We start from the raw sequence: 115,343 nt of genomic DNA, 5'->3' as shown, positions 1-115,343 counted from the left end.
GGACAATACTCCGGTCGACAAAACAGCACCTAACCATTCCCCATTTTTTCAGGTCAATGAAAAGGCGCTGGAAAATGGTGTACGGGCTTTAACTGGCCTGGCTTTAGATTATTTGGCTAACCCGGCAAAAACAGATAAGAAAAGCTAAAGAGTAAAACCATCACCACAGCGGCAAAACCAAAGACTTTGCCGCTGCACTGCTTTAGATCCTGCCAGTTGGTGAAAAGCCCTGTTACTAACATCGCAAAAATCAGGCAACTTTGTGAGAGCACTAAAGCGCACTGACTGAACCAGACAGGCACAGCAAAGCCGATATTGATCAGCAACACCGCGATAAAACCAAGCACAAACCAGGGGAAGACAAAACCCTCTTTGTTTTTGCTGTTAAAACTTAGCAAAAGTAAAAAAGGCACTAATAAACAAACCCGGAATAATTTGGCAATCACAGCTTGTGGCGCTGCATCGCCTAATTGACTGCCGGCGGCTACCGCCTGTGACACTTCAGGTGCCGTACTGCCAATCAGCCAGGCCAGTTGTGCTTCAGGTAAAACACCTGCGTGCATCAACACTGAATAACTCAGTAAAGCCAGCAAGCCCATCAACAGCACCATAGCCAGGCTTTGAGTTAAGGTCGCTTCGTCACTTTTGCGCACAGACCAGGTGGCGAAAATGGCTGAAGTACCGCAAAAACTTAAACCACAACTGACTAAAAGCACCAGCTCTTTGGGCAATTTAAATACTTTAAACCCAAGCCACAGCGCCGTTGTCAGCACCAGTAACACCAAAGCTGCCAGCTGCAATAAAGCCAGCGGGCTGGTTTGTAGCACCAGTTCAGAATCGACACTAAAAGCAAATAAAACTATGCCAAAACGCAGTGCTTTTTGTTGCAGCAGCGCCAATTTATCCAGTTGGGTAGAGAGCAGCTCACGAGGCTGAATCGAACATAAAGGCAGTATAAAAGCGGCAGATAATCCCAAAAGCAAAGCAACAAACACAGGACTGACCCATTGATGAAGCACAGGCGCAGCCAGATAAAAGAGTTGTAGCAGCAAACTAAGCAGAAGTAATACCAACATAATGATGTCATCTTTGTTGTATAAACAGCGCTATTGTAATGCGTGATAAAAATAAGAATAATGGATTTATCTTATTACTCAGATTAGATAAACAAATGAATTATCCCAGTCCACGCCACTGGTTATTATTGGATGCCATTTGCCGCCAACACAGCCTGACCAAAGCCGCTGATCTTTTGGCATTAAGTCAGTCAGCCGCTAGTCAGGCCTTAAAAGAGCTGGAACAACGCTTAGGTCAGCCGTTATTCTTACGTCAGGGCCGGCAACTGGTCCCTACCCAACATACCCTGGATCTGTTACCCAAACTGCAGGTCTTTCTTGAGCTGCAGCAGGAGCTGGTGAATTCAGAGCCTGACAAAGGCGAACTGAGGCTGGTGGCCAGTGAAACAGTAGGCTGTTATTTGTTGCCCGGATTACTGGCTCAATTTACAGCTCTTTATCCACAGATTGATTTTAAATTAAGGCTTTGCAACAGCAGCGAAGTGCTGCATCTGATGCACCAGCAACAAGCTCAGCTGGGTTTTGTCGAAGGTCCGGTACTGAGCGCTGAATTCACTATTGAGCATTGGCGACAGGATCTGACGGTATTGTTCGGTCACCCCAGGTTACATCAGAATTTATCGACAGAACAATTATTGGCACAACGTTGGATAGTGCGGGAACAAGGTTCAGGCACAAGAGCTGTGCTGGAACATGAATTGGCTCGCTTACACTGGGCGCCCAACAATTTGCTGGAACTGGAACGACCTGAAGCCATTAAACAAGCAGTGAAACAAGGTTTGGGTATTGGCTGTTTACCTTTGCTGGCTGTGCAGGACGAAATTAATGCAGGTCAGTTGCTATTGCTGCAAAGCCCTTTGCAGCTGCAGCGGCATTTCAGATTGGTGCAACATAAAAACTATCATCCACCGCTGCTGCAAAAATTTTTGCAATTTCTGCAGCAAGGGGGGGCCGGTTAGCGGACTTTGATAGCTTTGCGTTTTGGTGATATTTCGGCAGGTAAGCTAAAAGAAAAACTACTGCCTTTTTTCGGTTCACTGAAAATCATTAACTTGCTGTTGTGACGCTGCAGCACGTGTTTCACTATAGCTAAACCAAGACCTGTGCCCCCTGTAGCCCGGGCTCTGGCCTGATCAACACGGTAAAAACGCTCAGTCAGTCGTTTCACATGCTGCGGCGCTATACCTTCACCATTGTCGCTGACACTAAATACAGCTTTCTGATGCTGGCGTACCCAGCTGACCTGAATTTCGCCACCATTAGGCGTGTATTTAATGGCATTAGTAATCAAGTTAGAAAAAGCACTGCGTAACTCTTCACGAATACCTGACACCACAAGCCCAGGCTCCACTGAAAAGCTGATCTGATGATGCTTATCCCGATTTAAAGTCTGAGATTCCTGCTCCAGCATCGCCAGCATAGCAGGCACATCAATATGATCTTCAAACTGCACTTTAGCTGCAGCTTCAATGCGCGACAGCGTTAACAATTGCTGTACCAGCGCATCCATACGTTTGGTTTGCTCCAGCATCACAGTGTGAGCTTTTAGCCAGATACCGGCGTTGGGCAGGTTATCTGCATCCATTACTTCCAGATAGCCCTGCAATACAGTTAAAGGAGTACGCAGTTCATGCGAAACGTTAGCGACAAAGTCTTTGCGTACCTGCTCCAGCAGTTTCAACTGAGTGACATCCCGCACGATCAACAAATGCTGATCATCACCGTATTGCAGCATGCGGTATTCCAGCACTAAATCTTCATTGACCGGAGAGGACAACTCCAGTGGCTGGTCAAATTGCTTCTGCTGAATATAAGTCTGAAATTCCGGATTACGAATAAGGTTATCAATACGCTGACGCTCATCCTGTGGCCAACGTAAGCCAACCAACTGTTGTGCCAGTTTATTGCACCAGATAATGGTCCAGTCACTGTTCAACACTACTATGGCATCAGGCAAAGCTTCGGCACCATCACGAAAACGCCGGATCAGGGCTCGCAACTCTTTATTTTTTTTGCGGGCTTTGCGCAGGCGGTAGTAAATACCGTCAAATACTTGCTGCCAGCTACCATCACCGGCCGGAGGCGTCAGCTTTTTATCGCGCCACAACCATTTATCCAATATAAAAATATGCCGGTAATTCCAGCCAAGCAGCACTAAAGAGGTGGCAAATAAAGCGGGAAACAGCAGGTCAAACAACCAGCCAATTAATGCAACGATAAAAAACAAAAGGAAGATTTTGCTGAAAATCTTCCTCTTAGACAGTAACAAACGCATAGTACTCACTTTTATCGGTCATTTAGCTGAGAAACGATAACCTGAACCACGTACAGTTTGCACTAAACGGTCATGCCCGGCCAGAGAAATGGCTTTACGTAAACGACGGATATGCACATCCACTGTTCTGTCTTCGACATACACATTAGTGCCCCAGACATGATCCAGCAATTGTTCACGGCTATAAACCCGCTCCGGGTGCGTCATAAAAAAGTGTAATAAGCGAAATTCTGTTGGTCCCATATCCACGGCTTGCTCAGAAGCAGTTACACGGTGGGACACAGGATCAAGTTTTAAGCCCTGCACTTCAATCACATCATCTAAGCTAGTTGGCGCCACACGGCGGATAACAGCTTTAATACGAGCCATCAGCTCTTTGGGTGAAAAAGGCTTAGTGACATAATCGTCGGCACCCACTTCCAGGCCCCGAACTTTGTCTTCTTCTTCACCACGTGCCGTGATCATAATGATTGGGATAGTCCGGGTCAGCTCATGCCCTTTCATTTTTTTGGCAAACTGAATACCACTGCCACCAGGCAACATCCAGTCCAGCAACACTAAATCAGGGTAAGGTTCTACCAGCATATTGACGGCAGAATCAAAATCTTCCGCAGTGCTGGCCTGATAACCATTTTGTTCAAGCACAAAACACAACATGTCACGGATCGGTGCTTCGTCTTCTACTACCAGGATTTTTCTAGACATAACCCTCTACCAATTCAAGCTAATTTATTGATTCTGACCAGTATGGCGTTAGTTTATGACAGTTTTATGAAAGCAAAACAAGCATTCTGACCTCTAATGACCAGACGCAATGCCACAGCAATAACTTTTGTCGCAAAACTGCTGCCGTCGTTCAGGCTTTTGCCAATTCCGAATTAAAGCGTTTCAATCTGCTTACATTTTTCTAATAAATGAAAAAGTCCTTTAGATGACACTTTAGTGAACCTTTTTTGACAACATTGCCGCTACGCCACGTCAGACGGGGCCTGCATTTTAAGTTCAATTTTCCTCACTCTCACTGTAATAAAACAGTCATTAAGCCTGAGTATGGTTGGCCGAGCTTTTTTATAACAACAGCATTCATGTGATTATTGGAGATTAAGTGATGGCTTTACGTAACTTCTTAAAATTGAGCGCAATTGCCTCAGCTTTAGTAATAGCTGGTTGTGGCGGTGGTGATATCAACATCGATACTGGTAATGGCGGCAATGACGGTGGCAATGGCGGCGTAACACCTCCACCAGCAAGCGTTTGCCCAGCCTTCGCAACTGCAGCTTCTGCTTTAGCCGGCGTAACCACTCCGGTATGTGAAATTAAAGGCACTATTACCAGCGATGCAACATTAACAGCAGATATAGCCTGGGCTTTATCTGGCAAAGTGACAGTTGGTAACGATAATGCCAACAGCGCAACCTTAACTATCCAACCTGGCACTAAAGTCTTTGGTAAAAGTGGTGCTGACTATTTAGTTATTGCTCGTGGTTCCAAAATTCAGGCTATAGGTACTGCAACTAACCCTATCGTTATGACATCAGTCAATGACATGTTGGGTTTATCTGATGAAGAATCAGCTGCTGAATGGGGTGGCTTAGTTTTATTAGGTAAGGCGCCAAGCAACAAATGTGACCAGGCTAACTTAGCCAACTGCCAGGTAGAAGCTGAAGGTGAAGCTGGTCCTTACGGTGGTGCAGATCCGGAAGATAACAGCGGTGCATTAAAATACGTTCAGGTACGTTACGCTGGTTTTGAAGTTATTCCAGACAACGAATTAAACGGTATTACTTTTGCCGGTGTAGGCCGTGGCACTACAGTTGAATACATTCAGGTACACAATAACCTGGACGACGGTGTTGAATTCTTCGGTGGTACTGTAGATGCTAAATATGTAGTGTTAACAGGTAACCGTGACGACTCTTTAGACTGGGCTGATGGCTGGACCGGCCGTATGCAACACGTATTAATCCGTCACAATCCAAATGACACCAAAGCAAACCGTGCTATCGAAGGTGACAACCAGTCAGGTAACTTCACAGCTGAACCTATCAGTAAGCCTCAGATTTCTAACATGACCATTATCGGTAACAACTTTGATGGTGAAGATGACTCTGAAGGTATCTTGTTACGCGCTGGTACAGCTGGTGAATTGTACAACGTAGTCATCACTGGCCCTGCTGATATGGGTGAATGTTTTGACATCAACTCACAAGAATCAGTAAACAACGCCAGTGCCGGTGAAATTGTGTTCCGCAACTCGATCCTTGATTGTGCCGAACCTGTCAAAAATGCCGAAGATGAAGCTGGTACAGAAATATTTGATACTACAGCCTGGTTCTCAGCTCAACCAAACAACCTGGTTGGTGATGCTTTATTAGGTGGTTATATCCCTGCGCCTAACTCTCCTGCATTAACCAATGGTTATAACGTAGCCAATGAAGTCAACGGCTGGTTTGATGATGTGGACTACATAGGCGCTTTTGACGGTACAACTGACTGGACCAAAGGCTGGACTGTCAGCCTGCACCCTGAAACTGGTACTGGCTTAGACACATGCCCTACTGGTACTACAGAAGTAGCAAGCTTAACAGGTAAATTAAACTGCCAGTTAACTGGTGATATCACCACTAACGTGACTTTAGCTGCCGGTGCTGATTATGTATTAAGCGGTCGTGTTCGCGTGGGTGTGGATAACACCACCAGCGCTACTTTAACTGTAGCTCCAGGCGTGACTATCTACGGTAAGTCAGGTGCTGATTTCCTGGTAGTTACACGTGGTTCAAAAATTGTGGCCGACGGTACTGCTGCTAACCCTATCACTATGACGTCAGTTCAGGACGTGATTGGTTCTCCAACAGCAGCTGGTCAGTGGGGTGGTTTAGTATTACTAGGTAATGCGCCTACTAACAAATGTGCTGATGTGAATAACTGTGGTATCGAAGCCGAAGGTGAAGCTGGTTTATATGGTGGTCCAGATGCAGCTGACAGCAGCGGTACTCTGAATTATGTCATCGTAAAACACGCAGGTTACGAAGTAATTCCGGATAACGAATTAAACGGTATTACCTTTGCTGGTGTAGGTTCTGGTACTGAATGTTCCAATATTCAGGTGCACCAGAACGTTGATGACGGCGTTGAGTTCTTCGGCGGTAGCGTCAACTGTAAAAACGTAGTTCTGACATCAAACGGTGACGACTCAGTCGACTGGGCTGATGGCTGGAACGGTAAAATGCAGTTTGTTCTAGTTAAACATGCTGCTGATAACGCTAAAGCCAACCGCGGTATTGAAGCTGATAACCAGTCAGGTAACTTCACTGCAACTCCAATCTCAAACCCAACTATCGCCAATATGACCATCATTGGTAATACCTTTGACGGTGATGATGATTCTGAAGGTGTATTACTGCGTGCTGGTACAAACGCACAACTAGCCAACTTCGTTATCACAGGTCCTGTCGGCATGGGTGAATGTCTGGAAATTGAATCTGCTGAATCTCAGGCCTTAGCTGCAGCTGGCACTTTAACTATGACTAACTCAGTGATTGGCTGCCCGACTGAAGCAGTCAAAGGTAATGTCGCAACTGGTGTAACCACAGAAGCCTGGTTCCTTGGACAGACCGGCAACAAACTGGCCGCAGACAGCAGCACTGTGCTGAACGGTATATTCACTATCGATACCAACCCGGCAAAAGATATGAAAACTGTTGATGCCTTCTTTGACACTGTGACCTTCACTGGTGCTGTATCACAAAGCAACAACTGGACTGCTGGTTGGGCTGTAGGTCTGGACGACTAAAGCAACCATAAACTGCCGGCTTACCGGCAGTTTTGCATTCACTTAGTGCCGGGCCTCCTTTGGATAAGCCCGGCACATTGATATACGAATTAGCTGATAGGACCAAGTTCAAATGAGCAGCAAGCAACGTTTTAAAATCAGTCAGGTTGGCCGCGGCGTATTGCTGGCTTTAGCCGCAACAGCAAGTATGATGCCTGCATTAGCCCAGGAAGCACCCGCAGAGCCTGCAGAAAAAGAGCAGGAAGTAGAGCGTATTGAAGTCTCTGGCCGTCTGATGAGTTCTGCCGCTTCAGCCGCTGCGGAAAGACGCGAACAACCTTATGTCGCAGAATTATTAGGCATGGAGCAAATTTCCAGAGCAGGCGACAGCAACGCAGCAACGGCTTTGCGCCGTGTGACTGGTTTAACTTTAGTTAAAGACAAATTTATTTATGTGCGTGGTTTAGGGGAACGATATTCTAGTACCTTATTAAACGGCGCTATGGTTCCAAGTCCGGATCCAACCCGGAACGTGATCCCGCTGGATATGTTCCCAGCCGGTATTATTGAAAGTTTAGTGGTACAAAAAGCCTATTCACCTGAGCTGCCAGCCGCTTTTGGTGGTGGTAGCGTTAATATCCGTACTTCGTCTATTCCATTACAACGCAGTTTCAATTTATCAGTTGGTACTGGTTATAGCAGTCTGAACAGCGACGACGCCTACACTTATAATGGTGGTGGTGATGACTGGAAAGGCAGTGACGACGGTACCCGTACTATGTCGCCAGAATTACGTGCTGCTTTGGATCAATATGGCACTATTAACCAGATCAATATCGCGGAAGCTCTGGGTGGAGTGAACCAGGCTAATCTGGCTCAGGCCGCCACTATAGTGCGTGAATTAGGTTTAAACTTTAACCGTGATGTCGACGTACAACGTGAAAACATCAAACCAGACTTTGATGGCAGCGTGTCTTTTGGTGACAAGTTTGATATCGGTTCCTCTGTTTTTGGTGTAATGGCCGGTGTCAGCTACGACAGATCCACTCAGAATATCGAAGAGCAAGAGCGCTATTTCTCAGTCTCAGGCGACGATTTAGTGCCTCTGAATATTTACGATGATATTAAAGGTACAGAGCATCAGGTCAAGCTGTCTGGCATGCTGAACTTTGGTTTAGAGCTGGATGAAAACCATCGTTTTGAAACAGCATCTATTTACCTGCGTGATACCAAAGATGAAATCAAAGTAAAAAACGGTGACAGTATAGAAACGGTTAACGAAGCAGACCGCTTTAATACAGATACCTCCATCCGCTACGAAGAACGCTCCATGTTCAGTAACCAAATTCGTGGCCGCCATAATTTGCCATGGTTATATGACATCAGTGTCGACTGGCAATACACAGATGCAAAAGCAGAACGTGATGCGCCAGGTGAAATCGAATACCGTTACTTAAATGAAATACAGGCTGATGGCTCAATCAACTCTTTCCTACGTCGTAACCAGAACGCTGTGACCTACAGCTTCGGTAAAATGGAAGACGATACCGAAAACGGTAGCTGGAATGCCAAACTGCCTTTTACTTTAGGCAAAGCTGAAATGGTGTTAAACGGTGGTTACTCGTATTTTGAGCGGACCCGTGAGTCTGAAACTAACCTGTTTAACTTCAGTACTGTCGGCTACAGCCTGGAGCAATTGAGTCAAAACTTCTCAGAAATTTTCTCTGATGAAAGCATTCTCGATACGGCTAATGGTTTCCAGATTTCAAACGTCACCACTCAGGCCGACGACTATATAGCAGCACAAATTATTGATGCAGCTTATGTCGGCATGGAAATGAACTACGACTATCTGTACCGCTTAAACTTTGGTGTACGTTATGAGGATTTCCGTCAGATTTCTATACCGTTAAACGCCGATGGTGAAATCAGCGGTAACATCGAAGAGTTCCCATTGCAGGAAGATGGTTTTTATCCGTCTATGTCTTTCACCTGGTTTGTCAGCGAAGAGTTGCAAGCACGTTTTGGCTACAGCAGCACTGTGGTTCGCCCGGACTTACGTGAAGTAACGCCAGTACTCTTTATCGACCCACTGACGGACTTTAAAGTCACAGGTTTCTCTGGTCTGCAAAGCACAGATGTCACCAGTTATGACGCCCGTTTAGAATGGTATTACGACGAAAGTAACTACAGTGTTGGTGTCTTCTATAAAGATCTGGAAAATCCAATCGAATCCATTGAACTATCGGGTTCAGACGGTAACTTACTGATGTCATTCCGTAACGGTGACACAGGTGAAGTGTACGGTGTGGAAGCTGAGTTCCTGCAACAACTGAATATGTTTGAAGGCGAAAGCTACAAATGGATGGATAACTTCTTTGTAGCCGGTAACTTCACGTACAGCGAGTCTGAAATTACTATTCAGCAATTTGCTGGTACCAACCTGACGAACCTGAAACGTCCGTTAAGTGGTCACTCTAAACATGTAGTCAACTTCCAACTGGGTTTCGATTCGGACAACGACGAGCATAATGCAACTCTGACTTATAACGTCTTCGGTAAACGTATTGCCTTTGCTGGTGTAAACGATAAAGATGATGCTTATGAGCAGCCGTTTAACTCGTTAGATTTTGTCTACTCGTACACTCCGTTTGAATCAACTTCAGTCAAGCTGTCGATGAAAAACCTGCTGGACGAAGATGTTGAAATTATGCAACAAGGCGAGTTGTTACAACGCCGTGTTGAAGGCCAAAGCTACGGTTTAAGCTTCAGCTATAAATACTAAGTTAGTGTTTTTATGCAAGGGTCAGAACTGAAGTTCTGACCCTTTTTTTATGGACTTAAGTTAATGCATCAACTCTTCTATAGCTTCGGGTTTGTTATGAATAGCAAACTTATCCACTAAAGTGGCGCTGGCATGATTCAGTCCTATCACTTCGGCTTCGACTCCTGCCTTACGGAACTTTAAAATCACTTTATCCAGCGAGCTTACGGCTGTGATATCCCAAAAATGCGCATGAGTTAAATCAATCTGTACAGCACGAAGTGGCTCTTTAAAATCAAAAGCCGCAACAAAAGTCTCAGCAGAGGTAAAAAATACCTGGCCTGTCACCCGATAACAACGAACGCTGCCATCGGCGGAGAGTTCAGACTGTACCGCCAGCAACTGCCCTACTTTGTTGGCAAAAAATAACGCACTCATCAGCACTCCGACAAAAACGCCATAAGCCAGATTGTGGGTAAAGACCACTACCAGCACAGTCACCACCATCACCAGACTGGAACTTTTCGGGTTGGTTTTCAGATCCCAAACGGACTGCCAGTTGAAGGTGCCAATGGATACCATAATCATCACCGCGACCAAAGCAGCCATAGGGATCATGCCTACCCATTCACCTAAAAACACCGCAAAAATAAGCAGCAAGATGCCGGCTAATAAGGTCGATAAACGAGTGCGACCACCAGATTTGACGTTAATCACCGACTGACCAATCATGGCGCAACCTGCCATACCGCCTAACAAACCTGAACCTATATTCGCAACACCCTGCCCTATACATTCACGGTTTTTATTGCTGTTGGTATCTGTCATATCATCAACAATAGTAGCCGTCATTAACGACTCCAGAATGCCGACTAAAGCCAAACCTAAAGCATAAGGGAAAATAATTTGCAGAGTGTCCATAGTCAGAGGGACATCAGGCCATAAGAAGATCGGCAGGCTATCAGGTAACTCGCCCATATCCGACACAGTACGCACATCAATCTGGAAATACAGCGCGATGGAGGTTAAAACCACAATACAGACCAAAGGCGAAGGCACTGTTTTTGTGACATAAGGAAACAAATAAATAATAGCTAAACCCGCGGCTGTCATGGCATAGACATGCCAGGTCACGTTAGTTAGTTCAGGCAGCTGCGCCATAAATATAAGAATAGCCAGAGCGTTCACAAAACCCGTCACTACAGAACGGGAAACAAAACGCATCAGCTCACCCAATTTGCATAAACCAAACAGAATTTGCAGTACACCTGTTAACAACGTAGCCAGCAACAGATACTGTAAACCATGCTCCTTCACCAGGGTGATCATCAAAAGCGCCATAGCGCCGGTGGCAGCAGAAATCATAGCAGGACGGCCACCGGCAAAAGCAGTGATCACAGCAATAGCAAAAGATGCGTATAAACCGACTTTAGGGTCAACACCAGCAATAATAGAAAAGGCGATGGCTTCCGGGATCAGCGCCAGAGCCACCACTATGGCGGATAAAACATCGCCACGAACATTGGACAGCCAGTGCTGTCGTATCGATTGAAACATCAGGAATTCCTTTGTAGCAGAGTATTCATAAACGCATTTTTTCAGGCATAAAAGTTGTAACGCCCCAAATCGCGTTTCACTTTTATAGATGGAAAAACGGTTTAAACACTACATCGGCGACAAAGTTCCTTGTAACAATAAGGGGAATGATGGTCGAAAACGAGGTGGAGTATAACGCAAAAGTGGGGCTGGAAAAACCACAGACACCAGACCCGGTTTCTCTGGTACAGTAGTTCTTCACCTGATCGCTCATTTCCCACAGCACCGGAGGCTTTGATGTATCAACTTTATATCGCCAATAAAAACTACTCGTCCTGGTCGTTAAGGCCCTGGGTGTTAATGCAAACTTTGACCATTCCTTTTGAAGAAAAGCAGGTGCAGTTTCAGTCCAATGACAACAGTGCGCAATTTAAAGCTTTTGCGCCCAATGCCAAAGTACCTTGCCTGCATCATGACAACTGGGTGGTCTGGGACTCACTGGCTATTGTCGAATATTTAGCGGAGCGTCATGCCGGAGTATGGCCAGAGGACAATAAAGAGCGCAGCTGGGCCCGTTCTGCGACAGCGGAAATGCATTCGGGCTTTAGTGCACTTCGAAGCTATTGCCCTTTTCACGCCGGTGGTCGTTTTGATAAAACACCATTGCCCGATGCGGTCCTTACTGATTTAAAACGTCTTGAGCAGCTGTGGCAGGAAGGACTACAACGTTTTGGCGGGCCTTATCTGGCTGGAGCTCATTTTAGTGCCGTCGATGCATTTTATGCACCGGTCTTGTTTCGCATTCAAAGTTACCAATTGCCTGTAGCTGCCACTCTTTCACCTTATATCGGGCTGATGATGAATTTGCCTGCAATGCAATTGTGGTATCAGCAAGCGTTAGCCGAACCATTTTGGGACGACGAACATGAAATTGCTGCTCTGGGGTCTGGCACACTGATTGCCGATCACAGATCCGGTTCAGCTAACTCGTCTGATGTAGGATAAAAATGCGCACCAGCGCCTTTTTCTGCCAGCTTATCCTGTGGGTTACGTAAGGGGCAATGCGCCATAGATAAACAACCACAGCCTATACACATGCTCAATTGATCCCGCAAATCCGTCAGTTGAGCAATACGTAAATCCAACTCCACTTTCCATTGTTCAGACATCTGCTGCCAATGCTGCTGGTCGGCATTTTGCCCTGGCGGCAATACCGACAAGGCTTTGCCTATTTGTTCCAGCGGAATACCGGTGCGCTGCGCTACTTTAATAATGGCCACCCGTCTTAACACATCCCGGGAATAACGGCGTTGATTACCAGCATTACGCTGGCTGTGGATCAGACCTTTTTGCTCATAAAAGTGCAAAGTAGCCACTGACACCCCACTACGTTTCGCCACTTCCCCCACGGACAACACTGCTTTTTTTGCATCGTATTTTAAAGACATAAAAAACACTTGACCTTAACCTTACTTGAGGTTTTAGCATAACTGCAATTTCATCCACAGGGGAAGTTTTTATGTTGGAACATGCGGTATATGCGATAGACCTGGGTTGTAAGTCTGATCAGGACTGTGCACAGCAGTTATTAAATCGTTTGCAGCGCGCTATTAATCAACGCAATTGGTCATTATTCAGTGAATGTTTTACCCGGGATGTGCTGATGGTCAATATACTGGGTCAACGCCTGACAGGAGCAGCTGAACTTAGGTCTTATCTGCAACAGCTGATGGAATTGCATCAGGACAGAGTCTGGGTTTATCAACTGCTGCATTTACAACAACTGGATTTGGATACTTTTTTAATCAATGCAGAACAGCGTTGGCAACACAAAGAACGGCAGCATAAAGTGGGCCTGTGCAGCACTCCGCTTTATGTGGTGAAACGACAAGGCAGTCAGTGGCAGATCTGTGCGGGCAATATGCTTTAGATAGAAGTATGAGCCCAGCGCTTCAGCACTTTGTCCACTATTCCTTGCTGCTGCATCAGACCCAGCTGTTTTTGGATCTGTTCGACCAGCAGTGAGTTGTGTGGATTTAGTGCACAATAAACTTCAGCTGGTTCAGCCCAGAGTGGATCAACAGCCAGCTTAGAACTGTCAAAATGTTGCTGGTAATGACCGTAACTTAAATCAACCGTCATGACTAAGTCGACCCGCCCTTGCTCAAGGCGCTGAATGTTTTTTTCCAATGATTCAGCGTCATCACGCACTGCAGCATGAGTTTCAAAAAGCGGCTGTAACTCTGGATAGGAAAAACCTCTGGTAGTACCTATACGTTTACGGAACAAATCCTGATTAGAACGCACCGGACTATCTTCAGAGCGGCGCACTATGTATTGACGGGTATGAAATAAGACGGGAGTCCAGCTTAGTTTATAGCTAGCAGGCACCCACTGCGGGTTTAAAAAACAACTGATATCTGCTTTATCTGTCATCAGCCATTCAACCACCCGGCCCCGGGGTAAATCCAGATACTCTACTGATCTGTTTAGTCTGGCCGAGAGAGCATCCAGTAGTTCTTTGGCTATGCCGCCTGATAAGCGCTGTTGTTGATCAAAGATGGCGTAAGGTGCTGTGTTAGTCTGACTGACCACAGCACGTAATGGCTCAGCCGACAGGATCAGAGTAGGAAACAGCAACAGCAAGGACCACCACTTCCACATCAGACTTTACTCTAGGTTGTGCTACGGCTTTGTATTCATCATAACCAAGCCTTTACAATTTAAACAGCAGCTCAACGCTTAAAGCATGGCTTTTATCTCAGCTGGTATTTCAGCTAAGAAAAAGGCAGCCAGAGGGCTGCCTTGTTTACACAACTTGAGGATCAGAACTTATGTTCTATACCCACAGCAACATAGTCACTGTCGACTTTGCTATCAAAATCGAAGCTGCTGTACCAGCCAAATAATTTAGTGTTTTTGCCTAACTTGTAATCTGCACCAGCAGAAACACCATTATCATCTTCTAAGGTCTGGTACTGAGCTTTTAATTCCCACTTATTCAGAGGGTAAGCAATATTTGCCATATAACCATCAGACTTTTCGCCTGTTTCCACTTCTTCCTGCTGCTGAACCATAGCGCCTAATTTAAAATCAGCGACTTTAAACTGCACAGTTGCACGGCTGGCGTCATAGCCATTCATCTCACTGTCCATAGCCACAGAGGCGTACCAGTCAGATTCTTTTAAGCTCTCATCACCGTAAACTACAGCATAAGACTGAGCGCTTTTTGCGTCCGCTTCGTCTTCCATCACATGAGTCAGAAGCAACTTAAAGCCCTGAAAAGAAGGTGAGCTATAAGCTACAGAATCACTCATACGGTTTTCACCTTTCCATAAGGTTTTAATATCGGCTTCGTAATCACCAAATAAATCTAACTTACCTTGTGACATCTTAAGCGCTGTGTCGTGACGACCTGCGGTCACAGTACCAAATACACCTTGCAAACCAATAAACTGGTTACGTGATTTGATATTTTTTTCATTCGCCTCATCAGATGGATCAACTTCCCACTCCAGTTGATAAATCAGAGTCAAACCTTCTTCCAGAGCGTAATCACCCTGTATACCAAAACGGGAGGCATTACTTTTTAATTCGCCGAACGATCCTTCGCCCTCATCAGACTGTTGTGCTGAAACGTTAATTTTTCCGTAGATTTCCCAGTCTTTGGCCTGGGCCGTTGCAACACAACTTAAAGCCAATGCAATACTTATTAAAGTTTTTGCAAACATGATTTTTTCCTTTCGTAATAGGAGATTTGGGCTAACAAATACTGTTTAGCTAATGAACAACTTCATGCGGGAAGCTCAGCATCCAGCATCAATTTAATGATCATCAGTTGCTGAGTTATTGAAATATGACAATAAAGCTTCCGAAACATGACGATTCGGAGGCTATTTTATGACTGAATAATGACAGTATTATGACAATGAAAAAGTAAAGATTAAGGCGCCTTCAATTCCTGGCACTCCCCCACTCTTTGGGCTTTATCAAAATCCAGCCCCTGTTGCAGGATACGAGGAGACGAACGCCAGTCCGGATTCACCCAACTTTTACTAAGCTTCTGATCCGGATATTGAATATCAGCAAGGTCAAGCAAGCTGTGAAACACGCTACTGGTCATCAATGGTTGTCCACGACGTTGTTCCGCCAGCGCTTTTTTCTGAGGATACTGTAAATTGTATGTATCGGAGGTCCACAAAATAGACGCTACTCTGTAGTCACGTTCTGTATTATGTCCATGGCCACTTTTGCCACATTGGCCATCAAAAATATTTTCGCCATGATCAGACACATAAAATAAACTGCTGATACTTTGAGTCTGCTCCAGTTGTTTAATCAGATTAAACAAAAAGAAGTCGGTGTATGCCACACTGTTATCGTACGCATTGTTCAGCAAGGTTTTCGATTTTTGATCATGCATGCTGACCAGCTCTCCCTTGCCAGAAGGAGTAAACAAGTCAAACGCCTCCGGATAGCGGTCGGCATAACTAAAATGGCTACCCAGTGTATGCAACACAATCAATTGTTTAGCTTCATTTTTTTGCAGCACACGTTCAAAAGCCGGTAGCAAAATATCGTCGTAAAAGCCTTCTTTTTTATAACCCACAGGATTTAAATACTGCACCTGATCGGCTTCACTTGCATGTAAGGCGATAGAAGAATCATGCACGCCGAGTGGGCTTTGTGTGGAAAGCCAACTGGTGCTGAAACCTGCTTCTTTAAAGGCCGCAACCAAAGAAGTTTCAGTGGGAAAATAGCGTTGATCAGTCGCATTTTTACGCGACAGGATCACAGGTACAGACATCCGGGTCCAGGCCCAGGGACTGACCATATCGGTAAAACTAATTACATTTTTGGTACCAGCCAAACGGGGAGTGGTTGCTCTGTTGTAGCCGTTTAACTGCAAACGATCTGGTCTTAAAGTTTCTCCTATCACTAAGACAAAAACTTGCCGTTGTGCTGGCACCTCAGTCTGGCGGGCTGAAAATTTAAACAATGCTGTACTTTCTGCCACTTCAGCTACAGCTTGTTTCTGCTTGGCAAATTCATTGATAGCTAACAGCATATTCAGCGGATAGGTCGCATGAAACTTCTCATAGCTGTAAGGCAAAGGCCGTTGCACAAATACGTTTTCTTCCGGATTGCTGCGCTGTTTGGCCTTATTAATCTGCTGATACTGCCATTCGTTCCAGCTCAGGCTTGCCAATACTCCAATACAAATCAGCCAAATAACAGGCCGTACCCCAGTTTCCCACTGCCAGTTACGCTGCCAGGCGCTACGCACCAGATACCACCAGAGCACAACAATAGCCACCACCGCCAAAGCTAAAAACACGCCTATACCAGTCAGATAGCCTAAAGCTTCAGTCAGATCGGTTTCTGCCACTATAGCTATGGCATGAGCATCGGTATTTTTTTGGTAGGTCAAAAGATAAAACACTTCTTGCGGTACCAGCAAAGCAGCCGGCAATAACAACACCAAACCTGGCCATAAGGAACGGAACAACGACAACAGCAGCATATAACACCAGACCGCAGCGATAAGTTTCCATTGCAGGTAAGGCACCAGATCCTGTTCTGGCCATTGCACCAGCACAGGAGATAACAATAACAAGCCAAAAACAACTAATCCGAAGACACGACACAACGAATGCACTAACGACTGATTCACCAAAAAGCCTCCGGGCTCAAAAATCAAAATACGCTTGGTCTGAAAAATTGGGATTCTGAGCGCATTTTGTAGTTTTTACCAGAACTGTTGTAAAGGAAAAAGCTGTGAACACAGCTAAAACAAAAGAGAAACGAAAACCGTCGCGACAGCCACGCAGAAGATAGCTTCACGTTCAAAGAAGTTTGCCACAAACATCTGTATTTTATACTAGTTTTGTACGAAAAACCCATTTACAAAAGGTCTATATTTGTACTATATCTAAGCCACCTGTTTTAACGGGTACTACTAATACTTATAAAGAATGCAACAACAAAAATCCAGCTAGGAAGCAAGAAAACATGAATAATAACAAAATAATACAATTAAGCCGCTGCGCTATAGCCGTCAGTGCGGTGCTGTTGAGCGGACAAAGTTTTGCTCAACAAGCTGATGATGGTAAAGAAGTTGAACGAATTGCAATCACCGGTTCCCATATTAAAAGAACAGATCTTGAAGGCCCTTCACCTGTCACTATTATTAGCCGCGACGACATCGACAAATCAGGTTTTGATAACCTGCAACAGTTACTGGAGCGTTTGCCAGCTGCTGGTTCAGGTACATTCTCAACACGCGGTAATAGCCAGGATTCTACTGCCAATGGTGCAGCAGCGGTCAGCTTAAGAGGTTTTGGCGCTGATGCAACACTGGTACTGATTAATGGTCGCCGTGTCGCCAGCAGCCCGTTTGCCGAAGGTATAGTAAACAGCTTTGTCGATATCAACAGCATTCCAATGGCTGCTATTGAGCGTATTGATATCTTAAAAGACGGCGCTTCAGCCATTTATGGTTCTGATGCAGTCGCAGGTGTTGTGAACATCATTCTGCGTAAAGATTTCACCGGCACAGACGTCACTGCAGGTTTTGGTGGCGCGACGGGTCCGAATTATGACGAAAAAACTTTCTCAACAGTCTGGGGCACGGGTGACGATAAAAGTAATGCCACTTTAATCCTGGATTATTTTAACAACTCTCAAATCGACAACTATGAATTAGGTCGTTTTGGTACTTCGGATCAAACCCCTTATGGCGGCCAGGATTTCCGGTCATCACGTGGCTATCCAGGTCGTTTTGTTGTGGATGGTGTGGTCACTATTGACCCGGGTTGTCCTGCGGATCAGACAGCCGGAGCCACCTGTTTGTACGACTACGGTCCGTCCTCTATTGCTGTTCCTGAAGCTGAGCGTATAGGTGCAATCCTTAGCATGAACCGCGATGTAAATGACTCTGTAGAGCTGTTTGCCGAAATTGCAGCGCAACACAACACCTCTAATGCTGGTGGTGCTGCGACACCTTTAGATGAAGGTGCTGGTTTAACTGTGCCAGGCTCTCATCCAAACAACCCATTTGGTCAGGATGTTGAAATCAGCCGTTACCGCACAGTAGATGCAGGCAACAGACGTTGGGATATCACCTCTGATACTTTACGTGTGTTGGCAGGATTACGCGGTAACATTAATAACTGGGACTGGGAAACTGCAGTACAAAAAGGTCGTAGTGCTTCGTCTCAAACCGGCGATAAATCACAAGGTTGGGTACGCACTGATTTCCTGCAACAAGAAATCAATGCAGGCCGATACAACCCATTTGGTGGCGTGCAAAACCCACAGTCTGTGATTGATGCTATTACCACCAGTTTAGTACGTCGTGGTAAATCACATATGACCTCAGCAGACGCCCGTATCAGTGGTGAACTGTTTGACGTCAGTCATGGTGCAGTGTCGTTAGCTGCCGGTATTGAATACCGTAAGGAAGACGCTACAGATACTCCGGATGATCAGTTCCAACGTGGTCTTATTTTTGGTACTGAGTCTGTATCAGCTGCAGCCAGTCGTTCACAAAAAGCCGCCTATATTGAAATTTCAGTACCTCTGTTAGAGAATCTGGAAATGCAATTGGCAGAACGTTATGACCATTACAGTGATTTTGGTGGTACAGCCAACCCTAAAGTTGCCTTCCACTTTACACCAACTGATGAGTGGTCACTACGGGCTTCCTGGAGTCAGGGCTTCCGTGCTCCTTCATTGGCACAGGTTGGCTTAGGCCCTTCACAGGAATCTCAATTTTTTATCGACACATTCCGTTGCCCTACTCCTGATGCAACAAATCCGGCTTGTGCCTCTACCGACTACACCATCGTCTTTGCAGGTAACCCGAACTTAGAAGCGGAAGAGTCTGAAAGCTGGAACGTCGGAGCAATCTGGCAAGTGACGGACGATTTGGATTTCAGCGTCGATGTCTGGAGCATTACTCAGGACAATAAAATTGACGAAGTGCCATTTGGGGATGTGTACGCTGCAGAATGTGGTAACCAAAACAGTACCATCTGTGTGCGCCGTGCACCTCTGCCAGGTCAAACTTTGGGTGAACTGGACAGGATCAACAACACCTTCTTTAACGTCAGCTCTCAGGAAGCTGATGGTATCGACTTATCCAGCCATTACAAAATGGATTTGGAAGGTATGGGTAAACTGAAATTTAACCTGGAATACACCTATCTGAACAACTTCGAAAAAGATGGTCAGGATTACACAGGTGAATACCGCTACCCGCAAAACCGCTGGACAGGTACTGCAGACTGGACCTTAAACGACTGGGGTGCAGCAACAGTACTGACCTACGTAGGAGAGTTTGAAGATACACCAGACATCGACTTTGATGGTGCTTTAGACTTTGAAGAAAACGAATCCCGTAAGGTTAAAGCTCAGGTACTGGTGGATGTTCAGGGTTATTACAACCTGAACGAGAAAACTAAAATCACTATTGGTATCAACAACCTGTTTGATGAAGATCCACCATTTGCCATAGGCGATGGCGATGGTGATTTATATGGTTATGTCACCAGCATGTACAACCCTCGTGGTCAGTATGTCTACGGTAAAGTGAACTACAAGTTCTAACCGCCGATTGTAACAAAGGGCCTTCGGGCCCTTTTTTTATTCACTGAGCAAAGCGAACAACTCAGCCCTGTTGCGGCCATTACGTTTTGCCATATAAAGCGCCGAGTCTGCTTGTAAATACAACTCTTCGAAGTTACTTTCGCCATGAGTTAAAGCAATGCCGATAGAGGTAGTCACGCATAACTCGGCAATACCCGCCTTAATTGGATAATCAGCCAGAATAACTCGTATCCGTTCAGCAACATGTAACGCTGTAGCCGGATCGGTTTCGGATAAAAACACTGCAAATTCCTCACCGCCAATACGGCCAAAAATATCGTATTCACGCAGTGCTTTTTTGATTCTGTTGGCAGTGGCTTTGAGCACTTCATCACCCGCCTGATGACCGTAGGTGTCATTCACTGATTTAAAGAAGTCTAAATCCAGCAGCAATAAAGCAGCAGGTTTATCCGTACGTTGACAGCGGGCCAGTTCAGCTTCGACAGAATCCACAAAACAACGGCGATTAGCGACTTTGGTCAACTCGTCTGTCAGCGCTAACTCACTTAAGCTTTCAACTTTGCTGTGCAGCTGATGCTCCAGCACCTTCTGCTTGGTAATTTCTTTGGCCTGGATCAGCATTTCACCGGATGGAAGAATTTGTTCGGACATTAAAAACCAGCGGCCGTCCGTTAAATCCACTTCAAATAACCGGAACGGATTCTGACGCCTTTTTTGCTGAGCTTGCGCCAGCCAGTCTTCAATATTGTCCGCTTCAAAACGCACGCCTTTGCCCTCACGATAAGACAAACGCATTAAATCGTCGAAGGAGATATCCTGAATAGTTCGCTGGTCTTGATAAAAAATATCGCAAAAGGCCTGATTGCAACCAAGCATCTTGTCATCTGCACTTAAAATGGCATAACCATCGTTACAGACTTCAATAAATTCAAGTAGTTTTTGCTGAAACATCAGCTGAGAGAATGGCATAACAACCTCTGCCGCAACCGCTATGGTTAAACACTAGCAGAGGGAATTAAGAGTGCCAGAGAAGATTGTAAACTTAAGCTTGATCAGAGGTTTAAATAAAAAAAGGGACAATCATTTGTCCCTTTTAAGCAAAAATTATCACTCAAAGCTCAGGCCGCTTTCCGGGCCATGCACTCAGCACGGTTTCAGCAACTTGCTTTAACTCTGCGCAATTTGCACCACTGGTGGCCTGTATCGCCATACCCTGTAACACAGCACCTATATAGCGGGCTAAAGCGGCAGGATCAGAATCTGCTGGTAAGTCGCCTTCGTCTTTGGCTCGTTGCAGACGCTCGCATAACGCCGTTTCTCCGGCTCTGCGTTTAATAATCAATGCTTCTTTCACAAAAGCCGCCGATTCGCTGCAGGCGAGAGCACCCTGTACTATGACACAACCAGGCGGGTTATCCGGATCAGCAGTGGTCGTGGCTGCACCACAGAGCATATGTTTGACCACTTCATACGAAGTAGCCAGCTCTAATGCAGGATAGAAAAACGCACAAGGACGGTTTTCATACAGCTCAATAGCTTTTAAAAACAACTGTTCTTTATTACCAAAAGCGGCATACAAACTAGGTTTGTTGATGCCCATAGCCTCACATAAATCAGGCAAGGATGCCCCTTCGTAACCTTTACGCCAGAAGACTTCCAATGCTTTTTGTAAGGCTTTTTCCATGTCAAAAGCGCGCGGGCGTCCCACTGTTGGCGCTGGTGTAACCGCTGATGCTGACATTTCAGACTCCGGATTAAAAACGATGCACTAGCTTAAACTGCTTGGCAGCACATGTCCAGAAAGGAATATTTACCAACTGGTACATTATTGTATATAATAGCAACTTATCTTGACAGACCAGTTGCTAGCCCTGCTTTTGACTCTGTAACCCAGAAATAGTTTTAGGCAATGCAAAGCGGTTTTTAGATATTCAGTAAAAACACAGCGCATTTTATGCTGTATCCCGTTAACAGACCTTCCTGCAGTAGCTGCTGCTAACCCAGAAACTTCGGCTTTATAACCAAAGTTTTCTCGCTAGTTCAAAAGACTCTATAGTTATTTACCAGTCGGTACAAAATAATGATTGACTCTTGGTTGAACTTCTATATATTTACCGAGCGGTACAAAACTAACAGATGAAAACAGTTTGTACAACAAAAGTTGAATTTAAATTTACTGAAAGAGGAAAATGTCATGAGCAGCAACAGCACTATTCGTACCTTTGTATTGGGAAGCATCGCCGCCTTAGTGTTATCCGCTTGTGGCACTCCGGAAGCTGCAGCTCCGGGCGCTATGGCAGCACCGGAAATCAATGTGGCTACAGTAGTACATGAAAAAATCACTGAATGGGATGAGTTTACCGGTCGCTTACAAGCACCAGAAACTGTCACTTTGGTACCACGTGTATCAGGTTATATCGAGCAGGTGTTTTTCACTGAAGGCGCTTTAGTCAAACAAGGCGACTTATTGTTCCAGATTGACGCCCGCCCTTTTGCCGCTGAAGTCGCGCGCTTAAGAGCTGAGTTAACCAATGCTGAAACCGCACAAAAACTGGCGGATAACGATTACCGTCGTGCCGCAGCGCTGAAAAAACAACGTGCTATCTCTGAAGAGGTATTAGACACCCGTCAAACCCGTAAGCTGCAATCAGCCGCTACTGTGGCTTCTGTGAAAGCAGCATTACAACGTGCTGAACTGGACTTGTCTTTTACTCAGGTCAAAGCGCCTATTTCAGGCCGTGTTTCTTACGCTCAAATCACTGCAGGTAACTTTGTTCAGGCTGGCAGCAGCCAACTGACCACCTTAGTCAGCACCAGCAAAATGTATGCATACTTTGACGCTGATGAGCAAACTTATCTGAAGTATGTGCAGCTGGCGACAGCAGGCAACAGAGCTGAACAGCGTACAGCCCATAATACGGTCTATATGGCTTTGGCTGGTGACAGCGAATTTGGGTATGTTGGCAGCATCGATTTTATCGACAACAGCATCAATGCCCAGACCGGTACTATCCGTGCCCGCGCTACCTTTGAAAACGTTGATAACAAATTGATCCCTGGTTTATTCGCCCGCTTAAAACTGGTTGGCAGCAATGCGTATCAAGGCATTCTGATCGACGACAAAGCCATAGGTACTGACTTAAACAACAAGTTTGTACTGGTGGTGAATAACGAAAACCAATTGGAATACCGCCCTGTCACTTTAGGTGAGAAGGTTAACGGCCTGCGCATCATCAGCAAAGGTTTAAATGCTTCGGATCGTATTGTGGTGAACGGCCTGCAACGTGTTCGTCCATCCATGACAATCCAGCCTAAACTGGTAGAGATGGCAACCAGCCAGCAATTAACAAGTTTAAAAGCAGAACAACAGCAGTTAGAGGCAGACAGCAAGCAAGAACTTACCGCTGCTGCAGAACAGGCTGCTTCTGTGCAAGCAACGGCTAATCAGGGTTAAGGAACGGATATGTTATCGCAATTTTTTATCAAAAGACCTATTTTTGCCGCCGTGCTGTCGCTGCTGATTTTTATCGGCGGCGCCATAGCTGTCTGGCAACTCCCTATCACAGAATACCCTGAAGTGGTGCCACCTACAGTCGTAGTGACAGCTAACTATCCGGGAGCTAACCCTAAAGTCATAGCTGACACTGTCGCTTCACCTTTAGAGCAAGAAATTAACGGCGTTGAGGACATGTTGTATATGTCTTCACAGGCTACGTCTGATGGCCGTATGACCTTAACCATCACTTTTGCCATTGGTACTGATGTTGACCGTGCTCAAACTCAGGTGCAAAGCCGGGTCGACAGAGCCAAACCACGTCTGCCACAGGAAGTACAACGTTTAGGTGTGGTAACTGAGAAATCATCACCGGACTTAACCATGGTGGTGCATTTAACTTCACCGGACGACAGATACGATATGTTGTATTTGTCTAACTATGCGGCGCTGAACGTCAAAGACGAATTGGCCCGTATTGAAGGTGTAGGTGCTGTGCGTTTATTTGGTGCCAGCGAATACAGCTTACGTATATGGCTGGATCCGAATAAAGTCTCTGCTGTAGGTTTATCGCCTGCCCAAATTTTGGCATCTATCCGCGAACAAAACCAACAGGCAGCAGCCGGTTCTTTAGGTGCTCAACCTGCGGGTGACAGCGACTTCCAAATTCTGATCAACGTCAAAGGCCGTTTAACTACAGAGCAGGAATTTGCTGACATTATTGTTAAAGTCGGTGAAGACGGCGAAGTCACCCGTATCCGTGATATTGGCCGGGTGGAATTAGGTGCTCAGTCTTATGCTTTGCGTTCATTACTGAACAATAAAGACGCCGTCGCTATTCCAATTTTCCAGGCTTCAGGTTCAAACGCTATTCAGATTTCTGACGACGTGCGCGCCACTATGGCAGAACTGTCGAAAGGTTTCCCTGAAGGTTTAACCTACGACATCGTCTACGACCCTACTGTATTCGTACGGGGTTCTATTGAAGCTGTAGTCAAAACCTTACTGGAAGCTATATTGCTGGTTGTGCTGGTCGTGGTGTTATTCCTGCAAACCTGGCGTGCTTCTATTATTCCTTTAGTGGCTGTGCCAGTCTCTTTGGTTGGTACCTTTGCCTTTATGCACCTGCTGGGCTTTTCATTAAACGCTTTATCCTTATTTGGTCTGGTATTGGCCATAGGTATAGTGGTCGATGACGCCATAGTGGTGGTCGAAAACGTGGAGCGTAATATTGCTGATGGCTTATCTCCAATGGCCGCCACGCAAAAAGCCATGAAAGAAGTGACAGGCCCTATTGTTGCAACCACCTTAGTACTGGCCGCTGTATTTATTCCTACCGCCTTTATGTCAGGTTTAACAGGCCAGTTTTATAAACAGTTCGCTTTAACTATCACTATTTCTACCTTTATCTCAGCGCTGAACTCATTAACTTTAAGCCCTGCTTTATCGGCTTTGTTGTTAAAACCTCATGGGGCTAAACCAGACGGCTTAACCCGAGTGTTGAATAAAGCCTTTGGCAGCTGGTTATTTGATCCATTTAACCGTCTGTTTAACAAAGCGTCCAAAGGTTATGGCCTGATGGTACGTAAAGTGATTCGGTTTGGCGGCATTATCGGTATTCTGTACATTGGTTTAGTCGGCTTAACTGCAGTGCAGTTCCAGCAAACCCCTACAGGTTATGTGCCTGGCCAGGATAAACAATACTTAGTGGCTTTTGCTCAGTTACCGGACGCATCTTCTTTAGACAGAACCGAAGCTGTGATTAAAGAAATGTCCCGTATTGCTGCAGAACATCCGGGTGTAGCGAACTCTATCTCCTTCCCTGGCTTGTCGATCAACGGTTTTACCAACAGCCCAAGCGCAGGCATTGTGTTTGTTGGTCTGGATGATTTTAGTGAACGGGGTTCACCAGAGTTATCAGGTAATGCCATAGCTGCTGCTTTAAACCAGAAGTTTGCCGGTATTCAGGACGCTTTTATCGCCATATTCCCGCCGCCGCCAGTACAAGGTTTAGGCACCATAGGTGGTTTCCGTCTGCAAATTCAAGACAGAGCCAATCTGGGTTATGAAGAACTGGCCGCTGTGTCTATGCAAGTGATGCAAAAAGCCTGGGCGACGCCTGAACTGGCTGGTGTGTTCTCAAGTTATCAGGTGAACGTACCGCAGCTTGACCTGGATGTCGACCGTACCAAAGCCAAACAACAAGGTGTGAACCTGGATGAAATCTTCCAGACGTTACAGGTCTATATGGGCTCTGCTTATGTCAACGACTTCAACCAGTTTGGCCGGACTTATCAGGTGAATGTGCAGGCTGACGAACAATTCCGTCAGGACCCTGAGCAAATCCGTCAGCTGAAAGTTCGCAACAATGCAGGTGAAATGATCCCATTGGGTTCCTTCATCAACGTGAAACATTCAGCTGGTCCTGACCGCGTCATGCACTACAACGGTTATACCACAGCAGAAATTAACGGTGGCCCGGCCCCTGGTTACAGTACAGGTGAAGCTCAGGCTGCTATTGAAAAAATTCTGGCTGAAACTTTACCTGTGGGTATGACCTATGAGTGGACAGAGCTGACTTATCAGCAAATCCTGGCTGGTAACGCAGAGTTGTTCATATTCCCGCTGGTGATACTGCTGGTGTTTATGGTGTTGGCTGCTCAGTACGAAAGCTTAACTTTACCGCTGGCTATCATCCTGATTGTGCCTATGACCTTATTGTCGGCCATGACAGGCGTCTGGATCTATGGTGGTGATAACAACATCTTCACTCAGATAGGTTTAATCGTACTGGTGGGGCTTGCAACGAAAAACGCCATCTTAATAGTCGAATTTGCCAAAGAATTGCAGGACCACGGCATGAAAACTATGGATGCCATTCTGGAAGCAGCCCGCTTACGTCTGCGTCCAATTTTAATGACCTCCATCGCCTTTATTATGGGTGTGGTGCCAATGGTGTTCTCGACCGGTGCAGGTGCAGAAATGCGTCAGGCCATGGGTGTAGCTGTATTCGCAGGCATGATTGGCGTCACTATCTTCGGTCTGATTTTAACACCACTGTTTTATTACGCTCTGGCCAAACGCCGTGATCGCCAACTGGCACAGGCCCCTGTAACTGAAACTGAGGAAACTCATCATGCGTAAAACTCTTCGTTTAACTGCTATCAGTATGGCATTAGCATCACTGTTGTTTGGTTGTGCTTCGGTAGGACCAAGCTATGCAGCGCCGGTAGCTGCCAATCAGGTGCAGCTGCCCGTTGAATACAGAGCAGCGGATAAAGCTCAAAACTGGTGGCAACAGTTTAATGACCCGGTATTAAACCAACTGATAGAAAAGGCTTTGCTGAATAACCAGACCTTAGCTGCGGCAGAAGCCAACGTAAAGCGTGCTTATGCCGCCTTTGAAGACAGCGACAATGATGGCCTGCCGAGAATGGACGTCACCGCCAGTCAGCAAAACAACCAGGTGCCAGACAGCGCTGCACAAAACGCAGGACAAATTCAACGTCAGGCGAGTCTGGGTGGTGCTTTGAGCTGGGATTTGGATTTGTTTGGCAAGCTGCGCCGCGCCGCAGAAGCCGCTGATGCCAGAGCACAAGGTGCTGAACTGGCATGGCAAGAAGCTAAAGTGCAATTGTTAGCCCAGGTAGCCGCCAGTTATGGCGACTACCGCGGTGCTGAACTACGTCTCACTGTGGCTGAGCAAAACCTTGGCAATTTACGTCGCACCAAACAGATTATTCTGGCGCGCCGTGATGCAGGTTTCGCATCGGATCTGGAGATCAGCCGTATCGACGCACAGATTTATCAGCTGCAAAGTACTCTGCCGCAGTTTGCTTTTGCCAAAGCTCAGGCCAACGCCACTATAGCGGCTTTAGTCGCGCAACCAGCAGAGCAATTTGTGGTAGCAACGAAAAGCGAAGCTTTGCCTGAACTGAACAAACCTTTGTCTTTTGCTAATCAGCACAACTACTTAAAGTTCAGAACTGATGTAGCTGTAGCTGAGCGTGAACTGGCAGCCAGCACTGCAGATATAGGTGTGGCCACAGCTGAGTTATACCCAGAAGTGTCTGTAAGCGGGTTTTTAGGTTTTATTTCAAGCCCTGGTCTGAGCCTGGGTTCGCAAAACGAAGCCTGGAGTATAGCGCCTAGTTTACGTTGGCAAGCCACAGAGCTGAGCTCTATTCAGGCCCGTATTCGCGGCGCTGAAGCTGAGCAACAAATGGCCTTTGCCCGCTTCCAGCAAACGGTGTTTGATGCCTTGGCGCAAATGCAAACCTCACTGCAAGGTTACAGAACCAGCCGTGAGCAGCAGTTAAGCGCTCAGCAACAAGTCGCAGCCACTGAACAGGCAGTGCAACTGACACGAGCTCAATACGAAGCTGGCACCACTGAGTTTCTGGACTTGCTGGACGCTGAACGTGAGTGGTTAGCAGCCCGGGATCAACAGGCTGTGCTTTCTGCTCAAAGCTTCCAGCGCTTAGTCTCTATCTACCGTGCATTTTCGGGTGGTATAGAACTGGATCAAGGCACTCAACAATTGGCATTAGTGAAAGAGTAAGACAAGGAGTCAGAGTATTGGCTCTGACTCAACGATTCACCTTTGGGCGTCCGCTTAGTCCCATTCCCAACGGACGCCCTTTTTTCACTTCCGACCACTTCAGTTAGAACTCACCCTGGGTTTCCGTCTCGACAAAAAGCAATGTAACTCAGGCAACCTTTGGTATAAGCTCAGTGGAATCACACGCATGCAGATTGTCGGGCCTGCGTCACTATGGAGCTCTAGATGAAACAACATTCGGCGGCACTAGTACTTCTTGCTGCATTGTCTGCGTGTTCTACGCAAAACCTCACGGCCCCTGTCGCTACAGCAACTGTGCCGCAACCCACAGATCCAATCCGCTGCGCAGACAATCCCGGCTGGGATGATCCTGCCACTCCACGACAGATTTTTGGTAATAGTTGGTATGTTGGTACCTGTGGCATCAGCGCTGTTTTAATCACCTCGCCACAAGGCCATATACTGATTGACAGTGGCACTGAAAAAGCTGCGCCACTGGTTGCGGCCAACATCGAAGCACTGGGCTTTAAATTACAGGATGTGCGTTTGTTATTAATGTCGCATGAGCATCATGATCACAGTGGTGGAATGGCTTATCTGCAACAAGTGACAGGGGCGCCTCTTTATGCCCGAGCCCCTGCAGATACAGTGATGCGCAGCGGTAAAGCCAGCCGGAGCGACCCACAATATTTAGAATCGCCGGCCATGGTAGTTGTCAGCAAAGTGACCACCATTCAGGACAACCAAAAAGTGACGGCTGGCTCACTGGAGATACAGTCTATTGCTACACCAGGCCATACTCCGGGCAGCACCAGTTGGAGCTGGGTTTCCTGTAATGAAACAAAATGCCTTAACATGGCCTATATTGACAGCCTGACCGCTATTTCAGACGACCAATACCGCTATAGTGACGACAGCAGCCATCCGGGTTATCTGGCCTCATTTCGCACTGCACTGCAGCAAATCAGCCAGTTACCTTGTGATATTTTGTTGACGCCTCATCCTGGCGCAAGCGCGATGTGGCAGCGACTAGACGCAAATCCAAGCCAGCCTTTAGTCAACCCAAATGGCTGTCGAGACTACGCGACCAATGCCAGTCTGAAGCTGGATAAACGTCTGGCAGAGGAAACTTCACCTCACTAATATCCGCTTTAGTGCCCGCTTTGACAGGGGCACTCTAACCATTCTTCTATTGATAACTATTCTTATCCGCATTATTATTAGGCCAATTTTAATAGCTTGCTGAATAAGGCTGAGTATCCGGTGTTTAAACTAAAACAACGCTTCTGGTTTTTATTACATGGCTGGGTAGGTTTACCTGTCTGGTTAATTTTTTGCGCTGTGTGTTTAACGGGCACCATTGCTGTTTTTAGTCATGAACTGACCTGGCTGACCAACCCCAATGCCAGAGCGGAAAACCCACAAAGTCTGCCGGTTAAACCCGCCACTGAATTGATTGCAGCGGTTAAAGCTGAAGTGCCTGATGCTGAAATTGGCACAGTACTGGTGATGGAACCTTATCTGGTCAACGCCATTGTATTTTCCACAGCTAAAGCACCTTTTGGCATAGCTTATGTCAATCAGTACACAGGCGCAGTGCAAGAGCTGAACTACGGCCTGAACTTCATTACCTTTATGCGTTCGTTGCACGGCTGGTTATTATTCCCGTGGGAGAGTAGCTATAGCGTGGGTTACTATCTGGTTAGCGGTATGGCCATACTGATGTTGGTGTCTTTAATCACAGGCTTAGTGATTTATAAGAATTTCTGGAAGTCTTTTACTCAACCTAAAGTGCGATTGAACCAAGGCCGTAAAACACTGCTGACCGATTTACACCGTTTAGCCGGGGTCTGGTCCATCTGGTTTTTAGTGGTGATGAGTCTGACAGGATTGTGGTATCTGGTGCAGGCTATTTTATGGCACAACGACATTGATTTTTATCACGAACCTAAAATTCTGACGGCCGCTGAAGTGCCGGCAGCAGGTCAAAAACACACGCCACCTTACTCACTGGAAGACGCGTTAGTTATTGCCAAACAGACCTTGCCGGAGCTGCAACCTGCTTACATTATGATGCCAGAACACAACCGCGATTTATACCGGATTTCAGGTTCAGGAGATTCCATATTCTTTGATCAGTACTCTTATTCAGTATTAGTCAATCCATGGACAGGTACAGTGACAGATGTACACACACCAGATCAAATGGGTGGCCTTGAAGTGCTGAGCCACATAGCTGATCCACTGCATTACGGCACTTTAGGTGGCATCTGGACCAAAATAATCTGGTTCCTGTTTGGCTTGCTGTTATCAGGCATGTCGATCACAGGTTTTATGATTTGGGGCAGTCGTACCATCAAAGCGGCCCGTGCAGAACCTGCAACCAGTTACACAACTTCAGAGGTGAATTCTTAATGGCACAACGCTCAGATAGCTGGTGGCAACGTAATAAATTTAAGCTCAATGCTTTAGTGCTGATTTTGCCATTCTGGTTTTTGTATGAAGCTATGAATCCTGTGTTTCCACCTTCATGGCCAACACAGAAAATTGGCGCTTTTGAAGTGACACCTACTCCATTGACGCTGGATGCGCCTTATCAGCATCATGGTGATTGGGTCAAAGATTTCAGCCTGCAATTCTGTGAAGGTTGTGTCGCTAATATCCGTCAGGCTTATATGGCGATAGCGGCAGAACAACCCGCCATTGAAGAATTCGCAGAAGCCGACTTGAGTATCCTGCACGGCAGCTCTTTTGCCCAGCATGTACACGCCAAAGCAACGGCACAACCTAAAGCCGGAGATAAAGTCTGGTTATTGATTGAAGACTGGCAAGGTCAACTGCATGTAGGTTCATGGGATTGGCCACAATCTTAACATTAGAGGGTCAGAGTAAAATTAAGCCCAAAAGCTCAATTTTGCGCTGACCCGAATTAACTTTTGTTACAATCCCAAGCACAAATTAACCCGCCAAAGCGTTACACTCAGACAGCGAATATTCACGGGGTTGGCTATGAGACTGTTTTGGTTGGTGCTGCTGTTTTCTTATCAAGGCCACGCCCTGGCCCACAGCTGGCCCGGTTTTGCTAAACAACAATCTTGCCTTGAACTTTATCCTGATTATCAGCAACTGGTCGATGATATTCGCCAACAAACGCCCTGGTACAAACTGGATCACTGGCTCGCCCCCTGGTTATTACCTGAACAACAGTTCAAAACAACCCAACAACAGCTGGATTGTGCTCAGCTGGAATACCAGTCTGACAATTTTCTGGTGCAAGCCTGGGGTTTACAGCCTAAAACCACTCAAGCAAAAAAATGGCCTGTGATTATTTATAACAGAGGTGGAAATTCGGCTTTAGGCAGGCTGGATTTTGTTTCGGTATTACGCCAATTAAGCCCTTTAGCCCAACAAGGTTTTATTGTGCTGGCCAGTCAATACCGCGGCTCAGTACCACAGGACCAAAAGACCTATGGCAAAGACCAGTTTGGCGGCAATGATATTAATGACATTCACCAGTTGATTGAGCTGGCGAAAAAGCTGCCGGCAGCAGACGCTGATAATATCTTTTTATATGGCATCAGCAGAGGTGGCATGATGAGTTACCTGACTGCGCGCCAACGTGATGATATTCGCGCTATGGCCATTACAGGTGCACCAACAGACTTAATTACAGAGCTACCACGTCTTCCGGAGATGGAGATTATTTTCCGTAGCCTGATCCCCAATTACGACCAAAACAAACAACAGGAACTGCAACAACGTTCTGTGTTGTATTGGGCGGAAGAATTGCCATCCAGCTTACCGATCCTATTAATCTATGGTGGCAAAGACCAAAGAGTAAACCCGGACAATTCAAAACGACTGGCAGCTAAACTGACAGAGCTACAACGTCCGGTAAAACTGATTGAATTTCAGGACGCCGATCATTTATTAACCGACTACAAAGAGCAGGAACGTCAGGCGATGTTGCACTGGTTTCGTCAGCACAAATACAATGGTGAAAAGCCAGTCGCAGCCCCTTAATCAGCCAATTCAACTCTGTTCCGCCCCAGCTCTTTGGCTTTATACAACGCCTGATCGGCTCGTTGTAACAGCTGATCCAAAGGGCTGTCCACTGTACTGGCGATACCTATACTTAAACTGCTGACTAGACCTGATTGCTGCATCTGCTGTTTAAACTGCTGCTGGACCCGCTCTGCCAGATGCAATAAACCTTCAGCCGTGGTGTCTGTTGCTGCCAACACAAACTCATCACCGCCTAAACGACAAGCTATATCGCTTTGCCTTGCCACAGCCGCCAACACAGACCCCAATTGTTGTAACGCCAAATCACCTGTTTCATGGCCATGTTGGTCATTCAGCTGTTTAAACTCGTCAATATCAATCATCATCAAAGCTAAAGCCGTGCCCTGAGTTTCCGACTGAAGCTGGTACTGCTCAAATTTAGTCTGAAAAGCTCTGCGGTTATCCAGACCAGTCAATTCATCGGTATGGGCTAAGTTTTCCATTTGCTGCGCTTGTTGATACAGCTTATCTATAGTTTTTTCCGCTACTTTGGCCTTCTTGTGTTGCAGCTGCATCTGTTGGTCCAAAGCCATCTGGTATGCAAGGGCATCGGCAATCAGTTTTAAACTGATGAAGGTGTGTTCCGAAATCACTACAGCTTCTGTGCTGGTGCCACACAAAGTACCAATGGTTTTACCTTCGGATAAAACAGGCAAAGCAAAAAAGCTTTGCATGCCTAAAGCAGCCCCACCTGAATCAGGAAATAACGCAGGCACAGCATCAGACTGCTCCAATTGAGCATCAAACAATAAACGGCACATCGAATCTGACCAGCTCACCTCAGCACCTTCCTGCACTGGTATCGCCTGTTGCCCTTCTACTAACACCACTTGTTGAGTCAGTGCTTTCCAGTCAATGCGGGTTAAAAATGTGGTATCCAACCCTGTCAGATGCTGCACTAATTGCAACAAAGGCCGGGCAGCCTGTTCAAGAGCTACACTGGTATAAGTTTGACGTTGTGGCATAACTACTCTGGCCTGCTGCAGGATTAGACATCCCTTGTAGCACTGTTTCCTGCTGAATGTTGGTTTTTACGTAGCTTTGAGCCTGTCAGAGCAAATAAATACAAATTATTTTTCGAAGGCTGTCGAAACAACCAGACCGCTAACGACTAATAAAGGAATCAACCTAAGGAGAACTTAACATGACTCAATCCATTCAACAGTTAGCAGCACAATGGGCAACAGCAATTGCCAGCCAGAACATGGAACAGATCATGGCGTTTTACGCCGATGAACTGATTGCTTATGACGCAGTTGCTCAATTACAGTTTACCGGTAAATCGGCCTACAAAGCCCACTGGCAAAAATGCATGGAATTCTGCCCTGGTGGCCATTCAAAGTTTGAACTGCGCGATTTAAAGATCCAGCAAAACGACCCGATCGCTTTTAGCCACGCTTTAGTGTACTGCGAGGGCAGCAATGAAAAAGGCGAAACTCAGGGCTGCTGGATGCGGCTGACTCAAGGCTGGCAAAAACAACAAGGCCAATGGCGTATTATTCATGACCATTTTTCTGTACCTTTTGATATGGTATCTGGAGCCGTATTATTTGAACTGACACCAGAAGCTTAACAAGGGCCGTAAAAAGGAAAGCTGCCATGAAATATTTATGCTTAGTCTACAGCGATGAAAAACTGCTGCATTCGCTGCCAGAAAGTCCAAAAGACGAAGAATGTTTTGCTTACGCGGCTTCGGTGCAAAATAGTGGCCGTATGCTTGCTGCCGAAGCACTGCAACCCATAGACACTGCCACTACTGTTCGCGTTCGCGCTGGCAAAACTTTGTTAACCGATGGCCCTTTTGCCGAAACCAAAGAACAACTGGCTGGTTTTTATCTGGTGGAAGCCAAAGATTTAAACGAAGCGATACAGCTGGCTGCTGGTATTCCGGCTGCTCGGGTGGGTTCTGTTGAAGTACGTCCTATAAGACAACTGGAGGTTTAACATGCGCTTTATGTTACTGATGATCCCTAAAGGTTATGAAAGCGCAGCACCAGGTGCGATGCCGGAAGCTGCAGCAGTAGAAGCCATGATGGACTACAACAGAAAACTGCAGGAAGCAGGTATTTTGATGAGCTGTGAAGGCTTGCATCCACCTTCTATGGGAGCTCGTGTCAGCTTTAAAGCCGGTAAGCCATTGGTCACAGACGGTCCTTTTACTGAAACCAAAGAAGTGCTAGGTGGTTTTTGGATGATCAAAGTCAATTCCAGAGCCGAAGCTATTCACTGGGCCAGTTTATGTCCGGCTGGTGATAACGAAGTAATTGAAGTGCGGCAAGTTCAGGATATGGAAGATTTTCCTGAAGATATTCAGCACATTGCTGCTGATTTTGCCAGCATGCAAAGCTCTTGAGTTCCTGAACTTTTGAACCAGGTTGTCACAACCGAAACCATTTCGGCGCTGTACCAACAAGAAAGCCGCAGGGTGCTGGCCACCCTGATCCGGCTGTTGGGTGATTTTGAACTGGCCGAAGAAGCTCTGCAGGAGGCCTTTGCTTGCGCATTACAACAATGGCCTGCTGATGGGCTACCGAAACAACCCAGGGCCTGGTTAGTTTCAACAGGGCGATTTAAAGCCATAGATAAAATTCGTCAGCAGCAAACCCAACGTAAATATCAGCAGCAATGGCTGCTTGAGCAAGAGGAAGAAGGCGAAGCTTTTCAGGCCGATGAGCCAAACAGCCAAAACTGGCAAGACGATGAGCTTCGGCTAATTTTTACCTGCTGTCACCCGGCTTTGTCCACCGAAGCCCAAATTGCGCTCACCTTACGCGAAATTTGTGGCCTGACGACAGAGCAAATTGCCAAAGCTTTTTTAACCAGTCCTGTCACCATAGCCCAACGTATAGTGCGGGCAAAAAATAAAATCCGTGACGCCGCTATTCCTTACGAAATCCCCACTCCAGAGCAATTACCAGAGCGGCTGGATACGGTGCTTAAAGTGATTTATCTGCTGTTTAACGAAGGTTATAGCCAAAGTTCAGGCGATCAGTTGTTGTGCGCAGAACTGTCAGCTCAGGCTATACGGCTTGGTTTTTTATTGCTGGAGCTACAATCCGATTCTGAAACTATGGGCTTATTGGCTTTATTGTTATTGCAGGAATCACGACGCTCTGCCCGCATCGATCCACAAGGTGATCTGATATTACTGGCCGATCAGGACAGAAGCTTATGGGATCAATCACTGATCCAACAAGGAATTCAGCTGGTCGAACGCTCTTTAACTGGCCGTCGTATTGGCCCTTATGGTTTACAGGCCGCTATTGCCGCACTTCATGCCGAAAGCCCGGATGCAGCAAGTACAGACTGGCCACAAATTGTCGCTTTGTACGATGTGCTGTATCGCTTCGAAGCCTCGCCTGTAGTGCTGTTAAACCGCGCTGTAGCCATCAGTATGGCGCAAGGCCCGGCCGCTGCATTACCGCTATTACTGGCGCTGGAACAAAGTGGCGAACTGGCACAGTATCACCTGCTCGACGCCGCTTTAGCAGATCTGCACCAAAAACTCGGCCAGAGCCAACAGGCAAAGCTTTATTATCAGCACGCATTAAGTAAGACCAGCCAACAGGCGGAACAGCGGTTTTTGCAAAAGCGTTTGGATAGTCTTAGTTAGCCCCGATATTTAATCAGTGCATTTAATTAGTACTTTCGCCTTCAGTAGCTATAGCTTGCTATAGTTATTAACCATTCGATAACAACTTCCTGTTTGAGCTGCTCCGGGTAACCTCTGGAGTAACGTCAACTTCATCAAAGGATTGATCATGAACAGACAGCAGGCAGAGCTCTTACTGAAAACTGCGTTAGCTAACCCAGCCGCGCAGTTTCGACAAGGCCAATGGCAAGCTATTGATGCACTGGTTAATCAAGGCCAAAAGTTACTGGTAGTCCAGCGCACGGGTTGGGGCAAGAGTTCTGTCTATTTTATCAGCACCAAAATTTTCCGTGATCGCAACATGGGGCCCACTATTATTATCTCCCCTTTGCTGGCATTAATGCGAAACCAGATTGAATCAGCACAACGGCTTGGGCTGGTAGCAGAAACCATGAACTCAACCAACGTGGAAGACTGGCGTGTAGTCACAGCGCGGGTACTGGCTAATCAGGTGGATTGTTTACTGATTTCTCCGGAGCGTTTAGCCAACGATAGTTTTATTGAAACCGTATTAACACCTATCGCAGATCGCATTGCGTTAATGGTGATTGATGAAGCCCATTGTATCTCCGACTGGGGACATGATTTTCGCCCTGACTACCGTCGTATCGTTAATATCCTGCGCCAGTTACCCGCCCATACGCCAGTACTTGGAACTACTGCTACGGCCAATAACAGAGTAGTGGCAGATATTCAGTCTCAGCTCGGTGATATTCAAATCCAGCGTGGACAACTGAACAGAGAAAGTCTGGCGCTGCAAAGCATGTGGATGCCTGATCAGGCATCGCGCCTGGCCTGGCTGGCACAAGTGATCCCTACTTTGCCCGGCACAGGTATTGTGTACACTTTGACCATCAGAGACGCTGAGCAGGTAGCATTGTGGCTGAAGCAAAATGGTATTGATGCCAAAGCCTACCATGGCAGCATTGAAGCAGAAGGCTTTGAAAACAGTAACTTGTATCGTCAACAGCTGGAAGAACAGCTGCTTCGTAATCAATTAAAAGTATTGGTCGCCACCAACGCTTTGGGAATGGGGTACGACAAACCTGATTTGAGTTTTGTTATTCACTATCAGGCTCCTGGATCTATAGTGGCTTATTATCAACAAGTGGGCCGTGCTGGCAGGGGCATACCAAATGCCGTAGGTGTGCTGATGTCAGGTGTTGAAGATCAGGATATTCACGAGTTTTTCCGCCACTCTGCTTTTCCCCCTGAAGCCCAGGTCAATGAAATTTTAAAAGCCTTAGCAACAAGCGATGGTTTGACTATTCGTGCTCTTGAAGAGCAAACCAACTTGCGGCAATCCCAAATTGAGAAAGTATTGAAGTTACTCAGCGTGGAAAACCCTGCTCCAGTGATCAAAATAAGCAGCTTATGGCGCAGAACTACCGTTGCTTACCAGATGGATCAAACCCGAATGCGACACTTAACAGAGCAACGTGAACATGAATGGCAACAAGTGCAAAGTTATCTGGCCGAGCGCGGCTGCAAAATGAATTACTTACGTACAACTTTAGATGACCCCTATCCTGAGCCTTGTGGCAAATGCAGTTCTTGCCTTGGAAATCCGGTGATCAACATGGCACTTGATAGCCAACTTGCACACCAAGCGGGCGTTTTCCTGAAACAAGCAGAAATAGTATTCAAACCGCGGAAACAGGTTGCGCCTTCAAAGGCCGACACAATAAGGGCTTTCCCTCTTTATCAATTTCCACGCTTATTGGGTGAACTCGCCGCAGAAGAAGGTCGGATCTTATCCAGGTGGAACGATGCGGGCTGGGGAAAGCTGGTTGCAACAGGAAAACATGCAGGCCACTTTAGTGATGAGCTGGTTCAGGCCATGGCCGATATGATCAGGGTGCGCTGGCAGCCAAATCCTTTTCCGACCTGGATTTGCGCGGTGCCCTCATTGCGGCATCCGCATTTAGTGCCTGATTTTGCTTCCAGATTGGCAGAGCAATTACAGCTGCCGTTTTTCAACCTGGTGGAGAAAGTGAAAAACAATCACCCACAAAAAGGACAACAGAATAGTTTTCACCAATGCCGTAATCTGGATGGCGCTTTTGCCGTTCATCAACCACTACCAGATGGCCCAGTGCTTTTGATCGATGATATAGTGGACTCAGGCTGGACACTGACAGTGGTCGCAGCCTTACTCAGACAACACGGCTGCGGACCTGTTTACCCGGCAGCCTTAGCTTCGACTTCGGTACATGATTAATGAATTTATCCAGTGCAGCTCAGGCCATTTTGTTGCTCACTTGCTACTTTGGCAAAGCCAGCAATGAAAGCGTAAAACCATTAAGCAATGGTGAATGGGGACGTTTTGCCTTATGGCTGAAAGACAAAATGCTATCGCCCGCCGACTTATTGGTAGCAAACCCACAGCCCTTGTTAACAAGCTGGAATGACAACCGCATCACCACCGAACGTATTTTGCAGTTATTAGGCAGAGGTCATAGCCTGGCGCTGGCGATGGAAAAATGGCACAGAGCAGGTTTATGGGTGGTAACACGCTCTGACTCTGAATACCCGAAACGCCTCAAAACCAAACTAAAAAATGATTGCCCACCCGTGCTGTTTGGCTGTGGCAACAAAGAGTTACTTCATAGCGGTGGCTTAGCTGTGGTGGGGTCACGTAATGCGGTGGAAGCCGACTTGCTATTTACCCAACAGCTTGCAGCCAAAGTTGCTGCAGAAGCTATTACTGTGGTATCTGGTGGCGCACGTGGTGTGGATGAAGCAGCTATGCTTGGCGCCATTAAACAAGGTGGTAAAGTCGTTGGTGTGATGGCGGACAGCTTACTTCAGTCTGCAACCAGTGCAAAATGGCGTCAGGCTCTGATGGATGGTCAACTGGTTCTGGTTTCACCTTTTTATCCTGAAGCGGGCTTTAATGCCGGCAATGCAATGGCACGGAATAAGTATATCTATTGTCTGGCCGACAGTGCTTTAGTCATCCATTCAGGGCCAAAAGGCGGAACCTTAAATGGCGCCGAAGAAAATCTGAAACATCAGTGGGTGCCACTTTGGGTGAAACCAAGCTCTGACCCAGAATCTACAAATTCACTATTAGTGGCCAAAGGTGGCCATTGGTACACTACTGATAGCCAGTCTTTAAATGCCGATGCGCTGTTCTCTGCACCAGCATCTGCAGCTATGGAACACAGAGTTTCGGAAGAACAGCAGCAATTATTTGCGCCTGCTGATACAACGGAACAACTTGCGGTCACTGATTTTTATAAATTTTTTGTGATTTCGTTATCAAAACTGGCCGCAAATCCTGTTACTGCAGAAGAGCTGTCCGCCCGAACTTTATTGCATCAATCACAACTTAACCAATGGTTAAAACGAGCAGTTGAAGACAAGCAGCTGCTCCAGCTGCAAAACCCTGTGCGTTATCAGTATATGAAAAACAGCAGATAGCTTAAGCCCAAAGACTGCGAGGACCTATGTCAACGGCCAGCTTTCAGGCTACACTGGCAAAACCAGACCTACTCCGGAGCTAAGCTCATGACAAACCAAACAAATAGCGTTTTCTCCCAACTTAAAGACAACGCTTTGGTGCATCACAGCAGTTATATTGCCGGCCAGTTTCAGAGTGGCCGCAATGGTCATTTCGCTGCGCATAATCCTGCTGATGGCAGTTTGCTGGCTTTAGTGGCTGAAGCCGGAGCCACAGAAGCAGAACAAGCGGTCACAGCTGCTACTGCTGCTTTTCCTGGCTGGTCTGGTCTTACTGCGGCTGAACGTTCTGCCAAGCTTATGCGCTGGAGTCAGTTGATGCTGGAACATCAGCAAGACTTAGCACGTATTTTAACTCTGGAGCAAGGCAAACCCTTAGACGAAGCAGCGGGCGAAATAAGCTACGGCGCCTCTTTTGTCAGTTGGTTTGCTGAAGAAGCCAAACGTATGAATGGTGACATTATTCCGGCACCTAAGGCCAACCAGCAAATTCTGGTGCTGAAACAAGCCATAGGAGTAGTGGCCGCTATTACGCCGTGGAATTTCCCGAATGCGATGATTTTACGTAAAGCCGCTGCGGCTTTGGCTGCAGGTTGTACTTTTGTAGTCAAACCTGCAGAGCTGACACCTTTATCTGCTTTAGCCTTGGCTGAACTGGCCAGCCGTGCCGGTATTCCGGCAGGTGTGTTTAATGTCGTCACAGGTACAGATGCCAAAGCTATAGGGCAGGTGCTGACCAAAGACAGCCGTGTGGCAAAATTTAGTTTTACCGGTTCCACCTCTGTCGGTAAAACCTTACTGGCGCAGTGCGCTTCTACCGTAAAAAAAGTCTCGATGGAACTGGGTGGCAACGCGCCCTTTATTGTGTTTGATGATGCCGATTTAGCCGCTGCTGTGCAGGGTTTATTGGCGGCAAAATTTCGTAATGCCGGTCAAACCTGTGTTTGTGTCAATAGAGTTTTTGTGCAGCGTCCTGTTTACGATACTTTTTTAGCTCAGTTGATTAAAGCCACAGCGCCTTTAAAACTAGCGCCAGGTTTAGAAGCTGGTTGCCAGATAGGCCCGCTGATTAACCAGACCGCTGTGGATAAAATATCAAGGCTATTGGATCAGGCGCTCGATCAAGGTGCTGAACTACTGTTAGGCGGTGCTATTGATGCCGACTTAGGGCCGTTGTTTTTCCAGCCGACCATAGTTACAGACGTCACAGCCGATATGCAAATAAGCCAAACCGAAATTTTTGGCCCTGTGCTTTGTGTCAGTGTGTTTGATACTGAACAAGAAGCGATAGAGCTCTCCAACAATACACCAACAGGCCTTGCCAGCTATTTTTACAGCCGCGATATAGGCCGGATTTTCCGTGTCGCTAAAGCATTGGACTACGGCATGATAGGCATCAATGAAGGTTTAATTTCCAACGCAGCCGCACCTTTTGGCGGTGTCAAAGAATCAGGTTTAGGCCGCGAAGGCTCCAGCTATGGTTTGGATGATTTTACTGAATTGAAGTATTTGTGTTTGGGGGGATTGGGCTGAGGGGTTACAGCTCTAGCCCAATACCAGCACTTTTATTACCATCAATGAAATACATCCACCAGCACATCAGCAATCACAGCCGTGGCTATAGAAACCAGTATCAGATCCGTACCCACCACTTGCCATTCATAACCCTGATGCTGCGGCAGCTCTGCAATCATAGCCGCCGGGGCGGACTTTTTGGCGATACCCGGAGGCAGAGGTTTACCTTTGGCTAAGTTCTTGCGGATTCCGGGTGGCAAGGCAGTCTGGCCTATCATTTGATAACGCTGCGCTACAGCGCGGGCATCAGTCAGACTAATACCTGCACTAACAGTAATATGAGCCGGATTGATCTCAGTGATCTTTTGTTTGCTCTGATGCTTTAGCTGCTTTTCAGCGGCTTTAGCTTTATGATCATGATCTTTGTCAGCGTCAGCCGCTATCACTTGCTGTGTTAATAAGGGCGCAATTAAAGCAACCCACAATGTAGTTCGTGCATTCATTTTGTTTAGCCTCGCTATCCAGTTGTTCTTTAGCATAGCCAACAAAACTGGATACCGGCTGAATGACATTTAAAGTGCCTTTTATGCTTTACCCCTGCGGCGCATCCGCCACCGAATCCCTCTCCACCAACTGCGGTATAAATAAATGCGTGCGGTGTTCTGGTTCTATACTGGTATCGCTGAGTTGTATCGCCAGTTTAGTCGCGTAACTGGCCATTTCTTCGACCGGGTAATGCATAGTGGTTAGACGGGGGCGGCAGGCGCGGCTGACGATGAGATCGTCAAAACCTATCACTGATACATCTTCCGGCACCCGCAGGCCAGCTGCAAATAAGGCGTGAATAGCGCCTATCGCCATTAAGTCGTTGTAGGCCAGCAGCGCTGTGAATTTAATGCCTTTATTCAGCAAGGCCTGCACTGCTTGCTCGCCACCTTCCATATTGGCGGTGGATTCTTCAATAGCAGCTTCAGCAAGCTGCAAGCCAGCCAGCTTTAGCGATTCACGAATGCCCTGCAGCCGAAAACCCGGGTCGCCGTTTTGATAAATACTGGTGATCACAGCAAAGTTTTTATGGCCTCTATTGATTAAGTAGTCTGTGGCCTGACGGGCACCTGCGACGTTATCCAGCCAGACACAGCGGTTGGCGATAGCAGGCATATAGCGATTGATTAGCACCAGGCCAGGAATTTCGTTTGCCAGCTTCAGTAAGGTTTTTTCATCTGAATATTCGCTGTGCAGAATAATGGCCTGACAGTTGTGATCCCGAAGAGAATCAATAGCTTCCTGCTCCGATTTAGTCTCGTATAACGAGTTACTCATTAGCAGTTTGTAATTGTTTTCACGCGCACCTTTTTCGACACCACTGGCTAAGCTGCCAAAAAATGGCATCGACAGTTTAGGTGTGACGACCCCCAGCGTATTGGTGGTTTTGCTGACCAGAGCACGGGCGTTGCTGTTGGGTCTGTAACCTAATTCAGCAATGACCTTTTTCACCCGCGCACGGCAGGCTTCGCCCACCTGATGACCATCGTGGATCACCCTGGACACTGTAGCTATAGACACACCAGCTACTTTTGCGACATCTTTAATTGTGACCATAATTTTTTTCTTTTTTATTATTTGCTTAACAATGAATTAAATAGATTCGGAACCCTGATTTTTTGTCTTCGCCAATGCCAAACTGATCTGCTGACTGCCTTGAGCATCCAGATGATAACCCCGCACTATCAGCAAAGAACACAAGGCAAACAGCATAGTGCCTAAGGCTAAAATAACCCGCATAGCCAGAATACTATCCGGGTGTTGTGCTGCAGAGAGCTGAGCATCAAAACCAATCAAATTCAGCGATAAACCGGCCAGCAATAACGCCAGCGCTGCACTTAAACTGGTGACCCAACTATGAATAGCGACAAAGACCCCTTCGCGGCGCTGGCCATGTTTTAATTCATCTTCATCACATAAATCCGCCATCATAGAGGGGATTAACATAGTCATAGCTGTCCAGGCTGCGGTACAGAATAATGCATCCAGCCAAATCCAGCCGTAACCTTGGGGCGTAAAAATAAACCACTTACAAGCGCCACCTACTAAAGTCACCACATAAATCAGCTGCAAAGCTTTAATTTTTCCCATACGGGAGGATAACCTGGTGATCAGCGGCACAGTCAGAAAACCAAAAGCAGCATAAGCCATCGACAACCAGCCTTTAAAAACTGCCCCCTGCGCTATATCACCCTCTGCAATAAAGTACACCAGCAGGTAATAATCCATACTGGCAGTAAAAGCGCCTCCCGCCATCTGCAACACCGTCAGTAACAACAAAACCCGTAAACCTTTGTTTGTTTTCAGAGTTTTTAAACTTTGCCCTAAAGTCACAGGCGGAAATGCCACAGAAGAACGTTGGACTATTTCTTTACTGTAACAAGCAGCCAAAGTACCCAGCAGGCCAAAAATAAACAAGGCGACGCCCCAGCCGACATAACGTATCCCAACAAAGACTGAACTGAATATCGCCAGCTGCGCCAGCGGAAATAACCACTGATACAACAAAGAACCCAACTTCAGAAAATAGGTAGTAAAACCCATAATTTCAGTGCGCTGATGGTAGTCCGGGCTCATTTCATAAGATAAACAGGTCATGGGCACGGACATAAAAGTGGCTGCGACATAAAACAGCAGGGAAAAAATAACAAAATACAGCAGATGAGCCAGTTCGCCCCAGCCAGTGGGCACCATCCAGATCAAACCAAAAAACAGACAGCAGGCCCAGCTGGCGACCAGAATAAAAGGTCGTCTGCGGCCAAAGCGGCTTTGATGATGATCAGATAAATGTCCAACCCAAGGGCCTAATAAAGTACCGAGCAACAGCGGTAAAGTCAGAGCCAGCCCCAGTAAAAACGGGTCTACGCCCAAGGTCATCTGATAAAAAGGAATAGCCAGTACACTGACACTTTGCTGGGCAAAAAACATCGCAAAAAAGCCGGCGCCAAGCGCCAGCTTTTGAGTTCCTGACACCGCAGTCGATGCGGATGTCGAAGAGCTTGTTGTTTGCTGCTGTGGCTGTGCCATAGCACTCCTTTAATCAAGGACTTAAACGACCTCCAGTATATATCGAAAGTCGTTGCGTGACGCCATCATGGCTTTTGGATCAAACTCACTTCCGCCAGTTCTATTCCATGCCAGCCTTTGGCTTCTGTCGCGCTATAGGCGGGCTGATTAAACATCAGCTGTACACCTTGCAACTGTTTCAGCTCATTCAGCTTCAGGCCTGAACCTGGTGCAACGCCTGGTGCCCCTCTTGGTGCAGCGATTGGTGCAAAGAGCGGCATAAACATAGGGTATGCCTGAGTCAGCAAGGTATCAGTTTGTTTTAACTTATTCAGCGGAACTAACAGATACTGCCAGTCAGTGCCCACTTTCAGCTCTGTGCCGTAAGCTATACCGTCTTTATCCAGCAATGCGAACTTCAACTGTTCCGGCTGTTTGACCGCACGGATCTTCAGCGCCACTGTGTCATAACCTTTCAGGTTACGTTTTAGCAGGCTGTTATCGGCAGACAAAGTGGTTTTAAGGATAGCCGCAGTTTTAGCTGTTTCTAAAGAATCCACACCCAGTTGTAAAGCTAAACCTGCACCTGAACTGTCGGCAACAAAACGTTGAGTCACAGTCGCATCTTTTGGATACAGGCTGTTTTGTCTGTCCAGAGTCGCGTCAAACAAGGCTACAGGCTGGCCTTGGGGTTTCAAGGCCACTGTCCAAAACGGTGCTTTGCTGACAAAATCCCAATCCTGTGGCGAGCCCGCAGCTGCACCAGGGAAAGTTTGAGCTTTGCCACCAGCTGTGACCACAAAGGCATATTCCAGCAGACCTGTCTGAGTCCAGTCCGCTGGCATAGCTAACTGGTAACGACTGCTGACATCAAGGCTTGGTTGCATATCAAAAGCAGTAAACTTGCTTTCGCCCAGATAACGCAACATCAGCTGCACTTTTTCAGGTTTAACCAAAGCACCAATATCAACTTCAAAACTAAAAGGGTCACCCAAGTGGGTTTGACGCTGATGTTGATGCACCAAAGCCAGTTCCGTCGATTGAGGTTTTGGCAGATAAAAATCTGTCTCGACTTTATTGGCATACTGCTGTGCCAATGCTGCTTTTGCAGTCAGTAAGTACACACCGGGGCGCACTGTCACTTCGCCATCAGCGGCAGATGCAGTGGCTGTATTGCCGCTATTTAAGCCTTTCAGCTGATAGTTTTTGCCCAAATCAGCCAGCGTCAGTTTCAGTTGCTGAGCAGCAGGATACAAACGTCCTACTTCACGGCTTAAACTGGAATTCTGATAAGGGTCCTGCAAGGTCAGCAAGTCAGGATAGACTTCCAGTCGCCAGACGCCATCTGCCACTTTATCGAGGAAATAAGCACCTGAGCCGCTGTATTTCGCCACAGAAGACGAGCCAACACCTGCAATATTGCTTAGTTTGGCTGAAGCTTTTGGCTCTGCTTTTGTGCTGTTACTGTAGAAGAACTGCGTAGCAGTATTCAGCACAGATAAATTCTGCTGATAATCCAAAGTCACAGCGCCAAAGCTATTGCTGGCCGGATAATCCGCTACTTTTTCAGCACGCTTTTGCGTACGGAACACTTCAGCGGCAATTTTTAAGCTGATAGCTTTCGAAGGTGTATACAACAAGTTCAGATGATGAGTGTTGTATTCAGAGTTGGTATGAGCCACAGCCGCAGCATCATAAGCAAACTGAGTGGCCCACTGAAAGCCAGCTTCACGAAAACTGCGCGCCATAGCAGGATACATCACCGAGCTTGCCACATCGGCCGCATCAAACTCGTACACCATTTTGGCTTTAGTGGCACATTGGCTGATACCAGCAAAAGGATTGGTGTAATGCGCTACCGCAGGCAACATATTCGCCAGAATAGTACTGCCTTTGACCAAGCCGGTTGGATACCACTGATAAGACACACCATCTATGCTGGTATTGCATAAAGCTTTGGCAAAAGGCTGATCGTCCCCCTGCTCACTGGTATTGTAAAACAAAGGTTTAGTTACACCTGCGGCACGAATGGTACTGATTAAGTCTTCAATATAAGCCGCACTTTGCGCAGGTGCTATCTCGTGTTTAGGTTCGTTAAAGATCTCAAAAGCAATAATGTTATCGTCCTGCTGATAGCTTTTGCCGGTCAGCGGATTGACGTGCTTAAACAGCTGAGTCAGATAGTTTTTCTGCGCTGCAATAGCATCTGGCGACTGGTTCATCTGGCTTTTGCTATAAAAAGTCGAAAAACCATATTCCACCGGATCCGGCTCAGGGTAACCACTGCCCCACCAGCCGATAGGGGTAATAATCACCTTGATGCCTTTTTCTTTTAAACGCAGCAGCAGGTAATCAAATAATTGCAGGTGAATATTGTCCTGCAAATTGCCGTCTTTGTCGGCTAGTAATCTGTCCCATAAATGCACGCGGTAAGCGTCCAGCCCTAAGCGGGCAATATGGTCCACATCCATGTCGATGGCAGCGCGGTGATCGACCCCCACACGTTCAATAGAGCGGTAACCGTAAGCAAAAGGCGCACTGTAATTCACACCAAAAAGTGCAACTTCAGAACCGTCCTGCCACTGCAATACACCGTCTTTTACAGAAACCGGATTAGCCGTAGCAGCGGCGCTAAAAAGCGCTGCTGCTAAAGCTGTACAAAGAAATGTCCGCTTCATTGTTACCACCAGGCAATATAAAAGGCAGCCACAATCAGGGTGATCAACACTGCATAGAGGTTAAAGCTTGGACGGGTTTCAAAGCTGATATCACGCAGTTCTACCGCCTGTGGATGTTTGCCCTGACGCTGGAACAAAGTCACAAGCACGGCTAAGGCTAAACAACTGAGGAACACCAAACCTACGCGATCCATAAATGGCATCTCTGGCAGAGCCACTTTGAAAATCCAGCTCAATACAGCAGAGCTGATAGCCGCCACTAATGCAGCAGTTGCAGTAGTGCGGGCCCAGAACATACCTAACAAGAACAGCACCACTATGCCTGGTGTGAAGAAACCGGTAAATTCCTGAATATACTGGAAGGCCTGGTCGAATTCGCCCAGTAATGGCTTAGCAGTAAATACTGCAATCACCAAAGCCACAAGGCTGACAATACGGCCTACTTTGACGTAGTGCTGCTGGCTCTGATCTTTCTTAAACTGAGAGTAAATATCCATAGTGAAAATGGTCGCGACGCTGTTGGTCATCGACGCCAGACTCGACAAAATAGCTGCCACTAAAGCCGCAAAAATTAAACCTTTAATACCAGATGGCATCATGCTCAGCAGTTGAGGATAAGCCTGATCCGGCTTGCTTAAATCTGGTAACAACAACACTGCTGCTATACCTGGCAGAACCACGATCACTGGCATTAACACTTTCAGAAAGGCAGCAAATACAATACCTTTTTGCGCTTCGGCTAAGTCTTTTGCCGCTAAAGTGCGCTGAATAATATATTGGTTAAAACCCCAGTAGCTCAGGTTCATAATCCACATACCACCTAACAGCACAGACAAGCCAGGTAAGCTGACATAATGTGGGCTGTCCGGCGTTAAAATCATATCGAACTTGTCTGGCACTTCAGTTAATAAGCGGTCAAAACCAGCCCATAAACCGTTGCCTGCACCTAACATATCCAGCGACATAAAGGATAGGAACAAACCACCGCCGACCAGCAATACCACCTGAATAATGTCGGTGTAAGCCACAGCTTTTAAACCGCCATATAAGGAGTAAGCCACTGATAAAGTTGCTAAAATAAACATGCTGGTGGTCATATCCACACCAGTGACTGTATTAATAGCCAAAGCACCTAACCATAAGACTGCAGTTAAGTTGACGAATACATACACCGCCATCCAGAACAGCGCCATGGTGGTGCGCACTCTGTTATCAAAACGCTGCTGCAGGAACTGCGGCATGGTATAAATTTTACGTTTCAGGAAAATTGGCAGGAAGAACTTACCCACCAGCAACAGCGTAATAGCCGCCATCCATTCGTAAGCCGCTATCGCCATACCTATGGCATAACCAGAACCCGACATACCAATGATTTGTTCAGCCGAAATATTAGCGGCGATCAAGGACGCACCAATAGCCCACCAGGGTAAGGTATTGCCAGCCAGAAAATAGTCGTTGGTGTCTTTGTTATGTCCCTTTTCTTCCCGGGAGATGTAATACGCCAACCCCAGCAGGCCCAGCACATAAATGGCGAGAATCACCAAATCTAAATTACTTAAGGTCATTTTTATCCTTACCCTGTTTTACCCGTCGCTTTTGTTGCTGCGCTGCAACATCAGAACAGCCGGGCATGTCTTGTTGTTATGGTTACCAGTTTTTAGCTAACTGAATTTATACACTATTTGTTGCTGGTACAACTCACCTGCTTTGAGCTGAGTGGTAGGGAAGCCAAGTTGATTAATCGCATCAGGCCAGCCTTGAGCTTCCAGACAAATCCCCTGTCGTGAAACAAAAGGTGCGGCCAGAAAGTTACCTGTGTAAAGTTGTAAACCAGGCTGAGTGCTGAAGACCTCAAGCTGACGACCACTTTGCTCAGAACTTAACAGCGCCATCCGTTTTAGATCTGCAGCTTCAGCACCTTGCCAGATAAAACAGTGATCAAAACCATTGGCCAGAGCAAGCTGTGGATCCTGCAGTTTAAGCGCAGGCCCGACTAATTTCGCCTGGCTGAAGTCAAAGGCGGTGCCAGCCACAGCACGACGTTCTCCTGTTGGAATAGCATGCTCATCTGTGGGCAAATAATGGGTTGCGGTCAGCTGCAACTGATGGTTTTCGATAGAAGTACCGTCGTTATTCAAGTTGAAATAACAATGGTTAGTTAAATTCAGCACTGTGTCTTTATTGGACAAGGCCAAAAAGGACAACTCCAGCTGTTGATCGACAATACGAAACTGCTGCCATACCTGCAAAGCTCCGGGATAACCCTGGTCGCCATCGGCAGAGTGCAGATACAATTGCACCGAATCAGGCTGTTGTTTCAGCACTTGCCAAAGTTGACGGTTAAAACCAGTCACACCCCCATGCAAATGATTCGGGCCATTGTTACAGTCCAATTGATAGGCTACGCCATTGAGTTCAAAACGGCCTTTGGCAATACGGTTAGCCACCCGGCCCGCTGTAGCCCCCAGGTAAAACTCGTCTGTTTGGTAATCTGTCGATTGCGGATAATTCAGCGTCAGCTCCTGACCAAACAAGCGGATAGAGCGGATTGTTGCCCCAAAAGGCAACAACTCCACTTCTAAACCTGTACCTGCAGTTAAGTGGATCTCAGCCTTGTTCATGCCAAAATCTGCTCTGCGCCCTGGCTGGCTGTGCAAACAAAAATACCTGCGGTCAGGCCTGTTTGTGCCGGGTACTCACGGTTTACCAAAGCACGAATGTCGTCCACTCTGCCTTGAGGCACTAAAGCCACCACACAACCACCAAAACCACCACCTGTCATCCGCACACCACCTGTATCACCCAGCGTGTTGCCAATCATCTCAACCAGCGCATCTATAGCGGGCACTGTGATTTCAAAGTCGTTTTTCATCGACAAGTGAGATTCAGCCATTAAGCGGCTTAACAGCTTAATGTCGTGATCGGCTAAAGCTTTGGCTGCTAATTCAGTTCTATCGTTTTCAGTAATGACATGACGGGCGCGTTTGGCGACTAATGGATCTAATTGATCCTGCTTAGCAGCAAAAGTATTCCAACTGACATCCCGTAAGGCTTTGACACCAAAAATGGCTGCAGCTTCTTCACACTGACGACGGCGGGTATTGTATTCGCTGTCGACCAAGCCACGTTTTACATTGGAGTTGATAATCATCACAGCCATATCTGTTGGCACTGATACAGGTGTGCTGTCGAGGCTGCGGCAATCAATCAATAAAGCGTGAGCGACTTTGCCCTGAGCAGAAATCAGCTGATCCATAATGCCGCAGTTACAACCGACAAAATTATTTTCTGCATGCTGACCATTCAGCGCATTGTCACGGCTGGAGAGTTCAGCGCCAGCCAAAGTGCTATAGGTCAGGCCCAAGGCGACTTCTAATGAAGCTGAAGAGCTTAAACCTACACCTTGTGGCACATTACCGCTGATGGCTAAGTCACAACCGACCAGATTAAAACCTTTTTGCATCAGGCTGTTGGCCACACCACGGACATAGTTTGCCCATTGGTATTGTGGATGTTTAGCCAGCGGAAAGGTCAGTTCAAACTCATCCACTTGCTGCTGATAATCCAGCGCCAGCACACGAACTTTGTTGTCATTACGTGGTGTTGCCACTACAACAGTGTCGTAGTTAATAGCACATGGCAATACAAAACCGTCGTTGTAATCTGTGTGTTCACCAATCAGATTAACCCGGCCAGGCGCTCTGAACGCAAATTCGCCCTGCTGCTGATAATGTTCGGCAAATGCCTGCTGTACTTGCTCTAATAATTGCATCTGTATTAAACCTTGCTCTGCTGTTTGTAATGCACAGGGCTTTGCTGTTTTAAGCGTTCAGCGGCCTGCTCAGGAGTCATATCACGTTGGGTTTCGGCCAGCATTTCGTAGCCAACCATAAACTTTTTAATGGTGGCAGAGCGTAATAACGGCGGATAAAAATGGCCATGCAACTGCCAGTGGTCGATGTTTTCAACAGCATTAGCGCCAGCATCCCCGCTTTCATTCTGATAAGGCGCACTGTGCCAGCCCATTGAATAAGGGAATGAACACTGGAACAGGTTGTCGTAGCGAATGGTGATTTGCTGCAGAATATCGGCCAAAGCAGCTTGCTGCTCTGGGGTTAAGTCTTCCATCCGGCGTACATGAGCTTTTGGCAACACCAGGGTTTCAAAAGGCCAACTGGCCCAGAATGGCACGACAACAAGCCAGTGATCATTTTCAACCACAGTGCGCTCGCCACTTTGTTGTTCCAGCGCGGCGTAATTCAGTAACAGGTTTTTGCCATGTTTAGCTAAATACTCACGCTGCGCTGCGTCGGCTTTGGCTGGTAAGGTAGGCACAGTGCTGTTGGCCCAAATCTGACCATGAGGATGCGGATTAGAGCAGCCGTTAATAGCGCCTTTGTTTTCAAACACCTGCACCCAGTTGTAGGTTTTGGATAAGTCTTTGTACTGACGGATCCATTCTTCCACTATGTTCTGAATATCAGCGACACTCAGTTCTGGCATCGTCAGGCTGTGATCAGGTGAATAACAAATCACCCTGCTGGTTCCACGCTCAGCTTTTAATACAAATAAATCATCGTCTGAGCGCTGATAAAAAGGTGTATCTGCAGTTAAAGCTGCAAAGTCATTGGTAAAGACATAAGGCTTTTTATAGTCAGGATTCAGATCACCGGAAATTCGGGTGTTGGTTGGACATAAAAAACAGCTGTGGTCGTAAGACGGATTCTGCTCTGTAGCTGCAGTTTCAATCTGACCTTGCCATGGTCTTTTTGCTCTGTGTGGCGATACCAGCACCCAATCCCCCGTCAACGGGTTGTATCTGCGGTGCGGATGATCTTTTGCATTAAATTCAGACATTTACTATTCCAACCTTTTCTTAATTCTTTTTGTATACCCTAAGTAATTGCCGTTGCAGCGAGGCGACAAGTGTTCAAGACCCCAGGAGCATAGTCACCTATGTGGCTCCCTATGTAATTGAGGCGCGAACAAGCAGTCAACAAAGCTGCAGCGTCAAGAACGACGGGTATAACCGTGAGGGTTTAATTTCTGCCACTTCCAGCTATCCGCTACCATCTGATCCAAACCACGCTCTGCTTTCCAGTTAAGTTTTTCAGCTGCTAAAGACGGGTCACCGTAATAACAGCCAATATCACCGGGACGACGTGGCGCGACCTGATACGCAATCAACTGACCTGAAATACGACGGTAAGCCTCGACCATTTCCAGCACAGAAACTCCCTGACCAGTGCCTAAGTTAAACACATGAAAACCCGCATTCTGATGCAGAGTCTCTAAAGCTTTGACATGGCCTGAAGCTAAATCGCAGACATGGATATAATCCCGCACACCGGTACCGTCCGGCGTGTCGTAATCATCACCAAAGACAGATAAATGTGGTCTGCGGCCTATAGCCACCTGATTAATAAAAGGCATCAGGTTATTTGGAATACCGTTTGGATCTTCACCAATCTGGCCAGACTCATGCGCACCTACAGGGTTAAAGTAACGCAGCACTATGGCGCTGAAATCGTTTTGCGCCACAACCAGATCAGACATCATCTGCTCAACCATCAGCTTAGAACGGCCATAAGGACTTTCAGGGTGTACGGCAAAATCTTCCCGTATCGGTGAAGACACTGGCTCGCCGTACACTGTGGCAGAAGAGCTGAACACCAGCGTTTTGACCTGGTGCTGCAACATCACCTGCATCAGTAAGCCTGAAGCGCTGACATTGTTTTCATAATAAAACAAAGGTTTAGCAACAGATTCACCAACAGCTTTAGAGCCTGCGAAGTGAATGACTGCATCGACTTTTTCAGCAGCAAAAATAGCAGAAAGCGCCTTTTCATCACGGATGTCGGCCTGATAGAACTGGATGTTCTGGCCTGTCAGTTGTTCGACCCGCTTTAACGCCTCAACACTACTGTTGCTCAGGTTGTCGACCACCACCACCTGATGGCCACAATTCAGTAACTCCAGACAAGTATGAGAGCCTATATAACCAGCGCCGCCCGTGACTAAAATACGCATACAGTTACTCCTTTGCTATGGATACAGCTTCGCTTTTGATAGCCAATACCTTTGAATTGGCTTCCAGCTGAGCTTTGCTAAATTCAGCACCTAATTTCACTAAGACTGCGGCTTTGCCTTGTTCAGTAAACGCAGGTTCAGGGTTAATAATTTCAATATCACCACTGGTTTTAAATTCAATGATCTGATTGTTCAAAGGTACAAGCTGGCCGTTTTTATCCAGCACTTGTGCATACACAAAGACTACATCACCAGCCACAGGCGCCACACCACTGGTATCGACTGTCAGCTTTAAGCTGGCAGCAGCTTCAGGAGTCGTCACCTGATGAGTCGCCACTTTTTTACCTGCGATATAAGCTTTTGCCACTAACTGACCGGCTTTAAAGGCTTTGACGTCAAATTCAAAAGGCGGATGCGGTAAATGGGTCGAAAATTTATCTGTAGATGGCTTATTACGGCTGACTAAAACACCGTTTAAATACAGCTCTACTTCTTCAGCGTTACTGAATACCCGCACTTTGGCGCTGGAACCCAGTTGCCATTCACTGGCAATAAATACCATAGGGCCCGCTTGATATTTTTCTGAGTGTTCTGAAGCAGCACGCTGGCTTTGGTAAAAGTAGTAACTGTACTTAGGCAAACGGTAAATGCTCATGATACCTGATGCTTCCAGATCATTGGCATAACCTCTGTTGTAATCAAACATCACCCAATAGCCGTCGGCATAAGCAGGTGTCGTCAGGTTGTCATTGTGCGCTTCCTGTACATTACGGGCTTGTTGTAACAAACGCGCTTCGCCATGGCTTAATAACTGACGGCTGGTACGGGCTTCTTCTTTTAAATCCCCCCAGCTGTCCTGATTAAAACCGGCATTTTGTGCATAGTATTCCCAGTCGCCGTACTCAGAAACATTGTAAGGCTGGGTTGGTGTTTCATAGTGCATCTGACGGTGCTGACGCGCTTGCAGGTACATATCATAACCATGTTGCCAGCCCGCTGAATACGCACCAGGAAACTCTTGTTTGACTGTGTTATGCAAGGTCGCAACAAATTCTTCCGGCATAGCAGATTCATTCAGTGAACATTCCCAGGCCAATACGCTGGCGTGGTTGCGATCACGGCGGATTAAATCACGGCAACTCTGAATAGTCTGAGCACGGAAGGCGTCGGTTGGCTGATAATACTGCCAGCCTAAAATAGCATTCATCAGCACTAAACCCAGTTCATCTGCCGCTTGCATAAAAGCTTTGGAATGTGGGTAATGCGATAAACGGACGTAATCAAAACCCGCTGATTTAATTTTCACCGCGTCACGGTAATCGGCCTGAGGCGAAGTGGCATACCCCACATGAGGGTATTCCTGATGACGGTTTACACCACGTAAAAAAGTCAGCTCGCCATTGATCAGCAGCTGATGCTTGTCGTTAAAGGCAAAACTGCGAATACCGATTTGTTGCTGCTGACGTTCAATCACTTCGCCATTTTGTTTCAGTACTGTGTGCAACTGGTATAAAAACGGACTGGCAGGGCTCCACAGATTTGGTTTGGTCACTGTCAATTGTGACTGTTGATCCAGTTTAGCTCCAGCCGCCAGTTGAATTAAGCCTGAGCTGACTTCTGTCACCAATTGCTCACCGGCAAACAGCTGCTGCACCAGTTCCAGATCTGCGCTTGCCGCTGAGGTGTTCGCCAGCTGAGTTTTTACTGCTATCACAGATTCTGTTTTATCCACTTTTGGATAAGTGACAAAAATACCGCCCCCTGCAACTTCATTCGCCAGCATTTCATCTGTGATATGCACAGGGTTTTTAATCAGTAAACGTACATCACGGTATAAACCACCGTAGGTATTAAAATCCAGTTGAGCCAAAGGTTTAGGCCCTGTGACTTCGTTGTCTCTGTTATCCAGTTTTACTCTTAACTGGTAAGTCTGACCTGCTGTGACATAAGGCGTTAAATCAATAGTGAATGGCAGATAACCACCCAGATGCTCGCCAATCTGTTTATCACCTAACCATACTTGTGCATGGTTCATCGCTGCTTCAAAGCGGATCAGCAACTGCTTGTTTTGCCACTCTGGCGCTATGGTCAGAGACTTTTGGTACCAGGCAAAACCCTGCCATTGGTTATTCACCAACAAAGGTTCAATTTGTGGCGTATGAGGTAAATTGACCTGCTGCCAGTCTTCTGGTTTTGCAGCTAAATCAGCAGACTGACTTTTATAAAACTGCCAGTCCGCATTTAAATTCTGCTCTGTTGCTACTGCAACTTTCGGTGACTGCTCGCCCTTCGAAGATTCGGCAACCGGGCTGCACGCAAACTGCAACAGCAAGACCAACACAGCCAGAGATTGTATTAAGTACTTCAACACTGGAGAATTCCTTTTAATACGCCTGTTTTACAACACAGGACTTAGCAAAAATTAGTTTCAATCGCAGGCCTGACGACCAGCTCGTGGATATGAGCTTTGGCTGAGCTTGCCAGCATCAGCAGGATGGCATCCGCCACTTCTTCTGCAGACAAATAATCTGGTCTGCTGGCAACACGAAATTCGGTATCTACCCCACCCGGATACAGAGACAACACTTTCACACCAGTGCCGTTTAGCTCTTTACGCAGCACTTTGCTGTAGCTATCAAGAGCAGCTTTACTGGAGCTGTAGGCGGAAATACCAGGGTTGGAAAATAAACAGACGGTCGAGAGTACATTCAGCACTACGCCTTTGCCCTGCTCTTTCATCGCTGGCACCAATTGCTGAATAAAATGCAGTGGCGCATAAAAATTCAGTTGCATCATCTGCTCTAGTGCAGACCAATCCGGCTCTGTCGCTGCACTACGGCTGCTATTGCCACCAGCGCAATTAATCAGCACATCCACGGCGCCGAAGTGCTGCTTCGCCTGTTGGCAAAATTGATTGATGGCAGCTGGTTCAGTCACTGAAAAATGCTGGCTGAACACTAGTGTGTCTGGCGGTAATAAAGCTAAGGTCTGAGCCAGTTTGACTGGATCACGACCGCATAAACTTAAGCGGTGACCTTGCGCCGCTAAAGCCACAGCCAAAGCTCGGCCTATGCCAGATGAGGCACCGGTCAGCAGAATATGAGAGGGAGTTAACGACATCAGTATGGCTTCCGTGAAGATAATTTTCTTCAAAAAGCCCGGCCCTAAGGCCGGGTTTTATATGCTGAGTAATAAGCCACTTACATAGAGTAAGAGAAACCTAACAGGAAACGGCGACCCCATTCCTGATAACTGGCCGGACGGCTAGGGTCGTTATCGAAATAGGTCACAGCTTCTTCATTCGTCAGGTTTTGTGCCTGAAGCATGACTTTAAAGGCTTCGGTTACTTCGTAAGATAAGCTGGCGTCTACAGTACGTTCTGCTTTGGCTCTGGTGATCTCTGTTGGGATCCAGCTGCCTACACGAGTGTTGGCACTGCGGTAGTTGTACGATACCTTGGCATCAAAACCAGCTTTGTAATACCACAGCGTCAGGTTGCCGACGTGGCGGGATAAACCACCTAATGGCAACGGATTATCTTCTGGTACAAACTCAGTCACATTGCTGTCGGTTAATGAATAGTTGGCGTAGAAACCTAAACCATCAAAAGGCTCTGGCAACATGGTCAGCGCTTGTTGATACATCAGCTCTAAGCCTTTGATCTGACCGCCATCACCATTAATTGGACCGGTAAAGTCATAAGCAACACCGTCCACTATCATCACATCTGTGGAGCTGCCGACATGAGTTTTTAAGTCTTTAAAGAAAGTGGAAACCGTCATAGCACGGTCACTTGACCAGTAATATTCGTAGCCTAAGTCAATTTGATCAGCCACAAATGGATCCAATGTCGGATTACCACCTGAGCCTGTTCTGACCGGGCTTTGTGAATCCAGCTGGAAGCCTGTGCGCATTTCAACCAATGGCGGACGTGACAGCGCACGTGACATACCAAAACGCACCTGAGCTTCTTCGCTGACTGTGAAAATCATATTCAGGGCAGGTAAAATTTCGTCATAATCATGGTCAACAGAAATAGGCGAATAAGCACCATCTTTAAACTGATAACCAGAGGACGTAGAGTCCGTTCTGACATAACGCACACCAAAGTTACCTGTGTAAGGTAAGTCACCCAATTCACCGGACATTTTCAGCATAAAATAAGCTGCAGTATTGGTTTCACCCACGTACCAGCTGTTGACTCTATCCTGATCCGTTTTGGCATGCTGGCTGCGATCATCTATGCCACCAAAGGCCTGATTCATGGTCGCATTCCAGTCTTTAAAGCCATACAGATTTGGTGATACAAAATCACCACCCAGCTCATAGCTGTAACCGTAATCTGTCAAACCTGTATTGACAGGTGACTGCCACCAGCTTTGTACGTCGTTATCTTTATCACGGTCGCTGTAACGGCCACCGACCACCAGAGTTTCAAACACACCCCATTCGATGTTACGTTCAAAATCTGCTCTGACACTGACCATTTCATCGGTTAAATCGCGGTCAGTATCGACGTTCATTCCTGTGATGCTGTAGTAATCAGGATTACCAATATCTTCGTTGGTTTGAATAGCTAAACGACCACCGGCATTGCTCCAGCTGATATCCAGAGGAGTTGGACCACCATAAGCAGAAGTAATATTGACCCAACGCGACTCGATACCAGCTTCTGAATAGCCGACATCATAGGTTGAAGTCCAGACATCACCCGTCACAGTGGTTTTTAAACCCGTACTTAACAGGTGGTTTTCCTGAAACCAGGTGGCGTTATTTGCTGAATGCGCGCCCCATAAAATGCCGCCGCCAGTCAGTTGTTGTGAACCATCAGGACGGGTCACAATAGTAGGAGTCGTGGCTGAATTGTTATAACCCCAGTTATTACTGCCTTGCCAGTTGCCCCAGCCATCAAACCAGAATTGATCTTCACGTTCTTCAATATCAAATTTGGAGTAAAACAGATCGTACTTCAGGTTAACCGTCTCTACAGGTTCCCATTCTAGGATCATCAGACTACCAACACGTTCGGTGTTGCCTACTTTAGTACCAGCTTTCCCACCCCATGGAGCTGCTTCTGTAATGCCGTCACCGTTCACATCGCCTTGATCGGCTTCAACTTTATTGTAGGAGTAAGAGGCTGTTTCACGTTGTACTGAAGGTTGATCCTGATAAGTTAAACCAAAAACCACACCAAAGTTATCAGCCCATTGATCAACATAAGAGAAACTGGCTTTTTCGCCAGAACTGTCAGCTCCAGCCAAATCATCGCCCATCTGATAGTCCATCAGATGGCCACTGATATTGATCATACGTTTGTCTTTTGCCAGTGGGCTGACGAAGTTCATATTGACCAGACCTGCAATACCCCCTTCGAGGTTATTCGCCATCGGGCTTTTGTATACTTCAACTGAGTTAATCAGTTCGGCAGGAAATTGTTCGTAACGCACGTCACGGCTTGGTTCAGCGCTGACAATTTCGCGGCCATTCATGGTGGCGGCATTTAAACGAGCGCCTAAACCTCGGATAGAAATACTGCTGGCATTACCCCGATCACGTTCTGCCGCTACACCAGGCAAACGGCCTAAAGAGTCAGCGATGGTCACGTCAGGTAATTGGCCTAAGTCATCGGTAGAGATAATTTCTACCGTTGATTCTGAAAACTTTTTCTGCATTAAAGACTTGCTTAGCGTGGCACCAAAACCTTTAACGACAATGGTTTCAATCTGCTGTTCAGCTTCTTTTGCTTTTTGTTGAGTGGTATTTTCTTCGCTTTGCGCTTGTGCATGCTGCATAGCAAAAATTTGCGTCATAGCTAAAGCTACAACGGTCAATTTGAATTTGCCTGTCATTTCCTACCCCTGTCGGTATCAATTGTTATTTTTTTATGCGCTAGGCTGATTTTTTATACGGGATCAGCAGTGCACAGTGCATTTATAACACTCAAGGTAAACGTTTACCAAAACTTTTTCATAAGATGTAAGTCATTAAAATACAAAACATTGAATTAATTGAAAATATAATCAGGTAATCGATTTCTTAAACAGGGAAAATTTCTGGGTAAATCACACTATTGGCTATAACACAGGAGCGGCTTTGTTTGCTGCTGTTGTTTCAGATCAAGATCCAAAGTCACACAAAGCTTTAGCATCAGGTTTTGTTTTTCTGACAAAGGAACTGCCCTGAGTATGAACTTGCCATTAAGTACTGCATTAACCCCTTTGTCATCAGGCCAGACCGTCGCACAAGTGCTACAAAAAAACCTGATTTGTTGTGAGCCTCAAACCAGTGTGCAACAAGCTGCAAGCCTGATGCGACACCATAACATCAGCTGTATTCTGGTTAAAAAAAGCGATCATATTCTTGGGATCTGGACTGAGTCTGACTGCAAAAAACTGGATCTCTCTGATACCACTTTATTAGGCCACCCCGTCTCTATGGTTATGAGCTGCCCGGTACTTTCTGTGCCAGATCAATGCACGACCAGTGAAGCTGCGGCGCTGATGAAACAAAAAGGTGTCAGGCGTTTACTGGTCACAGACAGAGCGCACAAGGCCATTGGCATAGTGACGCAAACCGATCTGATCCATCAGCAGCCACTGGAGCATTATCTGGTGCTGCGGGATATCAGCTCTATTCTGGTCGAGTTGCCTTTGTTGCTTCAGGCTGAGCTGACGGTAGCACAGGCTGCAATTCTGATGCAGCAAACCCAACGCGACGCCGCTATTGTAAAATTTGATCATAGCCAGTGTATTGATACAGAGTACGGCATAGTCACAGAACGGGATCTGGTGCACTTTGTCGCGACAGAACGTACGCTGTGCACTTTGACTGAAGTCGCAACCCGCCCTTTACTGACACTGCCATTACACAGCAGTTTATTGCAGGCTGTGCGGCTGTTACGCGAGCATGGTTTTCGCCATCTTGGTGTCACCGATCCCTACGGTAAACCTGTAGGTTTGTTGTCCCATAACCACATACTGCTAAATATGGAACATTTGTATATCAGTGAGTTAAAGGCTGCATTAGAAGCCAGAGACAAAGCGCTGCGCTCCTCAGAAAGCAGTTTGCGCTTAGCTTATAAAGTGATAGAAGCCTCGCACGATGCTGTGATGATCACCGATGAGCGCGGTGTTATTCAGTCAGTTAACCCCAGCTTTTGCAAGCTGACAGGCTACAGTATGGAAGAAGCCTTAGGCCAGACTCCAAACCTGCTCAGCTCAGGGCAACATGACGAGAGTTTTTATCAGCAGATGTGGCAACGCTTGCAGCAGCAAGGTTATTGGCAAGGTGAAATCTGGAATAAACGCAAGAACGGCGAAATTTACCCTGAATGGCTGTCTATCAGCGCTGTCAGAGGTGAAAACGGTACAACCAATCAATACGCAGCCATTTTTTCTGATATTACAGAGCGTAAAAAGCGCGAACAAAAAATTCATGAACTGGCTTATTTTGATGAACTGACTGGCCTTGCCAACCGCCGTTTGTTTCAGGATAGGCTGGAACAGGCACTGGCGAATGCCAAACGTCACGACCACCAGTTAGCTGTTCTGTTTCTCGATTTAGATTTATTTAAGCGAATCAACGACACTTTAGGTCATCAGGCCGGAGATGAAGCCTTACGTCAGGTTGCGAGGCGGCTGCAAAAAGCCAGCAGAGCAGGCGAATCCGTAGCTCGCCTCGGCGGTGATGAATTTACTATGCTGGTGCCTGAATGCGACGGTGTGGAAGAGATAGAAAAGCTGGCGCAACGTATAGTGGCACAATTTGATCTGCCTTTTCAGATCCAACACAACGAGCTGGTATTAACCACCAGTGTGGGGATCAGTATTTATCCACAGCATGGCACCAATGCCAGTGAACTGCTGAAGTTTGCTGACGCCGCTATGTATCAGGCAAAAGAATCAGGCCGCAACAAATACAGCATTTACACCAGCAGTGTAGGACAACGTAATGATCAGGCATTGCAGTTGGAGCAGGCTCTGCGCAAGGCGTTGTCGCACCAACAATTAGAAGTGCACTACCAGCCTAAAGTGAAGCTGCAAACCGGGCAATTACATAGCCTGGAAGCACTGGTACGCTGGCATGACGATGAATTAGGTGAAGTACCGCCAGCTCGTTTTATTCCGATGGCTGAAACCTTAGGACTTATCCATCAATTGGGTCAACAAGTACTGCGACAGGTTTGCCACCAGTTGCAACTGTGGGAGAAACTGGCAGTACCTGTGGCTGTAAACATTTCGGCAAAAGAGCTGGCTGATCCACTATTTCTGCCTCAGTTAAAACAAATCCTGGCAGAAACAGTGGTAAATCCACAATTGCTGGAACTGGAAATCACCGAAAGCTGCTTGCTGCCCGAACGTGCGACTCAGACTCAACATATGCTGCAACAACTACGGCGACTTGGTATCCGTCTGGCTATCGACGATTTTGGCACTGGTTATTCTTCTTTGTCTTATTTACGACATTTGCCTATTAATAGCCTGAAAATAGACCGAAGTTTTATTAAAGCCTTACCGGACAATACCAGTGATCGACAAATCACCAGCGCCATTATTGCGATGGCCAATGCGATGGGCCTGGATGTCATAGCTGAAGGTGTGGAAACACAAGCGCAACAGGAGTTTTTGCTGGCAGCAGGTTGTCAGTTTGGTCAGGGGTACTGGTTTGGAAAGGCTGAAAATGCAACAACTACTCAGCTATTGCTGCAAAAAACTGCCCCTCGTCATTTTCATAAGCCATAAATACAAAAAAGGCAGCTGCTATGCAGTTGCCTTTTTTTGTGTTGTGACCGGTGGAATCAGATTAAATCTGTTAACTCCGGTAACTGTAATTAGAAATTACAGAACAACGATTTTCTCAGCCTGTGGGCCTTTTTGACCTTGTGTTACAGTGAACTGTACACGTTGGCCTTCTTGCAGAGTTTTGAAACCCGTGCTAGAGATTTCGCTGAAGTGAGCGAAAACGTCTGGACCTGAAGCCTGTTCGATGAAACCGAAACCTTTAGTTTCGTTGAACCATTTTACTGTGCCGGTAGTTGTATTAGACATGGTATATACCTGTATTTAATGAAATTAATATGCCTGGTTTCAGGCGGTGGTGCTGTAAGAGATGTTTTAACTTATGAATACAGGACGTACTAAAACAACAGTAACATTCGTTGTGGTGCATAAATAATGAACAGACTAACAAAGCAAGGCCAGTGTATAGGTTTTCAGAGCTGTGTCAAAGCTTATTTCACTAAGTTATTAAAATAAGCCTTTTTATAATGTTCAATATCGCTGACAAACTGTTGTATCACATCAGGTTTAGCGGGTTTTCGATAATAGTTAATATTGTCACTGATCGCCTGATCTTCGACATAATTCATAATATTGGAGGTTAATAAACCAATAAAACACTGCTGATCACGGTTACGTATCCATTTAGCCAGCTCCAGCCCGTTACGGCCAGGTAAGTTATAGTCCAACGAATAGGCATCAAAATGCTGTAGTTCAATCAAGGTCATAGCTTCTTCAGCGCTGCCTGCAGTGGAACAACTCCAGTCTGGCCTGAAGCTTTGTACATAACCTCTGGTCAGCATTAAACACACCTGACTGTCGTCTACTATCAATAACTTAAAAGGCATAAGTTTGTTTCAACCTCTTCCTTGTTACTTACAACAGAAAAGTCCATGGCCTTTTACTGTAGTTATAACTTATCCAATTCTCCAGTGATGTAACAAGATGATTTAGTTTTCGAAACCACTATAAGGTTCAGAGTCTCGAGCTAAAAAAATCAGAGTTCTGTCAACAAAACCTGTAACTGCTGAAACCCGGGGCGACTACTGACCTTCTGTTGCATAGATAACTGCACTACAGCTGCAAATCTTTGCTCAAATTCTGCCGACTCATCAACAGACAACAGACTTTGCATATCCAATAACCAGTAACCAAAAGCTCTGACTTCCAGTGCACAAAACAGCTGTTGTTGTTTTTGTGGTAGGGCATGAAACGCAGTAGCAGCGCCAAAGTCGCCCAGATACAGCTGTTGATCTTCATTCACCAGCATATTATGCGCATACAAATCGCCATGAACTATCTGCTTTTGATGCAAATGTGCCATCACGTTGACTACCTGCTGCGCCAGTTGCTTAAGCTTGAGCAGCGTCAGGTTTTGGCCTTGGGTAAAGGTATCGCGTGTGCAGGTATTAAAAGAAGGCGGTTGTCCCAGTACAGAAAAAGACGCTGGCACCAGCTCCATCACTAAACCAGGTAAATCGCAGTCTGTTAGCTTTGCTTTGACCGCTATCAGATTTGGATGATCACCTGCATTCAGGTAATTATTCATCTCGTCTTTTGGGCAACCATCACTGGTGATCCAGCCTTTAAACTGCTTTAACGCCACCAGCTCGTTATCTTGCGCAAAACGCGCCTGATAAATAACACCGGACGCGCCTTCCCCTAGTTTTTCTAACAACTGATAATCAGGCAAACTATGAGCAGTAATAGCTTGAGCTTCAGGCACAGGACAAGCAGGATTTGCACCCAGCGCCAGCCAGGCTAATTTTGGCAATTCAAATAGCCAGTCAGGAAAAGATTCAAACTGATTCAGCGATAATCTTAACAAACCCAAATCACGACACTGCTGCATCGAATCAGGTAACGAAGACAGCTGATTCCCCGCCATTGCTACTTTGCGTAGTTTGGTATAACGACCAAAGTCATTCGGTAGTTGGGTAAGCTGATTGTCTGTCAGAATTAACCATTCCAGCTGTTCCGGCAGAGAAGCTTCAGCAAACTCTGTTAACTGATTACCTTTAAAACTCACCATAACCAAAGCTGGGCAAAGGCTTAATACAGCAGGAATATGACTGAAATTATTATTGGTTAAAAACAGCCGCTTCAGCTTTTGAAAACGGTGCAAATCAGCAGGTAAATCCGACAACTGATTACCGGATAAATCCAGAACTTCCAGACTGTCGGCAAAACGGTATAAATCAGCCGGAAATTCACTCAGGCCAGCAGAGAGATTGATACGGCTTAATGGCGCTGTAGTTTGCGCTAAAGTTTCAAGGCTAAACATCTGATCCCAACCTGCTGAAAAAGCCGGATTGTACAGATGCAGCCTTGATGCAACAAGTTCTGACCTTTACAGCTGATAGATTTGTGAACCTGCAACCCGCACTCTGTCACCACGGCGTAAATCGCCAATCTGCTGATAATCAAAGAGTTGGGTGCGGCCGTTGTCAAAATCCACAGTCACACGATAAATTTCCTCTGCCGTTTTATTGTTTTTCTCAACCTGATTACCAGCCATAGCACCACCTACCACACCAACTCCTGTAGCTATGCTTCGGCCTGAACCACTACCAAATTGATTACCAATAACACCACCTAATACAGCACCCAGCACAGCTCCCCCACCTGAATTGCGGTTGTCTAACGCAATAATTTCAATGGATCGGACGCTGCCAATTTGCTCTGCAGGTTCAACGCTTTGTTGTACATTCTGACGAGGGGAGCTACAGCCAGTTAAAGGGGCAAGGCTCAACACAGCCAGAGTTAAAGAAGACAAAAAAAGTGTGAAGTTTTTCATAGCAATATCCAGCTAACCACAAGGATATTCAGCCTGGACTTTGAACACTGCTTCGTCTGTACGACAGAACACGCAGCAGCGTTAAAACAAAAACGAATACCCTTGCAATACGACTCAACCAAACCAATATCCAACAACAGCTGTACTGAATTTCACTATTGATTGCCCACTAGGAGATGCTATGAGCAACACTTATACCCCACCAAAAGTCTGGACATGGGAGCAGCCAAATGGTGGCGCTTTTGCCAGTGTGAACAGACCCGTCTCTGGCGCCACCCATGAAAAAACTTTGCCTGTTGGCGAACACGATTTACAGCTGTATTCAATGGCCACTCCCAACGGTGTCAAAGTGACTTTAATGTTGGAGGAACTGCTGGAGGCTGGCCATCAAGCTGCTGATTACGATGCCTGGTTGATCAGCATTCGTGATGGCGACCAGTTCGGCAGTGGTTTTGTTGCAGTGAACCCGAACAGTAAAATTCCGGCGTTATTCGATCGCAGCACTGGCATCAGGGTGTTTGAGTCGGGTTCCATTTTGCTTTATCTGGCTGAAAAGTTTGGTGCTTTTCTACCAAAAGAGGTAGCCAAACGTACTGAAGTGATGAACTGGTTATTCTGGCAGATGGGCAGCGCACCTTTTGTCGGTGGTGGCTTTGGTCATTTTTACGCCTATGCTCCGGAAAAATACGAATACCCAATCAATCGTTATGCGATGGAAGCAAAACGCCAGCTGGATGTGTTAGATCAACAACTGGCTAAACATCAATTTGTTGCAGGCGATGAATACAGCATTGCCGATATGGCGATTTGGTCCTGGTACGGCGGTTTAGCTTTAGGCCGGTTGTACAATGCAGCTGAGTTTCTGGATGTGCAAAGTTATAAACATCTGCAGCGCTGGGCCAAACAAATTGATGCACGCCCTGCTGCAAAACGCGCGGTGAAGGTCAATCGCAACTGGGGTGAAGCCCACGAGCAGCTGCCGGAACGTCATAGCGCTGCGGATTTTGACAAGATCCCTAAAGCATAGATGCCTGAAGCTTAATCGGTACGGTTGGCAAAAGGCAGGCTGTCTTGTGCCTCCTGCTGATACAACACTAAAGCCCGTTGCTCCTGCACACAGTAACGGGCTATAGCTTCGTTGATAGCCTTGTGTTCTGCTTTTTCAGTAAAGCGATAAAAACCATGTCGCAACACTGGTGCAAAACCACGTTGCAGCTTATGTTCGCCTTGAGCTCCGGCATCAAAAAACTGCAATCCCTGTTTGATGCAATAGTCTATACCGCTGTAATAACAGCATTCAAAATGCAGGAAGTTAAAGTCTTGTTCAGAGCCCCAATAGCGGCCATATAAGGTAGTTTCTGACTTGAAACACAAAGAAGCTGCCACCATCTGGTCATCGACAAAAGCAGCAAAAACCACCATTTGCTTTGCCATAGTCTGACCCCAACGCCAGAAGGTGTCCGCTGTTAAATAGCCATTATGGCGGGAACGCTTTTGGTAGGTGTCACAGTAAAACCCATAAAACTGCTGCCAGAATGCTAAATCCAAATCGGCACCGCTTAAGGTTTTAAGCACAACGCCCTGCTCTGCTACCGCCGCCCTTTCCTTACGAATTTGTTTACGTTTGCGTGCTGTCAGTACAGCAAGGAAATCATCAAAAAGTTGAAAGCACTGATTCGACCATAAAAACTGCACATCAAAACGTTCAATAAAACCTGCTTCACGAAACGCCTGCTGATCGTCAGGTGAGGCATACAGGCATTGCAGATGGCTTAATGGCAAAACCAGGTTGAGTTGACTGACCCCCTGCTGTAACCATTGCAGCACTTGTGCTTTATCCACATCAGCGGCTAGCCCCAACCTCGGCCCTTCAGCCGGCGTAAAAGGAATCGCCAGCAATAACTTAGGATAATACTCCAGACCGTAGTTTTGATAAGCTTCGGCAAAAGACCAGTCAAACAGGTATTCGCCATAGGAATGCAATTTGATATAGGCAGGCACAGCGGCAATCAGTTGATCCTCTTGCCAGACAACAAAATGCCGCACCAGCCAGCCGGTTTCTCTACCCGAACTGCTGCCGACACTGCCACCCAGCTCCAGCGCCTGTAAAAACTCATAACGGCTAAAAGGATAGTCCGCCGGGAATAAAGCATTCCAGTCCGCTGCTTTGACTTTACTAATGGAATCAAGCCACTGCAGCTGCATATCAGGACCTTAATAAGGCAATGCGGCCAGTTTTGACCACTTGTTTATAGATACGGGGTTCAGGTGCGAGCACATACAAGTCCCCATTTAAGCCTGTCAGTTGAATCGGCACTCCGGCTTGATGTGCGACTTGAGCATTAGCTTCAATATGCGCCGCTTCACCATGCACTGGCACAGCGATTTGCGGTTTGACCCAGCTGTACAATAATTCCAGCTCACCGCGGCATGGATGCCCTGAAACGTGAATGGGTAAGTCTGTGTCGTGGCTTTGTAAGGTTTGAATGTCACGTTGCTGAAATTGCTGCACCAGCTTTTCGATAAAAGCTTCATTGCCAGGAATAATAATGGAGCTGAAGATCACTAAATCACCACTTTCCAGCGACAACTCACGCTGCATATCAGCGGCTAACCGGCTTAAGGTCGCTTTAGGTTCACCCTGACTGCCGGTCGCGACTACTAAAACTTCGGCTTTGGGTAAATAACCCAAATCATTGGCATCAATCAGATGAAGATCCTCTGGCCAGTGCCCTGTAGCCCGGGCGGCGCCAACCATATTTTGTAAAGAACGGCCCAAAAGCGCCATATAGCGGCCTGTTTTATTCGCCACCCGACCAAGCGCTATTAAACGCCCGACATTGCTGCTAAAACCACTGACCACCACCCGGCCCTGCGCCTGGCTTATCACCTGCAACAAAGCCTGATAACAGTCGTTTTCCGACACTGAAAAACCTTCCCGCAACGCATTAGTCGAATCACAGACCATAGCTGTGACATTCTCCTGGGCTAAGCGTTGAAACACGCGAGGTTTAAAGGCTTTCCCTGTCATAGGTGTTGCATCTATTTTCCAGTCGGCGGTGTGAAACACAGAACCAGCGTCAGTGCGGATCATCAGGCAATGAGGTTCAGGGATGGAATGGGTAATAGCCAGAAACTGCACCGCAAAAGGGCCTATATGTTTGGTATCGCCGGTTTTGACTTCAATGATAGGAACTTTGTCTAAAAGCCCTACTTCGGCAAGCTTACGACGCAGAATTTCAGCAGTAAAAGCTGTGGCATAAACAGGGCATTTAAAACGGGGCCAAAGTGTTGGCAAAGCACCTATATGATCTTCGTGAGCATGGGTAATAATGATGCCGGCCAGATTCTCCGGTTGTCTGGCAATAAAGGCCGGATCGGCAGCCACTACATCGGCTTTGCTTAAACTATTGGGCTGCAATGGACTATTAAAAGTCACACCACAATCCACCATCAGCCACAAACCGGCATGACCATATAAATTCAGGTTCATGCCAATTTCGCCTGTGCCACCCAAAGGTAAAAACCACAAATCAGCGCGGCTCGGTATTAAATCCACAATCACAACTTCCTGCGCTTTTCACAACCACTATTCACAATACGGCTAGTGTAAGCCCATTGGCTCAGCCAGCCTAGTAATAAAGGCAGTCTGGCGATAAAGGTAGCCTAAAAATAAAGGTCGAATAGGTGCTTAATGCACAGGTCCGGCGCTTTGATCAATTTGCTGTTGCAGCGATTTAGCAAAACCCAACAAAAACAGCAGCTCAGCCATCACAAACAAAGGTCCTATCAATAACCCCACCAGATCATCGACAAAAGCTGGCTTTTTACCTTCAAAATAGTGCCCGATAAACTGCAGCACCCAACCCAACACAAATACTGCAACAGAGCTACCTAACCAGGCAGAGGTGCTGTTCAGTGCGACCAGTTGCAGCGCCAGCGCATAACAGCTCAGGCTAAACACCAGCATCACTAGCCCCATAGTCAGACTTAAGCGGAAATAAAATAACAAAGAGCCAACCAGCAACAGATGAGTGGCTGTGATGCCCGCTACTATCTCAAACGACAATAAGCTGAATAAGGCAATTACAATCAGCGGAATACCAGCAAAGTGGGTGTAAATATTACGTTGGTCTCTATGGTAATGGGCGTACTGAATTAAATGTTCTGATAAGGTTTTCATAGGGTTCTCCTTAGCGAAAAAAACACTCTAAGGCAAAACAGCGCGGAACACTGTCGGGCAGCCGACAATCTTAAGCAGTCGCTAAACAGCCACCTCTGCAGCTAGTTTTAACAGCTTCAAATCTAATACCTCAATTTCGCCATAGCTGGTGCGGATCACGCCGCTTGCCACTAACTGTTGCAGTAACTGATTAATGGTCTGACGCGATAACGACAATAATTGGCCCAGTTGCTCTTGTTGCACTGGGATCAGGTAACGCTCATCCTGCTGATGCAAACGACATAACATCAATAAACGTCGTGCCAGACGCACTGAAGCGGGCAATAAACTCATATCTTCCAGCGCCTGAAACACCAGCCGCATTTTTTCCGTCAATAACTGGCCAAAGCGTTGCCACCAAAGCGGGTCCTGATGCACCAACTGCTGCAAAGCTGAATTATTCAACTGCAGCAACTGACAAGGCACACTGGCGGTAGCGTCATGAGTGCGGGCTTTGCGGTCAAACAAAGCAATTTCACCTATCCAGTCACCAGCTTCCACTATGGTCAGCAAAGCTTCGCGGCCTGAGCTGTGCACGCCAGCAATCAGCAAAGCGCCGGATAACAGTACATAAATACCATCAAACTCATCACCGCGACTGAATAAACGTTGCCCTGCCCCAAGTTGCACCAGTCTGGCATGAGCTAACAACTGCTGCTGTTGGCTCGTTGATAAAGCAGCAAACCAGTGGCTATGCTCCCGAAGCTGTAATGCAAAATGGTCGGACATAACTACACCTGAGCTATCAAGCTGAATAATTCAAACTGTGCACAAGGTAGGAGATCCGGATAAAATCAGCAAGTACAGCAGCTCAGCATTCGATTCAGAACAGGAAAACAGATGAACAGAAGACAATTCTTAATAGCAGGTGCAGGTATTACTGTGGCTGCAGCTGCTGGATTGGAGCTGGGCAGCAGAGGTTTTGATGCCAATTGGGATGCTTTGCTTGAGCAGCTACACTCGCTACAACACAAAGAACTGACCAGCAGCGGCAGCTGGAACCCAAGCCAGGTATTTCAGCATCTGGCTCAAAGTGTCCGAGGCTCGTTTCAGGGTTATCCTGAACATAAAGCGGCCTGGTTTACCCACAGTGTTGGGCCTGTCGCCCTCAAAACCTTTAAAGCAGCAGGTGCTATGGTTCATCCTTTGGATGAGGCGATCCCAGGCATGCCACAGCTTGACGCAACCATGCCAACACCACAGGCATTGCAATCCTTGTTACAGGCCTTAGAGCAATTTAGCCAGAGCACCAGCCTCACCCCACATTTTGCCTATGGTGTGCTTAATCATCAGGATTATCAGGCTGCTCATGTGATGCATATACGGCAGCATTTACTGCAAATTCAAAGCAGTTGATCAACTTCATGATCATAAAGGGCTGACAATTGGGGCTACAAAAGCCGGAATATGCCAGCACTTTTCATCAGCAGCAGTTTTTGCTGTCGTTTTAACAGCCATATGCTGCACCACCACCTGATCAACAATAGCTGTTGCCATCAGCGCCATCTGATCAAAGTTATCTATGCCGTTGTTAGCAAAACCTTTGCGGGTGCGATGAATATTAAATTTGTCGGAGAAGCTGCGACCAAAAGCCTGTTCCACTCCGGTTTTTCCCAGTATAAAGCCATAAAGGCCACCCCAGGTTGCGGCTGGGTTATCCGAATCCCAGCCCGCCAACACAGCTATTTTTATCGTCTCCTGCATATCACCTTCACCATAAAACAAGCTGACTAAACTGGCAGCAAAGTTAATGCCAGCGGCAAAGCAGCCATTGCAATACAGCTTTTTGCCGGTAATTTCGTAACCGTCTTTCGCTTCGACCTGATAACGCTGATACAGCTTATCTCTGGCCTCTTCCCATGAAATGCCGGACTGATACAAAGACCAGACATAATCATACATCTTGGCCGGATACTGGTTTGACGGTAGTTCGGCACGGGCTTGTTTTGCTATTTGCAGTAATTGAGGCTGTATAGCCTTGGTTGGATCCACTGCAGCAGAAAGCGCATGCATCACCACATAAAAATTAGCGATATCGGCCGCTTCGCCATAAGCCGTGGTGCGTATAGGTAAATAGGCTAGTTTGGAGGCTATATCAGCACGGAACGGCGACAAAATACCAAAGAGCTCAGTGGTGAGCTGAGCATCAATCATATCGTAGTGCGGGTTATTGGCTGGCATACCGGTGAAAGGCGGCAGAATATTTTGCTGCATTAAATCAAAAGCTTGCTGATTCGATACCCATAAAAAGTTTTCTGGTTTGCCTTCTGCTGTTTTAAAGGGCGTTTCTGAATCTTTGTAAATATGCGCTAGCCAGCCATCGCGTATTTGTTCTGCACTCAGCAGCGGTTTTTTGCTGTCGTGCATTAACTTCAGATAAATATATTCAATATCGCTGTCATCATCCGAACCCCAAACTTCATCTTTATCAGCCAAAACCCAATCAATAGTGGCAGATAAATTACTGGGTATACCCTGGCCCCAGATACTGGGCTGATCTTTTGTTTTCCAGTCTTGACGGGTATAAAACTTCCCTGCCGGGCCCTCCCCGCCAATTTTATCCATTTCTGTCACCAGCCCAGTCCAATTGGCAATACTCAGCCCCAGCCAAAAGCCATGTACCTTATCGGCATATAGCTTTTTATTCAGACTATAGCCGTCTTGTGTTGTGGCCTGACAAAAAGCAGCAGATGTAGCTTGAGGCTGCGCATAAAGAACGGAAGGAGTGAAAAAAAGACCAGACAACAGCAAAACAGAAAGCACAAAACACCACGCCGATTTCATAGTAAATCCAAAATGAAAGCACTTACAGGAGCTCTGTTATGCGATCTACAAGCTTTGTTGTCAAGCTTGTACAGCAGCAACCATTATGAAGTAGTAGATCAGCGTCTCATTTTGGCCAGCAGGTAAAAATAGTGACCTTCCTCAGAGTCGCCCTTGTAAACATGAGTATTTCCACGCCACCAACTTTGCATAGCCAAAGTATTTATAATCGCATTGGCTTTCTCAGGCTCTAATTCAAAACCTTGTATTTCACAGATACTGGTTTTACAGGATACAGAGCTTAACTTCAGGTAGGCGGCGTTTTCATGGCTCGCAAAATAGTCACGCACATTTTGCTCAACTTCATAAGCCCACTGAGTATCCACTTCCTCAGCCTGATGCTGCTTCAGATAATCCACAGCCCGACCTATTTGCTCTGCCATCAGGCTGGCAAAAGGTTCAGGTAAAAAAGACTGAGCCTGTTCTTTACTGATGGTTGTAGGAGCTCGTTCAGTGTCTGCAGTTTCGATCTCCATAGAGCCGTGCTGGCGAAAACGCTGTCCCACCTCCTCCAGTTTTTTGTCGCGGGTAGACAGTTGTTGCTCTAATTCAGTGATACGGTTCTGCAGTTGGGTAAGTTCATTCCGGCCTGCTGTCGCTTGTGCAGTAACTTGAATCAAAGGAATTGGCAGAACGGGCTCCATAACCGGCTTTGTTAGCCCACTACTCTGCTGCTGAAGCTCTACTGTCTCATCAATGTTCCGGTCGCTTGAACTGCCCAGTTGTATTCCCGAAACTAAACCCACTACAAATACCAACACAACAAGCACCAGCACAGAAGTTGTTTTCATTTTGACTCCATTCAAAAATTCCTTTTACAGAGCCAGCCTAACAGCAACATAGAGCCTCGGCTAGCCCCTATAGGCATCAGACCGCAATTCTGTATTCTGGAACTTTTTAACAGATAACCCCAAGTTAGACAGAGCTATGCTAGAGTTAAATCAACGGCTTAATTCATGTTTTTTAGGCAAGCAGCCAGAAGGCGCCGAACATGAAAGGGGAAATCATATGGCCTTTAGTTTAGTAGCCCAGGCTTTGGCAGGTAAAAGCATTCATGAGCCAGCTAACGCAGAGCAAAGCCTGCAGGATATCATCCAATTGGCCAGCTATATTTGCGACGCGCCAGTGGCTATGGTGACAAAGGCTGATGATACAGAGCTTAATTTAATCGCAAAACTTGGTATTGCTGGCCACTCTGTTTTACGCCGGGAATCGTTTTGTGGTTATGCGATGGAAGCACCGAACGCTGTAATGGTTGTGCCAGATGCCAGCCTCGACTCTAGGTTCAATACTCATCCTATGGTGGCTTCGGCACCAGGATACAGATTCTACGCAGGCTCGCCTTTGATTGACCCTGAAGGTTTTGTTATAGGCACTATCTGTGTCTTTGATTATGTACCTAAGCAACTGAACCAAAAACAAATTGACTCTTTACAAGCCCTTTCCAGGCAAGTGATTGCTATGCTGGAGTTAAAGAAATTAAGCGAGCAGCTCCATCTCACCAGTCTGACCGATGCGCTGACAGGGGTAAATAACAGGCGAGCTTTTGATCAGAAATTTGAGGCTGAATTTTCCCGCTGGCAAAGAACAGGGCAGCCTTTCACGCTGGCTCTGATAGATATTGATCATTTTAAAAGCTTTAACGACAGCTTTGGCCATGCGGCAGGCGATCAGGCACTGAGTGAAGTAGCCAGTCTGTTTCAGCAGCATTGCAGAAACTATGACTTTTTCGCCCGTTATGGGGGTGAGGAGTTTGTACTGATTTTACCTGGTACAGACAGAGTATCGGCTTACAAAACCCTGGAAAAGTTAAGACTGGTGGTCGCCAATCATGAATGGCCGCTGCGTCAGTTAACCGTCAGTATAGGTTTGGCCAGCGCTGAAAAGTTCAATGATAAAAAACACCTGCTCGAAGCCGCAGATCAGGTGCTCTACAAAGCTAAAACTCAGGGCCGCAATCAAACCGGCGTATTCTCCGACAGCTGAGCCCTTTGTCCGTTTATTGCAGAATCATAGCCGTCAATATGTGATCAGGTACAGCTCTTTGAGTGTGCTGCTGCCATCCCATTAAAAAGACACAAAGAGTAGTGGATTCAGGCTTTAGCCTAAGCTGATAAAGCGTATGAAGACAACAACTCACACTCTGTAATAAGTGCTCATAGCTACAGACTCTGGCTGTTCGGCCAAAGCCTACTGTTAAGACCTCAGGAAAGCTGAGGCCTCCCTTCCAAAGATGCAATTGGATCAGAAATCAGAGTAAGCGCAGACTATGCCTTGTCCGGTGCTTTGCTTTACAAAAGCACCTAAACCTTAAACACATACTGGAAGCTGATGATGATGATCCCAAGCCGCTATAGCCCCTATGTATTTTCATTTTTTATGTCGTTACTGATGTCCGGAGTGATGTCGTTTTGTATCACAGCGCTGAACCTGGGTTGGGTGACTGACCTGCTGTTTCTCTGGCTGAAAGCCTGGTCTGCCGCCTTTGTCATTGCCTTTCCAACCATAGTGCTGGTGACGCCACTGGTACGCAAACTTGTTACTTTGGTGATTAGCGCACCTAAGCAAAACGGCCTGGTCTGACTGGAGGATTAGCTCATGATTGAACTGCAACAACTGACAGCAGCCATACTCATTGGTACTGGCGCCACTTTAGTGATGGATTTATGGGTCTGGCTACTGAGCACTGTGTTTAAAGTGCCTTCGATGAGTTTTTGTCTGGTCGGTCGCTGGATTGGCCATATGAGATCTGGCGTATTCCGGCATCAAAGCATTGGCAAAGCCGCACCACAAAAGGCTGAATGCCTGATTGGCTGGCTGAGTCATTACGTCATTGGTATTCTGTTTGCGCTGCTGCTGATTTTACCTAATGATGGCTTATGGCTGCAAAATCCCAGCTTGTGGCTGGCACTGTTGGTGGGCGTTGGTACTGTGGTATTTCCTTTTTTTCTGATGCAGCCCGCATTAGGTTCCGGCATAGCTGCAGCAAAAACACCTTCACCAGCAAAAGCCCGCATGAAAAGCTTGCTGACTCACAGCGTTTTTGGTCTTGGCTTGTATTTGTCCGGTCTGTTATTCGTTATGCTATAAACTTCAATGTTCTGCCTTTTGGAGTCTGGTGTGTGGATATTTATCAGCTAAAAACCTTTGTCACAGTAGCAGCCGAAGGCAGTATCACTAAAGCTTCTGAACTGTTGTTTTTAAGTCAACCAGCTGTCAGCGCCCATATTAAAGCGCTGGAGGATGAACTGGGATTACAGCTGTTTAACCGCACAGCCAAAGGTATGAGCCTGAGTGCTCAGGGTTTGGCCTTATTAAGCAAAGCCGAACAACTGCTGCAACTGCAAAAGGAATTGTTGCTGGATGCCAAACGTTTAAAAGGCGAATTGCATGGTTGTGTCCGGCTCGGATCCAACCGTGGATCCAGCGCTAAATTACTCGGGCAACTACTGAATCAGCTTTCAACGCTTTACCCAGAGTTAGACATCCGCATGCACTACGGCAGCTCAGTAGAAATACAGCAAGCGCTTGCGCAAGGCAAAATCGACGCCGGATTTTATACCAGTGCCAAGCCAGATCCGGCGCTGCATCATATTGAAGTGGACAGTTATGGTATTTATATTGCGGCGCCAGCTGCATGGGTGAATAAAGACACCCAGCCTGACTGGCAACAACTGGCCCAGTTGCCATGGGTCTTACCAGAGCCGGACACTTGCTGTGGCCGGGCTGCGGCAGGGCTTTTCGCACGCCATGCTTTTTATCCGGAAAAAGTCATTAAAGTGGATCAGGAACAGATGACCAGAGCCCTGATAGCAGGTGCTGTGGGCATAGGTTTATTGCATGCCGACAGCGCTTTGGATGCTGAACTAAAAGGCGAAGTGCAATTGCTTGGCCAAACCGATCAGCAGGTGAAACTGTGGTTTTCCTGCCAACCAGACCGAATGCTGCAGCCTCAACTCAAAGCTGTGATTGAATTAGTACAACAGCTGGTGATAAACACCTGAATTTATTGAGTCGCCCACAAGGCGCGGTACTCCATCAGAAAATCAATAAAAGCCCTGAGCCTAAGTGGTATATGCCTGTTGTGCGGATACAACAAAGTAAAAGGTCGGGATCGGCCCTGATAAGGCGTCAGCACCTGCACCAGCTCGCCACTTTGCAGCTCCTTTTCGACGACAAATTTATAGGTCTGAAATAAGCCGGCGCCATTTTTAGCCAAAGTCACACCACCTAACACGTCTTCCGACAGGCAATAGCCACCTTGCGCCAGAATTTCCAGTTCTTTGCCTTGATCCTGAAATAACCAGGGAATACGACGGCCACTGCTTGGCAATTCAAACTGAATGCAGTCATGCAAAGCTAAATCATCCAGGGTGACAGGAGTGCCTTTTGCCGCCAGATATGACTTGGTTGCCACCACAACCAGAGCTGCATCTTCCAGATGGCGGGCAATCAGGCCTGAGTCCGGCAAAGCTCTGACCCGGATCGCCATATCATAACCTTCGCTGACAAAATCTATGTTTCTGTTACTTAAGTGAATATCCACTTTGACATCAGGATGGCTGGCACGAAACAACGGCAATAAAGGCAATATACGGTGATGGCCATAGGTCGTAGGCACACTGAGTCTTAAGGTTCCTGCCGCCTGACTTTGTTTTCCCATCGCCTCCCGCTCAGCCTCTATCAGCTGCGCTAAGGCCTGACGGCATTGCTCAAAATAAGCTCTGCCTGCTTCGGTCAGCCGGATACTGCGGGTAGTACGGACAAAAAGCCGCACGGCCAGACGTTCTTCCAGTCTGGAAATGGATCGGCTGACAGCCGCAGGCGTTACCCCAGCCTCCAGTGCTGCAGCGCTAAAACTGCCCGCTTCAGCCGCTAAACAAAACAATTCAATGCTTCCCAGCTGAATATCATCAAAGTGTCGTTTCATTATTTGCTACACCATTCATTACGCCATTTATTACAGCATTTGTTACACAAGGTATCAACTGAAGTGATTGAAACCCTATTTTTGTAACTCTACATCACAAATATAGTAGTCGTCATCAGCTGTGGCGAAGACGATGTGTCAAACCACTACTGCAATAGCTTCGCTCCTTGTTCATCAGAACAGCATGGGAACAAGCCCAGTCCATTAGCAAAGTCCTCTATGGAGATGACGATATGAAAGCAGCAGTAATAAATAAATTTGGTGGCCCTGAAGTGCTTGAACTGATGGAACTGCCAACCCCAGTGCCGGCTCCTGGGCACGTTCTGATCAAAGTGCTGGCCGCTACGGTGAACAGACTGGATCACTATATCCGCGAAGGCAGTGTGAACCCGGCTTTGTCTTTCCCTCATGTGTTGGGCATGGACGCAGCGGGCGAAATTGCAGGCCTGGGTCAGGGTGTCACAGGTTTTAAAACCGGAGACAGAGTGATAGCTATGCCGGGTTATGCCAAAGACCCAGCTGATGCAGCTATACGTCCAGCCACAGCAGCACCAAGTTACTCCTTGCCTGGCCTGCATCTGACTGGCACTTATGCCCAGTACATCACAGTACCTGCCGCCTGGGTGGTGCATGACAGCAGCGGCTTACCACCTGAGCAATCCGTGTCTTTACCTGTCACTTTGCTGACTGCTGTGCGCGCCGTGCAAATTGTCGGTGAAGTGAAAGCCGGTCAAACCGTGTTAGTGCATGCAGGTGCATCCAGCACTGGCTTGATGAGCATTCAGGTCGCCAAAGCTTTGGGTGCCAAAGTGGCCACTACAGTGCGCACTCAGGAGTCCGCCGACGTCGTAAAAGCCCTTGGAGTGGACCTTTTGATCAACACCACAAACGAAGACTTTAATGAAGCCATCACGCGTTGGACCAATGGCGCTGGCGTGGACGTGGCGATCGACAGCATTGGTGGTGACGGCTTCGGCAATACCATAGCTGCAGTCAAACCTTTTGGCATAGTAGTCGCCATGGGTTTTATGGCCGGAACCGAAGTGAAGTTTGATATCCGTAACTTCTTTTTCAGCCAAAAACAAATTCGCGGCACCCTGATGGCTGACATTGAAGATTTGCAGATCTGGCTGGAGCAGGTGCGGGCCGGTGTGATTAAAACCGTAGTCGACACAGTGTTACCGCTGAGTGAAGCCGCCAAAGCTCACGAGCTGGTTGCTACCAACAAAGCCAAAGGCGCAGTTGTTCTGATGCCCTGGGCTTATTAATAACCCAACTAACCCACAGCATTCAAAGAGGAAAATACTATGCCTTTTATCAACTTACGTATAACCAAAGACAGCGTTACCCGCGAGCAAAAAGCTCAGGTCATCGCCGAAATGACAGAAACACTGCAGCGGGTGATGGCCAAAAAGCCAGAACTGACTCACATAGTGATTGAAGAAGTAGACACAGATAACTGGGGGTACGCCGGTCTTACCACCACCGAATACCGTCGCCAGAATCCAGGTTAATACCTTCAGCAGACGAAACCCGGCTTTAAAGGCCGGGTTGATCCGCAACCCCTATTACAACAGGAAAACTTCAGAATGAAACCACTACAAATTGATTTTATCTCGGATCTGGTATGCCCTTGGTGCGTTATAGGCCTCTATGCCTTGCAGCACGCCATAGAGGAGCTGAAGCAGGAAACCAATCAGCAGTTTGATGCCCAAATTCACTTTTTACCTTTTGAATTAAATCCGGACGCTCCGCCAGCCGGATTGGAAAAATTTACTCATGTCGCCGCCAAATATGGTCTGAGCAAAGCACAAGTGCTGGTCAATCAGCAAAATATCAGCCAAAGAGGCCTGGAACTTGGCTTTGAATTTAATATGGAAAAACGCAGTCACTACTACAATACCTTTGACGGTCACAGGCTGATGTATTGGGCACAACTGTCAGGTCAACAACTGGAATTGAAACGGGCCTTGTTTACCGCCTATTTTAGCCAAGGTAAAAATCTGAGTGATCATAAGGTGCTAACAGAAGCTGCTGTCTCTGCAGGTTTTGATGCCACTGAAGTATCGGCTTTTTTAGCCTCCGATCACTGTAAAACTCAGGTACGAGCACATCAGCTACAAGTGCGGAAATGGGGTATTCAGTCGGTGCCCGCCATCTTTATCAACCAGCAATACCTGATCAGCGGTAGTCAGAGTGTGGCGGCTTATAAAAAAGCATTAAAGGATATTGCCAGCGGCACACAAGTGTAAAATGCAAAAGCTGTCCGGTAACATCTGTTAGTAACATAAGTGCCCTGACAGCAATCATCTAAGGCAGGAGAGCAGCATGAACAATGAGTTTTGCCAACGATTAGGCATCCGCTATCCCATTATTCAGGCGCCTATGGCTGGTGTTTCGACGCCAGAGCTGGCGGCAGCAGTGTCGAATGCCGGTGCTTTAGGTTCCATCGCTATTGGTGCCAGTAGCTGTGAACAGGCCAGAGCCATGATCCGCGCCACCAGGCTGCTTACCAGCCAGCCCTTTAACGTCAATGTATTTTGCCATCAGCCTGCTGTTGCTAAATCGGACCTTGAGCAGCAATGGCTGGCGCATCTGGCTCCCTTTCTCGCCCGTTTTTCTGCATCAGCACCTACAGCACTGCAGGAGATTTATTTAAGTTTTCTGGTCGCAGCAGATGTACTACAGATGCTGCTGGAAGAAAAACCAGCAGTGGTCAGTTTTCATTTTGGTGTGCCCGGCGCAGCCACAGTACAAGCCTTACAACAGGCCGGTATTTATACTTTGGCTTGTGTGACCAATCCTGATGAATTACAGCAAGCTGAAGCCGCTGGCGTCGATGCCATAGTGGCTCAGGGCATAGAAGCGGGCGGCCACAGAGGGGTGTTTAATCCAAAGCAACCCGACTCACAACTTGATACTTTAACGCTGCTGCAAACGCTGAGCGGACGCACTACTAAACCTCTGATTACCGCTGGTGGCATTATGCATGGTAAAGCCATTGGGCAGATGCTGGCAGCAGGGGCCAGTGCTGTGCAGCTTGGTACTGCCTTTCTACTCTGCCCTGAATCTGCCACTAATGCGCTGTACAGAGCGAATCTGAAAAGCCCTTTGGCCAGTCAAACCCGCTTTACCAGCGTCATCTCAGGCCGGCCAGCCCGGGGTTTGCCTAATAGTTTTTATCAGGAAGTCGAAGTAAATGCGCCGCCACTGCCCGACTACCCTATAGCCTACGACGCAGCCAAAGCCCTGGTTGCTGCCGCAGCTAAACATGGCAGCGAGGATTTTACAGTGCAATGGGCCGGACAAGCTGCAGCTTTAGCACGGGAACTTCCGGCTGCAACACTGATTGCCACACTAGTGAAAGAGTGGCAACAGGCTTAGTTTTCTAGCTCTTTGAGTGCTGCAGGCTTTTAGTGCTGTTGAGTAGCAGACAACTCAGCACGTTGCAGTGGTTTGCCTTTGAGGATCACCAGCTCTATTTGATCATAAGCAGTGACCGTCTGCAGCGGGTTGCTGCCAAGTAATAACAAATCGGCATCTAAACCTGCTTTAACAAAACCTATCTCGCCTTCCATGCCTAAAGCTTTGGCATTACCACTGGTCATGGCGCTGAACAGCTGAGATAAACTCAAACCAGTTTCCAGCCAGCGATCCATTTCCCAGCGACCATTGATGCCAGGAAACTGACTATAAAAAGGACCACTTGGCGTGTCGCTGCCAAACTGCAACACAGCTCCTCTTTGGTTTAAATCTGCAGTCATCTGGCGCACTAAGGTCAGAGGTTGCTGATAAGCCTGTTTGATTTGCTGATATAGCTCTGCCGGATTTTGTGCTGGCGCAAAGTTACCCGCCAGCTCCCTGTTCATCCACTGCCCTGCTTCAGTTTGATACCACTGGCTCAGTTGTTTTGGTATGGCATGCTGCACTTGTGGGTTTTGAAAAAAGGCCGGATTCAGTAATTCCTGCTCACCATAAAGCACCTGAATGGTCGGCTGAACCGCTATATTGGCTTTCACCAGTAAATCGGCAATACGATTCAGTTTGCTGTGATTATGCTCTGGCTCTGCACCTTTATGGGTGTGCCATAAACCATGCACTAGCGTATTTACTTTTGTGTCGAGCGCAAACTCATAAGCAGCCTGCGAATTGCCATGCAAAAACACGGGCAGCCCTTGCTGTTTTGCCTCTGCAACTACAGCTTTCATCAGCGTCACAGAAGGCACTGGTAAGTTACGCTGTGCGCCAAAACCTGTTTCATAAAATACTTTGATACAACGGGCGCCCTGTTGTTTGGCTAAAGCCACCACGGCTTCTGGGCTATGCTCTTCCTTGTTAAAACTGGCCGGATACACATCAGGCTGAGCCGGGTCATACAACATGTATTGGCTACCCGTCAGTTGAAACTGGCCTTCTTTACCAAAAAACACCGCCGGATACCCATTAGGGATCACCACCGGTGCACAAAAATAGGCTTTGGGGCCTGCAGCTGCACTGTTCCAGTTGGCAATAAAATTCGCATCGCCTGTTAAATCCAGCACAGTGGTAAAACCAAAATAAGCATAGCTTCGTGGCATCTGGGTTCTGGCTTGTTGCAGCATAGATTCATCTTTTGCATCATGGCCCTTGTAGCCAGGCACACCATCTAAATGCACATGGCTGTCAATCAACCCCGGGATCAGATACTTACCAGTCGCATCAATCTGTTGGTCAGCCTGCCCGAGCCTGGTGCCAATAGCCTGAATTTTGCCGTTATTAATCAGCACATCCTGCGCAGCTGAAAGTTGCGGATTGTCTCCACTGCTGCCGTCACTAACAATGCTGACATTACGGATCAGCAAAGACTCGGCCAACACAGGGGCAGTGGCCATCAGCAAGCTCAAAACACTGAGGCTGACAAAACGGCTTTTGGTAGAAATGAAAGAGTGGTGCATAAAAAGTTTCCTGTTGTGATGAACTGCCAGCAACTTTGTGCTTTTTTGCCCTGTGGCTCGACTCAAAACAGGATCGAGGTCTTAAAAAACAGGTTTCAGGTCGTCTTAACCAGGGCTATGATGAGTCATAATTTAAAAGGCAGATCAGATGCTTAGTTACATTACTTATATTCAGTCCGCTAATACTTTGCTTTGCCTGCTGTTAGCAGCACAATTTTTGTTTATGACAGCTTTGCGGCCCTGGCCTAAACGTCTACTGGGTGTTAGCTATCTGCTGTACGCCCATCAAAGTATTGTGTTGATTGCTGTAGTACATGGACAAGCTGGTGCCTTAGGCTTGCTGCGGCCTTTGGTGGCTATGTGGCTTGGGCCTTTGTTGTATCTGTATTTTTGCCTGGTGCAAAAACCCGATGCGCAACTGCGCTGGTCTGATGCTTTGCATTTTGTCGCCGGCACACTAGTGTTTGTGATTTTGCTCAGCAGCTCACTGCTGATGAACGGCATAGACTTCGCCATCATGGCCAGCTTTATTTTGTACTTCCTGTTAATCGCTTTTCGGATGCGACAAGGAAAACAAGCCTTGCACCATCTGGGCACTTTGGCCTCTCCTGCTTATCGCTGGTTAGCTTGTCTGATGCTGATTGCACTGATCAATATTGGCTGTGAAATAGCTGTGGTTCAGGAAATTCAGGCAGGTGTCAAACTGCAGGACTCGGTGGCACTTTTTGTTTCGGGTTGCGCCTTTTTTCTGCTGAATATCGCCACCTTGCTGGCCGCTTTACAGCGCAGCAACTGGCTGGAATGGATGTATCTGCTTGGCTCACAACCAGAACAAAAAAGCTTAACCGCAGAAGAACAACAACGCGCCGCCGACATCATGCAACGTTTTGAGCAACTGGTGATTAAAGAGCAGCTGTATAAACAGGAATTTGGTATTACCTTGCCGCAAGCCGCCAAAAAGCTACAACTGCCAGCCCGTCAGTTGTCCACTGCCATTAATCAGCTGTACGGCCAAAGTTATTCGGTCTATCTGAATGATCAGCGTATAGCCGAAGCAAAACGTTTATTACTGGCTGAACCTGACATGCCGGTGATTGAAGTGATGCAACAGGCCGGGTTCAGCAGCAAATCTAACTTTAATAAAGAGTTTTTGCGGGTCGTAGGCTTGTCCCCTTCGGCTTTCCGACAAGAGGCAGGACTTTAATCCTGCTCCCACATATCATCGTCAGCAGCCCAAAGTTTTAACAGCTCCGCCTGACGCGCTAACTGGCTGGCCTGCTGGGCTAAGTCACCCGTTAATACCGGGCTGCCAGTCCAGGCTGTGCCTTTCGCTGCAGCTGCTGCCAAAGTAGCCCACTTTTTGGCAAAAGCAGCTAAAGCTTCACGAGGCTCAGCACCATCTTCTGCACTTAAATAATCAAAAGCCACAGGCTGCGGTTGCACGCCAGTCGAATCACCGGCTAATATCCAGTGCCCAACAAAACCCGGATCAGCCGGATCTTCCACAGCCCATAAACCAACATAAGGGGCGGCAAACCATTCAGGCCAGTCACAAATGACGCCATGCGGAATATTCTGCGCTTTTACATAAGCTTCAATAGCGGCAAACTGCGCATCACACCAGGCCCAGTCTTCTGCTTCATCCAAATTCATCGTCAAACGCCCTTGCTGGCTGAAAACAGCTATTTTCACCAAGTTAAAGCAAGGCAGCAAGCTTTGATTTCAAGTACACTCTGCGCCAGATTTAGTTGGGATACCCAAGATGACGGTTATAGATAATTTTGTTGCCCCTGCCTGTCATCAGCCTATTGAAACGCTGTATCAGGACGAGCATATTCTGCTGATCAACAAACCAAGCGGCTTGTTAAGTTTGTCCGGTAAAAACCCGCTGAATCTGGACTCTGTGCACTATCGTTTAGCCCAAATTTATCCACAAATCAGCTTAATACACCGACTCGACTTTGGCACCTCAGGCATTATGCTACTGACCTTGGATAAAACCACTAACGCCTTGTTAAGCCAGCAGTTTCAGTCCCGTACTGTAATAAAACGCTACCAAAGCATAGTGGCTGGTCATATAGAAAAAGATAGCGGCATCATCGAAGCGCCTATCAGCAAAGACAAAGCTTTGTTTCCACGTTTAAAAGTTTGTTTTGAACAAGGGCAAAAAGCGCTTAGCCGTTATCAGGTGCTGGAACGCCTGACCAAGCCGGATCGCACCAGGCTGTTATTTACACCAGAAACAGGCCGCACTCATCAGTTGCGTATTCATAGCCAGTATCTGGGTCACCCTATGTTGGGCTGTGATTTATATGGCACAGCAGAAACTCAGGCTATGGCACCGCGCCTTTTGCTGCATGCATCAGAATTGGAGTTTGAGCATCCGGTAACAGGGCAACGTATGACGATATCGTGCCCTTGTCCGTTTTAAGCAAAGCCGCAGACTAACCTGACAAACTAAGTAAAAATGCGCCACAAAGTACTCCGGCCAAAAAAGTAGCGCAGAGTAACCACAAGGGTATAGGCTTTTTGCTGCTATCAGAGCTAGCAACAGAAAGACCGACCTCACTCAACAGTGACTCTCGGTTTACCTCAAAGGCTGCAGCCAGTGCTTTACTGGTTTCCAACGAGGCTATGCCCTGCACTTCCACCCGCTGAATGGTTCGCAGGCTCAGATCACAAATGTCTGCCAGGTGCTGCTGGGTCCAGCCTTTGTCTGTTCGTAACTGGCGAATCAATAAGAAGTTCAGTTGCATAACATTATCCTTTGAACAGCATGACCAGGGTGAACCCCACTGCAGCACCAGCCATACCACACAGAAAAATCGTCAGTAAAAATTTCCACCCTGGTTGTCGTGCCTGCTGCATAATACGTTTCAAATCCCATTCGTCACTGTCTTTCTTCTCGCCATTCACCCAAAGCTCAATCACTACAGGACCACGTAAAATACTACCAATACGGATCTTAATTTCTATGGCTTGCCCTTTAATCTCAAAGGCATGGGTTGAGCTATAACGCCAACTGAGCTTTTTCGAGATCAGTTGATCATTAACAAATACCTGCTCCTGTCCGGTTAGAAAAGACGACTCTACACGTATGCAATCTTCACCCAAGTCAAAAAACGTGACAGCACGGTCAGCTTGAATATTCATAAGGTTTCTCCATTGATAAAGTTCGGACTCAGTACAGCACGACAGTCCGAAACTTCTGACGACTTTGCTATGACAGTCCAACATTTGTCAGCTGACACTAATATGACACTTATTAAAAATCAATAAGTTAAAAGAAGAGCATAGCTAAAACTTATATCTCCCCTCCAAGAGTCATCAAGACGAGCGTCTTGCTAAAAAGGCAGCGTTTTCTGAAGATACAAAAGGATATTCTTTCTCTATCAGCCCTTCACCAAAAAACCTGAAGCCAGCAAATTAAATGCCTCCAGCGTTTTTGGCAGCATAGCCTGAGGATTAGCACTTGAGGCTAGCCAAAGCGCTGCATTTAAAGCAGCGCCATTTAACAACATAGCGGCAGCTTCAGCATCGACCGGCTTGACGGTGCCATTTTCAATCAACGTCTCAATAGTGTTTCTGGTCGATTGCAGACATTTATTCTGGCTCGGCCATTGTGATGGGTCACCCAGCACCGAAGGGCCATCCAGCAATACAATGCGCTGCACTTCAGGGTCCAGCGCCTTTTCTATATAAGCCGCGCCTTCAGCTAATAAACCTAACCAGGCATTCTCTGCTTTGGCGCCGACAGACTTCGCATATTCAGCCATTTCAGAGTCAATCTGATCGACAACAGCAGCAAGCAAACCACGTTTATCGCCAAAGTTATGGTACAGCGCCCCCCGGGTTAACCCCGCTTCAGCAGTTAAGGTATCCATAGACGCCGCAGCGTAACCTTGTTCAGCAAAGGCCCGCCGCGCAGCAGTAATCAGCTTCTCGCGGTTTTCCGCCATCTTTGTTAATCGGATGCTCATTCCATACTCCTTTCACATACGCAATGTATGCCACTTGACATACGCAGCGTATGCGAGATATTCTACATACGCCTCGTATGTTAAACCAATTCAACATGCAGGACCATTAAAACTATCCGGATTGAGTTGTGCTACTGCACATATCCGTAGCTTCACAGCCAATCAAACCTTTTACAAAGAGAGCTATACCATGACTACAAAAGAAGTTATTTTCCCCGCCAACAGACATGCACTTTATGAAGAGCATGGTTATTCAGCAGCAATTCGCTCAGGCGATCTGTTGTTCGTTTCCGGTCAGGTCGGCAGCCATGCTGACGGCAGCCCAGAAGCGGATTTCGAACTTCAGGTTGAGTTAGCCTTTGAGAATCTTAAAGCTACTTTGGCTGCAGCAGGTTGCGGTTTTGACGATATCGTCGATGTCACCACCTTTCATACCGATCCACAACATCAATTCGGCACCATTATGAAAGTAAAACAAAAGATCTTTGGTGTCCCACCTTATCCAAACTGGACAGCAGTGGGTGTTACCTGGCTATCAGGCTTTGATTTTGAGATCAAAGTAATAGCCCGAATTCCTGGCTGAAGATCCGAACAAGCACTTTAATGGCCATTAAAGTGCTTTTTCCACTAATAACTTTATAGATCAGAGACAAACAAACTCTTACCCAAACTACAGTTCGAACAGCCCGAGCCTAAGGCCGCAGTTGATCCAGCTTTACCTCTCCAAAACGTTGGATAAATAATGCTTCCGCCTGATCCAGAGTATCGGCCAGTGCCTTATTTACCTTTTTCTCAATTTTACACTCCGGATGCTGAGACCGGCTGCCAATAGCAAATAAGCCAGGCCGACCAAGCGCGATATAAATATCCAAAAGACTGATTTGATCCAGAGGGCGGGCTAAGCTCCAACCTCCACCATGGCCTTTGCCGGACATTACATATCCCCCGTCTCTCAAGCCAGCCATGGTGCGGCGAAACACAGCAGGATTAGTCCCCATGTTCTGCGCTAAAACCTCTGAAGTTACAGGCTCTTTTGCATGCTCAAGATGCAATAAAACATGCAGCACGTCAGACAAACGTGTGTCTTTATTCATTATTTACGTCCTTCATTCCGTCATCCATCGGCATGTTTGACAAAAATAACAACTCACGTATCATTTGATGATACCTGAAATTCATCACAAGTAATAAACTAAAGTCCGCCGGGCTATTTAGTTTCATTACCTTAAATTCTGGAAAAAGCTATGAACAACCACTTTGTGCAACCTCCTGAAAACACCTACCTCGAAGGCCCACCACGGCAAGTTCCCGGTTACCATAGTTTACATCGAATGACCGCCATACTGCTTGCAGAACAAGTGCCTGCCGACGGTTCTTTGTTGGTTTTGGGTGCTGGAGGAGGACTTGAAATTAAAGCTCTGGCTGAAGCCCAATCAGGCTGGAGTTTTGAGGGTGTTGACCCTTCTGCCGGAATGTTAGAGCTGGCAGCTGAAACAGTGTCCAGTTATCGGGATCGTGTTCGTTTTCACCAGGGTTATATAGAAGACGCACCACAAGGCCCATTTGACGGTGCGGTATGTTTACTGACCTTTCACTTTATTCCGCGAGAGAGCCGGCTTGAAACACTGAAACAAATTCATCAACGCCTGAAGCCTAAAGCTCCTTTGATTATCGCGCACCATAGCTTCCCTCAAACTGAGCCTGAGCGGACACTCTGGATCTCGCGACATCTGGCTTTTGGCAATTCACAATCTGCAAATCCTGAAGTGGCAAAAGAAGCGATGAAAACCAAACTCAGTATTTTGGCGCCCGACGAAGAGGAGGCTTTATTAAAACAAGCCGGTTTTTCCGGTATCAGTTTGTTTTATGCCGGATTTAGCTTTAAAGGCTGGGTAGCCTATGCCGGATGATTAGCGCATAACTGCGGCACATAATGAGGAGGCTTTATTGGTACCTGCGCGAATTTGCTTTTGGCTATCCAGCAGATTGCTGTCATTCGGAGAGATTTTTAGCGCAGCTTCAATCAGTGTGGTTGCTTTAACCTGGCAACCTTGTTCACTCAGCAGCACAGCGTAATTGTTCAGATAAGATATTTCCTGCTGAGCAAAAGGCAGTCCTTTTTCAAACCACTGAGCAGCCACTAAAGGCTGGCTTGAGAAGTAATGATTACCCAATAAAAAGTACGGTAACCAATAGTCAGGCCATTGGCTTGTGGCGGTTTTAAGCGCTGTAATACCACTCTTAACCTGTTGAGTGCTGAGTAAATCCTGACTGGCTTTGGTGTAAATAAAGGGTTCAAGCTGAGCACTGCTTTTATCCGCAGGTAACATGGCTAAAAACCAGTAATTGCCACGCGCCCAGGTACGCTCAAAGGTAGAAAAGTTCAGCCGGTGCGCTTCAGTCACCCCGGTATGCAAAATCACTTCTTTGCGTTGCAGGTCGTAGCCAATCACCACGGCATAATGCCACTGCGGCAGCCAGGCCAGAGAGTTGTTTTGTAGCACTATGATTGGAATGTTTTCCGCAACCAGACTTAATAGTTGGTGCATGGTACCGCGCTGCGCATAAGCAACCAGACCAAGTTGCCGTGTTGCAGCCGACATTTCAATTTGCAGAGTGCCTTGCAAACCCGAAATAAAGGTAGTGGGCGCTATAGTGGCTGGGTCTTTTTTAAGTCCATAAAAACCAGCAACTTCAGATAAGGTCGTTGGGCCGCAAAAATACTCTTGCTGCGGATAAAATGGCACTTGTGGGATAAGATGTGCAGAAGCGATAGCAGGAGGCTCTGCCAGTAGCTGCTTGGTTTGTGGTGGAGTTTGGCAGCCTGTCAGTAAAATCAACAAGCCCGCCAAAAGGCAGGCCTGTCGTAGTAAAACCATCAAACTCACGAATTAAATTGGGTTGATAAAAGGGTAAACGTCAGTAAGACCCATTAAATCCGTTACAACCACAACCACCAGTACAGTAACCACAACACCGACAATACCGCCTGCAGGCATTTCGTTCATCTGACTATTCAGTGCACTCAGTTCTTCGGCAGTCATATTGGCGATACGTTGTTTTGCATCAGCAGGACTTACGCCCAGCTCAATGAGTTTATTCTGCACTTCGGCACTGTCTACATAAGACAATACTTGCTGCTTATTGAAATTGAACTGTTGATTAGAGATAACCTGCTCTGAACTAAACACAGCAGCGCTAGCCTGGCTCATACCAAGAACTAACATAGGGCACAGGATGCTGGCTTTTAAAAACTTATTCATTTTATTTATCCTTAATTTGTTGTTTTTATGAAAAAAAACCGTTTTTAGATAAATCTCAGAGAGCTAACTATTTAACATTCATCTAAGGTGCAGAGTAAAGCATTCGTCAGCTATGCGCAACAAAGCGCACAAAGCAGCACTCATCAGCAAAGCAGTCCGTTATATATTGCGCGAGCCGGCCTCGCCAAAAATAATACCAAAAAATCAGTACCCCCTGATAAGAAGTCGCTTCGCAGACCGCATCAACGCCCGCTTGCGTTTGCCCGGACTAACCGAATAAAACCATGGCGACGCGCTGCACAATATGCATCATATCTGGCTCGTTTCTCAGTGCTGTGTAAGACAGCATAGGCTTCAGCAACACGTCTAAATATCTCTGCGGTATTCGGCAGTTTACTGACATCAGGGTGATACTTGCGGCCAAGTTTGCGATAGGCCGTTTTAATAGCTTTGGCATCCGTCGTTGGAACAACGCCAAGCACAGTGTAATAATCTACGAATTCCATTGCGTGATCCTATCTGACGAATTCCTATAGCAAGCCTAACAGCCTCGCAAAGTGCCGTTCTGTGCGTTGGCGTTCTAAGTGGGGGAAATAGCAGAAGTACATATAGCTTGAGTCAGCACTTAAGCAAATAAACATAAGCAAATGGATTTGAACAGGTAATTAAACTGATAGGAGAATACACTTGGTGCCTAGGGTCGGACTCGAACCGACACGGAGTTTCCCCCGGCGGATTTTGAATCCGCTGCGTCTACCGATTTCGCCACCCAGGCATTGAGGGTCGTACAGAAGTAAACGCTTGCATTATACAAAGCGATTGGCGCGGCGCAAGCAAAAGTTTCAGTTGCTGGTGTGGTTGCGCGTTTTTGCAGCAGTTTCGAAAAAACAAAGCTGCGTGATACACTTAGCGCAATTCTTAAGAGCCTATAAAAATCAGGACACACTGATGTATCACGAATCTCCAAAGGCGGGTTTGTTCCGCCGTTTAGCTGCCATTGTTTATGACGTGCTGATTTTAGCGGCGCTCTGGATGCTGGCTATGGGTCTGGCGTTGTTGCTGGTGACTATTCTGGATAAGCTGGGTTTAGTTTCACTGGCGGCTTATCAGGATCAGGCTGATTTTATTCAGAAACATTCGATTTGGTTTCAGCTGTATTCGCTGTTGGTGTTTTTATGGTTTTACCTGTACTTCTGGGTGAAAGCCGGTCAAACCCTCGGCATGCGTGCCTGGCGTATTTTGTTGATCCAACCCGATGGCTCGCCTGTGACGCTGAAACAAGCGCTGCTGCGTTTAGTGGTGTCTTTGTTAGGCTTGGGTAACTTCTGGTTGTGGATACGCTGGGATCAGGGTTTGGCGCTGCAGGATCAACTCACCAACACCATAGTGGTGAAGCTGACTAAAGATGAAAGCAAAGAGCTGAATTTACATCGTAAAGCGGGTTAATATAGGGTCAGAGCTTAGGCTCTGACCCTCGGAATCAAACACATTCAGAGACTGTAGCTAAGGTTTTGTTGAGCGAATTAGCTCACAGAGTTGGTCTGTTTTATCCCGATTAAGGCCCAGTCTCCATATAGGGGTCAAAGCCAAGGCTCTGACCCCTTTCTATTTCTTCTGCAATAAATACATCGCCAGCCCAATAAACAAGGCCGAGGGTAAAACTGCACCAAAGACGGGAGGTAGCTGGTACACCAAAGCAACAGGGCCAAATACCTGGTCGCTCATATAAAACGCAAAACCAGTCAGAATACCCATCAGAATACGGGCGGCCATAGTGACGCTGCGCAGTGGTCCAAAGATAAAAGACAAAGCCACCAGCAACATAGCAATAATGGTTAAAGGCTGAGTCGCCTTGCGCCAGAACGCCAGTTCAAACTTGCTGCTGTCTTGCTGGTTGCTGTCGAGATAGTCGATGTAGTCGGTTAAACCTTTGAGGGATAACAACTCAGGTTTAATAGACACCACACCTAATTTATCCGGCGTTAAAGTCGAGCGCCAGCGCTGTTCCTGCCACTGGTGTTTCTCTACTCTGTCGTCACGGAAATGCAGGCGGCTCACATCTGTTAAACGCCAGGCATTGCTGATAAAGACTGCGGTTTTGGCGCTGACAATAGCCTGTAATTTTAAGTCGGTATCAAACTCATAAATGGTTAAATCGGTTAAGTTTCCGAAGTCATCTACCTGTTTAATATTAATAAAGTGATCGCCATCTTTGGCCCATACGCCTTGCCGTGCTGAAATTAAATCGCCGCCCGAAATAGCTTTGGTGCGCAGTTCACGGGCAGTTTTTTCAGCGACTGGCGCACCAAATTCAGCCACCAGCATCACAATCAGCATCATCAGCAAGGAGGTTTTCATCACAGAACTGATGATATTAAGCCGCGATAAACCCGCCGCCTGCATCACCACCAGTTCGCTGTTGCTGGCCAACATACCAAGCCCGACTAAACCGCCAATTAAAGCCGCCATAGGGAAAAACAGAATTAGGTCGCCAGGCACGCTGAATAAGGTAAACAAACCAGCGGATAACATATCGTAGTCGCCCCGCCCCACTAAACGCAGCTGGTCGATAAACCTGAACATGCCGGATAAAATCATCAGCACAGTCACTGTCATCAGCACTGTGGTTAATATGGTGCGGCCTATATACAGGTCGAGGATCTTAAACATGAGAAGCGCGCCCTGTAATTAATGCTTTTAACTTCTGACCCAGAGTGCGGTGTTTCACCAGTAAGATAATGCCAAAGCTTAAGCCCAAAGCGTGGATCCACCACATGCCCAATTGCTCCGGAATTTTGCCGTCTTCAATGGCAGAACGGCTGGCAATCAGCAGAATGTAATACAACAGATACAAAGCCAAAGCTGGCAATAAGCGGCCAAACTTGCCCTGACGTGGGTTCACTTTACTCAGCGGCACAGCAATTAACATCAGAATAGGAATAGACAGCGGTATTGCGATACGCCAGTGCCACTCCGCTGCGGCTTCTGGCCCTGTTTGTTTACGCAGTTCTGAGGTTGGCAAACTGGATAACTTACGGCGTTTTTGCTCTACCTGCTGTTCACGAATTTGAATTTGGTATTTACCAAACTCCACCACTTCATAAGCCGGAGAACTGGTATCGCCTGCATAGCGACGGCCGCTGTTTAATTCCAGCATCTGGGCGCCGCTGGCATCTTCTTTTACATTGCCTGATTCGGCATAAACAATAGAGGTTTGCCCACCTGCTTCTGCCGGAGTTTGCGCCAGAAATACTCGTTCCAGCTGTCCGCCATCGCGGCTGATTTCATGCACAAACACCACAGCCTTTTCATTGGAAGTTTGCTGGAATCGCCCTGGAATTAGGCTGGTGAGGCCAGAGTCGGCTTCGGCCTGCTCTAAAATCTGATACTCGCGTTCAATAGACCAGGGGCTTAAATACAAAGTGACAAAACCTGCGGCCAAAGCCACAACCACGGATAAAGTTAAGGTTAAGCGGGTGACATACCATTCGCTGATGCCGGTGGCGTGTAACACCGTCATTTCGCTGTCGGCATAAATGCGGCCATAGGCTATTAGTACACCCAAAAAAGCACTCAACGGAATAATAACCACGGCCAGTTGCGGCAGCTTTAATGACAAAATGGTCAGTACTAACTGACCCGGAATATCACCATCTGAAGCGTCAGCCAAAATTTTCACAAAGCGTTGGCTCATGATAATAGTGATCAGGATCAGGAAGACCGCCAATTGGGATTTAAACACTTCACCAATCAGATAACGAAAAACAATCAAAAATGCCCCCTAAAACCTGTCTTTTTGCTGGAACCCTGACGATTTTTAAGTAAACTGGATATTTACAGCAATTATTATTGACTAAAGTGGCGATAAATCCGAGCTTTTTTATAAAGCAGGACAAAATATCATCACAAAGAAGCCCACTGTAACACCGAACTAACTTGGTATAGTGGCCGGAAGTCTTAGAATCAGGAGTGAGCATGGAGTTCAGCGTAAAAAGCGGTAGTCCGGAAAAACAACGAAGTGCATGTATCGTTGTCGGCGTTTATGAACCGCGCCGCTTGTCAGCGGTTGCCGAACAGCTGGATAAAATCAGCGAAGGCTACATCAGCAATTTATTACGCCGGGGCGATTTAGAAGGCAAACCCGGTCAGATGTTGTTATTACACCATGTACCAAACGTGTTGAGTGAACGTGTACTGTTGGTGGGCTGTGGCAAAGAGCGTGAATTAGACGAACGTCAGTACCGCCAGATCATTGCCAAAACTATCAGCACCCTGAATGAAACCGGCTCGATGGAAGCTGTGTGTTTCTTATCTGAGCTGCACGTGAAAGGCCGTGACACCTACTGGAAAGTGCGTCATGCGGTGGAAACCACCCAAGATTGCTTATATGTATTCGACAAACTAAAAAGCCGCAAAGACGAAACCCGTCGCCCGCTGCGTAAAATTGTCTTTAACGTGCCTACCCGTCGCGATTTAACCATAGGCGAAAAAGCCGTTGAACATGGTTTGGCTGTAGCCGCTGGTATCAAAGTCTGTAAAGACGTATCGAATATGCCGCCAAACATCTGTACTCCGGCTTATCTGGCCGATCAGGCAGTGGCGTTAGCGCAACACGACAAAGTGTCGGTAGAAGTGCTGGGCATAGCTGAGATGACAGCTTTGGGTATGCATTCGTACGTGGCTGTTGGCCGTGGCTCGGAAAACGAAGCCAAAATGGCGGTGATTAAATATAACGGTGCTATGGATAACAGCGCGCCTGTGGTACTGGTCGGCAAAGGTTTAACCTTTGATACCGGCGGTATCAGCATCAAGCCAAGTGATGCGATGGACGAAATGAAATACGACATGTGTGGCGCAGCTTCAGTGCTGGGGACTATGCATGCAGTGGTTAGCTTAGGTTTGCCTATCAATATGGTGGCTGTGCTGGCTGGCGCAGAAAACATGCCGGATGGCCGCGCTTATCGCCCTGGTGATATCTTAACCACCATGTCAGGTCAAACGGTTGAAGTGTTAAACACAGACGCTGAAGGCCGTTTAGTGCTCTGTGATGCCTTAACTTATGTCGAGCGTTTTGACCCGGACGTCGTCATTGACGTAGCGACCTTAACAGGTGCTTGTGTGATTGCTTTAGGTAAACATGCTTCTGGTTTATTAAGTAACCATAATCCGCTGGCGCATGAAATTTTAAATGCCTCGGATCAAAGTGGTGACAGAGCCTGGCGTTTACCTTTGTGGGATGACTATCAGGATCAACTGGAAAGCCCGTTTGCGGATTTCAGTAACTTAGGTGGCCGTGCCGCCGGTACTATTACCGCAGCTTGTTTCCTGTCGCGCTTCACCCGTAAATACAACTGGGCGCATTTGGATATTGCCGGCACTGCATGGCGCAGTGGTGGTAAAGACAAAGGTGCAACAGGCCGCCCTGTGGCTATGTTGACCCAGTTTTTAATTAACCGTGTCGGAACCGACATCGAGGGATAACAGTGCCTCAAGTCAGTTTTTATCTGCTGCCGGAACAGGCAGCAGAAGCTGAATCACAGCTGGCGTCAGAGCCAGCTTTTTTTCATGTAGCAGCAAAACTTTGCGCCGATTTGTATCAGGCCGGGCAGCGGGTTTTTGTGTTCTGCCAAAATCAGGCGGACGCCGAACTGCTGGATGAGGTATTATGGCGCTTTGATCCAGAGCGATTTGTACCACACAATCTGGCGGGCGAAGGCCCTGCAAGAGGCGCTCCGGTAGAAATCAGCTGGCTGCCTCCAAGCAACGCGAGGCCGGTTTTAATTAACCTGTCGGCAACAGTGCCGCCTTTTAGTCAGCGTTTTCAACAAATTATCGAGTTTGTTCCAGCCGAAGAACAGTTAAAGGTTCAGGCGCGGGAACGATTTAAATTTTATCGCCAGTCGGGGTTAACCCCGCAAACAGTGCAGCTCTGATGGCCGGCCTGCGTTTTTAGTGAGAGTTTCAGGTAACGAAGATGGAAAAGACATTTAACCCGAGTCAAGTTGAACAAGCCATGTATCAGGCATGGGAAAGCAAAGGCTATTTCAAGCCAAGTGGTGATAACAGCAATGGTGCTTATTGCATCATGATCCCACCACCAAACGTGACCGGTAGCCTGCATATGGGCCATGCGTTCCAGCAAACTATTATGGATGCCTTAACCCGCTACAAACGTATGCTGGGCAAAAACACCTTATGGCAAGTAGGGACTGACCACGCTGGTATAGCCACACAAATGGTAGTAGAGCGTAAATTGGCAGCCGAAGGCAAACCAGACCGTCATGCCATGGGCCGCGAGGCTTTTATTGAAAAAGTATGGGAATGGAAAGCCGAATCAGGTGGCACCATCACCGAACAAATGCGCCGTTTAGGCAACTCAGTCGATTGGGACAAAGAGCGTTTCACCATGGACGCCGGCCTGTCGAATGCAGTGCAGGAAGTTTTTGTGCGCTTGTATCAGGACGACCTGATTTACCGTGGCAAACGCCTGGTGAACTGGGATCCGAAGCTGCACACTGCTATTTCTGATTTAGAAGTAGAAAACAAAGAACAAAAAGGCCATCTGTGGAACTTACGTTACCCGCTGGCTGATGGTGTGACTACGGCAGATGGCAAAAACTACATAGTGGTTGCCACCACCCGTCCTGAAACTATGCTGGGCGATACAGGTGTGGCAGTCAACCCGGACGACGAGCGCTACCAGTCACTGATTGGTAAAGAAGTGCTGCTGCCGCTGGTGAACCGCCGTATTCCAATTCTGGCGGACGAACACGCTGATAAAGACAAAGGCACGGGCTGCGTAAAAATCACCCCAGCCCATGACTTTAACGACTACGAAGTAGGTAAACGTCATCAGTTACCCATGATCAACGTGATGACAGCGGATGCCACTATTCGCAGCGAAGGCGAATGTTTCTTCCCGAATGGCGAAGCAAACCCGGCACACAACTCTGTTATTCCTGCTGAATTCCAGGGTATGGATCGTTATGTGGCCCGTAAAGCCATAGTGGCTGCTTTTGATGCAGCAGGCCTGTTAGACAAAGTTGAAGATCACAATAACACCCTGCCATACGGCGACCGTTCTGGTGTGGTGATTGAGCCTTTATTAACTGACCAGTGGTATGTACGTGTTGCGCCTATGGCCAAAACTGCCATTGAAGCTGTGGAAAACGGCGACATTCAGTTTGTGCCTAAACAATACGAAAACATGTACTACAGCTGGATGCGTGACATTCAGGACTGGTGTATCAGCCGTCAGCTGTGGTGGGGTCACCGTATTCCAGCCTGGTACGATGAAACAGGTAAAGTCTACGTAGGCCGTGATGAAGCTGAAGTGCGTGCTAAACACGAGTTAGCGGATGACGTGAAATTACGTCAGGACAACGATGTACTGGACACCTGGTTCAGCTCAGCGCTATGGACTTTCTCTACTTTAGGTTGGCCGGACAATACTGAAGAGTTAAAAACCTTCCACCCGACCGACGTGTTAGTCACTGGTTTTGACATTATTTTCTTCTGGGTAGCCCGGATGATTATGATGACGATGCATTTTGTTAAAGACGAAAATGGCAAGCCTCAGGTGCCATTTAAGACTGTCTATGTGACTGGCCTTATTCGTGATGAAAACGGCGACAAGATGTCAAAATCCAAGGGCAACGTGATTGACCCGCTGGATATGATTGACGGTATCAGTCTGGAAGACCTGTTGGTGAAACGCACCAGCAATATGATGCAGCCACAGCTGGCCGAAAAAATTGGCAACCAGACCAAAAAGCAATTCCCTGAAGGTATTGAAGCCAGCGGTACAGATGCGCTGCGTTTCACCTTAGCGGCTTTAGCTTCAACAGGCCGTGATATCAGCTGGGATATGAAACGTTTAGACGGTTACCGTAACTTCTGTAACAAGCTGTGGAACGCAAGCCGTTACGTCACCATGATGACCGAAGAGAAAGACTGTGGTCTTGCTGGTGGTGAAATGGAACTGTCATTGGCCGATCACTGGATCATCAGCCAGTATCAGCAAACGATCACCCAGTTCCGTGGTTATTTAGACAGCTACCGTTTTGATATGGCGGCCAATACGCTGTATGAATTTACCTGGAACCAGTTCTGTGACTGGTACTTAGAGCTGACCAAACCTGTGTTGTTTAAAGGCACCGAAGCTCAGCAACGTGGCACCCGTCATACCTTATTGACAGTGCTGGAATCTTTGCTGCGTTTAATGCACCCAATCATGCCATTTATCACTGAAGAAATTTGGCAGTTGGTGGCACCAATGGTGCGTAAAGATCTGAACCCTGGCGACAGCATTATGCTGCAGGCCTATCCGGAATTTAATCAGGCGCTGGTGAATGAAACCGCCACTGCCGATCTGGAATGGGTGAAGAGCTTTATCGTTGCTATCCGTAACGTACGGGGTGAAATGGATATAGCGCCAAGCAAGCCATTGTCTGTACTAGTGCGTAACCTAACAGCAGACGACAGCCGTCGCTTACAAAGCAATCTGGCCTTCCTGCAGAATATGGCGAAGTTAGAAGCCATTACTGTACTGGCCGATGGCGACACAGCACCAGCTTGCGCCGCTCAGCTGTTGGGCAAGATGGATATTCTGATCCCTATGGCGGGTTTGATCGACAAAGAAGCCGAACTGGCCCGCATTGCCAAGCAAATGGAAAAAGCTCAGCAGGAACATGACCGCGTGGCCAGCAAACTGGCAAACGAAGGTTTTGTGGCAAAAGCGCCTGAAGCTGTACTCGCGAAAGAGCGTGAAAAACTGGCAGAAGCTTTAGAAGCTATCACCAAGTTAAAAGCTCAGCAGGCACAAATAGCTGCGATTTAAGCTGTGGTTTGAGTCTGGCTTGATAGAGAAAGGCGACCTTCGGGTCGCCTTTCTTATCTCTGCCGAACAGAGTCGTCGCAAAACTATGTAAAGTTCTGGTAAAAAACTTGGACTGGAGGGCGATCTGCTATACCATCCGCGCCGCCAGCCCGGGCTTGTGGTCCGGAGCAGGTTCCCTGATTAATTCTCAAATGGAAGAGACAAGATGAAATTAAAGTTAAGCGCCTTATTCGTTGCCTTAGTAGTGACTGCAGTTCCGGCTCAGGCTGACTGGTTAAATGCAGTTAAAGATGGCGTAGGCAGCACACTGAAAGACACCAAAGACAGCGCCAAAAATGCTGCTTTAAATACATCAGTGCGTACAGCTTTAGGTTTAACTGAAGGTAAATCGACTCAGGCTGCTATTGCTGAAAAACTGGGTGAACCAGCCAGCAAAACAGAAAAAGACGGTAAAACTCTGTGGTTATACGACGTGACTGCATTATCTGCCAGCTACCCGACTTTAACTGAACTGGTAAAAACTCAGGAAGCGGCACAAAAGTCAGTGCAATTAAGCTTTAATGCCGATGTATTAGCTAAGTTAGAGCTGATCAACAACGCTAAGTAATTCTTTGATCACTGCCGCAGCCTGCGGCAGTGATTTTTTAAAAAGATTCAATACCTTACAGAAAAGCCCTCCAAGTTAGCCTCTGCACACAAATATTGTACAAAACATTTTTTTTGTTATTATTGCGCGCCTGAATTTAACCCGTGTAAATTCATTCTGTTGTTTACCCTGATCTGATGAAATTGCACATACCCGTTGTACTTAAAGCTGCAGCTTTGTTGACTGCGTTCGCTCGCCCCAATCACATAGGTTAACTATGTTCATGGGGTCTCGTTCACTTGTCGCCGCTCTGCAACTTCAATTACTTAGGGTACGATAAGCAATCACTTTCAGTCCCGGGCTCTGGCAGCTAAAACCCCAAACACTCCGTATGCAGTTCATGCTGCGGTTGGCTTTTATTTTTCTGGCGTTGCCAGGCTTTGTGAAGGAACCCTTTAATGGATTCACCAAGTGCCATTAGTTTGATCCCACCAGTTGTTGTGATGGCTGTTGCCATCTGGCTGAAGCGGCCGATTTTGTCGCTGGTTGTGGGCGCAGTTGCAGGTTTGCTGATGCTGTTTCCAACTCAACCTTTTGAGTTGCTGAATACCTTTGCCGAGATCTCGACCAGCGTGATGCAGGATGAAACCATTGGCTGGTTAATTCTGGTCTGTGGTGGTTTTGGCTCCTTGATTGGTTTGTTGATCCATACAGGCGGTGCTGTGGCTTTTGGCCGTTCTGCCTCTAAGCTGGCAACAGGCCCTAAATCCTCCATGTTTATGACCTTTGTTTTAGGCTGCATTATTTTTATCGACGATTACCTGAATGCGTTAAGCGTGGGTGAAGCGATGAAAAGAGTGACAGATAAATACAAAATTTCCCGTCAGATGCTGGCTTATATAGTGGATTCCACAGCTGCACCTATTTGCGTCATTATTCCAATTTCAACCTGGGCTATCTTTTTTGGCAGTTTGCTGGAAGATAACAAAGTCGCAGAGGTAGGTAATGGTGTTGAAGTCTACATGCAGGCCATTCCTTACATGTTGTATCCATGGCTGGCCGTATTGATGGTGATGTTAGTCACCTTAAAAATTATGCCAGCGATAGGCCCGATGAAAAAAGCTGAACTGGCAGCTCAGAATGGTACACCTCTGGATGTATTGCCTGATGTGGGTACCGAGGCCAGCGCCAGCCACCATCATGTACAAGGTCAGACGGTTCCGGCCGGTGATCAGTATGCTGTGCATTCGATGGAACAAGAATTTGAAGACAGCAATAAACAAGGCAAACTGCGCAACTTTATAGTGCCTATGCTAATGCTGATTGGTTTTACCATCTATTTTGATATTGATGTACTCAAAGGTCTGATCGTAACTTTAGTGCTGACTATCGCCTTCTACAGCTACCAGCGTCTGATGCCATTAGGCGAGATGATGGAAGTGATGATGAATGGCTTTAAAACCATGTTGCCAGCCATCTGTACTGTGATCGCAGCTTTTGTGTTTAAAGATGTCTGCGACAAGTTACTGCTGCCTCAGTTTGTGATTGAAAACCTTACTCCTTATATGACAGCACAGATGCTGCCCGCTATCGTATTTTTAGCTATGGCGATTCTATCCTTTGCCACAGGCTCGTCCTGGGGGATTTTTGCAGTATCTATTCCTATTGTGATGCCTTTAGCTTACGCAGTAGAAGCTGATATTCCACTGGTAATAGGTGCGCTGTTATCAGCCAGCTCTTTTGGTAGTCAGGCCTGTTTCTATAGTGACTCTACTGTATTAGCGGCTCAGGGTTCAGGCTGTAATCTGGTATCGCACGCTGTAACTCAGCTGCCTTACACCCTAATAGCTGCCACTTTGGCATTTATTGGTTTTATTCTGATTGCTTAAATCTTCGAAGTTGAATAACACAAGGCACCGCAAGGTGCCTTTTTCATTTCAGCTACAGGCCAAATTTATCTTGGTTATAACTTTTGGCGATATAGAAAACCCTCAGCCTTTAATCCATAAAAACGCATAAATTTATGCGTCCTATCCATTTTTTACGAAATAGTGTTAAAAATAAGCCAGTTAGCAAAGGTCCGGTTTAAAAAGTATAAATGCCCGCACCTTTATTCCATAAAGTTTTAGATAGTAAGACTTTTATGCTTAAAGACCGCTAACTATCCAGACATCCGGTTATTTCTAATTCATCTATACAAGACCAATCCATTAGTTATTTAACTTTTTGCAGAGGCCTAGAATGCGCTCACTTTCTGCCAGCTGCTCAAACCAGATCGTTCGATGCGGGTTATGGCCAGTATGAATTTAAGATCATCGAGGTGTGTATGCTTCATTCAACACAAGAGTTTTTATCCGGCAACGCCACACCAGAGGCCAGCAGTGCTTTGCCTGTGCTGGATCTGAGCCTGATGGATGGCACAGCAGTTGAGCAACAGTCTTTTATTCAGCAATTGCGCGTTGCAGCCCGTGATGTGGGTTTCTTTTACCTGACGGGTCATGGTCAGAGCGAGCAAAAGCAGCAACAGATTTTAGCGCTGGCGAAGCAGTTTTTTGCGCTGCCACTGGCCGATAAACAACAAGTGCAGATGATCCATTCACCCCACTTTCGAGGTTACACAGGCTTAGGCGGTGAATTAACCCGTGGTCAGCCGGATATCCGTGAACAGTTTGATATTATGCGGGAAGAAGCTGTACCAGCGCAGACGGATATCAGCCCGGCCTGGCAAGGTTTAATTGGCCCTAACCAATGGCCAACGGCTTTACCACAGATGCAAACTGAACTGCTGAACTGGCAACAGTCCTTGTCAGATATCACAGTAAAGCTAATGCGCGCTTTAATGCTGGCGTTACAACAGCCATCTGATGCCTTAGACGCCACTATCAAAGCTGGTCCTTATCAGCATATGAAACTGATTCGTTATCCAGGCGTGGATGCAAAAGCATCAAATAGCAAACAAGGTGTAGGTGCCCATAAAGATCCGGGTTACCTGACCTTAGTGGTGCAGGATCATCAATCAGGTTTAGAAGTGGAAACCGAACAAGGTTGGGTTTCTGTTGCTCCACTGCCAGGTGCTTTTGTCGTCAATATTGGTGAGCTGCTGGAACTGGCGTCCAATGGTTATTTAAAAGCCACCTTGCATCGTGTAGTCAGCCCGAATTCTGGTGTAGAGCGTTATTCCTGTGCCTTTTTTATGGCAGCTCAACTGGATGCCACTGTGCCTTTATTGCAGTTGCCGTCTCATTTAGCTGACGAAGCTAAAGGTCCGGCCAGCGATCCAACTAACCCGTTGTTTTATCAGGTGGGCCAGAATGTGTTAAAAGGACGGTTACGTTCACACCGTGATGTGGCTGCGGCTCATTACGCAGAGTTAGCAAAAGCTGTCTAAGCTCAGCACAACCAAAGATAAATAAAAAACATAACCAAGGTTAACTATGAAATTCCGTACTTTAAGTATTCATGCCGGACAACAACCAGACCCAAGTACCGGCGCTTTAGCCACTCCGGTGTATTTCACCAGCACCTTTAGTTACGGCACTGCCGAAGAAGGTCAGGCGCGTTTTTCAGGTCAGAATCCGGGTTATATCTACAGCCGTTTTGCCAACCCTACTACCGCAGCTTTAGAGCAGAAATTAGCAGCATTGGAGGGGGCAGACGAAGCTTTAGTAGTGGCCAGCGGTATGGCTGCCGTTAGCGCCATTATGTATGCACTGACCAACGCCGGTGATGAAGTGGCTTTTATCGACCCGGTCTACGGCGGTACTGATGCTTTTTTACGTAATACCTTAACCCGCGCCGGTGTGACCTTAAGCCGTTACAGCAGCGATAAAGACTTTGCCGAACGGGTGAAACCCAACACCAAAGTGGTGTTATTTGAACCTATCACCAACCCCACCTTAAAAGTGATAGACACCCGTATTGTGGTGGAAGCAGCCCGTAAAGTCGGTGCTCTGGTGATTTGTGATAATACCTTTTTAACCCCTTATTTATTCCGTCCGCTGGAAATTGGGGCTGATATTGTGATGCACAGCGGCACTAAGTACCTGTCTGGCCATGGCGATATTATTGCTGGCATAGTGGCAGGACGCAGCGAGCTGATGCAGAAAATCCGTACTGTGGCACTGAAACATATAGGTTCACCTATAGGCCCGCAGGAAGCTTATTTACTGCAACGTGGCGTAAAAACTCTGACCTTGCGGATGGACGCTCATATCGAAAATGCCCGCAAAGTAGCAGACTTTTTAGCAGCCCATCCTAAAGTGGCAAAAGTCTATTATCCGGGCCATGCCAGTCACCCAGGGCATCAGGCTATAGCCGACACAGCCACAGGTTTTGGGGGCATGGTGGCCGTTGATATCGAAGGTGGTTTTGCCAAAGCTGCAGTGTTTTTAAATAACCTGCAATTATTCGCTCAGGCCGTGAGCTTAGGTGATGTGGAAAGCTTAGCTTGTCACCCAGCCAGTACTACTCATGCGGCTATGACAGCAGAAGACAGACAAAGAGCAGGCGTCACCGAAAATCTGGTTCGCCTGAGCATAGGTGTGGAAGATGCCGATGATTTAATTGCTGACTTAGCGCAGGCTCTGGCCAAGCTATAAGTCGGGTCAGAGCCTTGGCTCTGACCCACATATCAGGTACCAGCATTAGACCGATTGCCGACTTTTTATGAAAGGGTCAGAGCTAACAGCTCTGACCCTTATTCATTTATGAACTATCAAATACGAATTTCGTTCTTTTTAAGAATATAAATATCCTCTACATTCATCTCAAGCGTCCAGACGGCTAAAGCTTAAAACAAGTACAGTCGCAGGACCCGAAGCCTCCACAACCAGCGCTTCGTAAAAAATAAAAAACATCCAGGAACACAAAAACAAAAAACAGACTGACCGGAACGCCGGAAGTTATAAAAAAACTTGCGGAGAATATTATGTCAGCTCAGTACACTCAATATTATGGCTTATTCAGTAAAGCCAGAACCAGCCCAACCCGTTTCTATAAAACCTTTAAACTGGCCAGCCTGACCGCAGCTTTGTTGGTCAGCTTACCCAGTCAGGCCGGTTTCCCGACTATTTACGGCAAAATTAATGTCAGTGCCCAGCAGTATGATTTCGAAAAGTTAAATTTTGCCCAAACCACACCAGCCACTAACCCTGTTAGCTATCAGCATATAGGCGCAACCAGCATAGCCGATGAGCTGGACAATACTTCTGTCGAAAGCAACGCCTCGCGTTTTGGTATTCGCGGTGATTTAGACGTGTCTGCCGATCTGAAAATTATTTATCTGGTGGAATACGGCATAGACACGGACAACGGCACCAACGCCAATGGCCGTGAGCTGACTCAGCGTAATATCTACGCTGGCGTGCAAGTCGAATGGGGTACGCTGCTTATCGGCAAAAACGATACACCACTGAAAACCCTGCAAACCAATACAGTCATACGTGGAGACATCGACAGATTTAACGATGCAGCTTTGGCCGATATCGGCAGCTATCTGGTCGGTGAAAACCGCGCCGATAACGTCATTCAATACAACTCACCTATTTTCCTTGAAGGTTTTGAATTCAGTTTTGCCGCAGTACAAAGCGAAGAAACAGGCATAGCAGTCAACGCCAACAATCCGCAGGATGACAGTGATTTAGCCAGCGGTTATTCCAGCGCTTTAACTTACGGTAAATCCAAATGGTTTGTCGGTGTCGCCATCGACAACAATGTGGCGACCACTGATGCTATCCGTGTTTTAGGCGAAGTATCTGTTGGCCCGGTGAAATTAGGAGCTATCTACCAAACCGCGGAAGCCCATAAAGACACCGACCGTATTGGCCCCTTCTCTACTTTTGTTGGCTCTTCAGTATCAAGTTCTGGTGCGCAAAACGGCCTGAACCCTATCAGCGAATGGGATGGCGCTTCAGGCAATGCCTTTATTGAGCAGGATGGTTATGTGCTGAACGCAGCCTGGAAAGTCGCAGGCCCATGGACAGCCAAAGCTCAATACGGCAGCTCCACTTCAACACCAGCCAACAGCAGCTACGGCGATGTGGATGTGACAGGTCTGGCTCTGGGTGTGGATTACAAATTAAGTGACGCAGCACGGCTTTACAGCTACTACGCCCAGTTAGAAACCGAAGGTGACAGCCTGATCGGCACGGTAAAACCTAAAGACAGCACTTTGGCTGTAGGTCTGGATTTTAGATTCTAAAAACTACTTGAACAGGAAAATTTTATGCAAAGCATCAAAAGTAAATTACTGCTAGCCGCTACTGTACTGACCTTAAGTTCAGGCTTAATGGCCAAAGATATTACCTTACTCAATGTATCGTACGACCCGACGCGTGAGTTATACCGTGATTACAACAAAGCCTTCTCGGCTTACTGGCAGCAAAAAACCGGTGATACCGTCAAAATTGAACAATCACATGGCGGTTCCGGCAGCCAGTCACGTTCTGTCATTGATGGCTTAAGAGCAGACGTAGTGACTTTAGCTTTGTCCGGCGATATCGATCCGCTGGCAAAAATTGGTAAGTTACTGCCGGAAAACTGGGAAAGCCGTTTAGCCGACAGCAGCGCGCCTTACACCTCTACCATCGTATTTCTGGTGCGCAAAGGTAACCCGAAAAATATCAAAGACTGGGACGACCTGGTCAAAGAAGGGGTGGAAGTGATCACTCCAAATCCAAAAACCTCAGGCGGTGCCCGCTGGAACTATTTAGCAGCCTGGGCTTATGCCGAACAAAAATACGGCTCAGAGGATGCAGCCAAAGACTTCGTGGGTAAGCTGTTTAAAAACGTGCCAGTGCTGGATTCAGGCGCCCGAGGCTCAACCACCACTTTTGTTCAGCGTGGCATAGGTGATGTGTTACTGGCCTGGGAAAACGAAGCCTTTTTAGCAGTAAATGAATTAGGCAAAGACAAGATTGAAATCGTAGTGCCGTCTCTATCGATTCTGGCCGAACCTTCTGTTGCAGTAGTGGATAAAAACGCCGAAGCCAAAGGTACAACCGAAGTTGCTACAGCTTACCTGCAATATCTGTACAGCAAAGAAGGTCAACAGCTGGCAGCCAAACATTACTACAGACCTCGCGATAAAGAAGTGGCAGCGCAGTACAGCAAACAGTTCCCACAACTGAAGCTGGTGACTATTGCCGACTTTGGTGGCTGGCAAAAAGCCCAACCAGAACACTTTGGTGACGGCGGCGTCTTTGATCAGATTTATAACTAGCCAAAACAACGAATTAAAAAGCGACAGTATGCAGCTGTCGCTTTTTGTCATATTCCCGAAAGTAAGCAGAGCTGCAGGTCGGCATTGTAGGGGCAGGGTTTATCCCTGCCCGCCTGGCGTCAGAATCAAGGATCCAGAGGCACAATGCCGACAAAGCTGCGGTTTTATCTACAAAAGGGATAACCACAAAGGAGGATCCTTGCTTTGAAAAAATCATATTGGCTAAAGCCCACCGTATTACCCGGCTTTGGCTTATCCCTGGGTTTTGCCACCTTTTATTTAAGCCTAATAGTGCTGCTACCTTTAGCCGCTTTATTGGGCCATAGCCTGACGTTAAGTTGGGCTGAATTCTGGAAAGTAGTGGCCAGCGACAGAGCTATCGCCAGTTATCAGCTGACTTTTGGCGCCTCTTTTATTGCAGCAGCTGTCAATCTGGTGTTTGGTTTGATAGTCGCCTGGGTGTTAGTGCGCTACAACTTCTTTGGCAAAAAGGTGATTGATGCCTTAGTCGATTTGCCCTTCGCTTTACCCACAGCAGTGGCCGGTATTGCACTGACAGCCATTTATGCCCCCAATGGCTGGATTGGTCAGCATTTAAGTGCTTTGGGCATTAAAGCAGCCTACAGCCCTTTAGGTGTGACTTTAGCGCTGATTTTTATCGGCCTGCCTTTTGTAGTGCGCACAGTGCAGCCTGTGCTGGAAGATTTGGAAAAAGAGATTGAAGAAGCAGCCGCCTGCTTAGGCGCCAACCGCTTACAAACCTTTTGCCGCATTTTATTCCCAGCTCTGTTGCCCTCTTTGCTGACAGGTTTTGCGCTGGCATTTGCCCGTGCTGTAGGTGAATACGGTTCTGTGGTCTTTATCAGCGGCAATATGCCAATGAAAACTGAAATTACGCCGCTGCTCATCATGACCCGCTTAGAGCAATTTGATTATGCCGGGGCTGCCGCTTTGGGCTCTGTGATGTTATTTATTTCCTTTATTTTATTGCTGCTGATTAACCTGCTTCAACACTGGAGCAATAACAGACATGGAGCTAAAGCATGAGCAGTCTCCCACTCGTTTCCCCTCATCCGGCAGCTGCGGCTTTACGTAAGGCAACCACTGAACCATTGTGGGTTCGTTTGCTGCTGACCTGCATAGCGCTGTTATTTTTAGCTTTGTTTCTGGTACTGCCGCTTTTTATTGTGTTTAGCGAAGCCTTTGCCCGTGGTGCTGAATTGTATTGGGCTTCTATCAGTGAACCTGCTGCTTTACATGCGATCAAACTGACGCTGATAGCAGCTGCTATTGCCGTGCCCTGCAACGTGATTTTTGGCCTGGCAGCCAGTTGGGCTATCGCCAAATTTCAGTTTAAAGGCCGGCAGCTGTTGATCACCCTGATAGACCTGCCAATAGCAGTCTCGCCTGTGATCGTAGGTTTAAGCCTGATGCTGATTTTTGGCGCCCGGGGTTATTTAGGCGACTGGCTGATGGATCATGATGTGCGCATTATGTTTGCTGTACCAGGCATAGTGCTGGCGACTATTTTTATCACCTTTCCTTTTGTCGCCCGTGAGCTTATTCCATTGATGCAGGAACAAGGCCGGGAGCAGGAAGAAGCCGCTTTAACCTTAGGGGCTAACGGCTGGCAAACCTTTTTCCGAGTCACTTTGCCTTCAGTGAAATGGGCCTTGTTATACGGCGTGATTTTAGCCAATGCCCGCGCTATGGGTGAGTTTGGTGCTGTCAGTGTGGTTTCAGGAAAAATCCGCGAGCAAACCAATACCATGCCACTTCATATTGAAATTTTATACAACGAATACCAGTTTGCTGCTGCTTTTGCTGTCTCGTCTTTATTAGCGTTGCTGGCTTTAGTTACACTGCTGCTGAAATCTTTGCTGGAGTACAAAGCGGCTAAAGATTTAGCCGCTGGTCAACCGCATTAACCTTTACCTGATGCAGTTAGCTGCGAATGTCGCAGCTAACTGGAGTTTCTGTCAAAGCTTTGGTAAATACAGTGTCGTCTTTTAGCTGATCCCCGGCCCTTGATTCGCTCAGTAAGCCTTCCTGCTCAGCGATCACTAGAGCCACCATAGTGTCGCCTGTGACGTTAGTGGTGGTTCTGATCATATCGACAATACGGTCGATAGCAGCGATAAAAGCGATACCTTCCAGTGGTAAACCTACTACGGATAAAGTCACAGTCAGCATTACCAGTGCCGTACCGGGCACACCGGCTGTACCTAATGAAGCCAAAGTGGCAGTACCGACGATCAGCAGATAATCAATAAATTGCAGCTCAATGCCATATAAGTTCGCGATAAAGATAGCGGATATTGCCGGATAAATACCACCACAACCATCCATATTAATGGTGGAGCCTAAGGGCAAAACAAAACCTGCGTAGTCTTTAGATACTTTCAGATCTTCAGTCACGGCTTTGTAACTAGCTGGTAACGAGGCATAACTGGAGCAGGTACTAAGAGCGACCAGTTGTACCGGGAAAATAGCTCTGAAATAGTCAGTGACTTTCATTGAGCTGAAAAAGTGCACAAAACCGCCATAAGTCAGGCTGATATGCAGCAAACAGCCCACATAAACAGCTAAAATAAATTTGCCTAACGGCAGCAGCATTTCCAAACCATAAGTACCTACTACCCAGGCGATCAAACCAAATACTCCCACAGGAGTAAACAGCAAGACCAAACGGGTCACTTCAAACATCATATCGGCACCAGAGCGCACCAATGCCAGCATAGCTGTGCCTTTTTCGCCTATATTGCGCAGAGCAAGCCCCAACAAAATGGCAAATAACATCACAGGTAAAACCTGGCCCTGCGCCATAGCTGCTATTGGATTGGCCGGAATTAAATCCACCAACACCTGACTGACGGGAGGTATGACTTTTTCAGTCACTTGTGCTGCCACTAAGTTCTGGCCTGTTTCAAACTGAAAGGCGGTGCCGACACCAAGACCTATCAGGCTGGCAATCAAAGCTGTCAGTAAAAATAACCCCACAGTTTTACTGGCGATACGACCTAAGCCTTTGCCTTGCCCCAGTGAGGTAATACTTAAAATCAGACTAAAAAACACCAGCGGGATCACTAACATCTTAATGGCATTAATATAGGCGGTTCCCAGAGGTTTGAGTGCCAGAGAGTCGGCCCCCAGGATTAACCCCACAATCACCCCCAGCAGCATCGCAAAGATCACCTGCTTCCAGAGTGCAAAATTTAAATTAATGTTTTTCATGAAAAATTCCGCTTTAACCAAGAGGCCAGTATAGGGGCTCAGCCAAGTCGGACCAATTCAGTTCTGTTCTAAGCAAGAACCAAAAGGAGCAAGGCAGGAGCCTGACATATGCATAAATATGATATGCGTTTATGGAATATAAATTACATTTACACAAACGTTTTAATCTAATAGATTGAAGTTGTTGCCGCAACTCAGCGTCAGCGGGAAGCGGCAACAACTCTGGTTTGAATGGATTCGAAATTCGTAGGGCACAAGAAGTGCCACCCCCGCTACGTTCTATTCCTTGTCCTGTTGCTTGTGGTCCACAGTCTTTATCGACTTTAGTGACTACCCCATATAGTGCCTCGCCAACTTTTCGGCGGGGCTTTTTTTTGCTATCAGGACCGGAAGCGGCCAGACAAATGTCTGAATGCTCTTTAACATTCTTAGGACATTTAACCGGAGATCACTTATGACAGCCTCTGCCCACTCTTTTGGCGCTTTACATCAACAGCCAGAACCATTGTTGCTTATTAATATCTGGGACCCAGCCAGTGCGTTATTAGCCCAACAGCAAGGTGCAAAAGCCCTTGGCACATCCAGCGCCGCTTTAGCCTGGTCCTTGGGTTACGCTGACGGTCAGCAGCTCCCTGTCGCCGAATTACTGGCAGCGGTACAACGTATCCTGCGAGTGATTCAATTGCCTTTCACTGTGGATATAGAACAAGGTTACAGTGATGACCCCACTCAGGTTGCCCAGCTGGTTGTGCAATTAGCTGAGCTGGGGGTGGCTGGTATTAATATTGAAGACGGGACCGCAGAGCCACAACTTTTATGCGCCAAGCTCCGAGCTTGCCGTGCTCTTTTGGAGGGGCGGGCTTTGTTTATTAACGCCAGAACTGATGTTTATCTGGCGCAATTGGTCGCAGAAGCAGATGCAGTGACTGAGTGCATCAGACGGCTTGAGTTATACAAAGAGGCAGGAGCCGATGGTGCTTTTGTGCCTTGTTTAACGGATTTAGCTGTGGCGAAACAATTGAGCCAGCACAGCAGTTTGCCACTGAACTTAATGGGTTGGCCAGAGGGTGCAACTGTTGAGGATTTAACTGAAACAGGAGTGAAGCGTATAAGCGCAGGGCCGGCGTTGTTTCTGCGGAGTTATCAGGCTTATCTGCAGGCAGTGTTAAGTTTTCTGCAACAAAGCCCGCTTACAGATCTCCCTCTAAATTACGCGGATCTAAATCATTTATTCAGTTAGCATTTCAGCAAAGTGGTCAGCTAAATACCTTCACCAAGAAAAACCTTAGTGTAACGGGGCTTCACCCAGGCTTGTTGCCCCAATGATAAACCCAGTTGTTTAAAACGATCCCTGGCCAGCTCAACATGGATCAGTTGCTGGCTGTCCTTGGCTAACAATTCCAGCCGGACATTAGGGCCTACTATGGTAATCAGGTCGACTTTGGCTTCCAGCGCCTCGCCGCTAGGTTTTAACAACACATCAATTTCATGCGGCCGCACATAAGCAAAACCATTTTCTTCCTGTTCATTGGTAAATTCCGGCGATGCCACAGACAACTGGCCTATTTCGGCTTTGCCTTGTTTAATCCGGGCATGAAACAGGTTCACATTACCTAAAAATTCATAGACAAAAGGATTGGCCGGGTTGTCGTACACTTGCTCAGGTGAGCCCTGCTGCTCAATCCGCCCTTTGTTCATCACCACTATTTTGTCTGCTACTTCCAGCGCTTCTTCCTGATCGTGGGTCACAAAAACGCTGGTGACATGAATTTCATCATGCAGTCGGCGCAGCCAGCGACGTAACTCAGCTCTCACCTTGGCATCCAGCGCGCCAAAGGGCTCATCCAGCAGCAGTACTTTTGGCTCTACGGCCAAAGCGCGGGCTAAAGCAATACGCTGACGTTGACCACCGGAGAGCTGTGAAGGATAGCGATCAGCTGTCCAGTCCAGTTGCACCAGCTCCAATAAATGCTGCACTTTTTTACGGATAAGCTCTGGTGAAGGACGATGCTTTTTTGGTTTGACGGTTAAACCAAAAGCCACGTTTTCATAGACTGTCATATGCTTAAACAGCGCATAGTGCTGAAACACAAAACCTACACCACGTTCTGAAACATGGCGTCCGCTGATATCCAGATCATCAAAATGGATGCTGCCACTGTCGGCTTGCTCTAAGCCGGCAATAATACGCAATAAGCTGGTTTTACCCGAACCTGAAGGGCCAAGTAAGGCCGTTAGTTCGCCGGTCTGAATGGATAAACTGACATTATCGACGGCAACAAAGTCGCCAAATTTTTTATTGATTTGGTCTATACGAATGCTCATATCAGCGCTCTGAGTTCAGGTTGCAGCCAACACAGCTTTTGCTGTTAGTGGCTCAACATCACTTCAGATCCGGTGGTCCGGTGCGCCGAAGCAGGTGGAAAAATTGATTCCCTAAGTAATTGGAGTTGCAGCAAGGCGACCAGTGAAAGAATCCCCATGAACATAGTGGCCTATGTGATTGGGGTGATAGAACATGGTCAACACAGCAGCAGTTTCAAGTACGACGGGTAGGTTCACTGAGGGAAACAGTCTGAACCAGTTTTATAATGAAGGTTTATCCAGACGTAGTTTTTCGTTTTTTTCCAGCTGCACCAATTTGCCCTGATGAAACACCAGTTCAATAGAACCAAACTCTACCCGGCCAACCAGCTTTTCCAGTTTATCGAGCAGTTGGTTGAGCAAATCTGCAGATATTTCTTTTGCCGCCATCTCTGTTCTCCTTAAGGACATCTATATGTCTTTAAGCATTAAAGCAGAGCCAGCTAATAACTTAAAATACTTTAAAGTAGCAAGGTTATACGAAAAGGAAATAAAAAAGGGTCAGAGCTTAGGATCTGACCCTTTATCTGGTACAGAATGAATAGCTAACTAAGAATACAAAGTTGACGTTTGACTACAGGGTCAGAGTCAAGACTCTGACACTAATGACGTGGAGCTTCGTCGCCGTCGTCTTCGTCATCATCGAAGTCTTCACCGTCTTCGTCTTCGCCACCTTCAAAATAGGTGCCCCAGCCGTCGTATTCGACACCAAACTTCTGCGCTAAGGCTTCCAGTTTGATCGCATCAGCTGTGATGCTGGCACCGTCCAGAGACTGTTCACGAATAGCGTCGAATACCCAGGCGGTGCCGCCTTCTTCAAATTCAACTTCTTCGGCGTCTGTGACTTCGTAACCTAATTTAAAGACTTCAACAGCCAGTTTTTCTAAGCGGGCAAAATCTTCATGGTAAAAATGGTGTTCGATGGTGTATTCCGCATCCGGATCGCTGCCATCTTCCATCAGTGCAGCTATGGTGTCTTCAGTAAATTCTTGCCAGTTTTCCATGATATTACCCCGTGACAGTCAATGAGTCGGCAGTGTAGTCGGTTGCCACTTCGCTATCAAGCAGCTTAATCTTATCTGCCATCTGTTGCCGTATTGTTTCAGCCAGTTCACGGGCCGGAGTTCCTTCAGGCTGGATAGGTGGCAAAATCTCAATAATGACTCTGCCGTTATTCCATTTGTTTAAGCGCACCTTGTTGGTGCTGCTCATACAAATAGGCACCAGCGGCACTTTGGCCTGATGGGCAATATGAAAAGCACCGGTTTTAAAAGGCAATAAACCACGGCCATAACTACGGGTGCCTTCAGGAAATACCCAGACCGATACCTTGTCCTGCACTATACGGTCCACTGCGCCCTGCATAGTACCTACAGCTTTGGATTTGTTGGCTCTGTCGATCAGGATATTGCCACTGAGCCAATACAGCTGACCAAAAAACGGGATCCACTTCAGGCTTTTTTTACCTATGGTCACAGTGCCTGGCAACAAGGCTTTGCTGATGGTGAATAAATCATAGTTATTCTGATGATTGGCTAAAAACACACAAGGCATAGCAGCTGTCACTTCAGGCGCCTGACGTACTTCGACTTTTAAACCAAAGATCCAGGCCGCCCAGCCGTACCAGCTGGAAAATAACGCCACGTTCGGGACATAAAAAGGACGAACCAGACAGATCAGCAAACCCACTAAGGCACTGAATACAATAAAAATGGCGACCAGCACCAGACGTATAATGGCTAACACAAAAAAGGCCCCTGTATTTTACAAGGGCCAGAGTATAACGGTTTGACGTCATAAGTCTGGTTTGATCTGTTTCCCCGTCGTACTTGACGCTGCCGCTTTGTTGACTACGCCATCCCGCCCCAGTCACATAGTTAACTATGCTCCTGGGGTCGTGCTGACTTGTCGCCTCGCTGCAACCTCAATTACTTAGGGGAAATAGGCTGTGTTTGACGTTTAAAATAGACGGGCGGGTACAAGACCCGCCTCTACGATTTATTCCGTTGTATCGCCAGCCACTTCACCTGTTAACAGCTCGTCGATACGCTGCAAACCACGAGGCAGCTTGTTACCACGACGGCCCCGTTCGCCTATGTAATGCGCTAAATCATCCACCTTGATGGTCATTTTGCGTTTACCTGCCACTAAAGTCACAGCTGTGGCTGCAGGCACTACGGTTAAGAGTTTCAGATACTCTTCACGGCTGGCGGCGCGGGCCGATGGAATAGACAATATCTTATTGCCTTTACCTTTGCTCAGCTGTGGCAAATCAGCCACAGGGAACACCAGCATGCGGCCTTCGGTACTGATAGCCACTACCAAATCCGTTTCCGGGTTTTTAATCGGAATAGGGCTTAATACTTTGGCGCCTGTTGGTAAAGTTAATACAGCTTTACCGGCTTTATTGCGGCTGACTAAATCGGCGAAGGTGCCGACAAAACCATAACCAGCGTCACTGGCCAGCAACAACTTCTGGCTGTCTTCTGCCATCAGTACATGCTCAAAGTTTTCCCCTGCCACCAGAGTAAAGCGACCAGTTAACGGCTCGCCCTGACCACGGGCTGAAGGTAAATCGTGAGCTTCGGCCGCAAAGGCGCGACCTGATGAATCGATAAAGGCTGCATATCTGTTACTTCGTCCAGAAGCTGCAGCTTTAAAACCGTCTCCTGCTTTGTATTGCAGGCTGTTGCCGTCGATATCATGACCTTTGGCGCAACGCACCCAGCCTTTTTCTGACAGCACTACAGTGACAGGCTCACTTGGCAGTAATTCTTTTTCGCTTAAGGCTTTGGCTTCTTCACGCATTACGATTGGGCTTCTGCGGTTGTCGCCATATTTTTCCGCATCTGACAGCAGCTCTTCCCGAATAAGTTTGGTCAGCTTTTTCTCTGAACCTAAAATGCCTTCTAAGTAGTCACGCTCTTTTTCCAGCTCGGCTTGTTCGCCGCGGATTTTCATCTCTTCCAGCTTGGCTAAGTGACGTAACTTTAATTCCAGTATGGCTTCAGCCTGACGTTCGGTAATGCCGAAATGCGCCATTAACACAGGTTTTGGCTGATCGTTTTCGCGAATAATTTTAATCACTTCGTCGATGTTTAAAAACGCGATCAACAACGCCTCTAATACATGCAAACGATCCAGCACTTTATCCAAGCGGAACTGCAGACGACGACGCACTGTGTCGCGGCGGAATACCAGCCATTCAGATAAAATTTCCAGTAAGTTTTTCACCCTGGGCCGCTGATCCAGGCCCAGAATGTTTAAATTGACGCGGTAGCTTTTTTCCAGATCCGTGGTGGCAAATAAATGCGCCATCAGCTGTTCAACGTCTATGCGGTTTGAACGGGGTACTATCACAATACGGGTTGGGTTTTCATGATCAGATTCATCACGCAAGTCACTGACCATAGGCAGTTTTTTCGCATTCATCTGAGCTGCTATCTGCTCCAGCACTTTTGAGCCAGAGGTTTGATGCGGCAAGGCCGTGATAATAATGTCGCCATCTTCCAACTGATACAAACCACGCATCTTAATGCTGCCACGGCCTGTTTCATAAATAGCCTGCAGTTCGTGCGCCGGGCTGATAATTTCAGCGTCGGTCGGATAATCCGGGCCCTGAATATACTGCATTAAGTCAGGTACAGTGGCTTTTGGGTTATCCAGTAAAAAGGCGGTGGCGTTGGCCACTTCCCGGGCGTTATGCGGTGGAATATCAGTCGCCATACCTACTGCTATACCAGTCACACCATTCAGCAGAATATGCGGTAAACGCGCAGGTAAAGTGCGTGGTTCGTCCATAGTGCCGTCAAAGTTTGGCACCCAGTCCACAGTGCCCTGCCCCAGCTCGTTTAATAAAACCTCACTAAAACGGGACAACTTGGCTTCGGTATAACGCATGGCCGCGAAGGACTTTGGATCGTCCGGCGCACCCCAGTTGCCCTGACCATCGACGAGCGGGTAACGGTAAGAAAACGGCTGAGCCATCAGTACCATAGCTTCGTAACAGGCGCTGTCACCATGAGGGTGGAACTTACCTAACACGTCACCCACAGTACGGGCAGATTTTTTGTATTTCGCCAGATGCGATAAACCCAGCTCTGACATCGCATAAATAATACGGCGTTGGACTGGTTTTAAACCGTCGCCAATAAATGGCAAAGCCCGGTCCATAATGACGTACATCGAATAATTCAGGTAGGCTTCTTCAGTAAAGCGACGCAGCGGCAGCTGCTCAGTCCCTTCATTGGATATCATAATATCTGTCATTTTTAGCTTCCGTTAACCAGCCTGATTTGATTGTTGTTTTTCAAGCGTTTGGGCTTGCAACTGGGCCTGGCGACGCGCCAGTTGCCACAGCAGTAACACCAGTAAAACTAAACTGGTGCAGCCAAACAGCCCTATCCATAACCACTGGTTTTGTCTTTTGCGTTCAGCTTCCTGCAAGCGCAGGGCCTGTAATTCATTGTCTTTGGCCAGCAGCTCATTTTGTGCCTGCTGACGCTCTGCATCAAAACCCAAGCGCAGTTTTTCCACTGACAACTCATGTTCTTTATTGCGTAATTTGTGATAACCCTTAAAGAACTGATCCAAATGCTCATAGGCTTTTTGATAGCGACCTGAATCCGCTTCCAGCCGGGCTTTTAAATTCAGGATCCACAGCTGGTTGGATTGATTGGCATTATTTTCTTCTTTACTTAAGCTCTGCTCTGCTTGCGCCAATTCCTGACTGGCCAAAGAAATCTGACCAAGCTCCCGGTAAATCAGTGCTTTTTCATAGTGGTGCATCGAATTTTGATAAGTCGACTGCAAACCTGGCAAATACTGTTCAG

The 115,343-nt window shown here is 47.1% G+C and carries 102 protein-coding genes and 1 tRNA gene (2 of these 103 only partly in view); 50 read left to right on the top strand and 53 right to left on the bottom strand.

Annotation, left to right across the window (positions count from 1 at the left end; translation table 11 throughout):
• Window positions 1-148: the final stretch of an amidohydrolase gene (locus LSG34_RS07885; protein WP_233008281.1), read on the top strand. 1,163 nt of this gene lie to the left of the window's left edge; only the last 148 of its 1,311 coding nucleotides appear in the window; the start codon falls outside the window, past its left edge; the stop codon is at window positions 146-148.
• On the opposite strand, the gene LSG34_RS07880 is transcribed toward LSG34_RS07885, so the two are convergent.
• On the bottom strand, window positions 117-1,076 hold the full coding sequence (locus tag LSG34_RS07880) for a YeiH family protein (protein WP_233008280.1): 960 nt from the start codon (window positions 1,074-1,076) through the stop codon (window positions 117-119). The genes LSG34_RS07885 and LSG34_RS07880 overlap by 32 nt on opposite strands.
• Window positions 1,077-1,171: 95 nt before the next feature.
• On the opposite strand from LSG34_RS07880, the gene LSG34_RS07875 reads away from it, so the two are divergent.
• Entirely contained in the window at window positions 1,172-2,035 is an 864-nt protein-coding gene (locus tag LSG34_RS07875) for a LysR family transcriptional regulator (RefSeq protein WP_233008279.1), read from the top strand.
• On the opposite strand, the gene phoR is transcribed toward LSG34_RS07875, so the two are convergent.
• Together phoR and phoB are read right to left on the bottom strand one after the other, a co-directional pair.
• Window positions 2,032-3,351: a phosphate regulon sensor histidine kinase PhoR gene (phoR, locus tag LSG34_RS07870; RefSeq protein ID WP_233008278.1), complete on the bottom strand. Its 1,320-nt coding sequence runs from the start codon at window positions 3,349-3,351 to the stop codon at window positions 2,032-2,034. The two genes, LSG34_RS07875 and phoR, sit on opposite strands and share 4 nt — an antisense overlap.
• An 18-nt stretch (window positions 3,352-3,369) precedes the next feature.
• On the bottom strand, window positions 3,370-4,056 hold the full coding sequence (phoB, locus tag LSG34_RS07865) for a phosphate regulon transcriptional regulator PhoB (RefSeq protein WP_233008277.1): 687 nt from the start codon (window positions 4,054-4,056) through the stop codon (window positions 3,370-3,372).
• Window positions 4,057-4,459: 403 nt separating this feature from the next.
• On the opposite strand from phoB, the gene LSG34_RS07860 reads away from it, so the two are divergent.
• Together LSG34_RS07860 and LSG34_RS07855 are read left to right on the top strand one after the other, a co-directional pair.
• A complete protein-coding gene (locus LSG34_RS07860) occupies window positions 4,460-7,144 on the top strand; it encodes a hypothetical protein (RefSeq protein WP_233008276.1) in 2,685 nt (894 codons plus the stop codon).
• Between the two features lie 112 nt (window positions 7,145-7,256).
• Entirely contained in the window at window positions 7,257-9,908 is a 2,652-nt protein-coding gene (locus LSG34_RS07855; RefSeq protein WP_233008275.1) for a TonB-dependent receptor domain-containing protein, read from the top strand.
• Between the two features lie 60 nt (window positions 9,909-9,968).
• Here LSG34_RS07855 and LSG34_RS07850 read toward each other — a convergent pair whose 3' ends face one another.
• Window positions 9,969-11,444 carry a SulP family inorganic anion transporter gene (locus LSG34_RS07850; RefSeq protein WP_233008274.1) on the bottom strand — a complete coding sequence of 492 codons (1,476 nt, stop codon included), beginning with the start codon at window positions 11,442-11,444 and terminating at the stop codon, window positions 9,969-9,971.
• A gap of 276 nt (window positions 11,445-11,720) precedes the next feature.
• Here LSG34_RS07850 and LSG34_RS07845 point away from each other — a divergent pair, with 276 nt between their 5' ends.
• A complete protein-coding gene (locus tag LSG34_RS07845; protein WP_233008273.1) occupies window positions 11,721-12,428 on the top strand; it encodes a glutathione S-transferase family protein in 708 nt (235 codons plus the stop codon).
• On the opposite strand, the gene soxR is transcribed toward LSG34_RS07845, so the two are convergent.
• The gene (gene soxR, locus LSG34_RS07840; protein WP_233008272.1) at window positions 12,389-12,871 is read right to left on the bottom strand and encodes a redox-sensitive transcriptional activator SoxR; all 483 of its coding nucleotides are present in this window, start codon (window positions 12,869-12,871) and stop codon (window positions 12,389-12,391) included. The genes LSG34_RS07845 and soxR overlap by 40 nt on opposite strands.
• Before the next feature lie 71 nt (window positions 12,872-12,942).
• Here soxR and LSG34_RS07835 point away from each other — a divergent pair, with 71 nt between their 5' ends.
• On the top strand, window positions 12,943-13,353 hold the full coding sequence (locus tag LSG34_RS07835; protein ID WP_233008271.1) for a nuclear transport factor 2 family protein: 411 nt from the start codon (window positions 12,943-12,945) through the stop codon (window positions 13,351-13,353).
• Here LSG34_RS07835 and LSG34_RS07830 read toward each other — a convergent pair.
• From LSG34_RS07830 to LSG34_RS07820, 3 genes are all read right to left on the bottom strand, one after another.
• Window positions 13,350-14,087, bottom strand: coding sequence for a substrate-binding periplasmic protein (locus tag LSG34_RS07830; protein WP_233008270.1), 738 nt, complete (start codon window positions 14,085-14,087; stop codon window positions 13,350-13,352). The two genes, LSG34_RS07835 and LSG34_RS07830, sit on opposite strands and share 4 nt — an antisense overlap.
• A 161-nt stretch (window positions 14,088-14,248) precedes the next feature.
• Window positions 14,249-15,154 (bottom strand): porin, encoded by a 906-nt coding sequence (locus LSG34_RS07825; protein ID WP_233008269.1) that lies wholly within the window; start codon window positions 15,152-15,154, stop codon window positions 14,249-14,251.
• Window positions 15,155-15,366: 212 nt separating this feature from the next.
• The gene (locus tag LSG34_RS07820; RefSeq protein ID WP_233008268.1) at window positions 15,367-17,097 is read right to left on the bottom strand and encodes a phosphoethanolamine transferase; all 1,731 of its coding nucleotides are present in this window, start codon (window positions 17,095-17,097) and stop codon (window positions 15,367-15,369) included.
• Window positions 17,098-17,435: 338 nt separating this feature from the next.
• On the opposite strand from LSG34_RS07820, the gene LSG34_RS07815 reads away from it, so the two are divergent.
• A complete protein-coding gene (locus LSG34_RS07815; RefSeq protein WP_233008267.1) occupies window positions 17,436-20,033 on the top strand; it encodes a TonB-dependent receptor in 2,598 nt (865 codons plus the stop codon).
• Between the two features lie 36 nt (window positions 20,034-20,069).
• On the opposite strand, the gene LSG34_RS07810 is transcribed toward LSG34_RS07815, so the two are convergent.
• A complete protein-coding gene (locus LSG34_RS07810; protein WP_233008266.1) occupies window positions 20,070-21,002 on the bottom strand; it encodes a GGDEF domain-containing protein in 933 nt (310 codons plus the stop codon).
• A gap of 142 nt (window positions 21,003-21,144) precedes the next feature.
• Window positions 21,145-21,774, bottom strand: coding sequence for a TetR/AcrR family transcriptional regulator (locus LSG34_RS07805; RefSeq protein WP_233008265.1), 630 nt, complete (start codon window positions 21,772-21,774; stop codon window positions 21,145-21,147).
• 453 nt (window positions 21,775-22,227) lie between these two features.
• On the opposite strand from LSG34_RS07805, the gene LSG34_RS07800 reads away from it, so the two are divergent.
• The 7 genes from LSG34_RS07800 to LSG34_RS07770 all read left to right on the top strand — a co-directional run bounded on the left by LSG34_RS07800 (window position 22,228) and on the right by LSG34_RS07770 (window position 32,110).
• Complete coding sequence (locus LSG34_RS07800; RefSeq protein WP_233008264.1) at window positions 22,228-23,487, top strand: efflux RND transporter periplasmic adaptor subunit; 1,260 nt, start codon at window positions 22,228-22,230, stop codon at window positions 23,485-23,487.
• Between the two features lie 9 nt (window positions 23,488-23,496).
• On the top strand, window positions 23,497-26,670 hold the full coding sequence (locus tag LSG34_RS07795) for an efflux RND transporter permease subunit (RefSeq protein ID WP_233008263.1): 3,174 nt from the start codon (window positions 23,497-23,499) through the stop codon (window positions 26,668-26,670).
• Window positions 26,663-28,087 carry an efflux transporter outer membrane subunit gene (locus tag LSG34_RS07790; protein ID WP_233008262.1) on the top strand — a complete coding sequence of 475 codons (1,425 nt, stop codon included), beginning with the start codon at window positions 26,663-26,665 and terminating at the stop codon, window positions 28,085-28,087. The genes LSG34_RS07795 and LSG34_RS07790 overlap by 8 nt, the downstream gene beginning before the upstream one ends.
• 225 nt (window positions 28,088-28,312) lie before the next feature.
• On the top strand, window positions 28,313-29,230 hold the full coding sequence (gene bla, locus LSG34_RS07785; protein ID WP_233008261.1) for a subclass B3 metallo-beta-lactamase: 918 nt from the start codon (window positions 28,313-28,315) through the stop codon (window positions 29,228-29,230).
• Between the two features lie 120 nt (window positions 29,231-29,350).
• Window positions 29,351-30,502, top strand: coding sequence for a PepSY-associated TM helix domain-containing protein (locus LSG34_RS07780; protein WP_233008260.1), 1,152 nt, complete (start codon window positions 29,351-29,353; stop codon window positions 30,500-30,502).
• Window positions 30,502-30,960 carry a hypothetical protein gene (locus tag LSG34_RS07775; protein ID WP_233008259.1) on the top strand — a complete coding sequence of 153 codons (459 nt, stop codon included), beginning with the start codon at window positions 30,502-30,504 and terminating at the stop codon, window positions 30,958-30,960. The genes LSG34_RS07780 and LSG34_RS07775 overlap by 1 nt, the downstream gene beginning before the upstream one ends.
• A 136-nt stretch (window positions 30,961-31,096) precedes the next feature.
• On the top strand, window positions 31,097-32,110 hold the full coding sequence (locus LSG34_RS07770) for an alpha/beta hydrolase family protein (RefSeq protein ID WP_233008258.1): 1,014 nt from the start codon (window positions 31,097-31,099) through the stop codon (window positions 32,108-32,110).
• On the opposite strand, the gene LSG34_RS07765 is transcribed toward LSG34_RS07770, so the two are convergent.
• Window positions 32,107-33,117 carry a GGDEF domain-containing protein gene (locus LSG34_RS07765; protein WP_233008257.1) on the bottom strand — a complete coding sequence of 337 codons (1,011 nt, stop codon included), beginning with the start codon at window positions 33,115-33,117 and terminating at the stop codon, window positions 32,107-32,109. The genes LSG34_RS07770 and LSG34_RS07765 overlap by 4 nt on opposite strands.
• A gap of 179 nt (window positions 33,118-33,296) precedes the next feature.
• Here LSG34_RS07765 and LSG34_RS07760 point away from each other — a divergent pair, with 179 nt between their 5' ends.
• The 7 genes from LSG34_RS07760 (at window position 33,297) to LSG34_RS07730 (ending at window position 40,802) form a co-directional block, all read left to right on the top strand.
• Window positions 33,297-33,725 (top strand): YybH family protein, encoded by a 429-nt coding sequence (locus LSG34_RS07760; protein WP_233008256.1) that lies wholly within the window; start codon window positions 33,297-33,299, stop codon window positions 33,723-33,725.
• A gap of 26 nt (window positions 33,726-33,751) precedes the next feature.
• On the top strand, window positions 33,752-34,096 hold the full coding sequence (locus tag LSG34_RS07755; RefSeq protein WP_233008255.1) for a YciI family protein: 345 nt from the start codon (window positions 33,752-33,754) through the stop codon (window positions 34,094-34,096).
• A 1-nt stretch (window position 34,097) separates the two neighbouring features.
• Window positions 34,098-34,505: a YciI family protein gene (locus LSG34_RS07750; protein ID WP_233008254.1), complete on the top strand. Its 408-nt coding sequence runs from the start codon at window positions 34,098-34,100 to the stop codon at window positions 34,503-34,505.
• Window positions 34,506-34,517: 12 nt separating this feature from the next.
• Window positions 34,518-35,765, top strand: a complete 1,248-nt coding sequence (locus LSG34_RS07745) for an RNA polymerase sigma factor (RefSeq protein WP_233008253.1) — start codon at window positions 34,518-34,520, stop codon at window positions 35,763-35,765.
• A gap of 148 nt (window positions 35,766-35,913) precedes the next feature.
• Window positions 35,914-38,025, top strand: coding sequence for a RecQ family ATP-dependent DNA helicase (locus LSG34_RS07740; RefSeq protein WP_233008252.1), 2,112 nt, complete (start codon window positions 35,914-35,916; stop codon window positions 38,023-38,025).
• Window positions 38,025-39,230 (top strand): DNA-processing protein DprA, encoded by a 1,206-nt coding sequence (locus LSG34_RS07735; protein ID WP_233008251.1) that lies wholly within the window; start codon window positions 38,025-38,027, stop codon window positions 39,228-39,230. Before LSG34_RS07740 ends, LSG34_RS07735 begins: the two co-directional genes overlap by 1 nt.
• 87 nt (window positions 39,231-39,317) lie before the next feature.
• Window positions 39,318-40,802 (top strand): NAD-dependent succinate-semialdehyde dehydrogenase, encoded by a 1,485-nt coding sequence (locus tag LSG34_RS07730; protein ID WP_233008250.1) that lies wholly within the window; start codon window positions 39,318-39,320, stop codon window positions 40,800-40,802.
• A 41-nt stretch (window positions 40,803-40,843) separates the two neighbouring features.
• On the opposite strand, the gene LSG34_RS07725 is transcribed toward LSG34_RS07730, so the two are convergent.
• The 12 genes from LSG34_RS07725 to LSG34_RS07670 form a co-directional block, all read right to left on the bottom strand.
• A complete protein-coding gene (locus tag LSG34_RS07725; protein ID WP_233008249.1) occupies window positions 40,844-41,287 on the bottom strand; it encodes an anti-virulence regulator CigR family protein in 444 nt (147 codons plus the stop codon).
• Window positions 41,288-41,375: 88 nt separating this feature from the next.
• On the bottom strand, window positions 41,376-42,386 hold the full coding sequence (locus LSG34_RS07720) for a LacI family DNA-binding transcriptional regulator (protein ID WP_233008248.1): 1,011 nt from the start codon (window positions 42,384-42,386) through the stop codon (window positions 41,376-41,378).
• 36 nt (window positions 42,387-42,422) lie between these two features.
• Window positions 42,423-43,856: an MFS transporter gene (locus tag LSG34_RS07715; RefSeq protein ID WP_233008247.1), complete on the bottom strand. Its 1,434-nt coding sequence runs from the start codon at window positions 43,854-43,856 to the stop codon at window positions 42,423-42,425.
• Window positions 43,857-43,921: 65 nt separating this feature from the next.
• On the bottom strand, window positions 43,922-46,513 hold the full coding sequence (locus LSG34_RS07710; RefSeq protein WP_233008246.1) for a cellulase family glycosylhydrolase: 2,592 nt from the start codon (window positions 46,511-46,513) through the stop codon (window positions 43,922-43,924).
• Between the two features lie 2 nt (window positions 46,514-46,515).
• Window positions 46,516-48,078 (bottom strand): sodium/sugar symporter, encoded by a 1,563-nt coding sequence (locus LSG34_RS07705; protein ID WP_233008245.1) that lies wholly within the window; start codon window positions 48,076-48,078, stop codon window positions 46,516-46,518.
• A gap of 96 nt (window positions 48,079-48,174) precedes the next feature.
• Window positions 48,175-49,134: an aldose epimerase family protein gene (locus tag LSG34_RS07700; RefSeq protein ID WP_233008244.1), complete on the bottom strand. Its 960-nt coding sequence runs from the start codon at window positions 49,132-49,134 to the stop codon at window positions 48,175-48,177.
• Window positions 49,131-50,285: a galactokinase gene (galK, locus tag LSG34_RS07695; RefSeq protein WP_233008243.1), complete on the bottom strand. Its 1,155-nt coding sequence runs from the start codon at window positions 50,283-50,285 to the stop codon at window positions 49,131-49,133. The genes LSG34_RS07700 and galK overlap by 4 nt, the downstream gene beginning before the upstream one ends.
• A 5-nt stretch (window positions 50,286-50,290) precedes the next feature.
• Window positions 50,291-51,370, bottom strand: coding sequence for a UDP-glucose--hexose-1-phosphate uridylyltransferase (locus LSG34_RS07690; protein ID WP_233008242.1), 1,080 nt, complete (start codon window positions 51,368-51,370; stop codon window positions 50,291-50,293).
• Window positions 51,371-51,523: 153 nt separating this feature from the next.
• Window positions 51,524-52,543, bottom strand: coding sequence for a UDP-glucose 4-epimerase GalE (gene galE / locus LSG34_RS07685; protein ID WP_233008241.1), 1,020 nt, complete (start codon window positions 52,541-52,543; stop codon window positions 51,524-51,526).
• Window positions 52,544-52,547: 4 nt separating this feature from the next.
• Window positions 52,548-54,914 (bottom strand): glycoside hydrolase family 2 protein, encoded by a 2,367-nt coding sequence (locus tag LSG34_RS07680; protein ID WP_233008240.1) that lies wholly within the window; start codon window positions 54,912-54,914, stop codon window positions 52,548-52,550.
• Window positions 54,915-54,955: 41 nt separating this feature from the next.
• Window positions 54,956-55,663, bottom strand: a complete 708-nt coding sequence (locus tag LSG34_RS07675; protein ID WP_233008239.1) for an SDR family NAD(P)-dependent oxidoreductase — start codon at window positions 55,661-55,663, stop codon at window positions 54,956-54,958.
• An 80-nt stretch (window positions 55,664-55,743) separates the two neighbouring features.
• Window positions 55,744-58,392, bottom strand: a complete 2,649-nt coding sequence (locus tag LSG34_RS07670) for a TonB-dependent receptor (RefSeq protein WP_233008238.1) — start codon at window positions 58,390-58,392, stop codon at window positions 55,744-55,746.
• Between the two features lie 336 nt (window positions 58,393-58,728).
• Here LSG34_RS07670 and LSG34_RS07665 point away from each other — a divergent pair, with 336 nt between their 5' ends.
• Entirely contained in the window at window positions 58,729-61,284 is a 2,556-nt protein-coding gene (locus tag LSG34_RS07665; protein WP_233008237.1) for an EAL domain-containing protein, read from the top strand.
• Window positions 61,285-61,380: 96 nt separating this feature from the next.
• Here LSG34_RS07665 and LSG34_RS07660 read toward each other — a convergent pair whose 3' ends face one another.
• From LSG34_RS07660 to LSG34_RS07645, 4 genes are all read right to left on the bottom strand, one after another.
• Window positions 61,381-61,590 (bottom strand): cold-shock protein, encoded by a 210-nt coding sequence (locus LSG34_RS07660; RefSeq protein ID WP_008897616.1) that lies wholly within the window; start codon window positions 61,588-61,590, stop codon window positions 61,381-61,383.
• Window positions 61,591-61,772: 182 nt separating this feature from the next.
• Window positions 61,773-62,168, bottom strand: coding sequence for a response regulator (locus LSG34_RS07655; RefSeq protein WP_233008236.1), 396 nt, complete (start codon window positions 62,166-62,168; stop codon window positions 61,773-61,775).
• A 149-nt stretch (window positions 62,169-62,317) separates the two neighbouring features.
• The gene (locus LSG34_RS07650; RefSeq protein ID WP_233008235.1) at window positions 62,318-63,604 is read right to left on the bottom strand and encodes a leucine-rich repeat-containing protein kinase family protein; all 1,287 of its coding nucleotides are present in this window, start codon (window positions 63,602-63,604) and stop codon (window positions 62,318-62,320) included.
• A gap of 66 nt (window positions 63,605-63,670) precedes the next feature.
• Window positions 63,671-64,117 (bottom strand): outer membrane lipoprotein, encoded by a 447-nt coding sequence (locus LSG34_RS07645; RefSeq protein ID WP_233008234.1) that lies wholly within the window; start codon window positions 64,115-64,117, stop codon window positions 63,671-63,673.
• A gap of 181 nt (window positions 64,118-64,298) precedes the next feature.
• Between LSG34_RS07645 and yghU the strand changes: the two genes are divergently transcribed.
• Complete coding sequence (gene yghU, locus LSG34_RS07640) at window positions 64,299-65,144, top strand: glutathione-dependent disulfide-bond oxidoreductase (RefSeq protein WP_233008233.1); 846 nt, start codon at window positions 64,299-64,301, stop codon at window positions 65,142-65,144.
• Between the two features lie 11 nt (window positions 65,145-65,155).
• Here yghU and LSG34_RS07635 read toward each other — a convergent pair whose 3' ends face one another.
• From LSG34_RS07635 to LSG34_RS07620, 4 genes are all read right to left on the bottom strand, one after another.
• Complete coding sequence (locus LSG34_RS07635; RefSeq protein ID WP_233008232.1) at window positions 65,156-66,322, bottom strand: GNAT family N-acetyltransferase; 1,167 nt, start codon at window positions 66,320-66,322, stop codon at window positions 65,156-65,158.
• A gap of 1 nt (window position 66,323) precedes the next feature.
• On the bottom strand, window positions 66,324-67,676 hold the full coding sequence (locus LSG34_RS07630; protein ID WP_233008231.1) for a ribonuclease J: 1,353 nt from the start codon (window positions 67,674-67,676) through the stop codon (window positions 66,324-66,326).
• Between the two features lie 132 nt (window positions 67,677-67,808).
• Window positions 67,809-68,300: an Mpo1 family 2-hydroxy fatty acid dioxygenase gene (locus tag LSG34_RS07625; protein WP_233008230.1), complete on the bottom strand. Its 492-nt coding sequence runs from the start codon at window positions 68,298-68,300 to the stop codon at window positions 67,809-67,811.
• A gap of 81 nt (window positions 68,301-68,381) precedes the next feature.
• Window positions 68,382-69,068 (bottom strand): Crp/Fnr family transcriptional regulator, encoded by a 687-nt coding sequence (locus LSG34_RS07620; protein WP_233008229.1) that lies wholly within the window; start codon window positions 69,066-69,068, stop codon window positions 68,382-68,384.
• Between the two features lie 111 nt (window positions 69,069-69,179).
• On the opposite strand from LSG34_RS07620, the gene LSG34_RS07615 reads away from it, so the two are divergent.
• Entirely contained in the window at window positions 69,180-69,695 is a 516-nt protein-coding gene (locus tag LSG34_RS07615) for a DUF1569 domain-containing protein (protein WP_233008228.1), read from the top strand.
• A gap of 12 nt (window positions 69,696-69,707) precedes the next feature.
• Here the strand turns inward: LSG34_RS07615 and LSG34_RS07610 are convergent, their stop codons facing one another.
• A complete protein-coding gene (locus LSG34_RS07610; protein ID WP_233008227.1) occupies window positions 69,708-71,123 on the bottom strand; it encodes an ADP-ribosylglycohydrolase family protein in 1,416 nt (471 codons plus the stop codon).
• Window positions 71,124-71,221: 98 nt separating this feature from the next.
• Entirely contained in the window at window positions 71,222-71,953 is a 732-nt protein-coding gene (locus tag LSG34_RS07605; protein WP_233008226.1) for a hypothetical protein, read from the bottom strand.
• Window positions 71,954-72,170: 217 nt separating this feature from the next.
• Between LSG34_RS07605 and LSG34_RS07600 the strand changes: the two genes are divergently transcribed.
• The 4 genes from LSG34_RS07600 to LSG34_RS07585 all read left to right on the top strand — a co-directional run bounded on the left by LSG34_RS07600 (window position 72,171) and on the right by LSG34_RS07585 (window position 75,166).
• Window positions 72,171-73,148 (top strand): GGDEF domain-containing protein, encoded by a 978-nt coding sequence (locus LSG34_RS07600; protein ID WP_233008225.1) that lies wholly within the window; start codon window positions 72,171-72,173, stop codon window positions 73,146-73,148.
• 345 nt (window positions 73,149-73,493) lie between these two features.
• On the top strand, window positions 73,494-73,745 hold the full coding sequence (locus LSG34_RS07595) for a DUF2798 domain-containing protein (RefSeq protein ID WP_233008224.1): 252 nt from the start codon (window positions 73,494-73,496) through the stop codon (window positions 73,743-73,745).
• A 15-nt stretch (window positions 73,746-73,760) separates the two neighbouring features.
• Window positions 73,761-74,252, top strand: coding sequence for a DUF2938 domain-containing protein (locus LSG34_RS07590; protein ID WP_233008223.1), 492 nt, complete (start codon window positions 73,761-73,763; stop codon window positions 74,250-74,252).
• 32 nt (window positions 74,253-74,284) lie between these two features.
• Complete coding sequence (locus LSG34_RS07585; protein ID WP_233008222.1) at window positions 74,285-75,166, top strand: LysR family transcriptional regulator; 882 nt, start codon at window positions 74,285-74,287, stop codon at window positions 75,164-75,166.
• A 2-nt stretch (window positions 75,167-75,168) separates the two neighbouring features.
• Here the strand turns inward: LSG34_RS07585 and LSG34_RS07580 are convergent, their stop codons facing one another.
• Window positions 75,169-76,092: a LysR family transcriptional regulator gene (locus LSG34_RS07580; protein ID WP_233008221.1), complete on the bottom strand. Its 924-nt coding sequence runs from the start codon at window positions 76,090-76,092 to the stop codon at window positions 75,169-75,171.
• Window positions 76,093-76,325: 233 nt separating this feature from the next.
• Between LSG34_RS07580 and LSG34_RS07575 the strand changes: the two genes are divergently transcribed.
• From LSG34_RS07575 to LSG34_RS07560, 4 genes are all read left to right on the top strand, one after another.
• Complete coding sequence (locus LSG34_RS07575; RefSeq protein ID WP_233008220.1) at window positions 76,326-77,360, top strand: quinone oxidoreductase family protein; 1,035 nt, start codon at window positions 76,326-76,328, stop codon at window positions 77,358-77,360.
• A 39-nt stretch (window positions 77,361-77,399) separates the two neighbouring features.
• Window positions 77,400-77,606: a tautomerase family protein gene (locus tag LSG34_RS07570; RefSeq protein WP_233008219.1), complete on the top strand. Its 207-nt coding sequence runs from the start codon at window positions 77,400-77,402 to the stop codon at window positions 77,604-77,606.
• Between the two features lie 75 nt (window positions 77,607-77,681).
• Window positions 77,682-78,344 carry a DsbA family oxidoreductase gene (locus LSG34_RS07565; RefSeq protein ID WP_233008218.1) on the top strand — a complete coding sequence of 221 codons (663 nt, stop codon included), beginning with the start codon at window positions 77,682-77,684 and terminating at the stop codon, window positions 78,342-78,344.
• Between the two features lie 76 nt (window positions 78,345-78,420).
• Window positions 78,421-79,476 (top strand): NAD(P)H-dependent flavin oxidoreductase, encoded by a 1,056-nt coding sequence (locus LSG34_RS07560; protein ID WP_233008217.1) that lies wholly within the window; start codon window positions 78,421-78,423, stop codon window positions 79,474-79,476.
• Window positions 79,477-79,505: 29 nt separating this feature from the next.
• On the opposite strand, the gene LSG34_RS07555 is transcribed toward LSG34_RS07560, so the two are convergent.
• Window positions 79,506-81,026, bottom strand: a complete 1,521-nt coding sequence (locus LSG34_RS07555) for an amidohydrolase family protein (protein ID WP_233008216.1) — start codon at window positions 81,024-81,026, stop codon at window positions 79,506-79,508.
• Between the two features lie 148 nt (window positions 81,027-81,174).
• Between LSG34_RS07555 and LSG34_RS07550 the strand changes: the two genes are divergently transcribed.
• Window positions 81,175-82,230, top strand: coding sequence for an AraC family transcriptional regulator (locus LSG34_RS07550; protein WP_233008215.1), 1,056 nt, complete (start codon window positions 81,175-81,177; stop codon window positions 82,228-82,230).
• On the opposite strand, the gene LSG34_RS07545 is transcribed toward LSG34_RS07550, so the two are convergent.
• The gene (locus tag LSG34_RS07545) at window positions 82,227-82,679 is read right to left on the bottom strand and encodes a DUF4826 family protein (RefSeq protein WP_233008214.1); all 453 of its coding nucleotides are present in this window, start codon (window positions 82,677-82,679) and stop codon (window positions 82,227-82,229) included. The genes LSG34_RS07550 and LSG34_RS07545 overlap by 4 nt on opposite strands.
• 109 nt (window positions 82,680-82,788) lie before the next feature.
• Here LSG34_RS07545 and LSG34_RS07540 point away from each other — a divergent pair, with 109 nt between their 5' ends.
• Window positions 82,789-83,457, top strand: coding sequence for an RluA family pseudouridine synthase (locus LSG34_RS07540; RefSeq protein WP_233008213.1), 669 nt, complete (start codon window positions 82,789-82,791; stop codon window positions 83,455-83,457).
• 13 nt (window positions 83,458-83,470) lie between these two features.
• On the opposite strand, the gene LSG34_RS07535 is transcribed toward LSG34_RS07540, so the two are convergent.
• The 3 genes from LSG34_RS07535 to LSG34_RS07525 all read right to left on the bottom strand — a co-directional run bounded on the left by LSG34_RS07535 (window position 83,471) and on the right by LSG34_RS07525 (window position 85,006).
• The gene (locus LSG34_RS07535; protein WP_233008212.1) at window positions 83,471-83,782 is read right to left on the bottom strand and encodes a helix-turn-helix domain-containing protein; all 312 of its coding nucleotides are present in this window, start codon (window positions 83,780-83,782) and stop codon (window positions 83,471-83,473) included.
• Between the two features lie 4 nt (window positions 83,783-83,786).
• Window positions 83,787-84,179 (bottom strand): hypothetical protein, encoded by a 393-nt coding sequence (locus LSG34_RS07530; protein WP_233008211.1) that lies wholly within the window; start codon window positions 84,177-84,179, stop codon window positions 83,787-83,789.
• Window positions 84,180-84,418: 239 nt separating this feature from the next.
• On the bottom strand, window positions 84,419-85,006 hold the full coding sequence (locus tag LSG34_RS07525) for a TetR/AcrR family transcriptional regulator (RefSeq protein ID WP_233008210.1): 588 nt from the start codon (window positions 85,004-85,006) through the stop codon (window positions 84,419-84,421).
• Between the two features lie 190 nt (window positions 85,007-85,196).
• Here LSG34_RS07525 and LSG34_RS07520 point away from each other — a divergent pair, with 190 nt between their 5' ends.
• Window positions 85,197-85,589, top strand: a complete 393-nt coding sequence (locus LSG34_RS07520) for a RidA family protein (RefSeq protein WP_233008209.1) — start codon at window positions 85,197-85,199, stop codon at window positions 85,587-85,589.
• Between the two features lie 109 nt (window positions 85,590-85,698).
• Here LSG34_RS07520 and LSG34_RS07515 read toward each other — a convergent pair whose 3' ends face one another.
• Entirely contained in the window at window positions 85,699-86,100 is a 402-nt protein-coding gene (locus LSG34_RS07515; RefSeq protein ID WP_233008208.1) for an Rrf2 family transcriptional regulator, read from the bottom strand.
• Window positions 86,101-86,250: 150 nt separating this feature from the next.
• On the opposite strand from LSG34_RS07515, the gene LSG34_RS07510 reads away from it, so the two are divergent.
• Window positions 86,251-86,916, top strand: coding sequence for a class I SAM-dependent methyltransferase (locus tag LSG34_RS07510; RefSeq protein WP_233008207.1), 666 nt, complete (start codon window positions 86,251-86,253; stop codon window positions 86,914-86,916).
• Here LSG34_RS07510 and LSG34_RS07505 read toward each other — a convergent pair whose 3' ends face one another.
• From LSG34_RS07505 to LSG34_RS07490, 4 genes are all read right to left on the bottom strand, one after another.
• Window positions 86,917-87,885: a PA2778 family cysteine peptidase gene (locus LSG34_RS07505; RefSeq protein WP_233008206.1), complete on the bottom strand. Its 969-nt coding sequence runs from the start codon at window positions 87,883-87,885 to the stop codon at window positions 86,917-86,919.
• 12 nt (window positions 87,886-87,897) lie between these two features.
• Window positions 87,898-88,269, bottom strand: a complete 372-nt coding sequence (locus LSG34_RS07500; protein WP_233008205.1) for a PA2779 family protein — start codon at window positions 88,267-88,269, stop codon at window positions 87,898-87,900.
• Between the two features lie 242 nt (window positions 88,270-88,511).
• Window positions 88,512-88,775, bottom strand: a complete 264-nt coding sequence (locus tag LSG34_RS07495; protein WP_233008204.1) for a DnaJ domain-containing protein — start codon at window positions 88,773-88,775, stop codon at window positions 88,512-88,514.
• 182 nt (window positions 88,776-88,957) lie between these two features.
• Window positions 88,958-89,044 (bottom strand) — tRNA-Leu (locus tag LSG34_RS07490).
• 173 nt (window positions 89,045-89,217) lie between these two features.
• On the opposite strand from LSG34_RS07490, the gene LSG34_RS07485 reads away from it, so the two are divergent.
• Window positions 89,218-89,715 (top strand): RDD family protein, encoded by a 498-nt coding sequence (locus tag LSG34_RS07485; RefSeq protein WP_233008203.1) that lies wholly within the window; start codon window positions 89,218-89,220, stop codon window positions 89,713-89,715.
• A 159-nt stretch (window positions 89,716-89,874) separates the two neighbouring features.
• Here LSG34_RS07485 and lptG read toward each other — a convergent pair whose 3' ends face one another.
• On the bottom strand, window positions 89,875-90,939 hold the full coding sequence (lptG, locus tag LSG34_RS07480) for an LPS export ABC transporter permease LptG (RefSeq protein WP_233008202.1): 1,065 nt from the start codon (window positions 90,937-90,939) through the stop codon (window positions 89,875-89,877).
• Window positions 90,932-92,041, bottom strand: a complete 1,110-nt coding sequence (lptF, locus tag LSG34_RS07475; protein ID WP_233008201.1) for an LPS export ABC transporter permease LptF — start codon at window positions 92,039-92,041, stop codon at window positions 90,932-90,934. Before lptF ends, lptG begins: the two co-directional genes overlap by 8 nt.
• Before the next feature lie 203 nt (window positions 92,042-92,244).
• Between lptF and pepA the strand changes: the two genes are divergently transcribed.
• The 11 genes from pepA to cysW all read left to right on the top strand — a co-directional run bounded on the left by pepA (window position 92,245) and on the right by cysW (window position 106,841).
• Window positions 92,245-93,750: a leucyl aminopeptidase gene (pepA, locus tag LSG34_RS07470; protein WP_233008200.1), complete on the top strand. Its 1,506-nt coding sequence runs from the start codon at window positions 92,245-92,247 to the stop codon at window positions 93,748-93,750.
• Window positions 93,751-93,752: 2 nt separating this feature from the next.
• Entirely contained in the window at window positions 93,753-94,202 is a 450-nt protein-coding gene (locus tag LSG34_RS07465; protein WP_233008199.1) for a DNA polymerase III subunit chi, read from the top strand.
• A 41-nt stretch (window positions 94,203-94,243) separates the two neighbouring features.
• A complete protein-coding gene (locus tag LSG34_RS07460) occupies window positions 94,244-97,108 on the top strand; it encodes a valine--tRNA ligase (RefSeq protein WP_233008198.1) in 2,865 nt (954 codons plus the stop codon).
• A 205-nt stretch (window positions 97,109-97,313) separates the two neighbouring features.
• Complete coding sequence (locus LSG34_RS07455) at window positions 97,314-97,715, top strand: hypothetical protein (RefSeq protein ID WP_233008197.1); 402 nt, start codon at window positions 97,314-97,316, stop codon at window positions 97,713-97,715.
• Window positions 97,716-98,152: 437 nt separating this feature from the next.
• On the top strand, window positions 98,153-99,583 hold the full coding sequence (locus tag LSG34_RS07450) for a Na+/H+ antiporter NhaC family protein (protein ID WP_233008196.1): 1,431 nt from the start codon (window positions 98,153-98,155) through the stop codon (window positions 99,581-99,583).
• Between the two features lie 437 nt (window positions 99,584-100,020).
• Window positions 100,021-101,082: an isopenicillin N synthase family dioxygenase gene (locus LSG34_RS07445; RefSeq protein WP_233008195.1), complete on the top strand. Its 1,062-nt coding sequence runs from the start codon at window positions 100,021-100,023 to the stop codon at window positions 101,080-101,082.
• A gap of 46 nt (window positions 101,083-101,128) precedes the next feature.
• Window positions 101,129-102,292 carry a trans-sulfuration enzyme family protein gene (locus LSG34_RS07440; RefSeq protein WP_233008194.1) on the top strand — a complete coding sequence of 388 codons (1,164 nt, stop codon included), beginning with the start codon at window positions 101,129-101,131 and terminating at the stop codon, window positions 102,290-102,292.
• A 329-nt stretch (window positions 102,293-102,621) separates the two neighbouring features.
• Window positions 102,622-103,893 (top strand): porin, encoded by a 1,272-nt coding sequence (locus LSG34_RS07435; RefSeq protein WP_233008193.1) that lies wholly within the window; start codon window positions 102,622-102,624, stop codon window positions 103,891-103,893.
• 24 nt (window positions 103,894-103,917) lie between these two features.
• Window positions 103,918-104,913, top strand: a complete 996-nt coding sequence (locus LSG34_RS07430; protein ID WP_233008192.1) for a sulfate ABC transporter substrate-binding protein — start codon at window positions 103,918-103,920, stop codon at window positions 104,911-104,913.
• Window positions 104,914-105,117: 204 nt separating this feature from the next.
• Entirely contained in the window at window positions 105,118-105,960 is an 843-nt protein-coding gene (gene cysT, locus LSG34_RS07425; RefSeq protein ID WP_233008191.1) for a sulfate ABC transporter permease subunit CysT, read from the top strand.
• Entirely contained in the window at window positions 105,957-106,841 is an 885-nt protein-coding gene (gene cysW / locus LSG34_RS07420; RefSeq protein WP_233008190.1) for a sulfate ABC transporter permease subunit CysW, read from the top strand. The genes cysT and cysW overlap by 4 nt, the downstream gene beginning before the upstream one ends.
• A 16-nt stretch (window positions 106,842-106,857) precedes the next feature.
• On the opposite strand, the gene LSG34_RS07415 is transcribed toward cysW, so the two are convergent.
• Window positions 106,858-108,147: a dicarboxylate/amino acid:cation symporter gene (locus LSG34_RS07415; RefSeq protein ID WP_233008189.1), complete on the bottom strand. Its 1,290-nt coding sequence runs from the start codon at window positions 108,145-108,147 to the stop codon at window positions 106,858-106,860.
• Window positions 108,148-108,601: 454 nt separating this feature from the next.
• Between LSG34_RS07415 and LSG34_RS07410 the strand changes: the two genes are divergently transcribed.
• Window positions 108,602-109,387 carry an isocitrate lyase/PEP mutase family protein gene (locus tag LSG34_RS07410; RefSeq protein WP_233008188.1) on the top strand — a complete coding sequence of 262 codons (786 nt, stop codon included), beginning with the start codon at window positions 108,602-108,604 and terminating at the stop codon, window positions 109,385-109,387.
• Between the two features lie 20 nt (window positions 109,388-109,407).
• On the opposite strand, the gene LSG34_RS07405 is transcribed toward LSG34_RS07410, so the two are convergent.
• Both LSG34_RS07405 and LSG34_RS07400 read right to left on the bottom strand, forming a co-directional pair.
• Window positions 109,408-110,472, bottom strand: a complete 1,065-nt coding sequence (locus tag LSG34_RS07405; protein WP_233008187.1) for a sulfate/molybdate ABC transporter ATP-binding protein — start codon at window positions 110,470-110,472, stop codon at window positions 109,408-109,410.
• 261 nt (window positions 110,473-110,733) lie between these two features.
• Window positions 110,734-110,901 (bottom strand): YezD family protein, encoded by a 168-nt coding sequence (locus tag LSG34_RS07400; protein ID WP_233008186.1) that lies wholly within the window; start codon window positions 110,899-110,901, stop codon window positions 110,734-110,736.
• Between the two features lie 25 nt (window positions 110,902-110,926).
• On the opposite strand from LSG34_RS07400, the gene LSG34_RS20735 reads away from it, so the two are divergent.
• A complete protein-coding gene (locus LSG34_RS20735; protein WP_269822822.1) occupies window positions 110,927-111,052 on the top strand; it encodes a hypothetical protein in 126 nt (41 codons plus the stop codon).
• A 61-nt stretch (window positions 111,053-111,113) separates the two neighbouring features.
• On the opposite strand, the gene rraB is transcribed toward LSG34_RS20735, so the two are convergent.
• The 4 genes from rraB to LSG34_RS07380 all read right to left on the bottom strand — a co-directional run.
• Entirely contained in the window at window positions 111,114-111,515 is a 402-nt protein-coding gene (rraB, locus tag LSG34_RS07395; RefSeq protein WP_127684634.1) for a ribonuclease E inhibitor RraB, read from the bottom strand.
• 4 nt (window positions 111,516-111,519) lie between these two features.
• Complete coding sequence (locus LSG34_RS07390; protein ID WP_233008185.1) at window positions 111,520-112,257, bottom strand: 1-acylglycerol-3-phosphate O-acyltransferase; 738 nt, start codon at window positions 112,255-112,257, stop codon at window positions 111,520-111,522.
• A 252-nt stretch (window positions 112,258-112,509) separates the two neighbouring features.
• Complete coding sequence (parC, locus tag LSG34_RS07385) at window positions 112,510-114,780, bottom strand: DNA topoisomerase IV subunit A (RefSeq protein ID WP_233008184.1); 2,271 nt, start codon at window positions 114,778-114,780, stop codon at window positions 112,510-112,512.
• A gap of 12 nt (window positions 114,781-114,792) precedes the next feature.
• A protein-coding gene (locus LSG34_RS07380) for a hypothetical protein (RefSeq protein ID WP_233008183.1) crosses the window boundary here: on the bottom strand, window positions 114,793-115,343 show its final stretch. The gene runs 880 nt beyond the window's last position; only the last 551 of its 1,431 coding nucleotides appear in the window; its start codon lies off the right edge, out of view; its stop codon occupies window positions 114,793-114,795.

The sequence above is a fragment of the Rheinheimera faecalis genome, assembly GCF_021290965.1.
GTDB classification, from domain to species: Bacteria; Pseudomonadota; Gammaproteobacteria; order Enterobacterales; family Alteromonadaceae; genus Pararheinheimera; species Pararheinheimera faecalis.
The sequence above is the reverse complement of the archived record's forward strand: the minus strand, read 5'-3'. Positions and strand labels throughout refer to the sequence as shown.

Coding starts and splice junctions, on each gene's coding strand:
- LSG34_RS07590 (WP_233008223.1), top strand. CDS start 73,761: ATGATTGAACTGCAACAACTGACAGCAGCCATACTCATTGGTACTGGC.
- LSG34_RS07485 (WP_233008203.1), top strand. CDS start 89,218: ATGTATCACGAATCTCCAAAGGCGGGTTTGTTCCGCCGTTTAGCTGCC.
- LSG34_RS07755 (WP_233008255.1), top strand. CDS start 33,752: ATGAAATATTTATGCTTAGTCTACAGCGATGAAAAACTGCTGCATTCG.
- parC (WP_233008184.1), bottom strand. CDS start 114,780: ATGACAGATATTATGATATCCAATGAAGGGACTGAGCAGCTGCCGCTG.
- pepA (WP_233008200.1), top strand. CDS start 92,245: ATGGAGTTCAGCGTAAAAAGCGGTAGTCCGGAAAAACAACGAAGTGCA.
- LSG34_RS07540 (WP_233008213.1), top strand. CDS start 82,789: ATGACGGTTATAGATAATTTTGTTGCCCCTGCCTGTCATCAGCCTATT.
- LSG34_RS07605 (WP_233008226.1), bottom strand. CDS start 71,953: ATGAAAACAACTTCTGTGCTGGTGCTTGTTGTGTTGGTATTTGTAGTG.
- LSG34_RS07600 (WP_233008225.1), top strand. CDS start 72,171: ATGGCCTTTAGTTTAGTAGCCCAGGCTTTGGCAGGTAAAAGCATTCAT.
- LSG34_RS07795 (WP_233008263.1), top strand. CDS start 23,497: ATGTTATCGCAATTTTTTATCAAAAGACCTATTTTTGCCGCCGTGCTG.
- LSG34_RS07650 (WP_233008235.1), bottom strand. CDS start 63,604: ATGTTTAGCCTTGAAACTTTAGCGCAAACTACAGCGCCATTAAGCCGT.
- LSG34_RS07730 (WP_233008250.1), top strand. CDS start 39,318: ATGACAAACCAAACAAATAGCGTTTTCTCCCAACTTAAAGACAACGCT.
- LSG34_RS07775 (WP_233008259.1), top strand. CDS start 30,502: ATGGCACAACGCTCAGATAGCTGGTGGCAACGTAATAAATTTAAGCTC.
- LSG34_RS07580 (WP_233008221.1), bottom strand. CDS start 76,092: ATGAAACGACACTTTGATGATATTCAGCTGGGAAGCATTGAATTGTTT.
- LSG34_RS07610 (WP_233008227.1), bottom strand. CDS start 71,123: ATGAAATCGGCGTGGTGTTTTGTGCTTTCTGTTTTGCTGTTGTCTGGT.
- LSG34_RS07770 (WP_233008258.1), top strand. CDS start 31,097: ATGAGACTGTTTTGGTTGGTGCTGCTGTTTTCTTATCAAGGCCACGCC.
- LSG34_RS07440 (WP_233008194.1), top strand. CDS start 101,129: ATGAAATTCCGTACTTTAAGTATTCATGCCGGACAACAACCAGACCCA.
- LSG34_RS07740 (WP_233008252.1), top strand. CDS start 35,914: ATGAACAGACAGCAGGCAGAGCTCTTACTGAAAACTGCGTTAGCTAAC.
- LSG34_RS07455 (WP_233008197.1), top strand. CDS start 97,314: ATGAAATTAAAGTTAAGCGCCTTATTCGTTGCCTTAGTAGTGACTGCA.
- galK (WP_233008243.1), bottom strand. CDS start 50,285: ATGCAATTATTAGAGCAAGTACAGCAGGCATTTGCCGAACATTATCAG.
- LSG34_RS07435 (WP_233008193.1), top strand. CDS start 102,622: ATGTCAGCTCAGTACACTCAATATTATGGCTTATTCAGTAAAGCCAGA.
- LSG34_RS07835 (WP_233008271.1), top strand. CDS start 12,943: ATGTTGGAACATGCGGTATATGCGATAGACCTGGGTTGTAAGTCTGAT.
- LSG34_RS07560 (WP_233008217.1), top strand. CDS start 78,421: ATGAACAATGAGTTTTGCCAACGATTAGGCATCCGCTATCCCATTATT.
- LSG34_RS07430 (WP_233008192.1), top strand. CDS start 103,918: ATGCAAAGCATCAAAAGTAAATTACTGCTAGCCGCTACTGTACTGACC.
- phoB (WP_233008277.1), bottom strand. CDS start 4,056: ATGTCTAGAAAAATCCTGGTAGTAGAAGACGAAGCACCGATCCGTGAC.
- LSG34_RS07850 (WP_233008274.1), bottom strand. CDS start 11,444: ATGTTTCAATCGATACGACAGCACTGGCTGTCCAATGTTCGTGGCGAT.
- LSG34_RS07810 (WP_233008266.1), bottom strand. CDS start 21,002: ATGCCATTCTCTCAGCTGATGTTTCAGCAAAAACTACTTGAATTTATT.
- LSG34_RS07570 (WP_233008219.1), top strand. CDS start 77,400: ATGCCTTTTATCAACTTACGTATAACCAAAGACAGCGTTACCCGCGAG.
- LSG34_RS07415 (WP_233008189.1), bottom strand. CDS start 108,147: ATGAAAAACATTAATTTAAATTTTGCACTCTGGAAGCAGGTGATCTTT.
- LSG34_RS07800 (WP_233008264.1), top strand. CDS start 22,228: ATGAGCAGCAACAGCACTATTCGTACCTTTGTATTGGGAAGCATCGCC.
- LSG34_RS07790 (WP_233008262.1), top strand. CDS start 26,663: ATGCGTAAAACTCTTCGTTTAACTGCTATCAGTATGGCATTAGCATCA.
- LSG34_RS07825 (WP_233008269.1), bottom strand. CDS start 15,154: ATGTTTGCAAAAACTTTAATAAGTATTGCATTGGCTTTAAGTTGTGTT.
- LSG34_RS07445 (WP_233008195.1), top strand. CDS start 100,021: ATGCTTCATTCAACACAAGAGTTTTTATCCGGCAACGCCACACCAGAG.
- LSG34_RS07645 (WP_233008234.1), bottom strand. CDS start 64,117: ATGAAAAACTTCACACTTTTTTTGTCTTCTTTAACTCTGGCTGTGTTG.
- LSG34_RS07545 (WP_233008214.1), bottom strand. CDS start 82,679: ATGAATTTGGATGAAGCAGAAGACTGGGCCTGGTGTGATGCGCAGTTT.
- LSG34_RS07660 (WP_008897616.1), bottom strand. CDS start 61,590: ATGTCTAATACAACTACCGGCACAGTAAAATGGTTCAACGAAACTAAA.
- LSG34_RS07460 (WP_233008198.1), top strand. CDS start 94,244: ATGGAAAAGACATTTAACCCGAGTCAAGTTGAACAAGCCATGTATCAG.
- LSG34_RS07860 (WP_233008276.1), top strand. CDS start 4,460: ATGGCTTTACGTAACTTCTTAAAATTGAGCGCAATTGCCTCAGCTTTA.
- LSG34_RS07805 (WP_233008265.1), bottom strand. CDS start 21,774: ATGTCAGCATCAGCGGTTACACCAGCGCCAACAGTGGGACGCCCGCGC.
- LSG34_RS07615 (WP_233008228.1), top strand. CDS start 69,180: ATGAACAGAAGACAATTCTTAATAGCAGGTGCAGGTATTACTGTGGCT.
- LSG34_RS07510 (WP_233008207.1), top strand. CDS start 86,251: ATGAACAACCACTTTGTGCAACCTCCTGAAAACACCTACCTCGAAGGC.
- LSG34_RS07830 (WP_233008270.1), bottom strand. CDS start 14,087: ATGTGGAAGTGGTGGTCCTTGCTGTTGCTGTTTCCTACTCTGATCCTG.
- LSG34_RS07505 (WP_233008206.1), bottom strand. CDS start 87,885: ATGGTTTTACTACGACAGGCCTGCCTTTTGGCGGGCTTGTTGATTTTA.
- LSG34_RS07765 (WP_233008257.1), bottom strand. CDS start 33,117: ATGCCACAACGTCAAACTTATACCAGTGTAGCTCTTGAACAGGCTGCC.
- LSG34_RS07530 (WP_233008211.1), bottom strand. CDS start 84,179: ATGAATATTCAAGCTGACCGTGCTGTCACGTTTTTTGACTTGGGTGAA.
- LSG34_RS07670 (WP_233008238.1), bottom strand. CDS start 58,392: ATGACAGGCAAATTCAAATTGACCGTTGTAGCTTTAGCTATGACGCAA.
- LSG34_RS07535 (WP_233008212.1), bottom strand. CDS start 83,782: ATGCAACTGAACTTCTTATTGATTCGCCAGTTACGAACAGACAAAGGC.
- rraB (WP_127684634.1), bottom strand. CDS start 111,515: ATGGAAAACTGGCAAGAATTTACTGAAGACACCATAGCTGCACTGATG.
- LSG34_RS07525 (WP_233008210.1), bottom strand. CDS start 85,006: ATGAGCATCCGATTAACAAAGATGGCGGAAAACCGCGAGAAGCTGATT.
- LSG34_RS07495 (WP_233008204.1), bottom strand. CDS start 88,775: ATGGAATTCGTAGATTATTACACTGTGCTTGGCGTTGTTCCAACGACG.
- LSG34_RS07575 (WP_233008220.1), top strand. CDS start 76,326: ATGAAAGCAGCAGTAATAAATAAATTTGGTGGCCCTGAAGTGCTTGAA.
- LSG34_RS07620 (WP_233008229.1), bottom strand. CDS start 69,068: ATGTCCGACCATTTTGCATTACAGCTTCGGGAGCATAGCCACTGGTTT.
- LSG34_RS07655 (WP_233008236.1), bottom strand. CDS start 62,168: ATGCCTTTTAAGTTATTGATAGTAGACGACAGTCAGGTGTGTTTAATG.
- LSG34_RS07815 (WP_233008267.1), top strand. CDS start 17,436: ATGAATAATAACAAAATAATACAATTAAGCCGCTGCGCTATAGCCGTC.
- LSG34_RS07725 (WP_233008249.1), bottom strand. CDS start 41,287: ATGAATGCACGAACTACATTGTGGGTTGCTTTAATTGCGCCCTTATTA.
- LSG34_RS20735 (WP_269822822.1), top strand. CDS start 110,927: ATGTCTTTAAGCATTAAAGCAGAGCCAGCTAATAACTTAAAATACTTT.
- LSG34_RS07400 (WP_233008186.1), bottom strand. CDS start 110,901: ATGGCGGCAAAAGAAATATCTGCAGATTTGCTCAACCAACTGCTCGAT.
- LSG34_RS07700 (WP_233008244.1), bottom strand. CDS start 49,134: ATGAACAAGGCTGAGATCCACTTAACTGCAGGTACAGGTTTAGAAGTG.
- LSG34_RS07515 (WP_233008208.1), bottom strand. CDS start 86,100: ATGAATAAAGACACACGTTTGTCTGACGTGCTGCATGTTTTATTGCAT.
- LSG34_RS07625 (WP_233008230.1), bottom strand. CDS start 68,300: ATGAAAACCTTATCAGAACATTTAATTCAGTACGCCCATTACCATAGA.
- LSG34_RS07675 (WP_233008239.1), bottom strand. CDS start 55,663: ATGTCGTTAACTCCCTCTCATATTCTGCTGACCGGTGCCTCATCTGGC.
- LSG34_RS07880 (WP_233008280.1), bottom strand. CDS start 1,076: ATGTTGGTATTACTTCTGCTTAGTTTGCTGCTACAACTCTTTTATCTG.
- bla (WP_233008261.1), top strand. CDS start 28,313: ATGAAACAACATTCGGCGGCACTAGTACTTCTTGCTGCATTGTCTGCG.
- LSG34_RS07720 (WP_233008248.1), bottom strand. CDS start 42,386: ATGGTCACAATTAAAGATGTCGCAAAAGTAGCTGGTGTGTCTATAGCT.
- LSG34_RS07665 (WP_233008237.1), top strand. CDS start 58,729: ATGAACTTGCCATTAAGTACTGCATTAACCCCTTTGTCATCAGGCCAG.
- LSG34_RS07705 (WP_233008245.1), bottom strand. CDS start 48,078: ATGACCTTAAGTAATTTAGATTTGGTGATTCTCGCCATTTATGTGCTG.
- LSG34_RS07690 (WP_233008242.1), bottom strand. CDS start 51,370: ATGTCTGAATTTAATGCAAAAGATCATCCGCACCGCAGATACAACCCG.
- LSG34_RS07635 (WP_233008232.1), bottom strand. CDS start 66,322: ATGCAGCTGCAGTGGCTTGATTCCATTAGTAAAGTCAAAGCAGCGGAC.
- LSG34_RS07735 (WP_233008251.1), top strand. CDS start 38,025: ATGAATTTATCCAGTGCAGCTCAGGCCATTTTGTTGCTCACTTGCTAC.
- LSG34_RS07500 (WP_233008205.1), bottom strand. CDS start 88,269: ATGAATAAGTTTTTAAAAGCCAGCATCCTGTGCCCTATGTTAGTTCTT.
- LSG34_RS07565 (WP_233008218.1), top strand. CDS start 77,682: ATGAAACCACTACAAATTGATTTTATCTCGGATCTGGTATGCCCTTGG.
- LSG34_RS07710 (WP_233008246.1), bottom strand. CDS start 46,513: ATGAAGCGGACATTTCTTTGTACAGCTTTAGCAGCAGCGCTTTTTAGC.
- galE (WP_233008241.1), bottom strand. CDS start 52,543: ATGCGTATTTTAGTCACGGGCGGCGCTGGTTATATAGGCTCTCATACT.
- LSG34_RS07550 (WP_233008215.1), top strand. CDS start 81,175: ATGCTTAGTTACATTACTTATATTCAGTCCGCTAATACTTTGCTTTGC.
- LSG34_RS07595 (WP_233008224.1), top strand. CDS start 73,494: ATGATGATGATCCCAAGCCGCTATAGCCCCTATGTATTTTCATTTTTT.
- LSG34_RS07555 (WP_233008216.1), bottom strand. CDS start 81,026: ATGCACCACTCTTTCATTTCTACCAAAAGCCGTTTTGTCAGCCTCAGT.
- LSG34_RS07855 (WP_233008275.1), top strand. CDS start 7,257: ATGAGCAGCAAGCAACGTTTTAAAATCAGTCAGGTTGGCCGCGGCGTA.
- cysW (WP_233008190.1), top strand. CDS start 105,957: ATGAGCAGTCTCCCACTCGTTTCCCCTCATCCGGCAGCTGCGGCTTTA.
- LSG34_RS07410 (WP_233008188.1), top strand. CDS start 108,602: ATGACAGCCTCTGCCCACTCTTTTGGCGCTTTACATCAACAGCCAGAA.
- LSG34_RS07875 (WP_233008279.1), top strand. CDS start 1,172: ATGAATTATCCCAGTCCACGCCACTGGTTATTATTGGATGCCATTTGC.
- LSG34_RS07715 (WP_233008247.1), bottom strand. CDS start 43,856: ATGGCACAGCCACAGCAGCAAACAACAAGCTCTTCGACATCCGCATCG.
- LSG34_RS07845 (WP_233008273.1), top strand. CDS start 11,721: ATGTATCAACTTTATATCGCCAATAAAAACTACTCGTCCTGGTCGTTA.
- soxR (WP_233008272.1), bottom strand. CDS start 12,871: ATGTCTTTAAAATACGATGCAAAAAAAGCAGTGTTGTCCGTGGGGGAA.
- LSG34_RS07760 (WP_233008256.1), top strand. CDS start 33,297: ATGACTCAATCCATTCAACAGTTAGCAGCACAATGGGCAACAGCAATT.
- lptG (WP_233008202.1), bottom strand. CDS start 90,939: ATGTTTAAGATCCTCGACCTGTATATAGGCCGCACCATATTAACCACA.
- phoR (WP_233008278.1), bottom strand. CDS start 3,351: ATGCGTTTGTTACTGTCTAAGAGGAAGATTTTCAGCAAAATCTTCCTT.
- LSG34_RS07450 (WP_233008196.1), top strand. CDS start 98,153: ATGGATTCACCAAGTGCCATTAGTTTGATCCCACCAGTTGTTGTGATG.
- yghU (WP_233008233.1), top strand. CDS start 64,299: ATGAGCAACACTTATACCCCACCAAAAGTCTGGACATGGGAGCAGCCA.
- LSG34_RS07750 (WP_233008254.1), top strand. CDS start 34,098: ATGCGCTTTATGTTACTGATGATCCCTAAAGGTTATGAAAGCGCAGCA.
- LSG34_RS07520 (WP_233008209.1), top strand. CDS start 85,197: ATGACTACAAAAGAAGTTATTTTCCCCGCCAACAGACATGCACTTTAT.
- LSG34_RS07405 (WP_233008187.1), bottom strand. CDS start 110,472: ATGAGCATTCGTATAGACCAAATCAATAAAAAATTTGGCGACTTTGTT.